We start from the raw sequence: 115,343 nt of genomic DNA on the forward strand, positions 1-115,343 counted from the left end.
AAAAATAAACAAATATTGTGGCGGTCATTCGGCTTCCATTATAACTAAAAATGATGCTGTAGCGCAGGAATTTATGGAAAATGTCGATACAGCAGCAGTTTATCATAATGCATCGACACGGTTTACCGATGGAGGACAGTTTGGACTTGGTGGTGAACTCGCTATCAGCACAGACAAATTGCATCAAAGAGGACCTATAGGCTTACAGCACCTAGTTACCAATAAGTGGTATATTTACGGAGAAGGACAGATTAGATAGTTTACATTAGTTATTCCTTAGTATTTAGTAATCAGTTTGAGAAAATAGAACTAACAATTTACGTACGAATAACTAACATACAGCTTTGCGAACTTTACGTTTTTATAGATAACAAAGGAATGATCCTTTGTGCCCTTTGTGGTTAAAAGTAAACACATAAAAAACCCTTTGCGGTTAAATACAATGGCTAAAAAAAGAATATTACTAAAAATTGGTACAAACACGTTAACCAAAGAAACCAATCATATTTCGCGGGGAAAAATTGAGGATATTGGTATGCAAATAGCAGCTTTGAATGACGAATACGAGTTTATCATTGTCAGTTCTGGCGCTATAGCAGCAGCGAAACAGTTTGTAAAACTGGAAAGTAAAGGGAAAGAGATAGTAGTTAAGCAGGCATTGGCCTCTATTGGTCAACCCCATTTAATGCGTATTTTTCATGAAAACTTTAGTGATTTGGGGTTGTTAACTTCGCAGTGTTTATTGTCCTATTCTGATTTTGAGAAAGAGCAATCAAAAGTCAATATCGTAAATACAATTAATGTCTTAGTCGAAAATAATTATATTCCCATTATCAATGAAAATGACACCGTAGCCACTGATGAGATTCGCTTTGGTGATAATGATAAGTTAGCGGCATTAGCGGCTGTTTTATTAAAAGTCGATATATTAATAATCGCAACCAACACAAATGGAATTTACACTAAATCGTCTATGCACGATAAAACCCCTGAAACCATTACAGTAGTTAAAGACCTGGAAATGCTTGAAAAAGAAATAGGTGACTTTAAATCCTCACAAGGGACTGGTGGAATGCAATCTAAAATTGAAGCGGCGGCAATTGCTAAAGCAGCCAATATCGAGACTTGGGTTGTGAATGGTTTAAATGATAATTTTATTTTGAACGCATTAAAAAACGAAATTCCTTTTACTAAAATTACATAAAGATGAATTACACTTCAATACAAGATATCGATTCGCTCTCTAAATGGGTGAAATCGGCAATTAAAATTAAAGGCAACCCACTTAAAAATAAAAAACTGGGGAAAAATAAAACCTTAGGGATGTTATTCTTCAATCCGAGTTTAAGAACCCGTTTGAGTACGCAAAAGGCAGCTTTAAATTTAGGGATGAATGTCATGGTCATGAATTTTACCAATGAAGGTTGGACACTGGAATTCGAAGATGGCGCCATCATGAACCAGGGTGCTTCTGAACATATTAAGGAAGCTGCCGAAGTAGTGTCTCAATACTGTGATATTATCGCTATCAGAGCTTTTGCGGGATTAGTGGACAAGGATAAAGACAATGCCGAAACCGTAATGGCAGGATTTTTAAAATATGCTACCGTTCCTGTTGTGAATATGGAAGGTGCTACCGGTCACCCATTACAATCCCTTGCCGATGCGATTACCATGGAAGAGTTCAAAACAGAATACAGACCAAAAGTGGTTTTATCCTGGGCACCACACCCGAAAGCGTTGCCTCAGGCTGTAGCCAATTCCTTCGTGGAAATGATGCAGTTACAAGATGCCGATTTTGTAATAACACACCCTGAAGGGTACGAACTCAATCCTGAAATCATTAAAGGATCTAAGATTGAATACGATCAAAATAAAGCATTTGAAAATGCGGATTTTATCTATACCAAAAACTGGAGCAGTTACAAAGATTACGGTAAAATCACTAATAACGACCCAAACTGGACCGTTACAGCCGATAAAATGAAATTGACTAACAATGCCAAGTTCATGCATTGTTTGCCCGTTAGACGTAATGTGATTGTCTCAGATGAAGTAATTGACAGTGAAAACTCATTGGTCATTCAACAAGCAAATAACAGAACCTATGCAGCGCAATTAGTCTTGCAAAAAATATTAATCCCCCTAGCCCCCAAAGGGAAAATTAAAACAAAAAAGTCTAAAAAAAATAAATGATGACTATACCATCAGAAAACTCGAATATATCAATCTCGGCTCCCTCTCCTTCAGAGATGACTGAGGTGAGGATAATAAAAATTGGGGGCAACATAATTGATGATTCGAATGAGCTAAAACAGTTTTTAACTGATTTTTCAAAAATTGAAGGCTATAAAGTACTCGTTCATGGCGGTGGAAAGTCCGCGACAAAAATGGCTCAAAGTATTGGTTTAGTTCCTGAAATGATTGACGGACGTCGTATAACCGATGCGCCCATGCTTGATGTGGCGGTAATGATTTATGCTGGGCAAATAAATAAAAATATTGTGGCTCAATTACAAGCCCATAATACTAATGCGATGGGATTTTCCGGTGCCGATGGGAATTTAATTCAATCCGAAAAAAGAAACCATCCGACAATCGATTACGGATTTGTGGGCGATGTAAAATCAGTGAATGCCCCGCTGTTACAAACTTTGCTTTCTAACGGAATTACTCCTGTTTTTTGCGCCATCACACATGATAAAAACGGCCAACTATTGAACACCAATGCGGACACCATTGCCAGTGAACTAGCCATTGCTTTATCAGCTGTTTTTGACGTAACTTTAAATTATTGTTTCGAAAAACCAGGTGTTTTATACGATTCAGAAGATGATACGTCTGTAATTGCAACTATGAATGCCAACTTATATTCGAAATTAAAAAGCGAAAAAGCGATCCATTCCGGAATGATTCCAAAACTAGACAACTGTTTCAACAGCTTGTCCAAAGGAGTTCAAAAAATCCGAATAGGTCATCACAGTATGTTGCAAAATGATGATGCTATTTGCACGACAATAGAATTATAAAATGTAAAACACAAATTTCACCGATTTACAAAAACTAATCTGTGCTAATTTGTGTAATACGTGTTAAAAAATAAGAATAAATGAAAAACATCAAAATCCTTACACAAGAAGCCATTTCACTTTTAGAAGCACTAATCGAGACTCCTTCCTTTTCAACCGAAGAAGACAAAACAGCCCTTTTACTCGAGAATTGGTTTAATCAAAACGAAATTCCATTTAAGAGAGAAAATAATAACGTTTGGGCATTCAATATGTATTTTGACAAAGACAAGCCTACCCTACTTTTAAATTCCCACCACGATACCGTAAGGCCCAACCAAGCCTATACTAACGATCCGTTTAAGGCAATTGTGAGAGACGGGAAGTTGTTCGGTTTGGGGAGTAATGATGCGGGAGGTTGTTTGGTTTCCTTGTTAGCTACTTTTGTTCATTTTTATGCCAATGAAACTTTACCTTATAATATCGTAATCGTTGCCTCTGCCGAGGAAGAAAACAGCGGTAAAAATGGATTAAATAGTGTACTGAAACATTTACCAGAATTAGATTGTGCGATTGTAGGGGAACCCACTTTAATGCAATTGGCCATTGCCGAAAAAGGATTGTTAGTGCTTGACGTGAAAGTAAAAGGAACACCGAGTCACGCTGCCCATCAAAACGAGGATAATGCGATATACAAAACGATTACGGTCATGGAATGGTTTAAAAACTATAACTTCACTAAAATATCAGAACAATTAGGTCCCGTAAAAATGACTGTTACCCAAATCAATGCCGGAAAACAACACAATGTAGTGCCATCTGAATGTGATTTGGTCGTTGATATCCGTGTAAATGATTGCTATTCAAATCCTGAAATTTTAGAAGTGGTAAAGGAACATGTAGACGCTGAAGTCACTCCGCGTTCCATGCACTTAAATGCATCTTCCATCCCTGCAGCGCATGAATTAGTGCAAGCCGGAATTGCGTTAGGTAGAACAACCTATGGTTCTCCTACCCTGTCGGATCAGTCCGTTTTGAGCTGTAAATCTTTGAAATTAGGCCCCGGAGATACGCTGCGGTCGCACTCTGCAGATGAATTTATATATGTAGACGAAATCGAAGAAGGAATCCAATTGTATATCAAAATACTAGGTGATTTTTTAAAACAATAGAATGATTTGGAGCAATTTCCCGCTATCCGTTACAATCTTTTATTTTTTAATGAAAAAATAAAAGGATTTTCACTGCTATCGGGGCTAAAAAAAAATAAGTACGGAAAGCTCACGAGCTGTGCCTACGAAACAAAAAAACAATACTATGAAACTTTGGGAAAAAGGAATACCTACTGATAAACAAATCGAACAATTCACTGTTGGAAACGACAGAGAACTTGATTTAGTACTGGCTAAATATGATGCTTTGGGCTCAATTGCCCATGCAAAAATGTTAGGCCAAATTGGTTTACTTACAAATGTGGAAACCGAATCATTAGTTACTACTTTGGGAGAAATTATTATTGACGTCGAAAAAGGAAATTTCGTCATTGAAGACAGCTTTGAAGACGTACATTCCAAAATCGAATATTTACTGACGGCGAAACTGGGTGATGCCGGTAAAAAAATCCACACCGCCCGTTCCCGTAACGACCAAGTGCTCGTTGATGTGCATTTGTATTTGAAAGATGTTATCAAAGATTTAAAAGAGCAAGTAAAAACCTTGTTTGATTTGATGATGGAATCAGCAGAGAAACATCAAAACGTATTGTTGCCAGGGTATACCCATTTGCAAATTGCTATGCCTTCCTCTTTCGGAATGTGGTTTTCCGCTTATGCAGAAAGCCTTATTGACGACGTCACCATGTTAAACGCAGCGCTGAAAATTGTGGATCAAAACCCATTGGGTTCTGCCGCGGGTTACGGTAGTTCTTTCCCAATCAACAGAACGTTCACCACAAAAGAATTGGGTTTTGAAACCTTAAAATACAATGCGGTTGCAGCCCAGATGAGCCGTGGGAAATCAGAGAAAATAGTGGCTTTCGCTATGAGTAGCGTAGCCGCTACCCTATCTAAATTTTCTATGGATGTCTGTTTGTATATGAGTCAGAATTTTGATTTCATCACTTTACCAGCGCATCTTACCACAGGTTCCAGCATTATGCCTCACAAGAAAAACCCTGATGTTTTCGAATTGATTCGTGGAAAATGCAACAAGATTCAAGCTTTGCCATACGAAATCACTTTAATCACCAATAATCTTCCTAGTGGCTACCACAGGGACTTACAATTGCTGAAAGAAGGATTGTTTCCGGCAATTCAAAACCTGAAAGCCTGCCTGGACATCGCTATTTTCTCCATCAAAGACATCAAAGTAAAGGACAATATCCTGACTGATAAAAAATACGATTATTTGTTTACCGTAGATTCATTGAATGAAATGGTAGTAGCGGGAATTCCTTTTAGAGATGCTTACAAAGCCGTTGCCGAACAACTGGAAAACGGTACATTTCAATCTCCTAAAGAAACCAAACATACTCATGAAGGAAGTATCAATAATTTGTGCTTAGCAGAGATAAAGGGAAAGATGAAATCTTCTTTTTAGTGTAGCTTTTAATCCAGATTACTCAAATAAAAAACCTCGTTTACACTAAATTAAACGAGGTTTTCTTTAAAATTTTTGATGCAACAAAATTAAAACCTGACAGTAGGTACTTTAAACATTTACTGTAGCAATCTATTTTTTACGCAAAACAATAGTACCTAAAGTAACACGCACTTTTTATCACAAAGGAATCTTTTTAGCGAATAGTTATAGTCTTATTCTCTTTTATTTTTCTGGAAATTATCTTGTAGTACTAGAACTTTCAGTCCTGCTACTTGGTGCGGAGATTACTCCGTATAATGATATCCCATTTCCATTCTTCTTTTCTGGTTAAACTTTTGTAGTAACCTATTCTTTTTAGTGTATTCGCTACTTAAAAAAGAGAAAAAGATACTATAGCTTAAGGTATTAATATTATGTTTCTCTATCTATGCCATTCTATTTCACTAAACTATTTTGTCTATTGAAATTATATTAACCATTGGCGTAATACTACTCTTTGCATTTACTTATTTTGCGATAAGAAGACGTAAAAACAAAGAAACTGGAGTCACATACAAGCCTGACCGTTTTACAAAAAAAAATACTTTTTGAATGCCGAAATACTACTTTCATCACAACTGGGCTTAAAACCAGAAACTACTACCGAATCAAATATAAAATTTGGCGAAGGTTCTGGAAGGATTTTTTTAAATTAAAAAGCCACAAATTCACAAATTATAATTTAATTCGTGGATTCGTAGCTTACTTTTTATACTTTATTACAGCTATACTTTCGCTTTCAAGGCTTCAGCATCAATATCGCTGTGGGAAACATCATAAACCGATTTTCCTGCCTTAATCAACAGCAATTGAGGCGATTGATGCATAACACCAAAACGACTTGCAATTCCATTAGAAATTTCACGATGTGCTATTAAATCTAAGAAATAAGGTGTAACTTTATCTGAGAAGTCGAATTCATTTTCAAATTGTTTCAAAGCCATCCTACTAATACTGCAGCGAGTACTGTGTTTGAAAATAACTACCGGTTTTTCATTAGAAAGAGAAATGATTTCATTTAACTCCTCCAAATCTGTTAAAGCAGTCCAGTTCATTTTAGGTGTAGATTCATTTTGGCCCTCCGAAGAGCTACCAAAGATATTTTTTAAAAAACTCATATATTGTTTTTAATTTAGTCTTTTTGACTTAGTTACATGATATAAATCATATTTTTTGCGCCATTTTTTCTGTATTATTGTAATGGAATATAAATTAAATATCAAGTTGTAAAGTTACCTAAATAACTCCGAAAATTATTAAATCATGAATATAAATAAATTTACTATCAAATCACAGGAAGCCATTCAGCTATCACAGCGGTTAGCTCAGGATTTGGGACAACAGCAAATTGAGAACGAACATTTGTTCAAAGCGATGCTTGAAGTAGACGAAAATGTTACTCCTTTTATTTTGAAAAAACTAAATGTAAATGTCCCTTTATTTATTCAAATTTTAAACAGCACGATTCAGAGCTTCCCTAAGGTTACGGGAGGCGAAATAATGCTGTCCAGAACGGCAAATACCACCTTGAACGAAGCAGAAAACATTGCCAAAAAAATGAACGATGAATTCGTTTCCATTGAACATTTAGTTCTTTCTATTTTTAATTCTAAAAGTAAAGCGGGCCAAATATTAAAAGATCAAGGGGTAACCGAAAAAGGATTGAAAGCCGCGATTGATGAATTGCGAAAAGGAGAAAGAGTGACTTCTGCTTCTGCCGAAGAGACGTATAATTCTTTAAATAAGTATGCAAAGAATCTTAACGAAATGGCAAAAGCAGGAAAATTAGATCCTGTTATTGGTCGTGATGAAGAGATTAGAAGAGTACTGCAAATATTAACCCGTAGGACTAAAAACAACCCTATGCTTGTGGGAGAACCTGGAGTAGGAAAAACAGCGATTGCAGAAGGTTTGGCACATAGAATTGTGGACGGTGATGTTCCGGATAATCTAAAAGACAAAATTGTATTTTCATTGGATATGGGCGCCTTAATTGCGGGCGCCAAATACAAAGGTGAATTTGAAGAACGCCTTAAATCAGTGGTGAAGGAAGTGACCGCTGCCGAAGGAGATATTGTCTTGTTTATTGATGAGATTCATACACTCGTAGGCGCTGGTGGCGGCGAGGGCGCTATGGATGCGGCAAATATTTTGAAACCGGCGCTGGCTCGTGGAGAACTGCGCGCTATCGGTGCAACTACATTGGATGAATATCAAAAATATTTCGAAAAAGACAAAGCACTCGAAAGACGTTTCCAGAAAATAATTATCGAAGAACCGGATACCGAAAGTGCAATTTCAATTTTGCGTGGTATCAAGGAAAAATATGAAACACACCACAAAGTACAGATAAAAGATGAGGCGATTATCGCGGCAGTCGAATTGTCGCAACGCTATATTACCAATCGTTTTCTTCCTGACAAAGCTATTGATTTAATGGACGAAGCCGCTTCAAAAATACGCATGGAAATCAATTCAAAACCCGAAGAATTGGATGTTTTGGACAGAAAAGTAATGCAACTCGAAATCGAAATTGAAGCCATAAAAAGAGAAAAAGACGAAAGCAAACTCAAAATTTTAGGAATGGATTTAGCCAATCTTAAAGAAGAGCGAAACGAAATCTATGCTAAATGGAAGTCGGAGAAAGATGTTGTCGATAATATACAAGCAATAAAAACGGAAATTGAAGACTTTAAATATGAAGCCGAACGTGCCGAACGTGAAGGCGATTATGGCAAGGTTGCCGAAATTCGTTATGGAAAAATAAAAGAAGCCCAAGAGCGTCAGGACATTTTGAATAAAGAACTAATCATAAACCAGGCTGAAGGCACTTCATTAATTAAGGAAGAAGTTACTCGTGAAGATATTGCCGAAGTAGTAGCTAAATGGACCGGAATACCAGTTATGAAAATGCTACAAGGAGAACGAGAAAAACTGTTGCATCTGGAAGAAGAACTACACAGACGCGTAGTAGGTCAGGAAGAAGGTATTGAGGCAGTCAGCGATGCAGTGCGACGCAGTCGTGCGGGATTACAAGACATGAGAAAACCGGTGGGTACCTTTCTATTCCTAGGAACAACCGGTGTTGGTAAAACAGAGTTGGCAAAAGCATTGGCAGAATACCTATTTGATGATGAAAATGCCATGACCCGTATTGACATGAGCGAATACCAGGAGCGTCATAGCGTGAGCAGATTAGTGGGTGCGCCTCCGGGATACGTGGGCTATGAAGAAGGTGGCCAGTTAACGGAAGCAGTGCGCAGAAAACCCTATTCCGTAATCTTATTGGATGAGATAGAAAAAGCGCATCCCGATACGTTTAATATCTTGTTACAGGTTCTAGATGAAGGCCGATTAACGGACAATAAAGGCCGTCTGGCTGATTTCAAAAATACCATTATAATCATGACTTCAAACATGGGAAGCCAGATCATTCAGGAAAAATTTGAAAATCTAAAAGGAAGCATGGAAGAAGCCACAGAGGCCGCTAAAGAAGAAGTGTTAGCTTTATTAAAACAAACCGTTCGTCCAGAATTCATCAACCGAATTGATGAAATCGTAATGTTTACGCCGCTTAGCAGTACCAATATTACTAAAATTGTTGGTTTACAACTTAATAACGTTACCAAGATGCTTGCATTGCAAGGGATTACCATGGATGCGACAAGTCAAGCCATTGCTTATCTAGCTGAAAAAGGATATGACCCGCAATTTGGTGCCAGACCGGTAAAACGAGTGATTCAAAGAGACGTATTGAACAAACTGTCTAAAGAAATTTTAGCCGGTACTATAGCCACTGACAGTATCATATTGCTTGATGCTTTTAGCGGAGAGCTAGTTTTTAGAAATCAATCTGAATTAGTTAAATAATATATTATTAGTTTATTTTTTTTTGTAGTAAGAAAACACCAGTCGAAAGGCGGGTGTTTTTTTTATGCTGATTTTGAGGAGTATGGAGAGTTGTTTCTAAAAGAACATCCCTCCTGCTCTCGGCTATATCTCTCCGTTACACTACGAGGATGACGCCTCGATCAGGGCTAAAGAGAAGGTGTAGTTTTCATAATTACGCAAACCATACCTCGGAACAACGAAATACACTAGCAACAACGAACTAAATAAGTAATATTTCCTATGTAATGGAGTCTTTATAATGCTTCGTTAATAGCATAAAATTACGCAATCGTTTGATTGAAAATTATAAGATATTTTATTCAATTACCTTCTTTATTATGTCATCATAAATGATTTTTAACTACTTTTATGGAGTAGTTTTTTCACACAATACACTAGCGAAAATTAAGTACAATAGCAATTACAACAATCAAAAAACTATTGTTTAAGTCACTGTTTAAAAAGGTGTTGTATCAAACCGAAAACAAGAAAGTTTCAAATTCTTGAACATCATGAAACTGCCATCCATTTGCATAAATTAGACAATAACTAAGACAAATAACTACTGAATTTTAAAATCGATCATGAAAGAAATTATTAAAAAATTTGACAAAAAAATTATTGACAAATTAGATCAGAGAACAATCACAATTATGAGAAAGACGAGCAGAATTGCAATTCGTCTATCATTTGGTATAATTTTTATTTGGTTTGGAATACTAAAACCATTACACCTATCGCCAGCAGAGGGTTTGCTAAAAGCGACTGTTGTATGGCTACCATTCGGTTCGGCTGATAATTGGTTAATAATTATTGGATGGTGGGAAGTTATTATTGGTATTTGCTTTCTCTTTGAAAAAACAACAAGGTTAGCAATTATACTTCTGCTTACGCAGATGATAGGGACTTTTATGCCATTAGTTTTTCTTCCAGAAGTAACTTTTCAATCGAATAATATTTTACTTCCTACATTAGAAGGGCAATACATAATTAAAAATTTAATAATTATTTCTGCAGCTTTGGTTCTTGGTGGCGAAATTAATAGATCCAAACGCAAAAGAGAAACTACCGCTAATAGTTAATTCATTATTTGGTTTGATAGAAGAAACACAATCAATACAGACTAGGTCCCAAATTTTAAATAAATACTCCATAGCGGGTATGTAATACTGATAAACTTCCAGCCCCTACAGCATGATTCTCCATACTATATGAACCTTTTCGTGTAATATGGAGAATGTATGCTATCATCAATAATCAATCTAACTGCTGTGTAAATTAACCTTGGCTTCACCATTTTTTCCAAATTTAATAATATAGTTTAGACTCTTTTGGTTAAACGAAACTAGTGTAATTGCATCGTTGCTATCAATGCCACGGTTGATTAAAATTATTTGTTATACTAAGCGAATCTCTGCGCTACCTACTACGTAAATTACTACTGACTTTATGCTTATTTGATAATACAGTTAAATCCGTTTTAGTCATACACAAATAATTAAATCGCATCATTCTTCACGATGGCATAGTTGACCGAAATCATTTGTTATTATAAGTGAATCTTTATGTTGCTTCAGTATTTCTTCACGAAAACAAAAACAAACTAAATATGATACAAAGATTTTTATTTCATCGTAATGCTACTTCGAAGCTTATTTATCAGAGAGCTATCTTTAGGCTATCATTAAAATTCTATTAATTGGTATTCCAACTCCTTTTTTTAAAACGACACTTTGATCCGTTACTGCCCAGACTGTAGTTTCTACCATTTTTTTTGACTTATCATCTTCAAAGTAAATTTGAATTTTTGAATGTTCTAAATTCCCCAAGGCAAGTGCTCGTTGTAATTCGTTTTTTCTTTCTTTAATTGCACTAACGTCTTCTAATACTTCACTATGTGGGAATTTTAAAGTTCCTATTTTTTCTTTCTCGATGATTTCAAAATCTATAGTCATAATTACTTAATTTGGGTTATTAAATTGCTCCACTGCTTCGGTATCAACATTAAATTGAAGATAGTATGTCAAATATAAATACATTTTGCTTCTTGCTATCTTTTGTTATTATTAATTTAACACACCTTTAAATCACAGTTTAATTTTAATGCACATTTACAACAAATACCTCCTTTCTTTAAAATAAAATAATAATATTAGGGATACTTTACCCTTAAAAATCATAGCCATTATATTTCATAATGTCATTTTCCGGCACTTAATAAAAAAGTCTTTTAGTATCGTTACTTCATTCCGACAGCTATGAGAACGCAGCAATGACGTGGTTTATAGTAATTACTTATAAATAAGACTGCCTCTATAATTTTGAGCCAAGTAAATTTATAAGCTATTTATCCCATTGGGGCTCCGAAATAGTACTTGTAAGAAATAAATAGAATTAGAATGCCACGCATTCCGATATTATATCCCGTTTTACAATTTTCAGTAAGTGCGGTAACTCAACGAACTCAAAAATATTTTAGAAATCTATAAAATCTGCAATAAATTCTTGTCTATTTGAGATGCTACTCTACTTTTGTACGATAAATTATCTTCTTTTAGTGTAGATTAAAATCAAACAAAAACTTTTGTAAGTTTCTATACGAACGGACTGTAGACATAATTTAAATAATTGACTAATTGATACTCTGAAAAGTGCTAACCAAGTTAAAGAAAAAAAACTTTTCTATACGGAAGTGGACCTACTTAGTAAAAAAAACGCAATGGAAACTTGTAAAAATTGTAAAGATAAATTTAACTTTTAGAAGGTTTTTAAACCCTTTTGAAAAGGATATAAAGCGATCAAATGCTCTAATTGTAATCTTATTTTTAGACATGCTATAAAAAAAGGTTTCTCGGAGGTGCCAGTATAGGAATGTGAACATTTATTGGAGGAATTATTATGTTAATTTCAAATATAACATTTGAGTATAAACTTTTATTCAGTCTTATGAGCAGTGTACTTTGCACATTCCTGTTAGCTTCTGTTGTTATCAATCTTTTTTCATTTATCGAAGAAGATTAATAACTATGAGTTTTTCGAAATTGAAAAGCAAACAAACCACGGTTAGTGAACGAACGGGGCAATATAGTCTTGATTGAACATTGCGTAGCGGGTAGAAAGTACATTTCTACTATTATCCCAATAACTTTACCGTAAAATATTGAGTGAAAATTGACTATCTGATTGCAATGGTAATAAATTCCAGTTTGTTATTTATCAAGAAAGTAGTACTCTTGTGGCAGTTATAAAAATAAATTTCGAATTGAAATGAATGTAAAAGACTTAATTGGAACCTTTACTATTGTAGGAAGCAATCAAGATGCCGAAGAAAACAACTATAAAGGAACACTTACTTTAGCTGTTGATACCAACAATAGAATCATAGCAAAATGGTTCATTAATAACGAACAAGAACAAATAGGTACTGGTTTTTTTAGAGATGCTATTCTCGTAATTAATTTTAATTACAAAGGAGATGATGATGAAATTTTTAAAGGTGTTGTTGTTTATCGTTGCCTATCTGAAGACTTATTAGATGGCTTTTGGTCTGAAAAACACGGTAATCCGCTTTATCTTGGTACGGAACGTTGTTTCAGAAGCACTGAAATTCTGAATTAGAATTGGTGTTTTAAAAAAACAAAAAGTATGGCCTATTTAAATCCATTAATTTTGTTTTTAAATTATTACTTGTGAAAAATAAAAAGGATAAGACCTTAATACATCTTGACTTTTAATCCCATTACAGGTAGAACTCACCGAGCGATGTTGTGAGATTATGCGAATTTTAAAAATTGACAATCATTCTTAGCTTGAAAATGTTATCTTAGCGTTCGGAGTTGCTATACAATTAACAACATACAGTCAACTTAGTACTCTTCTAAATAGAATGGATAAATTCCTCGAAGTAACGAAGAAGTTAAAATCTTAAGTAATTAGAAAAGTGAATTAGAAAGTGAAGACTAGAAATCACTTAAAAATAACGGGGAAGAACCTGAAAAGCCAAATTAGTAGGGAAAATTTAAAAAAAATGCGATGGAAGTATTATCAGTTATTGCGCAACTAATTGTTGCTGTTTCTGTTCTTTTTGTATGGGTATTTCGTTTTGAAAATATCGTTAAAGAATTCAAGCAATATGAACTCAGTGATGTGACACGTATGATTGTTGGAGCAACTAAAATAGCATCAGCAACATTGCTTATTGTAGGTGTTTGGTATCCTTCATTAGTGCTAATTCCGGCACTTGTGATGGCGTTCTTAATGTTGAGTGCACAGTATTTTCACTTCAAAGTGAATAACCCTTGGCTAAAGCGTCTTCCCTCATTAATTTTTATGCTATTAAGTCTTTTTATTGCTGCTATAACCCTTAATTTAATTGCCTAATGCCCCTACTAGAAGTTTTAATTATTTTTTCCAGTCTCTCTTTCTTAGGTTACGGTATAGCTTACTTTACAACTACACATATGAAAAGTGAATTTATTCGCTTTGGATTGGGTAAATTTGGAAACCTTACTGCGATTTTAGAAATAGTGGGAGCTATTGGATTACTAGTTGGCTTATTTCATAACTCTATTTTATTGATATCCTCAGGCGGTCTAGCTTTATTGATGTTTTTAGGCGTCGGAGTCCGACTAAAAATTAAAGACGGCTTGTTAGCTTCATCACCTGCCTTATTTTATTGTGGTCTAAATTTATATATATTTATAGAATCAATTAAAATATTCCTCGATTAACGAATCTAGTAGTCTCATTTATTCTAAAATAGTCAAATACTACAATCTATAACAATAAAAAAACCAGCCTTAAAGACTGGTTTTTTTTTTAATCGAAAAGGCAAATTAATTTACTTACGTCTATAACTCTATAAAAATAGAAGTATTAAAAGCATTTATGACTACTACAGTTTTTGGTTCTACCTCTTCATTTGTCCTATCAAAAGAAAGTAAGATGTTACCGCTTTAGTGATCGTTATTCTAAGGCTTCCAGACCTTGCAAACCCAATAATCCAAAATGAATCAATTAATTGTCAAAAAACAATTTCGATTTTAGTCACTATAATCGTTGAAATTGAACTGTTGGAGTAAAATTAAAAAAAGGAGCTTCACATAAGAGTGCTTTCGTAAAATATTGATTATCCTTGACTTATCGTTTTTTATTGTATTTTAGTATATTTTAGTGGGACAGAAAAAACGCTGCTTTAAATTTGCAAACTTCACCAAGTGGCAGAAATTATCGACAATGCTAAAAGAAAATCGAAATATAAGAATTCACCCTTTATACTAACATTATTATGGACATTCAGGATAAAACCAAAGAACAACTCCTAATTAAGTTAAATGAATTACTTAAAGATAAAAATTATTTAAGAGTTCAAAAAGAAAAACTTGCGGCAGATTTGCTAATTGCAAATAAAAAACTTTCTGTCCAAAATAAAGAGAAAAGAAAACGTGCAGCTGAATTAGTCATCGCTAACAATGAACTTCTGTTTCAAAATGAAGAAAAAGAAAAACGTGCAGATGAATTAATCATTGCCAACAAAGAGCTGCTATTCCAAAATGAAGAAAAAGAAAATCGTGCAGCTGAATTAATCATTGCCAACAAAGAACTGCTATTTCAAAATGAAGAAAAAGAAAATCGTGCAGCTGAATTAATAATTGCTAACAAGGAACTTCTCTTTCAAAATGAAGAAAAAGAAAAACGTGCGGCAGAATTAGTTGTTGCCAATAAAGAACTTCTCTTTCAAAATGAAGAAAAAGAAAGTCGCGCGACAGAATTAGTTATTGCCAATACCGAACTTGCTTTTCAAAATAAGGAAAAAGAAAAACGTGCCGCTGAATTGATCATTGCTAACAAAGAACTTGCTTTTCAAAATGAAGAAAAAGAAAAACGTGCAGCTGAATTGATCATTGCTAACAAAGAACTTGCTTTTCAAAATGAAGAGAAGGAAAATCGTGCGGCAGAGTTAGTTGTCGCCAACAGGGAACTTGCTTTTCAAAATGAAGAAAAAGAAAACCGCGCGGCAGAACTAGTTGTTGCCAATACAGAACTCGCTTTTCAAAATAAAGAAAAAGAAAATCGAGTGGCAGAATTGGCCGTAATCAACAAGACGCTTAGAGAAGCGAAGGAAGAATTGAAAAAAGGAAACGAGGCGTTGACGATTTCCAATACGTCGCTAAGAGAGTCCGAAGCATCATTGGTTAAATCTAACGATACCTTTTTTAAATTATTTGATAATAATCCTTGCGGAATATCCATAAATAGTAAGGAAGGTCGTAGATATCTCAATGTAAATGAAGCCTTTTTGAAATTGTACGGGTTTTCTACAAAAGAGGAAGTCATTGGAAAAAGTGCAGTTGAACTAGGATTAGTAGCTGAAAATGACAGTGATACAGTGGACGCAATTGCCCTTAATAATACGTTTTCAAAAGATTTTGAAGTCGATATACAAGCCAGAAATGGGGAGAAGTTATGTATTTCGGCTTCGATGCTGAATATAGAAATAGATAATAGGCCTTGTGTTGTTGTGGTTTCGATAGACATTACCGAACGCAAGAAAGCCGAAGAAGAATTAAGGACAACGAACACGGCGCTTATTTTTGAAAACGAGGAGAAAAAGAAACGTGCAACTGCATTAGTCGTTGCTAACAAAGAACTTCTCTTTCAAAATAAAGAAAAAGAAAAACGTGCAGCTGAATTAGTGGTTGCTAATGTAGAACTTGCTTTTCAAAATGAAGAAAAGGTAAAGCGTGCAGCAGAATTAATTGTTGCCAAAGAAAAAGCGGAACTTTATCTGGACATGGCAGGTAGTGCTTTTGTGTCTCTGGATAAAAATGGCAATATTCTCTTAGTAAACCAGAAATGTTTGGACCTACTGGAGTATGATACCAGTAAAGAATTAAAAGGTAAAAACTGGTTTGATACTTGTCTTCCTTCTGAAATTAATAAGCAGGTAAAACAATCGTACTCTAATGTCATGAAAGGTAAGATGGAGAGAGAGGAGTATTACGAAAATGAAGTTGTTACAAAATCTGGCAAGCGAAGAATAATTTACTGGAATAATTCTCTAATCAAAAACGAAGAAGGTCAAATTAAAGAATTATTGTGTTCAGGAATTGATATCACCGACCGAAAGCATACGGAAGAAGTGTTGATTAAAATCAAAGATGAGTTTCACTTATTAGCAGAATCAATGCCACAAATTGTATGGATTACACTTTCTGATGGAATGAATATTTATTTTAACCAACAATGGGTAGATTTCACAGGTCTAACATTGAAAGACAGTTATGGCACTGGGTGGATTAAACCTTTCCATCCTGACGACCAGAAACGTGCTTGGAATGCTTGGCAAAATGCTATTACAAACAATGCTGAGTATTCCCTTGAATGTCGTCTGCGTAATAAAGACGGTGACTATTTTTGGTGGTTAGTTCGCGGTATCCCCATTTTGGATAAAAAAGGAAATATCATTAAGTGGTTTGGGACATGTACAGATATACAAAACATCAAAGAAACAGAAATCGAATTATTAAAGGCAAAAGAAAAAGCCGAAGAATCAGACCGATTAAAATCAGCTTTTCTAGCCAATATGAGCCACGAGATACGTACTCCAATGAATGGTATTCTAGGGTTTGCCGATTTATTGAAAGAGCCCGGACTAACGGGAGAAATGCAGCAAGAATACATCTTAATCATAGAGAAAAGTGGTGTTCGCATGCTCAATATTATTAATGATATAGTTGATATTTCAAAAATAGAAGCTGGACTAATGGAAGTTAATATACAGGAATCAAATATTAACAAACAAATCGAATTCATTTACACTTTCTTTAAACCTCAAGTTGAAGAAAAAGGATTGCATCTTTTAATTAAAAATACTTTATCTGAAAAAGATGCATTTATAAAATCCGACAGTGAAAAAATCTATGGTATACTTACCAATCTGGTTAAAAATGCTATGAAGTTTACTGAGCAAGGAACAATAGAATTGGGCTATACTTTAAAAACAGAAAATGAGTATGCTGAGCTGGAGTTTTACGTGAAAGATATGGGCATTGGAATACCAAAAGACAGACAGGAAGCAATATTTGAGCGTTTTATTCAAGCTGATGTATCAGATAAAATGGCAAGTCAGGGAACAGGTTTAGGTCTGTCAATTTCTAAAGCATATGTGGAAATGCTTGGAGGAAAAATATGGGTAGAAAGTGAAGAACGGAAAGGTTCAACCTTTTATTTTACCATTCCCTATCAGACTGAACCAGAAGAAAAAATTGTTACTGATAAAGATAATTGGCCTATAAAATTAAGTAGTGAGGTTAACCTTAACGTCATGGACCTAAAAATATTAGCTGCAGAGGACGATAAAATATCGAGAATGTTGATCTCAGCCATAGTAAAAGGGAATACTAAAGCATTACTAGAAGCAAGAACAGGTATTGAAGCTGTAGCTATTTGCCGAAATAATCCTGACCTTGATTTAGTCCTGATGGATATGCAAATGCCTGGGTTAAATGGATATGAAGCAACCCAGCAAATCCGACAATTTAACAAAGACGTTATTATAATAGCACAGTCCGCTTTTGGACTATCTGACGACAGAGAGAAGGCAATAGTAGCAGGTTGCAACGATTATATTTCAAAACCTATTAACAAAACAGAATTACTTGCATTAATACGCAAGTATTTTAATAAAGAATGAATTGATTGTCAATTAAAAAATAGAAAACAAAACACATGACTATAAAAACGATAGTCGGTTCTGCAGTAAAATTATGGTTTGTAGTCGTTTATAATTTTTTTTACTTATAAAAATCGATATTCATCAGGTGTTATGTTCTGAAATAGCTACAGCTTTTAATCTATAAAAATAAAGAAACCAGCCGTATAGGCTGGTTTCTTCTATATCATTGGAAAAAATCATATTTCCATATTCATTACACTTTTTTTTAAAGGTAGTAACCCAGTAGAAAAAAGAATGAAAAAGTTAATTGTTATAGAGCGGTAAATAGAGATGGATCAATATTCATGCTAACTAGTACATTTTTTGGACCTACATCTTCATTAGGTCTATCAAAAGAAAGTAAAATACTACCCACTTTTTGATAATTATTCCAAGGTTTTAGAAACTTTGGCTCGGAATCTTTAAAATTTTGATAGTACGCCCACTGCTTTATTAAGTGATCTTCTTTATCGACATACAGCCAGTATTTATTTTCAGGAGTTACACCCACAGCATTAAAAGTGAGCTGTAATATATCTACCGTTATACCATTTGATAATTGGTCTGTTTTGACATAAGTAAGATTCACTCCAGGGTCTTGTAATTTCCATGGCATTACTAACCAATATGAATCATTAATCCACAATGCCTTCCCTTTTTCAAGTAAATTATTAGCTTTAGTCTCGTCTTGAACTAAAGCACCATTCTCGTATACTTTACCTTTTAGGGTATTGATATTTACTAAGATTACTTGATTCGCTGATGGATTCTCTATGCGAACATCTCCCGTCCATTTATTCCACAACAGTTTTCTGTTCACAAAATCCCATTGAATAAAATGGGCTGCATCATAATTTTTCATTCCCCCCATCACCGTAACCATTTCTTCTACAATCGCATTGGCTTTTTTGTCATTTGACTGAGCTAATACAGAATTGCTACTGAAAATTAGTGTAATAAAAATTATAGCTGCTCTAAAAATATTTTTCATAATCATTTATTTGATTGATTCTAAGAAACAAAAATAGTTTGTTTTTCACCTCTGATGCATTCATATCTCATTATATAAATTTATATCTTCATTATTATTTCCTATTGTAGCTCTCTGTCTATAAATAGACGGCTATCTCGTCCAAAATAAGTGAATGTAGATAATTAGCCGAGTTAATTAATCCATTCTTCCTTAAGTAATCTAAGGGTTCATATTCATCTAAATCTTGGTTTCTTCAGTTTAAAACAAACTTTCTAAAAGCCTCCAATGCCTTTACATGATTTAAATCAATTATATCTGCAATAAAGTCATCTGCAGATTTTGCAACCAGCCCAATATTGGCTGAATAATCCCCCGAGAAATCTTTTAAAATATTTGTTATTATTACATTTGCATTCGTTTTTATTGCCGCTAGAAGCAAATGACGGTCTTTAACGTCTGGCAAGGTTAATCAAGAAATCAATGATTCATAATTTAGGACTATTGCATCTGGGAATGTCAGATTTGTAACAATTAACCTTTTTTTTATTTGTTCTTTACTTATTCCTTTTCTTCCCATAACATCTTCCTACCCATAAAAAATATTACTATTTCATTTTTGAGTAAATAATTTATAATGAGCAAGCCAAAAAAGTAAATCTCTAACTTCAAGTAAATAATTTACAGTAGTGTCAAGGACACATGTAAAATGAATGCTATGAATCATATAAGCCTAGTTCTTCAACAGAATTCATAACAGCTATTAGTAGTTTACTCCCTTTGCAGTTTCATTACTTTTTGAAAATCCATTATGTCTTCATGTTTAACTCTAGGATGTCTTCCGACCAAACTAAATGGAATATTTCCTTCCTCAAGTAATTTAACAAAATGAGGTCTTGAACAGCCTAATAATTCAGCTACTGCTGGAGTTGTCATTTCAGTACTAATCGGAACTACAGAAACTGATTGACCTTGACTTATTACTTTCAATATTTTCGCTAAAAGTTTTAGCGCTTGTAAAGGAATTTTTATTTCTTCAGCAATATCTTCACTTTCAATTTCTGAATTCTCCGAATGCAATCCTTCTAACGTAAGCATATATACCGTATCTTTTGTTTAGGCTGTACCTTTTTTAAAACTATCATAAAAAGGAAGCAAAAAACTCACTCTAATACACGAACACATTCTTACCGATCAACGCAGTTACGACTACCATTAGCAACGTATTATTGTTATCTTAGCCTAACTACAAATATGCTACAAGAAAAAAATATAACATGCAAACAATATTAGGAGCAAACGGAATAATAGGAGAAGAATTAGCCCTTGAATTACGAAAAAACTATACCGATAAGATACAATTAGTGGGACGTAACCCCCAGAAAGGGCATCCAAACGATCTTCTCTTTAAAGCAGACCTACTCGATCCGGAAAGTGTTATTAAGGCACTTGAAAATACTGAGATTGCCTACCTGACAGTGGGACTTCCGTACGATTCTGAAATATGGCTCCGTAATTGGGTGATTGTAATGCAAAATGTAATCAGCGCCTGTAAGAAGAACAACTGCAAACTCGTTTATTTTGACAATACCTACGCCTATGCCCAAGACAGCAAAATACAAACTGAAGAAACACCTTTCGCCTCTGAAGGGAAAAAAGGAAGAGGAAAAAAATTGGCAGCTGAACTTTTATTAAAAGCCATTGCCAATAAAGAAATTGAAGCCGTGATTTGCAGGGCACCCGAGTTCTACGGTCCAGGTAAAACCAAAGGACTCACCAATAGTCTGATTTTTGAAAACCTTAAAAACGGCAAAGAACCTAAAGTATTCTTAAAAGACACTGTATTACGGACATTGATCTTTACCCCTGATGCCAGCAAAGCCATGGCACTAATAGGCAATACAACTGATACATATGGCCAAACTTGGCACTTGCCCTGTAACGATAATAGATTGACCTACAAGCAATTTATTGCCGAAATCGGACAGCAATTGGAACGAGAAATAAAATACAAAGTATTGCATTGGGTCATACTAAAAATAGGTTCATTCTTCAACCATTACCTCAAAGAAACGCAGGAATTACTGCCTCGTTATGCGATAGATAATATCTTTGATTCTTCAAAATTCAAAACCAGATTTCCAGATTTTGTCGTAACGACCTACCCAGAAGGAATTAAAATAATCATCAAAGACTTTAAGATAAAATAAGAATGCCTCTAATTCGATTTCCAAAAAAAGAATGGCTGCTCAAATTGAGCAGCCATTCTTAGCTTTATCTATTCATTTATTTTAATCATTTTACTTCTATCTAACTTACTTTCTCCAGTGCTTTGCCTATCAAAGTATCTCCGTTGATAATTTCAAAAGTCGCCTTATTGGCTACGTTATCATGCAAAGTTTGCACTAATGTTTGTGCCACGTCTTCCCTACTTATTTCGCCCGCTCTATTTAATTTTCTTTCTAGTTCAATAGTAGTCAATGGTGATTCATTAGTTAAAGAACCTGGTCTGACAATACTATAATTTAAACCACTGACTTTTAAATATTCATCAGCATTGTATTTTGCTTTTAAATACTCTTGCAACTGCGTTGCTTCTTCCGGTTTGTCAGCTCCCATGGAACTCAACATAACAAACTTTTTGATATTTGCTTTTTTGGAGGCATCTATTAGTTTTTTTGCTCCTTCTTGATCAACTCCTATAACATTTGTACCACCAGAACCTGCAGCAAATATTACTTTGTCAATAGAATCAGTAAAAAAAGGAGAAACATCACCTTCCAAGTCACCTAAAACAGTTTCAATATTTTTAGCCTTAAAATAGGCTTGTTGCTCTACTTTTCTAACCATGGCTATTGGGTTAAAATAAGGTGATTCATTCAAAAGAGTTACTACTTTTTTTCCTGTGGTGCCATTAGCACCTGCTACTAATATATTTTCCATACTCAAAAGTACGCAAACAAATCTACTAACCCTGATCTGATGAAGCGTTTAACTTTAGTTTAGTACAAATTAACGTTCTTTTTAGCTTCAATATAATTAGAAATTATGTTGTAAAATAAGACTATTTCCTCTTGCCCTTTTTTTAATTTTACGATTTTCTACTCTTTATAAAATTCACTATTTTTGCAATCTAAAAATGATACTATGCCAAATAAAAAATATAAAATAGCGGTTATACAATTAAACCTTAATGACGTTGCCGAAAACAACCTTAAAAAGTGCTTGAGTTGGGTACGTGATGCCGCAAATCAAGGCGCGGAGGTAATCTCTTTACCGGAATTATACAGCAGTCATTATTTCTGTCAGAGTGAAGACGTTGACAATTTTGCTTTGGCAGAACCGCTTTACAGCACTTCGTTTATCGCTTTCAGTGCTTTAGCCAAAGAATTGGGCGTGGTCATCATTGTTCCTTTTTTCGAAAAAAGAATGGCAGGTATTTACCATAATAGTGCCTATATTATTGATACTGACGGTTCAGAAGCGGGCTTATACCGCAAAATGCATATTCCGGATGATCCTCATTTTTACGAGAAATTCTATTTCACCCCCGGAGATTTAGGTTTCAAAACCATCCCTACACAAAAGGGTAAAATTGGAACGTTAATTTGCTGGGATCAATGGTACCCTGAAGCGGCTCGATTGACCGCTTTACAAGGTGCTGAGGTTTTATTTTACCCAACAGCGATTGGATGGCATCCGGGAGAAAAGGATGAATATGGAGTAAACCAACACGGTGCCTGGATGAGTGTGATGAAAGGACATGCGGTTGCTAATGGAGTTTATGTTGCTGCAGCAAACAGAATAGGTTTAGAGCAATATTTACCTGATACAGATGGAATTCAATTTTGGGGTTCTTCCTTTATAGCTGGACCACAAGGCGAAATTTTGGCGCAAGCCTCACATGATAAAGAAGAGATTTTAATTGCTGAAGTCGATTTAGATACGCAAGAAAACGTACGTCAGAACTGGCCATTCTTCCGAGACCGAAGAATTGACGCTTTTGGAGATATTACTAAAAGAGCAATCGACTAATTATGACTACAAACAACCGAAGGTTCCCTGCAGAATGGGAAAACCAACAAGGCATCCTACTGTGTTTTCCTCATAACGGAAAAGATTGGCCGGGAAAATACGAAGCGATTCAATGGGCGTTTATTGAATTCATCAAAAAAGTGGCTACTTATGAAACAGTGATTTTAGTAGTTATTGACGACAAACTAAAAGAAAAAGTTGCCAGAATGCTAGAAATGGCACATGTGAATTTAGACAATATCTCCTTTATCATTCAAAAAACGAACAGAAGCTGGATGCGTGATTCAGGTCCTATCGTAATTAAAAACGGGGAGCAACGGGAAGCTTTGAATTTCAACTTTAACGGTTGGGCAAAATATAAAAACTTCCAATTAGACAAACATATTCCTGCGACAGTGGCAAATTTTCTTGATATTCCACTTACGCAAGTGATGTACAAAGGAAAGCCTGTGATTGTGGAAGGCGGCGCAATTGACAGCAATGGAAGAGGTACTTTATTGACTTCGGAAGAATGCTTGATGCATCCTGACATTCAGGTACGAAATCCAAACTTTACCAAAGCGGATTACGAAGCTGTTTTCAAGGAGTACTTGGGAATCACTAATGTGATTTGGTTAGGAAATGGAGTTGAAGGCGATGATACGCACGGACACATCGACGATTTATGTCGTTTCATTAACGAAGACACTATCGTGACCATAATCGAGACTAATACTGAAGACAACAACTATCTTCCATTACAAGATAACTTGAAACGTTTGCAGAATGCCAAGTTAGAAAATGGTAAATCACCTGTAATTGTAGCTTTGCCAATGCCAAAACGCCTGGACTTTGAAGATCTAAGATTACCGGCGAGTTACGCCAATTTCCTTATTTTGAATAAATGTGTCTTGGTTCCCACTTTTAACGATCCCAGCGATCGAAAAGCCCTAAACATTCTTGCCGAATGTTTCCCCGACAGGGAAATCATAGGAATTAGCGCCATCGATCTGATTTGGGGTTTTGGAACCTTACATTGTTTAAGCCAGCAAATACCGGCATAAAAGACAAGGTACTATACTAAAAAACACCAGCAATATTGCTGGTGTTTTTGTTTGCTGTCCTTTGTGAAAAAGATTATTTATCTTTTGTAAATGGTATTTTTTGAGTATTCCCAATAATCATATCAAAACCAGTTTGACTATCATTAAATTGGAATTTCAATCCTGCTCTTTTAGACTCAAAAAGGTCTTTCTCTATTGGTTCCACAGAGAATATAGGATAGTTAGGAATCGCAGCACTAAGAACACTGTTTTCCTCTGAAAAAGTTATTTTCATTGGTGATTGCGTATCTGAATAAGTTCCTAAATACCCATCTAAAATCAAATCCTTTTCAATAACTCCTTTAGCAGTGGTCCAAACATTATTGGCTTCATTGCTATCTGGAAAAACATGATCTGGATCTAAAGTGATGCTTTCAATTTCCTCCGTAGAATTATGCTTAAATGACCACTCTGTGTTTTTTTGCCAAATTTCAACCGGTAATTTTACTCTTTCTACTTTACCGCTTTTTGTTTTCACATCAAGGATTATAGGCATAGGCATTTTTTCGAAATTCTCTACGGTAATTACAACTCCTTGTTTCGCATCATTTTTTACGTATTTAATTGAATTAATACCTTGGTCAAAACGCCAATTGTATTGAAACCAACCTCGCCAGAACCAACTTAAATCTTCACCTGCAACATTCTCCATGGTTCTGAAGAAATCATCTGGTGTAGGATGTTTAAAAGCCCAACGCTCTACATAAGTTCTAAAAGCCAAATCAAAACGTTCTGGTCCTAGTACCTGTTCACGTAAAATAACTAAGCCTAAACTTGGTTTGTAATAAGCTAAAACACCAATATTAGCTTCTTTCATATTATCAGGGGAACTCATAATAGTTTCTAAATCAGAACCCGTTAGAATTTCAGCTCTTTGGTGCAAATCATTCGGTTCTGCCTTGTATTCCCCATTATTAAAGTCTACTGATGATAATGAATTAATGAAAGTATTGAATCCTTCATCCATCCAAGCGAATAAACGTTCATTTGAACCCACAATCATAGGAAACCAGTTGTGACCAAACTCATGATCCGTTACACCCCATAAATCTTCTCCTTTAGATTCCCATCCACAAAATACAATCCCTGGATATTCCATTCCGCCTTCATTACCTGCCACATTTGTAGCAACCGGATAAGAATACTCAAACCATCTTTTAGAATAATTTTCAATGGACGCCTTGGTAAATTCTGTTGAACGTCCCCAAGCCTCATTGCCGGCGCTTTCAACTGGATAAGCTGACAAGGCTAATGATTTTTTACCGCTTGGAAGATTAATTTTAGCTCCATCTAAAATAAATGCCGCTGAAGATGCCCATGATAAATCCCTAGCGTTTTTAAGTTTATAATGCCATGTTTTGGTGGCAGTAGACATACTATTGGCTAACACAGCCACTTCTTCCTCTGTACGAATAAAAACAGTTTTATCGCTTAATTTTGCTTTTGCTAATCTATTTTGCTCCACAGCACTATAAACTGCTGTAGGGTTTACTAACTCCCCTGAAGAAACAACAATATGATTGGCTGGAGCAGTAATATTGATATCAAAATCTCCGTATTCCAAATAAAATTCTGAAGCTCCTAAATAGGGGTTCGTATTCCAACCTCTTACGTCATCATAAACACACATGCGCGGATACCACTGAGCTATAGTGAATATTTTCCCGTTTTTAGTGTCCAAAACTCCAGTTCTGTCTGAACCTTCCTTAGGAGAAATATAAGAGAAATCAATTTTGACTTTTACTGCTCCCCCTTTCGCTTTTAACCCTTCAGGAAGAAAAACTTGCATTCTTGTATCTGTAATTATATACTTAGCATCGACTTCAGTAGATTTTCCTTTAGAAGTACTAACAATTTTAACGGATTTGATTTTATGACCTCCGTCAAAATCTTCTCCTTGCGCACCATTGCGACTACCTGTCAAAGGCACAACAGCATTACCGCGTGAACCTGATTTGAACAAATTTTGATCTAAATTCATCCATATAAATGACATCGCATCAGGACTGTTATTGGTATAGGTTATTATATCGGTGCCAACAATTTCATTATTCTGTGCGTTTAATTTAGCTGTAAGAACATAATCTGCTCTATTTTGCCAATATTCTGCACCCGGTTGACCGCTAGCGGAACGCGTTGATGTACCATTTTTTGAATAAAAAAATGGTGCAAAAGCATCATGATAGTTGTAATTAGATTTTGGGGTAGTTGTTGCAGGAACTTCTTGCGCCCGAAGGGAAGAGATTCCCAATAATAGAGCCAATTGAAGCATGGCCATAAACCGAATGTTTTTCATGTTTTTTACTGTTTGCGTAGCAAATTAATAAAAAATAATCATACCCGTATATTAAACTCAATGTTTAATCAAATATTAAGAAAGTTTCAATAAAAACACAATAAATCGTTTTTCGTTATTTTAAATAAAAATTAAGAAATATATTTACATCACTAAGTAATTTAATCCGAAACAAGACTCTTCTTTTGATAGCAACAATAACGAACGCCAATTTAACTGCACAGATAAACCACTTTGGTGCAGAATTATGTTCTCTTAAAAATAACCAGAAAATAGAATATATTTGGGAAGGCAACGCTGATTTTTGGGGCAAGCACTCCCCTATCCTATTTCCAATAGTGGGAACTTTAAAAAATAATATCTATCAATATAATGATACAACGTATCATCTATCACGACATGGTTTTGCCAGAGATATGGTATTTGACCTAATCGATAAAAAAGAAAATAGCGCCACTTTTGCGATTCATTCATCGGATGACACAAGAAATCAATACCCTTTTGATTTCGCACTCCAAATCAACTATACACTGGAAGATAACAGCTTGTCCATTAAGTATAAAGTGGTAAACAAAAGCGTATCACAAATGCCTTTTTCTATAGGGGCGCATCCTGCTTTCGCCTTAGCCGGTAATTTTGAGGACTATAATTTACAATTTGAGAAAGAGGAGCTTTTAGAGTACAACCTGTTGCAAAATGACTTAATTGCCAATAAGACTAACGTACTTGCCGCACCAAACAATTTGGTTCCTTTAAAGTATGAATTATTCGAAAACGATGCCTTGATTTTTAAATCATTGCAATCCATATATTTAACAATTTTAAAAAATAAAACGCCATTACTTAGAGTCAATTATTCAGGCTTTCCGCATTTGGGAATTTGGACAAAAATGAACGCTCCGTTTCTTTGTATCGAACCTTGGTTTGGCTATTCTGATTCTGTTGAAAGTACCGGAAATCTTATGGAGAAAGCGGGTATCCAAATAATAGACCCAGAACAGACTTTTGAGGCGAAATTCAGTATTGAAATCATCTAACACAGTAAATAAAACAAAAAAATGTTGTCCATAAACTTCGCTCCCTTTCCAAATCTGGAAACCGAACGGCTGTCTTTAAGACGTGTCGATAAAAATGATGCCAGTCCCATACTCGAATTACGATCAAACGTCGAAACGATGAAATACATCCCACGACCATTGCTGAAATCTACTGAAGATGCACTGGAACACATTGCAATGATTGATGCTAAAATCGAAAATAGCGAAGGCATAAATTGGGCAATTATATTCAAAAATGATTCTAAATTAATAGATATTATAGGTTTTTATATGATAAAGCCGGAGCATTTTCGTGCTGAAATTGGTTATATGATATTGCCTGCCTTTAACGGTAACGGAATCATTAGAAGCTATAAATGAAGTAATGAACTATGGTTTCAACGAAATACACTTGCACACTGTTGAGGGAATTATTGACCCGAATAACCTGGGTTCAGCGAAGGTTTTACAAAAAAACGGATTCATAATAGAAGCTCACTTAAAAGAGAATGAATTTTATGAAGGACGCTTTTTGGACACTGTAATCTATTCCAGATTAAACAAATAATAACCTTGTACTTTTTTACTATTTTATCACAATTAGATTACAAATATTTACGCTATTATTTTATATTTGTATCCAAACTGACAACGGTTAAAATTACACGTTGATCACTACATTTTACATTATGAAAAAGCTTTTTTTGTTACTTGTTCTTTTACTTTCCATTCAATCACAAAGTCAGACGTATGTTAAAGTTAACGCGCTAACCACTTTGTTGACCATTCCCAATGTAGGTATCGAAACCAGTATTGGCAAAAAATCTACTTTTCAATTAGATATTTTGGGTTCTCCTTGGAAATCAATAGATGGTAAGCCGCAACAATTCTACGTTGTAATTCCAGAATATCGTTATCATTTTAATGAAAAGTACAATGGCTTTTATGCTGGGGTCCATATTGGAGGTACTGTGTTTAATTTCCAAAAATGGAACTATTTAAATACTGATAAGTATGAAAAAGGCTTTGGTTACGTTATGGGAGTTACAATAGGTTATCAAACAAAGATAAACGACAAATTCATGCTAGATGTCTTTTTAGGCGGAGGAAACCAACAAGGATTTTACAAAGGCTACCTACTTAGCACTGGCGAACGTTATGAAACTGTTAAGAATTGGAATAAAAGCGGGGAATGGCTACCCTACCGAGGAGGAGTTATGGTATCGTACCGAATCGATTAAATCACGGTCTAGTTTTCTAATTTAGACAGGGATTGAACATACAATTCTTCTACTTGCTTTCTTGCCCAATCGGTCTTTCTTAAAAAAGTTAGGCTTGATTTTATACTTGGATTGTCATTGAAACATTTAATTTTTATTAATTCACCCAAGGTGTCAAATCCGTAATGATCCACGAGTTTTTCTAATATTGATTTTAGTGTTATTCCGTGAAGTGGATCTTTTGACTGTTGCTTTTCCATATGGCAAATTTAAATCAATTTTATAAAAAATAGTGCCGATTCATTGATTTGTTCCTACATTTGTACTTCTATGGTAAAATCAGTCAAAATACTCAATAAAAGAGCGCGGTATGATTACGAGATAATCGAGAAATTCACTGCAGGAATTGTTTTAGCAGGAACTGAAATCAAGTCAATCCGTTTAGGAAAGGCCAATATTACTGAAAGTTTTTGTGAATTCAGTGGTACTGAACTTTTTGCCATCAACACCTATATCGAAGAATATACTTTTGGAAATCAATTCAATCACAAAGCACGTAGCGAGCGAAAACTGTTGCTAAACAAAAAAGAATTAAAAAGTTTAGCACGTAGTGTTCAAGCCAAAGGACTTACCATAATACCATTAAAGTTATTCACTAACGAAAAAGGAATGGCCAAATTGGAAATAGGACTTTGCCGAGGTAAAAAAACCTATGACAAGCGTGAATCATTGAAAGAACAAGATACCAAACGCGATTTAGCAAGAATCAAGAAAGAGTTTTAAAAAAAAACAGGGTTAAATGAATTTCGCTTTTTTGTTATCCAAAATGATGACTAAATTTGTCAAGACTAATTAAATCTTTGATTAAATATGAAGACACTACTCAAAGACGCTCGTGAGCTAAAAAACTTAAAAACGAGGGAAGTAGCCCAACTTTTAGCAATTGATCAGGCGCTAATAAGTAAATTTGAAAGCGGAACCAGAAAACCAACCAAAGAGCAAGTCATAAAGTTGGCTACACTTCTTGAAATTGATTTCGAAACAATAATGGTTTCTTGGCTGAAAGAGAAAATCATTCATGAAATAGGACAGGATGAATTTGCTTTAAAAGCACTACGGGCGGCCGAAGAACAAATTAAATTGAATATCAGCTCGTCCATTAAAAAAGTATCGACACTACTTCAACAGCTTTTAGACGAAATCGATATTCTTAAAGCAAAACTGAATACTTTTCCACAAATTGAAAACAGTGCAGTCAACCAGGCTATAGAACTAGAATATACTTATGGAAGCAACTGGATGGAAGGAAATACACTTTCACTCGCGGAAACTGCTTTGGTTATTAATGAAGGCCAAACCATTTCCGGCAAAACTATGCGCGAACATTTAGAAGCCATTAACCATCAGGAAGCGATTGTATTTATCCAAAACAGGATTCAAAAGAATTCCGTTCTTGATGAGAAAACACTTATTTCCTTGCATACAATTATTTTAAGGGGAATAGTACCGAAAGAAGCTGGTCACTATAGAACAGTGGCTATTACAATAAAAGATAAAAGCTTCAATCCTTGTGAACCAGTAACTATTTCAAAAGAAATAGAAACACTTTTCAATTGGTATGAACTGAATAAAAATAGCGTACATCCCATTATATTAGCCGCCACTATAAAAGAGCGTCTCTTGACGATACATCCTTTTATAAACGGAAACGGGAAAGTATCGCGACTGATCATGAATCTTGTTCTCCTACAACATGGTTACCTGATAGCAAATATTAAGGCTGAAGATGACAAACGAAATCTTTATTATAAAACTCTAAAAGGGTCGATAACGAAGGAAAGCAAAGACGATTTCATACGGTTTGTAGCCCAGATTGAGAAAGAAAGTTTAAAACAGTACATAGGAACTTTCAGTAAATGAAAAAGCCTCTTTTAAAGAGGCTTTTTCATTTAATTTTTATCAACCAACAAAGGAACGAATTTAAATTCTCCCAGTTCATGTTTCTCAAATTGTGTTGCATTTACCCGAATCAACAAAGTCATAATTTGCACTTCATCACCTAACGGAATTACAAGCCTTCCTCCTATTTTTAATTGGGCCATCAAAGGTTGTGGAATAAATGGTGCCCCTGCAGTAACGATAATACTGTCAAAAGGAGCATAACTTGGTAACCCTTTATAACCATCTCCAAAAGAAAGATGTTTTGGACGAATCCCTAATTTCGGCAATAAAGTTGAGGTTTGTTTAAATAATTCATTTTGTCGCTCCACACTGTATACTTTAGCGCCCATTAGGCACAAAACAGCTGTTTGATATCCTGAGCCAGTACCGATTTCCAAAACTTTATGCTCTTTTTTAATTTCTAATAATTGAGACTGAAAAGCTACTGTATAGGGTTGCGAGATGGTTTGACCAGCAGCAATGGGAAAAGCCTTATCTTGATAGGCATAATCTTCAAAACTGGAATTTAAAAACAAGTGTCGGGGTATCTTTTTTATCGCATCCAAAACATTTACATCGGTAATCCCTTTTTCCTTTAAAACGCTTACTAACTGATTCCGAAGTCCTTGATGTTTGGCTGTGTCTTTCAAAGTTTATTATTTTATTTTGGTAAAAATAGAAAACAAATTCTAATTCTAATTATCAAACTATAATTTTTAAATCCTCAAATAATTGTCCCTTATCCTTAAGGGATTAATCATTTAATTCCTATTTTTGTAGAAAGAACATCATTATGCTGAAAATTGGAGTATTAGGTGCTGGTCATCTAGGAAAAATACATTTACGTTTATTACAACAATCGGAAAAATACGAATTAGTTGGGTTTTACGACCCAAATCAAGAGAATGCTGATAAAATTTCTAAAGAATTTGGATACAAACATTTTAGTACAATTGCCACTCTTATTCATGCAGTGGATGTAATAGACATTGTAACCCCAACCCTTTCCCATTACAAATGTGCTAAAGTTGCCATCAAATCCGGTAAACACGTTTTTATTGAAAAACCCATTTCAAACACGGTTGAAGAAGCGGAGGAAATTATTGCTTTGGCTAATGAACACAATGTTAAGGGACAAGTGGGACATGTAGAACGATTCAATCCTGCATTTATCGCAACTAAAAACATGATCGAAAACCCCATGTTTATAGAAACTCACCGTTTGGCTGAATTCAATCCTCGCGGAACAGATGTTCCAGTAGTTTTGGACCTGATGATACATGACATCGATGTGATTTTAAGTGTAGTAAAATCTAAAGTTAAAAACATTAGCGCCAGTGGTGTCTCTGTAATTAGTGATACCCCAGATATTGCAAATGCCCGTATCGAATTTGAAAATGGATGTGTTGCTAATTTGACCGCCAGTAGAATTTCGATGAAAAACATGCGAAAAACCCGTTTCTTTCAAAAAGACGCCTACATCTCTGTTGATTTTCTAGAGAAAAAATGTGAAGTCGTAAAAATGAAAGATGCACCGGAAACTCCTGGTGACTTTGATATGATTTTGCAAAATGCAGAAGGCGTAAAAAAGCAAATTTATTTCTCAAACCCTGAGGTGGAACAAAACAATGCCATTCTTGAGGAACTGGAGACATTTGCAGATGCGATAAATACCAATTCGACTCCTGTTGTGACTTTAGAACAAGCGACAGAAGCACTACGAGTTGCATACCAAATTATCGATTGCTTCAAAAAATAATTTCATTAATGGAAAACAATATAGAAATAAAGTTTAAAAATCAAAAGCAATCTTTTGAGATTTTAGAAGAAGAAATTAGAGTAGAATTGAATACTGTAAAACATAAATTAAAATATAACATTACATTAGATGATATTAAAAACAGTTGGCACATAGAAAACGGTATTGTTGATTTAAAAACGATGAGACTATTTGCTTCTGTATCATTCAATATATTTTTAATTATTTGCTGCATAGCATTGCTAAATAATGCCCCAACGAATGCTCTATATATTTTGTTCTTATTATCATTCCTTCCATTTGTTTTAATTGTTAATACAAATAAAAAAGTCTACGAAGAGAAGCACATTGGTTCATCAAAACTTTTTTACTTCATTTATACCAAAACTAATGCTTCAGAAGTTGATGCTTTTATAAAATTAGTTTACAAAAAGCAAAATGAATTTTACAAAAAAAAGTTTTTTTTGATTGATCCCGTTTTACCATACAATCTACAGTATGAAAGATATATCTGGTTGTATAATAGTAAAATCATCAATGAAAATGAATTTGAAGTAATAAAAGAAGATTTAGATAAATATTTTAATTTCAATATAAATAATATTCAACAATGAAAATAATAGCAGTAATTGGCGCAGGAACAATGGGTAATGGAATCGCCCATACCTTTGCCCAAAGTGGTTTTACAGTAAAATTAATTGATGTTTCTGAAAAATCTTTAGATAAAGGAATGGCGACAATTGCTGCCAACTTAGAACGAATGATCGCAAAAGGAGTCATTACCGCAGAAGACAAAGTAAAAACGATCACAAATATAATTACCTACACTGATATAAAAGACGGAGTTGTAGGTGTTGATTTAGTTGTAGAAGCAGCAACCGAAAATATAGATTTGAAACTTACTATTTTCAAGGAGTTAAACGAGGCTTGTTCCCCTGATACAATATTAGCGACTAATACCTCTTCCATTTCTATTACTCAAATTGGAGCGGTGGTTTCACATCCGGAACGAGTTATCGGGATGCACTTTATGAATCCGGTACCTATCATGAAATTAGTTGAAATCATTCGTGGGTACAACACCAGTGATGAAGTGACTAAAACTATCATGACTTTATCAGAAAAACTAGGAAAAACACCCGTTGAAGTAAATGATTACCCTGGTTTTGTTGCCAATAGAATTCTGATGCCAATGATTAATGAAGCTATTGAAACGTTGTACAACAAAGTAGCCGGTGTATATGAGATCGATACCGTTATGAAACTTGGAATGGGTCACCCTATGGGACCTTTACAATTAGCTGATTTTATTGGACTTGATGTATGTCTGGCAATCCTAAACGTTATGTATGACGGTTTTAAAAATCCAAAATACGCACCTTGCCCACTATTAGTTAATATGGTTCGCGCCGGAAAACTAGGAGTGAAATCCGGAGAAGGATTCTACGATTACTCAGAGAGCAAAAAAGCAGAGAAAATATCTAAACAATTCTTATAAAGTCAGAGTTGGCAGTCGCCATTTCAACTAAAAATTGCGACTACCGCTTAACACTATAAATAATGGCCAGAATAATTCCTTTTAAAGCGGTACGCCCTACCCGTGATAAAGTAAGCTTCGTAAGCTGTCGTTCTTATGAAGAATACGTTACCGCTGAATTAGCTGCACAATTAGATTTCAATCCTCTATCTTTTCTGCATATTTTAAAACCGGCTTATACAAATCAGGAGTCGGTATCTTTTGAAAAAAGATACCGACAAGTAAATCAAAAATACCAGGATTTCAAGGCAGAAAAAATTTTAGTCAAAGACACAATACCAGCGATTTACATCCATAAGATAATCACCAAAAAGCATTCATTTACAGGAATTATTGTAGGGACCAGCATAGATGATTACCATAATAATAACATAAAAAAGCACGAGGAAACTATTGCTTTTAGAGTGAATCTGCTGAAAGATTACATGAAATATTCAGCGTTTAATACGGAGCCCGTTTTAATGACCTATCCCGACAATAAAATGATAGAAAATTGGATCTTTAACAGAACTCGAAATTTAGCTGATTTTGAATTTTCGACCACTAAAAAAGAAATCAATTATTTATGGAAAATTGATGATGCCTTAGAAATCAATTGGATTCAGAATGTTTTTGAAAAAATAAACACGCTACATATAGCTGATGGTCACCACCGCTCGGCGGCTGCAGCATTATTGTCGGAAGAAAATGAGAATCCAGAGAATACCGCTAAAGATTATTTGCTTAGCTATTTAATTTCAGAAAACAATGTTAGGGTTTACGAGTTCAACCGATTAGTGAAAGATTTAAATGGATTTGAAAAAGAAACTTTTATCAAGGAACTCAGTAAAAATTTCATTTTAGAGAATCTGAAGCAGCAACCGTTTCAACCTGCAGAGAAACACCAATTCGGAATGTATCTTGACAATGAATTTTATAGTTTATTATTAAGAAAAGAAAAACTTGTTTTCAAATCAGCTTTAGAAAGTCTGGATACTCAGATATTATACGAAACGGTGCTTTCGCCTCTTTTGGCAATCAAAGATTTACGCGATGATGAACGCATCGAATACGTTTCTGGAAAACAGTCTATTCTGGAATTAAAACAAATAATTGATGAAGGTGAATTTGAAGTTGGATTTATTCTTTTCCCATCCAACATCAATGAGATTAAAGCTTTGGCAGATGCTGATTTAATAATGCCTCCAAAAAGCACTTATATCGAACCGAAATTTAGAAGTGGAATAGTCATCTATGAACTTTAAATTCGATTAAAAAAAAATATAAAATAAAAAATAACACGATGTCAATAGCTGAAAATTTACTTTCTATTAAAAATAACTTACCGGAACACGTAGCACTTGTTGCTGTTTCCAAAACTAAACCTATTGCGGATTTGATGGAAGCCTATAATGCGGGTCAACGCATTTTTGGCGAAAACAAAATTCAGGAAATGGAAGGTAAATGGGAGGAAATGCCCAAAGATATTCAATGGCATATGATTGGTCATGTTCAAACAAATAAGGTCAAATTTATGGCCCCGTTCGTAAGCTTGATTCATGGCGTAGACAGTTTTAAATTACTGAAAGAAGTCAACAAACAAGCTTTAAAAAACGATAGGTTTATTGATTGCTTATTACAAATGCATATTGCTGAAGAGGAAACAAAATTTGGTCTTGATGATGATGAACTAAATTCCATTCTGGCTTCTAAAGAATTTAAGGACATGAAAAACATACGGATTACGGGATTAATGGGGATGGCAACATTTACCGATAATCAAGATCAAGTCAAAAAAGAATTTTCGCACCTGAAATCAATTTATGATAAACTACAATCACAGAAAATCGAAAACTGCCAACTGAATACCTTGTCCATGGGAATGTCAGGTGATTACAAACTGGCCATTGAGTTTGGAAGCACGATGATTCGAATAGGAAGTAGTATCTTTGGCACACGATAATGCTTTTTGGATACTACTCAACGATTGTTGATTCATATTTAAAAACTGATTACTAAAAACTATAAACTGAATACAAAATTGTACGCAATACTCGACATAGAAACCACAGGAGGACAATTCAACGAAGAAGGAATCACCGAAATCGCCATCTATAAATTTGACGGTCATGAAATCGTGGACCAATTTATCAGTTTAGTCAATCCTGAAATTCCAATACAACCTTTTGTAGTAAAACTCACCGGTATTAATAACGCCATGTTGACGTCCGCTCCCAAGTTTTTTGAAGTCGCGAAACGGATTATAGAAATTACAAATGATTGCGTTGTTGTAGCCCACAATGCCGACTTTGACTATCGAATTCTAAAAACAGAGTTTCGCCGTTTAGGGTATGATTTTAATACCAAAACACTTTGCACTGTAGAATTATCTAAAAAATTAATGCCTGAACAACTTTCGCACAGTTTAGGAAAGTTAGTTCGAGCTTTAGGAATCCCTATGGCGGACCGGCACAGAGCCAGTGGAGATGCAATGGCAACAGTGAAGTTATTCAAAATGCTTTTGGACAAAGATTTAGAAAAAGAAATCATTAAAGACTTCATAAAATTTAAAATCGAAAAAGGTTTAGCTCCAAAATTAATTGATATTTTAAATGGTTTGCCTGCAGTAACTGGTGTTTACTATATTTATAATGAAAGTGGTACTCTTATTTATATTGGGAAAAGTATAAACATCAGAAAAAGACTTAACCAGCATTTTACAGGTATTACTAATAGTGCTAAAAAAATTCAAATTGAAGTATTTGCCGTATCTTACGAAGAAACAGGAAGTGAATTGGTGGCTCTTTTAAAAGAAAGTGAAGAAATCAAGAAAAACAAGCCTAAATACAATAGAGCGCAGCGAAAAAGTATTTTTCAATGGGCACTATATCCAGAAATGGATGAGCAAGGCTATTTGAACTTAAAATTATTAAAAGCGGACGGACGTAAAAAAGAAATCACTTCATTCACCAGCTTACAAGAGGGAAAGAATAGTTTATTCAGAATTACTGATAAGTATAATTTATGTCAAAAATACACAGGACTATATCAAACAAAAGCAGCTTGTTTTCAATATAAAATAAAAGAGTGCGATGGCGCCTGCATAGGCATGATATCTACAGAAGAATACAATTTAAGAGTATCAGCATTCATTACTAATAATAGTTTTGAAAACCAAAATATGGTTATTGTTGAAAAAGGAAGGACTTTCAATGAACGCAGCGCTGTGCTAGTTGAAAACGGCGTGTACAAAGGCTATACTTTTTATGATTTAAATTATCAGATAACAAATATCGAAATTCTGAAAAACATACTCATTCCGATGCAAAACAACCGTGATACCCGCAATATCATTCAAGGACATATAAGAAAAAATAAAGGGTTCAAAATTATAAATCTCTAAAAAACTATCTAATATATCCAATGCTTATGGCTGAATTAAAATATGAGCGCTTTAGACAAAAAGCAAATGAAATAATCCATGGAACAAAAACGAAAGCGGGTCGCTTATTCGATTTAATTCTCCTTGGTCTTATTTTATTGAGTGTTCTTTTAGTAATGATGGAAACAGTTTCTGAATTTGATCTAAAATACCATTACTACCTTGTACTTCTAGAATGGATCATCACCGTATTATTTACCATCGAATATATTTTTAGAATCATTTCAATTAATAGGCCTTGGAAATACGTCACCAGTTTCTACGGTATTATTGATTTGTTAGCTATTTTGCCTATGTATTTGTCAATTTTCTTTCTGGGAACTAGTATTATGACCGTTGTACGTTCTTTACGATTGTTGCGGTTGTTCAAAATATTAAATCACCCAAAATTTACAAGTCAGTCCGCGCAGTTAAACCAAGCTATCACGGCAAGTAAAGGGAAAATTATAGTTTTTATATACTTTGTCCTGATCAGCACCATAATTATTGGTTCTATAATGTATGTGGTAGAAGGCAAAGAAAGTGGTTTTACCAGCATCCCCGCCAGTATCTATTGGACAATAGTAACACTGACTACTGTTGGCTACGGAGACATCTCTCCTCAAACACCATTAGGACAGTTTATCGCCTCTTTTGTCATGATATTGGGATATGGAATCATAGCAGTACCTACCGGTATCGTCACTGCTGAAATCGCTAAAAGAACACATGGTAAAATGTTAATTAACAAACAACCATGTACTGGCTGCGGTACCGAAGATTATCCAGAAAATGCTAATTTTTGCCCTAATTGTGGACATTCCTTTGACACTAAATAAGTCACGAAGCTAATTCCGGCTATTCGCTGCAAATCATCCTCCCACGACTTGTATTCCTAAGATATAAAAGGAGCTCCTAAAGGCGCTCTTTTACGTCGAGAAATAGTAACTTGCAGTCATCTTGGGTTTACGTTGCTATCCGGGCTAAAAATAAATATGAAACACCTAATTACCATTGTCGGACCCACAGCTATCGGGAAAACCTCATTAAGCCTGATTTTGGCCAATCAATTGAAATGTGAAATTATTTCCTGCGACAGCCGTCAATTTTTCAAAGAAATGACTATTGGAACAGCCGTTCCTACCTCGACCGAATTGGCTGCTGCTCCACATCATTTTATTCAAAATAAATCCATCTTTGAGAATTATACTGTTGGTGATTTTGAAAAAGAGGCTATCACAAAAATAAAGGAGTTATTTTTGACTACTGACTATGTAATACTGGTAGGCGGTTCTGGTTTATATGTTAATGCTGTATTAAAGGGCTTTGACGATTTCCCTGAAATAGATTCTTCAGTACGGGAAGCTGTAAATGCACAGTATGAAAAACTGGGGATTGTCTATTTACAAGAGCAATTAAAAAAGCTCGATTTTGTATATTTTGAAAAAATAACAAAAGACAATCCGCAAACCTTACAAAACCCGCAACGCATGATGCGTTTTGTAGAAGTAGCTATCGGTTCAGGACAACCCTATTCCTCATTTTTAAATCAGAAAAAGAATGAACGTAGCTTCACTCCTATCATCATAGGCCTTGAAGCAGAAAGAAGCATGCTCTATAACCGAATCAACCAACGAGTAGATATGATGATGCAAGAAGGTCTATTAGCGGAAGCCAAGGCCTTATTTGCAAATAAAGAATTGAATGCCCTACAAACTGTAGGTTACAGAGAATTGTTCAGAAGTCTTGATGGGGATTTCAGCTTAGAATTTGCCGTCGAAGAAATCAAAAAAAACACAAGACGTTTTGCCAAGCGGCAGCTCACCTGGTTCAAAAGAGATGAAAATACAAAGTGGTTTAATTTTGAAACTCCTTATGACACAATTATCAGTTATATCAATTCCATAAAATAAAAGAATGATTTATACATAGTAGTATCAGGCTCTATTCAAAATCGTTACTCTAAAATCTTAAAGCAACTATGCCAATAGCCCTAAATTTCACTTCTGTTTTTAGCAAAGACTGGGAAATCAATTTCACACAATGCATGCCTAATGGCTATTTAAAATATACTGACTTATGTAATATGTTGCAATTGACGGCTGCAGCGCATTCTGATATGGGTGGCATCAGTTTTTCAGACATGCAGGAATTCAATCAAGCTTGGGTACTAAGTAAAATGCGTGTTGAAATTACTGAATTGCCCAAATGGAGAGATATCGTAACGGTAACAACATGGGTTAATACCCTTGAAAAATCCCGTTCTGTACGTGCATTAGAAATGTATGTAAACGGAACTAAAATCATAGGTTCTACTACCTTTTGGGCCGTTTTCAATACTGAAAGACGGCGTCCAGAAGCATTAGCCTTACCTTATGAACATATCGAACTGTATCCGCAAAGAAAACCAACGCAAGAAAGTTTTTCCAAAATAATAATCAACCCGGAGAAAGAAGTCGTTTTTGAAAAAGTGGTATACTTATCCGATTTGGACATTGTCAATCATGTTAACAATGTAAAGTACCTGGAGTGGTGCTTAGACCACGTTGACGAAAAATCGATTCTAAATGAAAAGCTGAATAGTTTTGAAATGAATTTCATGAAAGAGCTTTCCTTAAAAGATACCGTTGTAATTCATGAAAACTTCTCTGAAGAATCCACAATATTTAGCATCACAAAAGAAGATAAAACCTGTTATGCTTTACAATTGAATTGGAAATAAAAGCTGTTATTGCTGCAAAGCACTAACCGAAGTAGCCCGGAAGAGTTGGGACTGGAAATTACTCCAAAAAAAAAAGGCTCAAATTTCTCGAAGCCTTTTTCATTTTATTTTTCTACTTTGTTTTTGACAACTAACCTAAACCCTTCACCGTGAATGTTCAGAATTTCGACATTTTCATCTAGTTTAAGATATTTTCTTAATTTGGCGATGTAAACATCCATACTTCTGGACGTGAAATAGTTATCATCTCTCCATATTTTTGTCAAGGCTAATTCTCTCGGCATTAAATCATTTTCATGAAGAATCAACATTTTCAATAACTCATTCTCTTTTGGAGATAATTTAATAGGTTCTTCGCCGTTAAAAGTCAAGAACCTTAATTTTGAATTAAGGTGAAATTTTCCGATATTGAATTCATGTTGAACTTGTTCCGTTTTAGCGTCAGAAGATTTTCTTTGAATTATCGCTTTTATCTTCATCAATAGTACTTCCGAATCAAAAGGTTTGTTCAAATAATCATCAGCTCCCGCCTTATATCCTTTTAAAACATCTTCTTTCATCGATTTTGCGGTAAGAAATATAATAGGCACCTCGCTATTTTTTTCTCTTATTTCCTTCGCTAACGTATACCCGTCTTTATAAGGCATCATCACATCCAGAATACATAAATCATAGGTGTCTTTTTTGAATTTTTCAAATCCTTCCATACCATTCTTGGCTAGAGTGACATCAAAATCATTTAGCATTAAATAATCTTTAAGTACTGCACCAAAATTAAGGTCGTCTTCTACTAAAAGTATTCTTTTATTTATATTTTCCATAGTATATTTTTATTAGTGGTATTTTAATTTATCAATGGTAATTTTATAATGAAGGTACTCCCTTTACCTTTCTCGCTTTCTACATATACCTGACCGTTATGATCTTCTACGATTCTCTTAACGTAGGCTAAACCTAAACCGTGGCCTTTTACATTGTGTATATTGCCTGTATGCTCTCTATAGAATTTTTCAAAAACTCTTTTTTGAGCTATTTTACTCATCCCTAAACCTTTATCCTGCACTTTAATCAGAATCATATCTTTGATATTTTCTGTATACACATCAATATCAGGTACGTCGGGAGAGTATTTGATCGCATTTTCTAAAACATTAACAATCACATTTGTAAAGTGTACATCATTCATCAAAACCGTTGTTCTGGCAGCGTCAAAATGGGTTGTAACCTGTCCTTCTCTATCTTCCAAAATTAAATTAACGTGTTCGATAGCGTCAATAACGACTTCTTCAACATTACTCGACTCTTTATCTATATCCAGCTCTTTTTTCTCGAGCTTTGAAATTCTTAAAACGTTTTCGACCTGGGCATGCATTCGTTTATTTTCATCACGAATCATCTGCAGGTATTTGAAAACTTTTTCCTTATCGTCAATTATTTTTGGATTTTTAATGGCATCCAAAGCTAAATTAATGGTGGCTATCGGTGTTTTAAACTCGTGTGTCATATTGTTAATGAAATCAGTTTTGATTTCAGAAATTTGACGTTGGCGGATTAATTGATTTAATGCACTTGAATAAGCCACAATAATGATTAACGTAAAAATGATTGACAATATGGTTATACTGACTAATTCAGACCACAGGAATTTTTTCTTGTGCGGAAACGTAACTAATAATTTATATTTTTCATTCCCTTCGTTATCCGTGAAAATTGGAATTGAATAGGTTGCTTCCTTATCAAATTTAAAATCATCTGATTTAATTTTAGTGACCAAACCATTATTATATATTCCAAATTCAAATTTTGTCTTTACACCAGACACCTCTAATTCCTTTTTTATCAGTTTATATAAAGTCTCTGCTGAAACCCGTTCTTGAAGAGGCATTGCTGACGCAATATCTTTAAAGAAAATTTCAAATTGAGCATTGTCTAAAACATCTAAATTTCCTGATTTTTCAATTTTAACATCGGGTATCAGGCTTTGACGTATATTAGATTTATCAATCGTATTCTTGTTATAAACCTCTGTTACACGTTTAGAGCTAAAATTTTTAAATTTTTCGTTATTAAATTTTTTATCAAAGAACGTTGAAGATATTTTGTAATCTTCTGATATAATACTGTTTGAATAAACGATTGTTTCATTTGTTCTTGGGTTCTTTTGAACATAATAAAATTCTAATAAATCATCTTTTTGAGGAATTTTACCAGTGCTGTCTTTATAATGATTGTATTTATCATAAAAACTATATGCTTCTTGCTTTTGAAGTTTAGCGGCAACATTACCCATAACTTGCGTTACGTGAAACTTAAACTGTTCATCATTGTTTTTAAATGACGTATTAAACCAATATACCTGAACTAAAATTATTCCTATCAAGGACAAGCTCATCAATACAACCAGTAATCTAAAAAAAAGTTTATTCATCGCTCCAAAATTAACGTTTTAACAGTATGAATGATAATCTATTAACCAAACATTAACATTTAAGAATCCTTTTGTTTTATCCTCAAAATTTTAAGAATTTCTTCGGTTTTCTTTTTGGCAATTTCACAATCAATGTTTTCAATAACATAATCGCTTTTTGAAATACGCTGTTCATCAGTCCATTGCGAATTTATTCTTCCCAAAACCTGATCTCGCGTTGTTTTATCTCGTTCAATTACTCTTTGAATCCTTGATTCTAATGGTGCTGTGACCGAAATTATTGAGTCGAAATCTTTATAATTCCCACTTTCAAATAAAATAGCCGCTTCATATATTATAATAGGAAACTCTTTATGTTCCAAAAGCCATTGTTTAAAATGCCGTTTAACGGCAGGATGGACAATAGCATTGAGCTGCTGCAGTTTTTCAGAGTCGTTAAATACTATTTCAGCCAGCTTGTCCCTTTTTAAAACAGCACCTTCAAAAAGAGTCTCTCCAAATGTTTCTTTAATAGCATCTATAACTTCAGGGGTCTGCATAATTTTCCTTGCTTCATCATCCGCTATGTAAACAGAAATACCCAAAGATCGAAAATGATTCGCAATCGTTGTTTTTCCACTACCGATACCGCCCGTTAAACCTATAATTTTAGTCATAATTACACTTTAAAAAATAATTCAGGAAAAGCATTTTGAGGCTTCTTTTTCAGAATAATAATTTTCACAAATGATTCTATAAAACCTACTCCGTAACCATAAAATTGCTTCCAAACGGCTACTACCGATAAATAGCCAATTTTAATGCTTCTGTTTTGATACGTTGAAACCAAAAACAGTACCAAAAAATAAATGAAATATAATTTAAGCAATAAGTCAAAATTGAAAATCAACAATACGAACGCTACCGCAAATCCAATAATAAAAACTGACGGAAAAAAGAACGTGAGCTTATTGTATTTGGGATACCAACTGTTAAGAATCGGCCTTGCTTTACCAAATTTATTTACTTGTACTGAAAATTTATCCCAATCAATCCTTCTCTTATGATATACATACGCATTTAGAAAGAGTTTAGTTTCAAAACCCAAATTCCATAATCGGATTGATAAATCTGGATCTTCACCAGGATGAATGTTTCCAAAGCCCTTAGAGGCTTCAAACGCTTTTTTGGACAGTCCCATATTAAAGCTTCTTGGTTGGAATTTATCTATTTTTTCAGAACCGCCTCGTATTCCTCCGGTAGTCAGAAAAGAAGTCATGGCAAAGTTGATTGCCTTTTGTATGTCAGAAAAGCTATCAAGGGCTCGATCAGGACCTCCAAAACAATCCACGTAATTTGCTTTTAAAGCTTTATCCACTTCGGTTAAATATTCCGTTGGAATAATGCAATCAGAATCAAAAATAATAAAGTAGTCCCCTTTGGCTTTTTTCATTCCATAATTCCTGGATTCACCAGGTCCGGAATTGTCTTTATAATAATAGGAAATAGTTAATTTACTTTTATATTTGTGAACTACGGTCTCACAATTCACTGAAGAACCGTCCTCTATGATTACAACTTCAAAATCTTCATTAAAATCTGACTTTGATAAACTTTCTAATAGTTCATCAACTTCTTCTGGTCTATTGTAAACGGGGATAATTAAAGAAAAAAACATATTCTTGGAGGGGATATTAATTATACGATTAAGGTCAATTTTTAACAAAGATATGCTATCTTAATAAAAAAACCATCAACTACTAATTGATGGTTTTGTATAAAATTTAATTAGGCCTTTCTCGCTATTCAAACATTTCCACTACTTCCTGACTCACTCCCATATTAGAGAATCCGCCATCGTGTAGAAGGTTTTGAAGCGTAACCATTTTTGTTAGATCTGAAAACATGGAAACCGTGTAATTAGCACAATCTAAAGCAGTTGCATTTCCTAACGGCGACATTTTATCGGCAAATGCAATAAAACCATTAAATCCTTTTACGGCTTGACCCGCCTTAGTAGCCGTTGGCGATTGGGAAATGGTATTTACTCTTACTTTTTTATCCCTTCCGAAAAAATAGCCAAAACTGCGGGCAATCGACTCTAGGTAAGCTTTATTGTCTGCCATATCATTATAATCCGGAAAAACACGCTGCGCTGCCATATAAGACAAGGCAACAATACTCCCCCACTCGTTCATGGCGTCTTTTTTATACAATACCTGCATTACTTTGTGAAAAGAAACGGCTGACACGTTCCATCCCTTTTCGGTATACTCATAATTCTGATTAGTATAATGATTCCCTTTGCGAACATTTACAGACATTCCAATAGAATGCAGAACAAAATCTATCTTACCCCCTAGAATTGCCACGGCTTGGTCCACTAAGTTCTCTAAATCAGCAACCGATGTCGCGTCAGCAGGAATGATTTGCGAGCCGGTTTTCTGACCCAATTCTGCAATAGAACCCATGCGTATGGAAGCCGGAGCATTTGACAAAACAAAAACACCACCTTCCTCATGCACTCTTTCTGCCGTTTTCCAGGCTATTGAATTTTCGTCCAAAGCGCCAAAAATAATTCCTCTTTTTCCTTTTAATAAATTATACATAGTAATCGCTATTTAAAGTGTTGTATTTAAAATAAAAACACCTTAATTCCTAAAGGGATAAACCAATATGAAATTAAAGTGCTTTATAAAAATTGAATGCGGTTAATTCGTATTATTCAATACTCTCAACACCTACCATTTCGTTTGCATCTGCTTTATAGTCTACACCCTCAAATCCAAATCCAAAAAGATTATGAAAATCACTTCTATATCCTTCTAAATCCCCTAATTCAGCTAGGTTTTCAGTGGTAGCTTCTTGCCATAGCTTTGCTATTTTTTCTTGAACATCAGGACGCATTTCCCAATCGTCAACACGAATTCTTCCTTTTTCGTCTGTAGGAATTTCTTTTCCAGAAAACAATCTATCAGCGTACAAACGTTGAATTTGCTCGATACATCCTTCATGAATACCTTGTTCTTTCATTATTTTATACAATAAAGAAATATACAAAGGAATCACAGGTATGGCTGAACTCGCTTGCGTTACTAAGGCTTTGTTTACAGAAACATAAGCTTTCCCTTTAATGTCAACTAGGCTGTCAGTGATAGTGAAAGCAGTAGCTTCTAGATCATCTTTAGCACAACCAATTGTTCCTTTTCTATAAACAGCTTCAGTCAATGAAGGTCCTATATAAGAATAAGCAACAGTTGTTGCACCTGGAGCCAATAGATTTTCTGCTTTTAACGCATCCATCCACATTTTCCAGTCTTCACCCCCCATTACTGCAACGGTATTCTCAATATCATCACCGTTAGATGGCTCAATAGAGATTTCTGATACTTTACCCGAGTGAAAGTCTACCGTTTTATTTATAAACGTAGTTCCTATTGGCTTCAATACAGAGCGATGCAAAACACCGGTAACCGGATGTTTCCGAACTGGTGAAGCTAAGCTATAGACTACTAAATCTACTTGTCCTAAATCGGCTTTTATAAGGTCTAGCGTTTGTTTTTTTATTTCATCAGAAAAAGCATCTCCGTTGACGCTTTTGGCATACAAACCTGCTTTATGAGCTTCTTTTTCAAAAGCAGCAGAGTTGTACCACCCTGGAGAAGCTGTTCTTCCCGCTGTAGGTGGCTTTTCAAAAAATACTCCTATGGTAGCAGCATCTGATCCAAAAGCACTAGAAATTCTTGAAGCTAATCCGAAACCTGTCGAAGCACCAATCACAAGTACTTTTTTAGCTCCATTTATTGCTCCTTTTGATTTAATGTATTCAATTTGATTTTTTATATTTTGTTCGCATCCATCAGGGTGAGCTGTCAAACAAATAAATCCCCTCATTCTTGGTTCTATAATCATTTTTATATCGTTTAATCGTTGATTTACTATTTCAATTTATTTGTAAAGTTTTTCTTCTTCTTACCAAACAGAACAAATATAACCCAAAAAACTAGTTCAGCAAGGCTTTAGCGTGATTTAGGGCTGAATCTGACACTACTGCTCCAGACAACATTTGGGCAATTTCTATTACACGCTCCTCGTCTTTCAATAGTTTTAACTCCGATTGTGTGTCCTCTCCTACCGTAGATTTAGAGACTTTGAAATGTGCATTCCCTTTTGCTGCAATTTGCGGTAAATGGGTAATGGCAAAAATTTGCATAGTTTGACTCATTTCTTTCATAATCTCGCCCATTTTAATTGCGATTTCTCCCGAAACACCAGTATCAATTTCGTCAAAAATCAATGTAGGTAATTTCGAATATTGCGCTAATATTGCTTTTACAGCTAGCATAATACGCGACATTTCCCCACCGGAAGCTACTTTTTTCAGTATCCCAAAATTAGTTCCTTTATTGGCCGAAAATAAAAATTGAATTTCATCTTTACCGTTAGTATAATACGTTGTCGATTGTTTCACTTGAATATCAAAACGGACATTTGGCATTCCTAAGGTATCCAAAATAACAATCATTTTTTGAGATAAAATTGGAATTGCTTCCAGTCTCCTATCATGAATGGTAGTTGCCTGTTTGTCTAACAATATCATTTTTTCTTGAATCGCAAGAGTAAGATTTTCTATTTCTCCTTCTAAATTTCCAAGTTCAAAAACTGAATCTTCTAATTGTCCTTGGATTTCCAGTAATTCATCAACAGTAGAAACTTGATGTTTCTTTTGCAAATTATAAATAAGTTGCAATTGCTGACCAATACGATCCAACTGCACCGGGTCGTTGATTAGTTTATCTGAACAGCGACTCAGTTCATCTGAAATATCATCAAATTCTATTGTAACACTTGTAATTCTCTCTAAAATAGAATTATAATCTGCCGAAAAACCGGCTATTTTTTGCAAAGAAACTTTAATCTCTTTTAGATTATCTAAAACTCCAATTTGTTCTTCATTGGCAATAGCCAAAGATTTATCAAGGGACTCTTTTATAATCTCTACATTGTTTAACTTTTCAAAATCATCTTCAAGAATCTCTTGTTCTCCTGATTTTAAATTTGCTTCAACCAATTCATTTAATAGAAAACTATGGTACTCTTGCTCTTTTAATGCTTCTCCTTGCTTTTTAATAAGCGAGTTTAACTTCGTTTTATCTGCTTTATAATTTTTAAGTAGCGCTTGATACTGTTGAATATTCTCTACATTGTCAGCTATAGCGTCAATGATATCAAACTGAACATTCTCATCAGACAATTCTCTTGTTTGCTGTTGCGAATGAATGTCTATCAAAAACATACTTAACTCTTGTAATACTTGTAAATTTACAGGACTGTCATTAATAAAAGCCCTCGATTTTCCAGAAGGAAGAATTTCACGCCTTACAATGGTCTCCTCTTCATAATCTAATTCATTACTTTCGAAAAACGGGGATAAATTGTATTTTGATATTTCAAAATGAGCTTCAATAATACATTTCTCTTCCTTGTTTTTCAAAGAAGTTAAGTCAGCTCTTTTTCCCAAAACTAGCCCTAAAGCGCCTAATATAATTGATTTACCAGCCCCAGTTTCTCCTGTAATAATTGAAAATCCTTTTGAGAAATCTATGCTTAATTTTTCTATTAAAGCATAGTTTTTTATTGATAGAGTGGTTATCATTTATGGTGTGTTTTATTATGAAGATTTAAATTTATTGTAAAAAGTACTTGATAAATTTAGTATTTAATCATTTCCCAATTACTCGCATTCAAAGGAGAAGTTTTATTTAAACTATCGATTAAATCCGATACTGTAATACTTGGCCCACCTGAAAAAATGGAAAGAATTTCGTCTGATTTTGCATCGAAAAATATTCGCGTCAAAAACGCATTGGGTTTAGACGAATTTAGTTTACCCAATTCTAATAAAGATGCTTTAATTTTTTCTTTCGCTCCTTTTAAATCTTTTGCCATCAGGTCTAATCCAGAATGATAATCTAATGCGGTTTTGCGTACTGTTGAAAATGATCCCGACAACATATCATTAATAAGGAAATAACGATTTTGATTTCCATCAATTTGACTCCAGCCCTTGTAACTACTTTGTTGCGCTACATTTGTAATGTTTTGTGCAATTTCAAAATTAGTATTCCCTGATTCAAGTAAAAAAGTATCCTGATCCATTCCTAATATCACATAGCTATAAAAAGAAATTACCGAAACTAAATTAGATTCGAATACGGTCGGATTGAAAAGTAAATTCTCAAATTCGGTATATCTAAAACTAAAATCTTTATCGTTGTAGTTTAGGACTGGTGATGAATAGCTCGAATTATAAATGGGTCTTGAAGATTGTACTTGCAGCGTTGCTGTAAACTGATCGGAATTATTTGCCAGAATAGTAATATACATGGAGCAATTAATTTTTTCACTCTGCTTCATTATTTGACCATTCCAATCTGTTTTATTTATAAATTCATTCAGTGACGTTTCCAAGGTTTTAAAAACCTGAAGATTAGCATTTGCTAAAGTCTCTGAATTTACCTTTACAATACAATTTAGCTGTTGTGCCTGAGTAAAACCAACTGATAGTAGTAAGAGAATGGTAAATATCTTATTCATAAAAATTTGCTATTACTTTATTTAATATATCGTTGGCAACTGCTTCTTTAGATTTCAGTTCCATCGGTTCAATATTAAAATCCTTATCGATAAAGGTAACTTTGTTAGTTGCTTTGCCAAAACCTGCCCCTTCATCCTGTAAAGAGTTTAAAACAATCAAATCTAAGTTTTTTTTCTGGATTTTGCCCTTCGCATTTTCAATTTCATTTTCTGTTTCTAAAGCAAAGCCTATTAAAAACTGATTTTTCTTTATTTTTCCCAAAGAAGCTAAAATATCTTTTGTCTTTTCGAATTCAATCACAAAATTATCCGTGCCCTTCTTTATTTTTTGGGTAGCCACATTTTTGGGCTTATAATCAGATACTGCAGCAGCAGCTATCGCAACGTCCACTTCTTCAAAATACTGATGACACGCTTCGTACATTTCTTGCGCAGAAACAACAGACACAACTTGAATTAAAGAATGATTTAACGTGAAATGTGTGGGCCCAGCTACTACAATAACCGAGGCACCTAAGTTTGCGGCTCTAATAGCGATATCAAATCCCATTTTACCGGAAGAATGATTTCCTATAAAACGTACAGGATCTACTGCTTCGTATGTGGGGCCTGCCGTAATCAATATTTTTTTTCCTTTTAAGGGCAACTTACTTTCTAAATCAGCTTCCAAAAAACTAAGAATAGTTGAAGGTTCTGCCATTCTTCCCTCACCAGAAAGACCACTCGCCAGTTCACCACTTTCAGCAGGAATTATAGTATTTCCAAATTCTTGTAATGCTTTAAAACTAGCTATTGTAGAAGGGTGTTTGTACATATCTAAATCCATAGCGGGTGCAAAAAACACAGGACACTTTGCAGATAGATAAATAGCAATTAGAAGGTTATCGCAAGTACCGTTTGCCATCTTTGACAAAGTATTTGCTGTCGCTGGGGCAATAACCATTATATCTGCCCACAACCCTAACTCGACGTGATTATTCCATGTTTCATTTTCTTCATCTTGATTGAAGAAAGTGGAATACACCGGGTTTTTAGATAAGGTGGATAATGTAAGAGGAGTTATAAAATCCTTAGAAGCAGGTGTCATTATCACTTGGACATGCGCACCTGCTTTTATGAAAAGTCGTACTAAAGATGCTGTTTTATAGGCGGCAATTCCACCAGAAATTCCTAGTAAAACTTTCTTTCCGCTTAAAACTGACATTGTACTCTTATTTAGTTGAATCTCTGTAGTAAATTTTACCATCTAACCATTCTTGAACAGCTAAAGCATGTGGCTTTGGCAATTTTTCATAAAATTTTGAAACCTCAATTTGTTCTTTGTTTTCAAAAACTTCTTCAAGACTATCATTATAAGTAGCAAACTCTTCCAGTTTTTCAGTCAATTCTTTTTTAATTTCAGAATTGATTTGATTTGCTCTTTTAGCCATAATGGTTATCGCTTCATACACGTTCCCAGTAGGTTCTTCAATAACAGTTTTATTATACGTTATTGTATTTACCGGCGCATTCGTCTTTTTTAAATCCATGACTTTATTTATTTAGTAAATTTTTGTAAATCTTGTTCAATAAGAGCTAACATTTCGTTCGCTTTCCCTTTATATTTTGTTCCCGCATTAAATCTAATCAAGCTTGTATAGGCTGTTTTTGCAACATTCAAACGTTCTTCCTTCTTAGACTCAACACTATTTATTCCTAATTGATATGCAGATTCAAACTTATAATACAAAGCATCTTCTTTGAAAGGAGTTCCGGGATAATCAGCTATAAAATTATCTAAAGCGACCAAAGCCGATTTATAATCTGATATCGTATTATATCCTTTAGCATTTTCAAATACTTTTTTCTCTATTTTTTCGCTTAAAACCCTTACTGCTTCATTTGCCTCCGGCAAATATTCAGAGTTGGGATAAGTATCTATAAAGGATTGTAATTTATCAATTGCTTTATAAGTGTCAGTTTGATCTAAGCTGTAAACCGGTGATAACATCGAATAACTTTTCGGACCTAAATAAGCAGCTTCTTGCACTTTTTCACTTTTAGGATATCCTGAAGCAAAACTTTCAAACTGATATCCGGCTAAATAATACTGTCCCGTTTTGTAATAAGACTGTGCAAACATGTAAAACAACTTTTCAGCTTGTGGCTTGCCTCTGTAAGCGGGTGCTATTTGTTCAAAAAGTCTTATTGCTTTTGTATATTTCCCAGCTTCATATAATTTAGTACCCATTTCAAATTTTACGGCTACATCATCATTTTTCAATGCTTTTTGATATTCACTACAAGAAACAAAAAGGACAGTGAGAAGCAATAGAGATATAATTTTTTTCATTTTATTTTTTTTATTTGATCTAGCGGGTCGTCACAACTCACAAAAAATCATACCGAAGTTTCTCGGGCAAATTTAGTTATTAATTTAGCTACTACAAAATATTTCTTTGCTTAAAAATAAGCGGTGCTTCGCGAGCTTATATAGCTGTATTTTTAACAAATTGATCTATTCTTTGACATAAAGACTCATCAACCTGAACTAACGGCAAACGTACAAAACTATCAGCTATTCCCAGTGAATCAAACACTTGTTTGATTCCAGCAGGATTTCCTTGTTCGAAAATCATATCAATACAGTCCGACAAAAGGTATTGTATTTTATACGCTTCATCCACTTTGCGATTTAAGCCCAATCGTATCATTTCAGAAAATTCTTTCGGGAAACCTTGTCCTATTACGGATATAACTCCTGAACCTCCGGCAAGAACCATTGGCAAAGCGATCATATCATCTCCTGAGATTACAAGAAAATCTTTTGGCTTATCCTTCAATATTTGCATAGCTTGAACCATATCACCGGCCGCTTCTTTAACGGCAATAATATTTTGAAAATCATTTGCCAAACGCAATACTGTTTTCGGCAACATATTACTTGACGTTCTTCCTGGAACATTATAAATAATCACAGGAATTGGTGAAGCTTCAGAAATCGCTTTAAAATGTTGATATATTCCTTCTTGGGTAGGTTTGTTATAAAATGGAGACACTGAAAGTATAGCTATAAAATCCGATAAATCCCTGTTTTTTAACTCTTCAACAATTCTTCTCGTATCGTTTCCTCCCACTCCCAATACTAATGGCAATCGTCCCTTGTTACAATCAACTACCGTTTTAATAACTACCTCTTTTTCGTCTTGAGATAATGTGGCATTCTCTGCTGTAGTCCCAAGAATTACAAGATATTCAATTCCACCTTCTACAGAAAAATTTACAATTCTTCTTAATGCGTCCGTATCAATTGAAAAATCTTGGTTAAATGGGGTCACAAGAGCAACACCCGTTCCTATTAATGCTTGCATGTTTTGTTATATTTTGTTTAATATTTTTAAATATCTAAATAATTCCTGAGTAAAAACCTTCTGATTGTCAGCATTGGTATTAATAATTAAACTATTAAACCTTTTATCAATAGCTGAAAAACCAACTTTAAAATGTGCTTTTGAATTGTGAGTAACAACTAACAGTATTGCTTTTTCAATATTATAATAACTAATCAATAAATCAAATTCTTTGTCGATAAAATTGTTAACGCCAGGATTGTCTATTTCTGCATTCCACTGTAAATGTTTTGAACCGAAAGTAACTCGTCCCGAGTTTATGTTATTTTTAAACATATCTCCATAAACAATAACCTCTATATTTTCTTCTAAAATACCATTAGCAATGAACTCCTTTATTAAAGCATCTGTCTCTAAAAAATAACGTTGATCTATAACTAAACCTACTGTCTTTATAATTCCAGAACTTGAATTGCCTTTTGCATTTTGCAAACTGTTTTTTAATATTTTTTTTGCAGAAAATTCTTTTATATAATTTAAAAACATTCTATTTTTACTGTTTTACAAAATTAATTAATTAAGTCCCATAACAAATGGTAAATCTAAAAAAGTATAACGATGTTTTTAAACTTTTTGTTATATTCTTAACATTTTTTTCCCTCCTATCCTGTCGAACTACAACACTGAGGCTAACGCGAATTGAAGGCAAACAATTACCCATTACCGAAAAGGCACCCCAAGTCATTGAAATTGAAAACTTTATAAAACCATATAGAGAACATATTATTAAAGATTTAGACAGTATTCTGGCCTACAGCCCTGAAACTTTAGACAAAAGTATCGGAAAATGGCAAACAACCATAGGAAACTTAATGGCTGATGTTACACTAAATCGGGGAAATACTGTCTTTACTAAAAGAGAGAATAAGAAAATTGATATTTGTTTACTCAATCAAGGAGGAATAAGATCAACCCTACCAAATGGAAATGTAACGAGCAGAACTGCTTTTAAAATTATGCCTTTTGAAAACAGCCTCGTTGTTGTGGCTTTAAAAGGGGAGCAAATTAATGAAATCGTAGATTATTTGATTACAGAAAAACAACCACATCCTCTGTCCGGTATGACATTTACGATTGACAAAAATAATCATGCTAAAAATATACTGGTACAAGGCAATCCTCTGGAAAAAGATAAAATATACTATGTAGGCACTAACGACTACCTATCCAATGGAGGAGACAATATGTCTTTTTTTAGAAAGGGAATTCAAACATATGATCTGGATTACAAATTAAGGAATATTTTGATTGATTACTTTAAAGAAATAGACACCATTCCTGTAATCAACGGTATTCGAATCACCGTCGAATAAAATCCAAATATTCTTAAAACAACTATGGCCCTAGTACCGATTGTAGTGAAAATCCTTTTTGTCCACCTTTTTGGCGGATAAAAAGATTGAAGCGGAAAGCGGGATTAAGCTTCAAAAAAAGAAAAAATGAAAAGAAGAGATTTCATAGAGAAAACAGCCGCAACTACGGCAGTATTAGGTTTAGGGCTATCATTGAGTAGTTTTGAATGTCTGAATGTCAAAAAAATAACCATACTCCACACCAATGATGTCCATAGTCATATCGATCCTTTTCCCGCCGATGATCACAGAAATCCAAATATGGGCGGTGTTGCCAGAAGGGCGGCATTAATCCAAAAAATCAGAAAAGAAGATGAAAACGTATTGTTGTTGGATGCAGGTGATATTTTTCAAGGAACTCCTTATTTTAATTATTATGGAGGCGAACTAGAATTTAAATTAATGAGCATGATGCAATATGATGCCTCGACCATAGGAAATCATGATTTTGACAATGGAATCTCCGGTTTATACGCTCAAATGCCACATGCAAAATTCGAATTTCTATCTGCTAATTACGATTTTAAAAACACTATCATGGACGGCTTAGTCAAACCTTATAAAATTTTCAATAAAAACGGAATTAAAGTTGGTGTTTTCGGTATTGGAATTGAACTTGATGGTTTAGTTGATAAAAAAATGTACCAAGAAACTGTATATAACAATCCTGTTGAAACAGCACAGGAAATGACCAGAATATTAAAAGAAGAGAACAAATGCGACTTAATTATTTGTTTATCACATCTGGGCTATAATTATAAAAATGAGCCAACAAGAATATGCGACTTACAACTAGCCGCGGCAACAAAAGATATCGATCTGATAATCGGAGGACACACTCATACTTTCCTTGACAAACCTACCGTTACAAAAAACAGTATTGGAAACGAAGTTTTAATAAACCAAGTTGGCTGTTATGGTATTAATCTTGGCCGTATTGATTTTTATTTTGATTCCAATAAAAGAAAAGCATCGGAAGGAATAGCAATCATTGTTTAAACTTAAGTCCTTTCAATTGCGGTTTCAGCGTAAATGACCCACCTATAAAAAGAATAATAAATTACAGTATTCAACATCATAGCCAAGGGCCTAAATAGGGTTTGAGATGAAAAAAGCATATAATATTTTTCAATAAACACAATAAAGTAGTTTGAAACTGACAATATACTGCAGATTACTAGCCAGGAATTATTATACCCATTCATTACATAATCTGATAAAGCAATCCCTCCCAGAACCGATACCAAAATATTCTGAGTTATTATAATGGCGCAGCTGTTTTGAGGCATTTCTGTTGAAATAGAGAACAAATAAAAGAAAACAAAGACAAAAGGAACCATTCCGATACCTATAGGGATGAAGTCCTTTGGCTTAATTAATTTAATAACGTGGAAAATCATTAGTCCTCGATAAGCCAACAGCGTTATCATCCCAAAAAACAACATTTCTTTTGTATTTGGAATAAAAAATAAGTTCGTCACTAACGAAAATAAAAAAACACCAAAGAAAAAAGGATTTCTTACTCTAGACGTGTTCCAATAAAGAAACATCATTGCAAGCGCTATTAACGGCGTGAAAATATAAAGAATGGTTGCACTATCAAAGATCTCACCCATAATTACAACACTAGCTATAATAAAATATAAAAGAGTCACAATTTTACCTTTATCATTTTCATCCCTTAAAATATCGGTCTGAAATGTGTTAATCTTCATTTATCAGTTTTATAAAATCCGTTTCAGTTAAGATTGGAATATTTAACTTACCTGCCTTCTCTAATTTAGCAGGCCCCATATTGTCTCCCGCCACTACATAATTTGTTTTGGCAGAAATCGAACTGCCTATTTTCCCTCCATTATCTTCAATTACTTTCTTCAATTCGTCTCTGGAAAACTGTTGAAAAACGCCGGACACCACAAATATTTTTCCTGCTAGTTTGTCAGTAGCATTGGGATTTATATTTTCTACAATTTCAAATTGTATTCCGTAATTTTTCAATCTGTCAATGATTATTTTATTTTCTTCATTATCAAAGAATTCAAGGACACTTTTAGCTATTTTTTCGCCAATTTCATCAACCAGGATCAAATCCATCAACGTTGCCTGCCTCAATACATCAATATTTTTATAATGTTTTGCTAACTTCTTGGCTACAGTCTCTCCTACATATCTTATCCCCAGGGCATACAGAACACGTTCGAATGGGATTTTTTTTGAATCCTCCACACCTTTAACCAAGTTATCGGCAGATTTTTGTGCCATACGTTCCAATGGAAGAATTTGTTCTACCGTCAATTCATATAAATCGGCATAGTTGTGCACTAGGTCATTATTGAATAATAAGGCCACCGTTTCTCCACCGAGTCCTTCAATGTCCATCGCTTTTCTCGAAATATAATGTTGGATCCTTCCAATAATTTGAGGAGGACATCCATAAAAATTGGGACAATAGTGATTGACCTCCCCTTCATTTCTAACTAATTCCGTATGGCATTCCGGACAATGCGTAATGTATTTTGTTTGTTCTGAATTTTCAGGGCGCTTGCTTAAATCTACAGCTATAATTTTAGGGATAATCTCACCTCCTTTTTCTACAAATACCGTATCACCAACACGTACATCTAATTTTTCGATTTGGTCTGCATTGTATAGAGAAGCCCTTTTCACTATAGTTCCAGCTAATTGTACCGGCTCTAAATTTGCGACTGGCGTAATTGCACCAGTTCTTCCCACCTGATAAGAAATAGAATTTAACTTGGTTGAAACTTGCTCAGATTTAAACTTGTATGCCATTGCCCATCGCGGTGATTTAGCGGTGTAGCCCAATTCATCTTGATATTGAAAATGATTTACTTTTACCACTACCCCATCCGTTTCATATGGCAAATCATGTCTGTGAACATCCCAATAATCAATGTACTGAAACACTTGCTCTAAACTATCAGCTAAATTTGCTTCTTTAGGCACTTTAAAACCCCATTTCCTAGCACTTTCTAAGCCATCATACTGTGTGGTGAAAGGCAGGTTATTTCCAATTAAAAAGTACAAAAGACAATCCAATGGCCTTTTGGCAACTCCGGCGCTGTCTTGTAATTTTAAACTTCCTGAGGCAGTATTCCTTGGATTGGAATAGGGTGTTTCCCCAATTTCAATTAAATCCTGATTCATTTTTTCGAATCCGGAAAAAGGCAAAACAATTTCACCCCGCACATCAAATTTAGCGGGAAAATCACCTTTTAATTGTAGCGGAACCGACTTTATTGTTTTGATATTATTGGTAACATCGTCCCCCTGAAACCCATCGCCTCTGGTAACGGCTCTCTTTAGTTTTCCATTCTCATAAGTAATGCTGATGGATGCCCCGTCGTATTTTAATTCGCAGGTATATTCTAGTGGAACGTCACCCAATACTTTCTGTATTCGTTTTTCCCAATCGATTAAATCCTCCTTAGAATAAGAATTATCTAAGGAATACATTCTGTACTCGTGGGGTACTGTTTTAAAATTTTTAGTAATAGTACCACCAACACGTTGCGTAGGGGAACTTTCATCAAAATATTCAGGGTGCTTATTTTCTAAATCTTGAAGCTGTTTTAGTTTTATATCAAATTCATAATCCGATATAGTGGGCTTGTCCAAAACATAATAACTATAATTGTGTTGGTCTAATTCATCCCTTAATTCTTTAATCGTATTTTGAACATCCATAGAAAAAAAATTGGCTATTTTAGTATTTGATAATCGCGTACTAAAATAACCAATTTAAAAGAAATATCAAGAATAATTACCCTTCAATAATTGAATTTATTTGCTTGTATAATTGCCCGTCACTTAAAAAAGCACCCTGTTGTATCAAAGCAAAAAGAGAAGTGTTACGCTCTTCCGTAAACTCCTTTTTACCCACTTTCATCTCGATTGTATCCGTAAACATATTATCACTAAGCCATTGCAACCCTTCTTTCGTTAAAAAATCTACGTCAGGAACCAATGATTTTAGGACAATAGACTGTACATGCGTATCGAAACTCTGAAAAAGAAAAATATGGTTTTTTGAAAAATGCTCTAAATATTCAGCTCTTGTCAAAACTCCTTCCCAGACTAAATCAGAAAAAACGTCTAATTCCTGTTCGGCAACTTCCGGTTTCTCTGCTTTGATGGTATCCCATTCCGCTTTATCAATTGTTTGAGTCGCTAAAAAAGTACTAAATTCTTGCGTTAACTCCTCAAACTGTTCTTTTGTTAATCTTGTATACTTCATAATGAAATTTAATAATTTACGCTTTGAAATGATAATTTCAAAAATCTAATTTTAATTTATACCTCCATTTAATATGGAGTTTGCAAATTTAGAATTTATAAATAAAAAAAGCCTTCTTTTTCAAGAAGGCTTTTTTATAAAATATTTACAATAGATTAGAATATATATCTAAGTCCAAATTGCGCTTGCCATCTTGACAATAAACTAGCATCATAGGTAAACGTTTTCGTTTGCTCCCCGCTAAAAGTATATGTTGGTATCTTTGTTGCTTGATCAACAGAAACTCCAATAGGCTGTACACTTGTAGGAATTTGAACTACTCCCCAGTCAGAATTAAGAAAATTTCCTATATTCAATACATCTATACTAAATTGGATTGTATTGGTTTTATTACCTGAAACTTTGAAGTTATAATCTTGCATAAATTTAAAATCCCATTTTCCTCTCCAAGGAGATAAAGCACCATAACGTTCTGCATATTGACCTCTTCTTCCACTCATGTAATTATCTTGACTTATGAATTTATCAAATGCAGCGGCTTGTCCAGCACCTGAAAATATCATTGTGCTAATTTGAGCTGTTGTCGGTATGAAAATTAAATCATTTCCTGAGGCTCCATCATTATTGATGTCTCCACCATACGTATAGTTGAAACGACCTCCTTGTGCATATTCGAAGAAAGTAGAAACAGTGGTTGCCCACTTGTCATTACCATATCTCCATTTTTTAGAAGCTACCCCAATGAAACGGTTTTTATCACCATATTTAGAATTAGATAGCGTTGCATCATTTACATTTCCTAAAGCAGGATTAAAAGCAAATGCATCACCAGCGATTTCAGCTTCAATAGAATTTACATCTAAAGATTTTAAATAGTTATACCCTAAACTAGCGAACAAACCATTATTAAAATTCTTTTGTATTTTAATAGAAGTATTAAATGCACTTCCTTTATTTGTGTTAGTCAGTACATAACCATTTGTAGCTGCCGGAAAACCATAATCAGTCCAAGTACCTTGGTCATTAGCACCATAAACAGCTCTGTCATCAGCACCAACTAATTGGCTCGTTGGTTGTTTTAAACCCCAATTTTGAACTTGAACTCCATTTAAATCTTTATTAAATGATGCATCTACCGTCACAATATAGTTGTTATCGAATTTATGATCGTATCCTAAACTCGTTCTCCATACCTGTGGAAATTTAAAGTCCGGATTAACAACTTGGTAGAAAAAAGGATCTGAACCACCTACTTGATTTCCAATCCAAACAAAAGGAAGTCTTCCAGTAAAAATACCTGTTCCTCCACGAAGTTGTTTTGTTTTATCTCCTGTGATATCCCAGTTAAAACCAGCTCTCGGTGACCAAAGTATGCTGTTGTTTGGCATTTTTGTAGAATCGAAATTAACTACACTACCATCTTTAGGATTGTAATAATCAATATTTGGTAAATATCCTTCTGAATTTTCAGTATCAATAAATTTTTGAGCTAAGTCTGAAGTATTAAAATACAATGGCTTATCAGCTCTTAAACCGTATATCAATTTAAAGTTGTCATTGATATTCCATTCATCCTGAACGTACAATGCAACTTGACCAACATTTAATTCAGCCAGGTTCCAACCACCATCTACACCATCAGCTAAAGCATTTTTAGTATTAAAAGTGCTTTGCGCATCTGCAATTGCTTGAGCATAATACCCACTTGCAATATTAGCGTCAAATCCAGCTAAATCAGTACTACCGAACACGTCAAAACCATAACCTTTAAGGTTAAACGAGTTTTTAAACATGAATTTTTCGAATGAAAAACCTGCAGTATAAGTATGGTTCCCTTTTACAATATTCAAATTATCAGTAATCTGAATTACTTTTTGATCCAGCTTATTATTTATGGAGAAAGGCTCATGTCCTGCAATAATATAAGGAGAACCTGCTTTTGTGATATTTATTACTGGAGCTGGTGAAGAAAATGGTCTTCTATAATCATCAAAATGAGTATAACCAGCTTGTAATTTATTAGTCACCACTTCACTAAATTTTGAGTTTAACTCAACTAAGAATGAACTGATCTTATTATTGATTTGGTATCCTGAGTTTGCGAATTGCAAAGTATTAGCATCTGGGCCTCTACGAATAAGTGCCGTAGGGTGCGCAGGCTTATCTTTTGAAGCATCAAGGAAATTATAAATAACAGCCAATTTATGATTGTCATTAATATTCCAATCAAATTTAACAATTCCTTTATTAGAATTCGAATTATGAGTAAACCCTTGGTATGCTCCTGTATTATAACCTAGATTACCTAACTCAGTAGAAACACGCATTAAATCAGTAGCTAAAACTCTAGATTCATTTACCCCTGTTACACCATTACCGTCGTTAGCTACAAAGTTTGAACCTGAGTCACTTCTTTTGTCAATTTCAAAATTGGCGAAAAAGAACAATTTGTTTTTGACAATTGGACCTCCAATACTTACACCTGCTTGAGTTTGTTCTAATGAAGGAACAAATATATTCTCTCCTTTTACCTTACTACCGGTTAAATCTTGATTTCTGAAAAAAGTATAAGTAGTACCGTGAAATTCATTTGTCCCTGATTTTGTAACCGCGTTTACGGAAGCTCCTGTAAATCCAGACAACGTTACGTCATAAGGTGCAGTCGCAACTTGAATTTGCTCAATTGCATCAAGAGAAATTGGTTGTGAACCAGTTTGTCCTCCTGGAGTCGCAGCATCTAATCCGAAAGGATTATTAAAAACGGCACCATTCAAAGAGTAATTATTATACTGATCATTTCTACCACCAAAAGAACCACCACTGGCGGAAGGCTCCAAACGTGTAAAATCTTCGGCAGATCTTGAAATAGTCGGCAAAGCTGTTAACTCTTTTCTGCCTATAGTCGTTTCTGCTCCAGTTCTCCCTGCTCCAAAAACTTTGTTTTTTGAACCTGTGATTACAATTTCGCTAAGTTGTTGACTTTCGTCTTGCAACAAAATGTCTAAACTAAATGGCTTACCTAATTCAAGGTAAACATCGTTGATTTCCTCTGTTCGAAATCCAATAAAGGTTACCACAACTTTGTACGGTCCTCCAACTCTCATGTTTAGCATACTAAACCTACCTTCCGCATTTGACAATGCAGAATACTTAGATCCTGTTGGGGTATGAATTGCTAAAATAGATGCACCTGGAAGTAACTCCGTGTCTGAACTTTTTACTGTTCCCTTAATACTGGACGTTGTACTTTGGGCTACCATGGTATGTAGTCCAAAAACAAAGAATAATAAAGTAATAAATTTTTTCATTTCTGTAAATATGTGTTTGTTTGCGGCAAAAGTAGACAAAAAAAAATCACTCCGAGGAGTGATTTTAATATATTCTTAAAAAAATGTTAACAGAATGTTATTCTTCTGCAATAATTTCGTAGGGTAATTCGATGATTACATCTCTATGTAAACGAACGCTAGCGGAATATTTACCAGTACGTTTAACGATACCACTAGTGATGAATTTTCTGTCAATTACTTGACCACCTTTTGCTAAAACGGCAGCGATATCAATATTCGTGATTGAACCGAATAATTTTTCTCCACCTGCTTTCGCAATGATTTTGATTTCGATAGCTTTTAAAGCGTCAGCTATTGCTTCCGCATCGCTTATTACTTTAGCTTCTTTATGTGCTCTTTGCTTTAGATTTTCGGCTAACACTTTCTTTGCAGAAGAAGTTGCCAAATGCGCATGTCCTTGTGGAATTAAAAAATTACGACCGTATCCGTTTTTAACAGTTACGATGTCATCTTTAAATCCTACATTTTGTACGTCTTTTTTAAGTATAAGTTCCATGTTGTTGTCCTTTATAGGAGAAGTTAGGTTTCATATTTCAGAAAACCAACAACTGAGTTAAAATATTATTTTAATAAATCGGCCACGTATGGCATTAAAGCTAAGTGACGCGCTCTCTTAACAGCTACAGAAACTTTCCTTTGAAATTTTAATGAAGTTCCAGTTAAACGACGTGGAAGAATTTTTCCTTGCTCATTTACGAATTTCAATAAGAAATCACCGTCTTTATAATCGATATATTTGATACCTGATTTTTTGAAACGACAATACTTTTTTTGTTTGTTAGTTTCTATATTTAAAGGCGTAAGATATCTGATATCTCCGTCTTTTTTTCCTGAAGCAGATTGTTGTAGTGTTGCCATGATTTAAGCTTTTGTAGATTTTAATTTTGTTCTTCTTCTTTCAGCCCAAGAAATAGCGTGTTTATCTAAACTTACAGTTAAGAAACGCATAACTCTTTCGTCACGTCTAAATTCTGTTTCAAAAGCAATTAGAACTTCTCCTGGTACTTTGAATTCGAATAAGTGATAAAAGCCACTTTTTTTGTTTTGAATTTCGTAAGCCATTTTTTTAAGGCCCCAGTCTTCTTTCGACACCATTTCGGCTCCTCTAGTAGTAAGAAAATCTTCAAATTTGCTTACTGTTTCCTTTACCTGAACATCAGATAAAACGGGATTTAAAATGAAAACAGTTTCATAATGATTCATAAATATTTATTTATTTGTTAATTTGGCTGCAAAAATAGCTTTTATTTTCCAATAACCAACAGTAAAATTAATTTAATCGACGTATGACAAAAATAAGTGGTGTAAACTATAATTACATTAAAAAAAAGAGATACATTTACTCTTATGAATCTTAAACATTAACATTATGAAACTAAACTGTGTTGTTGTAGATGATAGTTCGATCCAGCGAATGATCATATCTAAGTTAGTAAATAATCATACTAGCTTACATTTGATAGGTGATTTCTCAAATGCAATTGAAGCACGAAGTTGTATGTCCATCCACAATGTAGACGTAATATTCCTTGATATTGAAATGCCTGTAATTAGCGGATTTGATTTTCTGGACGGATTAAAAATCAAACCTCAAATTATTTTCATCACTTCTAAAGCGGAATATGCCCTGAAGGCATTTGATTATGACGCAACGGATTATCTCCAAAAACCGATTGCATTAGATCGATTTAATGCGTCTGTGACCAGAGCGATGGATTTACATTTACTCAAACAAGATACTAAGGAAGAAGACGGAGAACACATTTTCATAAAAAGTAACTTAAAAAAATTGAAGATTTTCACTTCAAAAATAAAATGGATCGAGGCTTTTGGTGATTATGTAAGAGTCGTTACTGAGGATGATACCAACTTGGTTCTTTCTACCATGAAGGCTTTTGAAAATGATTTATCGAAAAAGAAATTCGTTAGGGTTCATAAATCGTACATCATTAACATTGATAAAGTAGAACGATTCAATAGTAAATTTGCAGAAATCGGTATCACTAAAATACCATTAAGTAGAAACAAAAAAGAAGATTTAGTAAAAGCACTTTCCTATGCATAAAAAACTACTTTAATAAAAATCGACGTTTACCGCAACTTTAATCGCTCTGTATTGAGCAACTGCATCAAAACTGTTCAACATCTTCTGGATAATTTTTTTAGTACTTACTATTGAAATATTTGTCGGAATCTTAATGATTATTATCCTAATGTATTCGTTTCTTATCCTATTGATGGCAGGTTCCTCAGGTCCTAATACTGGTATATTTAGATTTTGGCTTATCACTTGATACAACCATCTAGCACCTTCCTTAAGTTTGTCAAAATCACGATGCTTTAACGTGATTTTTATAATCTTGAAATAGGGTGGGTATTTATAAATTTGTCGGTCATATAATTGTTCCTTATACATCCCTACATAATCATTATTAGTCACCTGCTGTATTGTATTATGATCTGGATTATATGTTTGAATAATTACTTTTCCTTGTTTTTCTGAGCGTCCCGAGCGTCCTGACACTTGCGTCATCATTTGAAAGCTTCTTTCAAAAGCCCTAAAGTCGGGATGATACAACATGTTATCCGCATTCATGATTCCCACTAAACTTACGTTATCAAAATCAAGTCCTTTCGCTAACATTTGTGTTCCCACCAGGATATCGACTTCCCTGTTTTTAAAACTATCAATGATTTTTTCAAACCCAAATTTGCCGCGAGTCGTGTCCTGATCCATTCTTCCTATTTTATTAAGAGGAAAAAGGCTTAATAACTCTTGCTGTATTTGCTCCGTTCCAAAACCCTTGGTGGTTAAGTCAACACTAGAACAGCTGTGACAATGAGTCGGTTTCGCAATGGAATACCCGCAATAATGACAACGCAGTTGATTTTTATGCTTATGATACGTCAAACTCACATCACATTGCTGGCAATGCGGCACGTGCCCGCAAGTCATGCATTCCACTAAAGGAGAATACCCTCTTCTGTTTTGAAACAAAATCACCTGTTCTCCCAATGCAATGGCGTTTGTGATTTCCTCGATTAAGGTGTCACTAAAATGGCCTTTCATCTTTTTTCGGAAATATTTATCTTTTAAATCAACAAGTTTGATATCCGGCATCATTACCTTCCCGTACCGCTCCTTGATTTCTACCAAACCATATTTCTCCGACTTAGCATTAAAATAGGTTTCAATACTGGGTGTTGCCGAACCTAATAAAACTTTGGCTTTATAAAAATTTGCCAATACCACCGCTGCATCACGGGCGTGATACCTAGGCGAAGGATCAATTTGTTTGAAGGTTTGCTCGTGTTCTTCATCCACGATTACAAATCCTAAATCAGCAAACGGCAAAAATAATGCCGATCTCGCTCCTATTACTATTTGTGCTTTTTCAGAATTTTGCAAAACTTGATTCCACACTTCTACACGCTCATTGTTATTGTATTTCGAATGAAAAACAGCCACTTTATTTCCAAAATAAGCTCTTAATCTCCCTACTAATTGAGTGGTAAGTGCTATTTCAGGCAACAAATACAAGACTTGCTTTCCTGTCAAGAGGTACTCCTCTATCAATTTAATGTAAATCTCAGTTTTCCCACTGGAAGTTACACCATGTAAAAGACAAACTTCTTTTTGGGTAAAACTGTCTTTTATCTCAGCAAAAGCATTTTGTTGTGCTTCACTCAGCTGTAATTCCTTTTCCCTAATCTTTCCACTAAAATTAACGCGATCCTCTTGTATATGATAATCCTCAAATACCTCTTTCTCAATTAATGCTTTTACGATTGCCGAGGTAGAATTAGCAGCCTCTACTAGTTTTTTTACAGTGAGAGGTTTTTTATCGGAAGCGTTTAGTTGAAAATACGTTAAAACGATTTCCTTTTGTTTGTTGGCACTTTTTAGTGTTTCTAGCAACTTCCCTAATCCCTCATTGGAATCATATTTAGAATTCAAACGAATGTATCGCACTAATTTGGGCTTATAACTTTCCCGCATTTCTTCGTCCAACACTAGGATGTTTTTGTCAATCAGTTTTTGAATGACCGGAAAAATATTTTTCTTGTTTAAAATTGCGATGATGTCCTGAACCTTAAGCGATGACTGCTGTTGTAAGGCCTGGAATATCAAAAACTCATCGTCAGACAGTGTGCTTTCATCAACAAAAACATCTGTTTTTTGAGAAATAACCGTTTCGCTTTCCAGTAATAAAGCACTTGGCATCGCACCGCGGTACACATCGCCAATGGCACACATATAATAGGATGCAATCCATTGCCAATGCGCAATCTGGACCTCAGTAACAATAGGACGTTCATCAAGAATTTGATGAATTTCTTTGGCATCGTATAATGTGGGTTGGTTTTGATGCGTTTCTACTACAAGCGCAGTGTAGATTCTGCTTTTCCCAAAAGGAACTGCGAGACGCATTCCTTTCTTGATATAATGGTACTCGGCTTCCGATATACTGTATGTGAACGTTTTGGCAAGGGAAAGCGGTAAAATTACTTCGGCAAAAAAAAGCATTATTTGGATATTGGGCGTTAATTAATGTAGTTAGGACACAAAAGAACTTATTTGACTCTATACCAATATTGGGTTCTTCCCAATAAAGCAAAGCCGATATAACCACGTACTTTAAGTTTATCTTTTGATTCTAACGTAATGAAACATTTGTATACTTTTCCGTTTTTAGGATCTAAAATTTTTCCTGAGTTATATTCGTTCCCATCTTTTTTAAGCCCCTTTATAACTGTTAACCCTATAACAGGCTTATTCGTATCTTCTCCTTCACAGTCAATACAACGGTCTTTTCTATGACTTGCGTCAAAGATTTCAAGTACTTTTCCATAAATTTTTCCAGATTTCTCATAAATTTCTACGACTGATTTTTCCTCACCGGATTGATCATCTATAGTTTTCCATTTCCCAACAACTCCTTGACCTTGAGCGTAAAACAATGTCGATACAAACAGCAATACGAATGTGATACTTTTTTTCATAATTTTTTTTTGTAAGTCAAATGCAGAAAAAACCTATTCCTAATTTATAATTTGAAGCTTGTTGTTCACAACCAGTAGATTTCGCTGTTGCTACAGAAGCTAATTTTTATCAAACATACTATAAAATTAGTAAAAATCATTTAGATTAATTTAATAATATTATTTCTTTTCAAGTTAGTTATTGCAGCATTTAACTCAAAACCGAGAAGTAAAATCATGCAGTTAATCCAGATATAGAACATAACAATTAATAAAGTCCCTATAGAGCCATAAAGTTGATTGTACTGAGAAAATTGGATTACCCAGATTCCAAAAAAATAAGAAATAATGATGGTCCAAATTGTAGTAAAGACAGAACCAATTGATATGAAGGCCCTTGTTTTGTCATGCTTTGTTCCAAACTTGAAAAGTACTGAGGTCGTAATTAAAATCATCATAATTAAAAAACCATACCGTCCGATAATAATCAATGGAATTTGTTCATTTAATACTTGATTAGCCGTTAATTTATGAATAAACACTTCAAAAACAACAATAACCCCCACAGTAACCAAGAGCAACATTGATAAAAACACTGACATGCCTACCGCAATAAAATATTGCCGAAAAAAGCCTCGCTTTACCAATACATGCCTTGAATTTTCAAATCCTCCCAAAATAGCGTTTAATCCATTAGCCATCAGGAAAATAGACAATATGAAACCCGTGGACAACAAACCGGAGTTACTGTTATGAAGGATATCATTCACTATGTTTTCAATCGCATAAAACGTATTTGGGGGAACACCTTCAGATACAAATTTCAAGAAATCCTGTTGAAACCCTTCAATAGGAATGTATGGGATAAGGTTAAAAATAAACAGCGCAAATGGGAATAAAGCCATAAAAAAACTGAACGCAATCGAACCGGCCCTATTAGACAAAGCCCCTTCGGCAATACCGATGATATATAATTCAAGTAAATCATAAAGAGGCAAGCCTCCCAACCACTTTAATTTAACGCCTTTTAAATAATGGGCAAAATTACGCAGCAGCGGGATTCTATTTATTCTTTCTTCAATTTCTTGACTCATTCGATTCAGATTATAGCCCCGATAACTATCGGGATCAGGTTGCGAAAACCGCTAATTTATATCGCTTTTAAACTCAAATCCATATTATATACAGAATGTGTTAAGGCACCCGAAGATATGTAATTCACGCCACATTCCGCATATGCTCTTATGGTTTCTTCATTAATATTTCCGGAGGATTCCGTTAAGCTTTGATCCCCGATAAAAAGTACTGCTTTTCTGGTCATTTCATAATCAAAGTTATCCAATAATATCCTGTAAACCCCGCCACAGGCAACTATTTCTTTAACCTCACTTAAGTCTCTGGCTTCCACTATGATTTTCAAATCCAGTTCTTTCTCCTTGAGATAGGTTTTGGTTTTAGCGATAGCCGAAGCGATTCCGCCTGCAAAGTCAATATGGTTGTCTTTGAGCATAATCATATCATACAAGGCAAAACGATGGTTCTCGCCTCCACCTAGTTTCACAGCCCATTTCTCGGCTACTCGAAAACTGGGTGTCGTTTTACGGGTGTCTAAGATTTTGGTATTCGTTCCTTCCAGTAATTTGACAAAACTGTTGGTTTTAGTTGCAATGGCCGACATCCGTTGCATCGAGTTCAGCACCATTCTTTCCGCTTTGAGGATCGATTGAGAACTACCTGAAACATGAAACACCACATCGCCGTATTTTACGGGCATGCCATCGACTATAAAAGTCTCTATCGTTAAATTAGGGTCTATGTAATGAAATATCATTTTGGAAAATTCAACACCGGCAATAATCCCGTTGTCTTTGACCAACAACTTTGCTTTTCCTTGTGCTGAAGACGGAATACAAGCCAGTGAACTATGGTCGCCATCGCCCACGTCTTCTCGGATGGCATTTGCAATCAGTATCTGTAACTCGTTTTTAAATTGTGCTTCGCTAATCATTTTTAAAGGAAATTTATATACTGCTAAAGTAGGCTATTTTTATTACATTGAAAATTTGTATTCCCTATTGATGCAGAGTTCGCGAGATTAAGGGGCTTGCAACAGCAAAAATGTTGCGAATGAAAAAGCAGCAACCTCACAAAGAACGAACTACAAATTAACTGAAACCTACTTTAGCTGAAACGGATTAATTATTTATCATGTAGCATTTATTATTGTGAAATAAGTACTAAAAAGCATTCCGTGACAATTGTAAGAAAAGCATAGCGGTAAAGGATTTTAGTTATTTCGATATATATATATTAATTTAGTACCCAACCTTCCCGTTATGAACGAAAAAGTACTTTTCACAATGAATCGCATCACAGAAAAATTATGGTTCAGACCATTGATTTTTTGTGTGCTCTCCATCTTGGGAGCGCTAATTGCGCAAGTAGCTGATAGTACGCGTCTTCATGAATTAGTTCCCAAAATAAATGCGGAATCCTTGGCAACATTACTCGGTACTATCTCAGCAAGTATGTTAGTAATTTCCATTTTTGCAGTGGGCTCCATGGTTTCAGCATTTTCGGCTGCCAGTAATACGGCCACTCCTCGCTCTTTTAAATTAATCATTGCCGATGATGTTTCGCAAAATGCTCTTTCTGTCTTTATTGGTTCCTTTATCTATAGTATTGTGGCTACGGTGGCTTTAAAAAATGGCTACTACGGAGTAGCAGGGAACTTTACTTTATTTATATTTACACTTTTGTTCTTTGCACTGGTTATACTTACTTTTTTACGATGGGTAGAGCGTATCTCGCGATTGGGACGCATGGAACATACCATTAAATTAGTTGAAGAGGCCACCGAAAATGCGATAAAAACCCGACTAAAGTTCCCTACGCTAAACGGAATCACTATTAATCCAAATCAAGAAAAAGGCACCGCCGTTTATGGTAATATTACGGGTTATGTCCAGCAAGTATACATGTCTAACTTACAGGGAATTGCAGAGAAACTAGATGCCCTGATTACAATAAACGCAATTCCCGGAACTTTTTCTGCCATCGACAAGCCCTTGTTTTATATCTTGGCACAAAAAAACACGACCACTGAGGCTGATTACAATGATATGAGGAAAGCATTTGTTATCGGCAATATGCGGTATTTTGATGAGGATCCACGTTTTGGGTTTATCACTTTAAGCGAAATCGCGAGTCGTGCTTTGTCTCCTGCAGTCAATGACCCTGGTACGGCAATCCAGATAATCACCAGTCATGTGCGTTTATTTTCTTTATGGGCTGAACCGGTTGAACCGAAAAAAGAAGAAAAAAAAGTGTATGACCGTATTGCCGTTCCGGAGCTTGCAATTGGAGATCTATTTGAAGATGCGTTTAGACCCATAGCCCGAGACGGGGCGGGAAACATTGAAGTGATGATCAGACTTCAAAAAGCCCTTAACAGCGTATATGCCATCGATAATTCCTCCATGAAAATAGCCGCGATGCATCATTCATATGAATCTTTTGAAAGGTCTGAAATAGCGATGAAGCTTAGAGGAGATCTTAATCAATTGAAAAGAGAGAGTTTATTTACCAAACAATTATAAAAAAACACTGTTTTTATTACCTTTAACGGAACCAATTTATGCAACACCAATATACTACACATCACAAAAATACTTTTCCTGCGTTTTGGAATCAAAACGTATTGGGTTGTACTGTTCAGAAAATAAAAACCCTTCTGACAGCTATTTTTTTCCTCTTTGTTTCAACCGTAGCCTTCTCTCAAAATGAAAGCAGCGCTAAAAAAAATGATTCCATAAACACTTCGCTAATTCAGGAGTTCAATAAAAAACTATCCGTTATAGAAGGGCAGCGCATCAAAGATTCCATCACAAAGGCGGAACTGGAAACGCAACTGCTGTCTTTAAAAACAACCGATAATCTCAAAAAAGAAGACCTAGAAAAACAGTTGTTAGCATTGCACGAAAAAGAATCCCTTCGCCTTGCTCAAAAAAAAGCACAAATCGATTCGTTGCGTCTTACCGCCAAAGGCTATCCGGTGACTGGATTCTTTAATGATACGTTGTTCACTGTTTACACTAAATTAGGGAGCTTCTCGGCTAAGGACAGAGCCGATGCTATCAGTGTTCGAATAAAAAATATTGCGGATCAATTGGAATTCAATTTAGACTCCATCAAAATCGCAGAAGCAGAAACGACTTTTGATTTAGTGAATGGCGAAAGCATTATCATGAGCATTTCAGAAAATGACGCGCTTTGGAACAATACTACAAAACAGGAATTAGCCCAGAAATACAAAGTACTGATTAGTGCCGCTATTATCAAATATGAAAACGAAATCAGCGTGTCCATATTGGCAAAAGAAATTGGACTAGCCTTGCTCGTCCTAATTATCATGTTTGTATTAATTTCGTATTTAAAAAAGTTTTTTAATTGGACAGCATCTAAACTCAAACTGCAGGAAGACAAGCGAATCCACGGGATCAAAATTAGGAACTTCATTTTATTTGATGCCAAGCAGCAGGTAAATGCATTACTGAACGTTAATACAGTTTTAAAGTGGCTGTTAATCGCATTATTGGTTTACATAGCCTTACCCATTCTCTTCGGAATTTTTCCATGGACCAAAGGCTTTGCTTCTACCCTTTTTGGATATATCCTAAATCCCCTTAAAAAGATGGGACTCGGTTTTTGGAATTACCTGCCTGATTTGATTACGGTATTGGTTATTATTTTGGTGTTCCGCTATGTATTAAAAGGGATTCACTACCTTAAAAACGAAATTGAAAAAGGAAATTTAGAATTGCCCGGCTTTTATCCAGATTGGGCAAACCCTACCTACCAGATTGTTCGTGTCATTGTTTTTGCTTTCATGTTAATCGTGATTTTCCCCTATCTTCCAGGAAGTGATTCACCCATATTTAGAGGCGTTTCTGTTTTCTTGGGGTTCCTTTTTACCTTTGGTTCAGCAGGATCACTTTCTAATATTATTGCCGGTTTGATACTCACGTACATGCGTTTGTTTAAAATTGGTGATCGAGTAAAAATCGGGGAAGTAGTAGGAGATGTCATCGAAAAATCATTATTGGTCACGCGAATACGGACCATTAAAAACGAAATTATATCTATTCCTAACTCGACCGTAATGAGTAGCCATACCATCAATTATAGCAGTGATGCTCCTGAAAAAGGGTTAATTATCCACTCCACAATAACCATTGGTTACGATGTGCCCTGGAAGGACATGCATCAGGCATTGATTGATGCCGCCTCCAAAACGGCATTGGTTTTACCAGAACCTACACCTTTTGTGTTACAAACCAGCCTTGATGATTTCTATGTCTCTTATCAGATTAATGCGTATGTCAAAGAGCCTAACAAACAGGCGGTAATCTACTCTGATCTGCATCAAAATATCCAGGATGTGTGTAACGAAAGAGGGATTGAAATTATGTCGCCACATTATCGTGCTGCTAGAGACGGAAACAGGACCACGATTCCCGAAAATTATTTGGATAAACAGTATCAAGCGCCTCCGTTTAGTGTAAAATTCAATAAAGAGTAATTTATTACGGCTATTTTTTTTATACGTTTAATCGCTTATATTTGCCTCCAATTTATTCTGAATGGAATACTTAGGATCTATCTAATGGTTCATAAAGGTCGACTCAGGCGCCCAAAACGAATTCCTGTACTGGAATTTTACCGGTATTTATCGGAACCACAAAAACATACACTATGAAATTAATTTATACGCTTCTTTTTTCGGCACTGCTGAACCTAAGCTATTCCCAACCCCCTAGCCTTTATTTAGAGAAAATCAGGAATAATGAGGCCGAACTGACGGCTTTCTTTTCCCAAATGCCAAAAGGAGGCGATTTACACCATCATTTTAGTGGTTCCATCTATGCCGAACCTATATTAGAAGATGCTATCGCTGAGGATTTTTACCTCAATACCACCACAATGGAAGTACTAAAGGAAAAGCCTGCCGCTGGAAACTGGGAGAAATTCTCTGCGCTCGATACCCGAGGTGAACTGGGTGCTTACAAACAACGAATAATGGAAAAATGGTCAATCAAAGATTATAATGAGGTGAGTTATCCTTCGGACAAATTGTTTTTTGAGTCTTTTGGAAAATTCAGTCCAGCCATCGTGGGACATTTTGGCGAAGGTTTATTGGAACTAAAAAACAGGGCTATCAAGGAAAACGTAAGTTATATCGAAACCGAATTCTCGACTATCCCTTTAAAAATCAATACCGCTGACCTATTTGGTTTTAATAGCCAATTAAGACAACTAGCATACAACAGAAACGAAAAAGGAATTAAATCGCTTCTTGATACGCTGTACAGTGTGATGTTAAAAAGAAATGCGGCAGCAGACGCCAAGGATTTCAACACGAACTTTGTGGCGAAACTGCATAATGATTTAAAAATTGATGACACCCGTTTCACCATGCGCTATCAAAATTTTGTGTTGCGTTTTATGGAACCGGTGGATTTATTCAAAAATTTAGTAGTAGCTTTTATCTCTGCAGACAGCAGTCCACTTATGGCTGGCGTAAATATTGTTTCCCCGGAAGACGGTGAAACCTCCATGAAAGATTACTGGTTGCACATGGTAATGTTCAACTATTGCCATACTAAATTTCCTGATGTAAAATACTCCATGCATGCGGGCGAACTTACCTTGGGACTGGTTCAACCTGAAGATCTGACCTCGCATATTAATGATGCTGTTTATACGGCTCAAGCCAATCGCATTGGTCACGGAGTTGACATGGCTTATGAAGATAAATCATACGAATTATTGCGCTATATGGCAAAAAATAAGGTGGCTGTCGAAATTAATCTAGCCAGTAACGAATTCATTTTGAAAGTCAAAGAAAACCGCCATCCTATATCGCTATACAGAGCATTTGGAGTTCCCATCGTTATCAGTACAGATGATGCCGGAATATTAAGAACTAATATGACCGAGCAATATGTCTTATTGGCCAATAGATACAAGGACGTATCCTATGCAGATATCAAGCAATATGTATACAACAGTATTAATTATAGCTTTATAAAGGACATAAACGTGAAGAAAGAATTAATAAAGGACCTAGACAGTCGTTTTACTGCTTTCGAGGCTAATTTCCCTTTAAAATAGACAGTTGTACTAAGATTCTCTTCTCATTTAAATTAAATCAATTATGATTCTAGAAACCGCTATTCGTTATGTGAAGAAAGGAGAAGAGCAGCAATTTGAACACGATTTTAAAATTGGGAGACAATACATCTGTTTAATTGACGGTTATCTTGGGCACAGTTTAAGAAAATGCGTCGAGTACGAAAATAAGTACTAACTTCTTGTGGATTGGGAAAAGTTGGAAGACCATATCCTCGGCTTTGTAACATCAGAACAGTATTTAGAACGGAAAAAATTACTCCATCATTATTACGATTCGTTTCCTGTTACAGAGCATTACGAAATTGTTTTAGGAAAGATAAAATTAGCCTAATTGAAAAGCTTGATCTAATACCATATTGCGCCCCAGCGCATCCCAAATAAAGTTAAAAATGAATATCAAACTCATCGCCATTGGTAAAACCGATAATAAAGCATTACAATCCTTGATTGATGATTACACCAAGCGGTTGTCATTTTACATTAGGTTTGACCTAGAGGTAATTCCTGATATCAAGAACGTAAAAAACTTATCTGAAAGTCAGCAAAAAGAGAAGGAAGGTGAATTGATTTTGGCAAAAATATCCCCTACCGACCAATTGATTTTATTGGATGAAAACGGGAAAACCTTTTCGAGTGTAGGGTTCTCCGAACAATTACAAAAGAAGATGAACTCTGGCGTAAAAACTTTGGTATTTGTCATTGGAGGTCCTTATGGTTTCTCGGATACGGTCTACGCCAAGGCACAGGGGAAAATATCACTTTCGTTAATGACCTTTTCTCACCAAATGGTACGTTTATTTTTTATCGAGCAATTGTATCGCGGATTCACGATTTTGAAGAATGAACCTTATCATCACCAGTAGAGAAAAGTATTCAGTGTTCAGTCTAAAGTATTTTTAGTGTTCCGCATTAGAAAACAAATTCGCTGCACCTTTTTTAATATGTTTTTACCCGTAATTGCCATTGCTGTTAAAACACCGGAAAACAAGGCTCCACCCACTCCTGCAGTGACGATATCCTGACCGGTTAAGTAAAAGTTTTTAATTTTTGTTCTCGGTTTTAAAAAGGATTGTCTAAAACGGGCAGGACTGTGATCCAAACCATAAATCTCCCCTTTTTCGTAGTTTACAAAATGCTCTGTTGTAAGTGGCGTGGAGAGCTCATAACAATTGATCTTTCCTTCTACTTGTGGAAGTTGTTTGTATAATTCTTTTAATAAACGATGTGCAATTTCTTCTTTAATTGCCTCATACTCTTCCCCTCTTTTTTTCCAAGGGCTGCCTTTCCATTTTTCAAAGGTTTCATACGGAATCAATGTAATAATATCAATGGTACTTTTTCCTGGATATCGATTATTCCAATCGGGGTCTTTTGCCGATGGAAAGGAAAGATAAACAACAGGGAATGGTTGTGACAAATCATCCAAATATCTTTTTACACAAGTGTCATGATCCCCATCTGCAGGATAAATCCAGTAATTTGTTTTTGGAAGTTGCAGCTCTTGTGGAGAACCTTCCAAACCGATATACAAACTGATATGAGCCACAGATTGTTTTACTTGCTGTAACTGATTTTTTAATTTGAATCTATCAACGATATCTCCTGGCAATAACTTATTATAAGTCGTCATTACCCCCGCATTACTAACAATATTTTTAGCAAATATTGATTTTCCATCTTTCATCAGAACTCCGATAGCTTTATTCTTTTCAACTATCACAGATACTACTGCCGCGTTGGTCAGAATAGTTCCTCCCGAAGCTTCAATGACCGGATCAATAGTTTTAACAATTTGGGACGAACCCCCAATCGGGAAACTTCCCCCATCAAAATAATGCCTCACAACCGATGCGTGCATGTAAAAACTACTTTCTTTTGGCGGTAGTCCGTAATCTCCATATTGTCCTGTCAGCACTTTAATCAACGACTCATTTTTCGTTAAAGAACGCAACACTTCATAGGTAGTTTTGTCAGCTAATTTGTAAAATGGCTTTTTCATGAAGCCTCCAATTATTTTCTCTAAAAAGGGAGGAAGTGCTTTACTGATGTAATAATTCTTACTTGTTTTAACGGCTTCAAAAACCAAATCAACATAGCTGTTTATAGCCTTTTCTTCATCAGGAAAATAGGAAACAAGTTGTTTCTTGAAATTGCTAACTCCTTTTACAAAGTCGTACTGTTGATCACCTATCACGATTCGGTCATAGACTTCTCCAATATCAGCCCATTTTAAATTACCATCTGTAACATAATCAAACAGCTTTTTTAATATACTGCTTTCACGTTGCATTTCCCCGATATAATGAATTCCAACGTCCCATTCGTAATCTTTACGCTTAAAAACATGTGTAAAGCCACCAGGAGTATAATGCTTTTCTAGCACCAACACTTTTTGACCTTGTTTTGATAAAATAGCAGCGGTTGATAACCCTCCCATTCCTGAACCTATAACAATGGTATCGTATGTTTCTTGTAAATTTGGATTTTGTTTATAAGACTGAATCATTCGCTAAAATTTTAACCAATGTACAAAAAATAAAGCAACCTCTGTTGGATCAAAAAATTGCTGATACCCTATTCTGACTTGTATTTTTTTATTTTAATAAACGCACTAAAAAGGTGGGTTTTGGCAAAATTACACTCACAGACCAATAATTTTCATGGGATGTAAACGGAAAAAAATTAAGTGTTACTTCACGATTTTGAAGAACGAACCGGAACATCAATAATAGCAAAAGAAGTATTGAATAATCGGTTTTTAGTGTTCAGCGTTAAAAGATAAACTCCAGAGGTACTTCGTCATTAAAATAATCCAGTTCTCTGATTAAAACCTTATTCTGAAGGTATTAGTTACAACTCATGTTTTTATTAAACAGCAACGCTATTTTAGGCTGTATAGCTTAATCTATGATGTAAACATGATTTAAAAGTTCTTTTTTTTATTTCGAAACCATTTAACAAAACTAAATTATTCTCTTTTTTAAAGTGAATAATAATAATAATAATATTCCCTCTGTAGGTTTTCAAATCGTATAGTACAGTTTCGTAAAAGAAATAAAAGCCATATTCTTCCCAATACTGTCGGCATAGGCATAATAATTCTCAGCTTTTTCGATTTTATGAGCTTTCTCTTTGCGTATCTTGTCTTGTAATTTCATTACCTCAGGAATAACTAATTTTAATAGCAAGCGCATATCAAAATCCAATTGGTGGTAATGATGTTATTTTTTAAGTTGACTTCCGCTAAAGTATATTTAAAGCTTCCTCTGAAAAAAAATAAATGGGCGAATGATCTTTAATATCACTTACAAACTTCACATTAGATTATGGTACTAGATATCTTCTTTATTTCCACAAAACAATATTAAAAAAAGAATTGGTATAATGGTAATCTCCGATTTACAGATTGATTTCACTCCAAAGTTGCACACACTCCACCGCTTCTTTCACATCGTGAACCCGGAGAATATTCGCCCCTTTAGTCAAGGCGATAGTATTTAAAACTGTGGTTCCGTTCAACGCTTCTTTAGCACTAGATTTCAACGTTTTATATATCATTGATTTTCTGGATATCCCAACCAATAACGGCAATTCTAATAGTTGAAATAATTCCGTTTTCCGCAGTACTTCATAGTTCTGGCCTATCGTTTTGGCAAAGCCAAAACCAGGATCAATGATTAAATCGTTGATGCCTAAACTCCGCGCTTTATTTATTTTTTCTGAAAAATAGAAAAGCATTTCTTTGACGATATCTTCATAGTGGGTCATGCTCTGCATCGTTTGTGGTGTACCACGCATGTGCATCATAATATAGGGAACTTTATGTTTGGCAATAACCTCAAACATCTTGTTGTCTAAACCTCCCGCTGAAATGTCATTGATGATGGCAGCGCCATTTTCAATGCAAGCTTTGGTGACTTCACTTCTAAAAGTATCAATGGAAAGTAATGCTTCCGGAAAATGTTTCAATATTAATTGAACCGCAGGAATGATTCTACCCAATTCTTCTTCTTCTGAAACGAACTCCGCACTGGGTTTACTGGAATAAGCGCCAATATCAATAAAAGTAGCACCATCACTTATCATTTTGTCAACTTGAGTCAATAGTTCGCTTTCGTCATTGTACTTTCCGCCATCAAAAAACGAATTGGGAGTCACGTTCAAAATCCCCATTACTTTAGGAATTGATAAGTCGATAAGTTGGCCTTTACAGTTAATTGTCATTCTATTTATTTTAGTTTACAGTCTTGGTTATCCATTTTCAGTTTAAAAAATTGCGTATTCAATAATCGTTGCAGTGCAAACACATTCTATTTTATACCACTTTGTCCCGACGCTTCGGGACATATAAACATCAAAAATAGCCTGTTAAATAAGAATTATTCTTTCATATGGCTATGTTTTCTATATGAAATGAAATGTCTTTTTCTTCAAGCAGGTGAATTCTATGTTTCTATGTGTTTAAATTTTTAATTTATTTTTAACGCGTCTACCCTGATAATCTTCGCCCTTCATTCCTGATTCAAAAAAAATTATGCTATTTTTGAGGAAATTTTAGACAAATATACATCAATAATGAAGAATACTTCTCAAGAATACGATAACGTAATTGCGAATTGTCGTTCGCTATTTATCAATAAAATGACCGATTACGGGAGTGCGTGGCGCATCCTACGATTGCCATCATTAACGGATCAAATCTTCATAAAAGCACAAAGAATACGAAGTTTACAGGAAAATCAGGTTCGAAAAGTAAACGAAGATGAAACCGGCGAATTCATTGGGATCATTAATTATTCGATAATGGCTTTAATCCAATTGGAACTGGGAGTGGCAGATCAACCTGATTTAGAAGTTGAAAAAGCAACTGAATTATATGATGCTAAAATCAAACTGACCAAAGAACTAATGGAAAATAAAAATCATGATTATGGCGAAGCATGGCGCGAGATGCGCGTGAGCTCCCTAACGGATCTGATTTTGCAAAAATTACTTCGCGTAAAACAAATCGAAGACAATAAAGGAAAAACAATCGTGTCAGAAGGTATTGATGCCAATTATCAGGACATGATCAATTATTCCATTTTCGCTCTAATATTAATGGATTTCGCTAAATAAACAGCAGATAAAAAATGAAAAACATAATTACTCAATTCTCGAGAATATTCGTTGGCTTACTTTTCATTATTTCAGGATTAATAAAACTAAACGACCCGGTAGGTTTCTCCTATAAACTGGCCGAATATTTTAGTGAACCTGTTTTTAATATGCCTTTTTTAGTTCCGTTTGCATTAGGCCTGGCTTTGTTTTTAGTCATTGTCGAAGTGGTTCTTGGTGTGATGTTGCTCATTGGGTATAAATCTAAATTCACGATTGGCAGTCTGTTGCTCATGATTGTGTTTTTTACGTTCTTAACGTTCTATTCAGCGTATTACGATGTCGTAAAAGATTGCGGTTGTTTTGGTGACGCCTTGCATTTAACACCTTGGGAATCTTTCACGAAGGACATCGTTTTATTGTTTTTTATCTTTATTTTATTCATTAATCAAAAATTAGTGAGACCTCTTTTTCCTAATAGCGTCCAAAATATAATAACCTATGCCAGTATCATCCTATGCATGTTTATGGGGGTATGGGTGCTCAATCATTTGCCTTTAATTGACTTTCGTCCTTTTAAAGTGGGAGCTAATATCCAAAAAGGAATGGAAATTCCGGAAGGTGCGCCAAAGTCTGTTGTCGAAATGACTTTTATTTATAACGTAAATGGAGTCGATACCGAATTTTCGACAGATGATTTAATGAATCTTCCTGAAGGAGCTACTTTTGTGGATCGAAAAGACAAAGTAATAACCGAAGGGTATGTTCCCCCTATTCATGATTTCACGATGATAAAAGACGGTTCAGACTATAAAGAAGAGCTGTTAGTAGAACCCAAATTACTGATGTTTGTCACTTATGACTTAACCATTTCCGAGGAAGGCGGTATGGAAAAACTGGAGAAATTAAACCAGGAAGCAAAAGCCAAAGGATATATAGTAATTGGAATGACGAACTCTCCTGTAGAAGAAATCGAAAAAGCCCAGAATAAATACGGTCTTACTTTTGACTTCTATACCTGTGATGCAATAGCATTAAAAACGATTGAAAGAGCCAACCCAAGTATTGTAGTTCTTGAAAAAGGAACCATCAAACAAAAAGTTCATTACAACGACATCGAAGACCTAAAATTATAAATAATCCAGATGTCTAAAGTTCTAAAGGAAAAAGCATGCTTCACCTCTATCACTTAAGGCATATAACTTTAGACAAAATAACCATGCTGAAATACTTTTTAAATAAATTCGGCTATGCACTGCTAACCCTTTATGGAGTGATTACGGTCATTTTCTTTTTATTTAATGTTTTGCCAGGAGATCCCGCAAGAATGATGCTGGATCAAAATGAAAATTCAGAGCAACTGGCATTGATTAAGAAAAAGTATGGCTTTGACAAACCCATTGCTACCCAGTATCTATATTACCTCAATGATCTCTCGCCTCTTTCACTGCATAGCAAAAACGAATCCGATTACACGTATTTGAGCGAAGGAAAATACAATGCTACACAAATATTCAGTTTCTACAATTTAAACCTCGTAATCAAGGCTCCTTATCTGCGAGAAAGTTTCCAGAAAAGCGGAAAAAAGGTATCTGAGATAATCGGCAACACCTTACCCAGCACAGCGATATTGGCCTTTTTTGCCATTGTGATTGCTATTGTTTTCGGTATTCTGTTTGGAATCATTTCAGCGTTGCACAAAGACACCTGGATCGATCGTTTAATTGCGCTGGTAAGCACACTGGGAATGAGTATCCCCTCGTTTTTTAGTGCCATTTTGTTTGCCTGGTTATTTGGTTTTGTTTTGCAAAAATATACAAATCTGAACATGACGGGGAGTTTGTACGAAGTAGATGATTTTGGCGAAGGAAGTTATATTCAATGGAAAAACATCATTTTACCCGCAGTGGTTTTAGGAATACGTCCTCTGGCGGTGGTAATCCAACTAATGCGTAACTCCTTACTCGAAACATTTGGTCAGGATTATATCCGTACTGCGAGAGCCAAAGGACTATCTGAATTTCAAATCATTAGAAAACACGCGTTAAAAAACTCATTAAACCCTGTCGTTACGGCGATTTCAGGATGGTTTGCGTCAATGCTTGCGGGTGCCGTTTTTGTTGAATTCATTTTTGGATGGAATGGATTGGGAAAAGAAATAGTGGAAGCATTGAACAATCTGGACTTGCCTGTAATCATGGGTTCTGTACTGGTGATATCAACCACGTTTGTAGTTATCAATATCCTGGTAGATATTATTTACGCCTATCTTGATCCTAAAATCAGACTATCGTAGTGCTTAAATTTAGGATTTAGATTTATTTTACGAATAAAAACAGCGTCTATCTCCTGCCATAATATATTTTAAGCCCAACTATCACGATTTCATTCTTGATTTCATAACTAAACCAGGCGGTTTTGTTATTTTGAAGAGGGTTCTTCAATTTTTCTTAATCTGCATACCCTAATTAGATTGTTTGTTTAACTTTGTTAAAAATAAAAAAATGAAAAAAATAGTCGCTTTAGTAGTCAGTTTCCTAACCCTTTCTTGTTCCAATTCAAATACGGATAAAACCGCATTTCCTACAGAAGCTTTATCAGAAACATTATTAACGCCTGATGGAAGTCAAGTTGCTTTTCAGGACATTTTAAAGAAACATGAAGGAAAAACGGTGGTCATAGAAATGTGGGCCTCCTGGTGTGGCGACTGTGTAAAAGCAATGCCAAAGATAAAAGAACTACAAGCAAACAATCCAGACGTAGACTACGTATTTATCTCAATGGATAAAACGGCAGATAAATGGCTAACAGGAATCGATAAACACGAGCTTAAAGGGGATCATTTTATGGCAAATGACCAGCAACAAGGTGTTTTTGGAAATGCAATCGAATTGGATTGGATTCCAAGATACATCATCGTGGATAAGACCGGGAAAATTGTTTTATATCGTGCGATAGAAACTGATTTTGATAAAATCAACGAAACGTTAGCTTCATTAAAATAATACTATTTCAAAAAAGAACTAAAAAAAAGAACTAAATATAACACTAATTAAGATGAGAAAAAAGATAGTTGCAGGAAACTGGAAAATGCATAAAAATGCAGAGCAAACTGAAGATTTATTGAATGAATTAATCGATAAAATACCTTTTGAGACTGAAGTGCAAATAATTGTTGCTCCCACTTTCATTAATCTAGCTACCGCGGTTGATCATTTAGAATTCGTCGGTATTGATGTTGCGGCCCAAAATATGCATCAGGCAGAAAGTGGTGCCTTCACAGGAGAAATATCTGCTGATATGTTGCAAAACGTTGGTGTAAATATTGTAATTCTTGGACATTCAGAACGCAGAGCCCTTTTTAACGAAACGGATGCATTGATTGCAAGCAAAGTAAATACAGCTTTGGAGCATGACATGACAGTAATTTTTTGTTTTGGCGAAGAATTGAAAGACCGTCAATCCAAAAATCATTTTAATGTAGTAGAAAATCAATTGAAAGATGGATTATTCAACATTAAAGCTTCAGATTGGGGTAATATTGTATTGGCATACGAGCCCGTATGGGCTATCGGAACCGGTGAAACCGCATCTCCAGAACAAGCGCAGGAAATGCATGAATTCATTAGAGAGACAGTACGTAAAGCATACGGAAGCGATATCGCAGAAGATGTTTCAATCCTTTATGGAGGAAGTGTAAAACCAGAAAATGCAAAAGAAATTTTCTCTAAAGCGGATGTAGACGGAGGTCTTATTGGTGGTGCAGCTTTAAAATCAGACGATTTCGTAGCCATTGTGAACGCACTTTAAAAAATTATATCAAATACAGGAAGAAGCGGTAATTGAATTTACCGCTTTTTTTATTTTTATAATATTCGATAAAAAGGAAAGAGTACCTTTGCAAAAAAATAAACATGTCAAACATATATATCGGTTACCATTTTACGGTTGAACCAAAAGAGTTGGGTTCAGAAATATTAATCGCTGAATTAGGAGAAACTGCATTTGAAAGCTTTACTGAAACGGAGACAGGAATTTCTGCGTTTGTACAGAAAGACCTATGGGACGATACGATCCTGGAGAACATCCGTATATTACAATCAGAGGAGTTTAAAATCGAATATAGTTTCGAGGAAATCGATCAGGTAAACTGGAATGAAGAATGGGAGAAGAACTTTGAAGCGATTGATGTAGACGGAAACTGTCACGTACGTGCTCCTTTTCACCCAAAAACCGATGCTGAATTTGACATCGTGATTGAGCCTAAAATGAGTTTTGGAACTGGCCATCACGAGACAACACATATGATGATTCAACACTTGTTAGAAACAGAAGTTGGAGGTATGAAAACATTGGATATGGGTTGCGGAACTGCAATTTTAGCTATTCTTGCCGAAATGAAAGGTGCTCAACCAATTGATGCCATTGATATTGACAACTGGTGTTATTTGAACTCCATCGAAAATGCGGAACGTAATAATTGTAAACACATTACGGTCTATGAGGGGGACGCTTCTTTATTAAAAGGTAAGAAATATGACTTGATTATTGCCAATATCAACAGAAATATTTTGTTGAATGACATGCAAAGCTACGTAGATTGCTTAAACCCAAAAGGAACGCTTCTTTTAAGCGGTTTCTATGAACAAGACATCCCGTTTATTGACGTTTCATGCACAGAAAAAGGATTGACTTATGTTAAAAAATTTGAAAGAAACAATTGGGTTTCACTTAAATACGTAAATTAGTCGTAAATTAAGACTAATAGAAACCAACCGAACAAATCATGGGGAGACCATTTGCGAGACTAAAATGTCCAATTATGTGAGTTTGACTCAGGAAAACCCCAAAATATCTTTGGATTTCATACGAGCGACCCAATTAGGGAAATCTGACAAGATAATTGACATAAGTGGTAGTGACAGTAAACTGGTCGATTATTTACTATAAGAAGGATATGAAAATATCACTCTTATAGATATTTCTGCAAAAGCATTAGAAAGAGCAAAGGTACGGTTAGAAGAAAAAGCGATTAAAGTACATTGGATTGTTTCGGATATTAATGAATTCAGACCTGCTAGCCCTAATGAAATTTGGCATGATGGGCTACATTTCATTTTTTAACCACTGATGATCAAATAAACAATTATTTTAAAACTGCTCAAAAATGGATTCGTACTTTTTTTTTAATCGGAATTTTTTCAGATAAAGGCCCCTTAAAGTGTAGTGGTCTTGAAATCAAACAATATACAGAAACGACGCTGAAGTATTAATTTCGTGTCGCTTTTGAAAAACTAAAATGTATTAATGAAAATCATAAAACGCCCTTTGAAACTATGCGAAATTTTATATTGTGTGTTTTTAAGAAACGCTAAGTCAACTATATTTTTATCTAACCACTAAATTATTTAAAAATGAGTACAAAAGAAAAAACAAGAGAGAAAGTCAGTGTAAAGGAAGTGACCTCTAAAAATAATGAAATCATCGTTTACAATGATGACGTCAACACTTTCGACCACGTAATCGACACCTTAATGCGCGTTTGTGAGCATACACCTGAACAAGCGGAACAGTGTTCCTTAATCGTGCATTATAACGGAAAATGCACAGTAAAAACGGGCCCCCTTGACAAGTTGAAGCCGCAATGCACCGGCTTATTGGATGCAGGATTAAGTGCAGAAATAATCTAAATTGCCTTCAGCAAAGAAATAATTTCTATTTATTTTTTTACAACAAATTATTTAAAAACATTCTATTTTATCATATATTTGATTAAAATAGAATGTTTTAATGGAAGAATATGGTGAAATATTACTAATCGTAATGCTACTTTTCCTGGTATTAATAATCCTGGGAAAAACGTATGGTGCCTACAAAAGAGAAGACAGCGTTCCCATAATGGACAGTGTATCGAGCGTCAGTTCCAGCATTGCAAATGCCGGAACAGATGTTTTAAGGCTTAGTATTATTTTTATTTCCTTTGGCTTGATGGTTTCTAAAATGGCTGTCTTTTATTTGGAGACCAACATTTTTACCTATCTCGTAGCTTTTATCATCATTGACTTTTACGGGTATTGGACTTATTTTATTGCCCATCAGGTCAATTTTTCTTTGAACAAACACGCCATCCACCATAGCAGTGAGGAGTTTAATCTCGTTTGTAATTTGAAGCAAACCGTATCCAGTTTTATAAATCTATTCCCTTTTTTACTTATTCCTGCTGCCATAATAGAAGTTCCCATTGCTATTATTGTGATGACACTTCTCATTCAATTGTTTTTGCAATTTTGGTATCATACGAAACATATTAAAAAAGTGGGCTTTTTAGAGCATATTCTTGTTACTCCTTCGCACTATACTGCGCATCATGCAATTAAACCGAAATATATAGACGAGAACTATTCACAGATTTTTATTATTTGGGACAAATTATTCCATGCTTTCCAAGAAGAATTGGAAGATCCCCCTCCTGTTTATGGCATTACAAGACCAGTTAAAACCTATAATCCGATACGAATCAACTTTCAACATCTAGGCCTATTGATTTCTGATACCTAGCATGACGATAACAGAAAGGATAGATTTGCAATTTGGTTTAAGTATTCATTATTATTTAGGACATTAGTTTGGACCCAATTCTCTATTTCTAAAGGGAAATTATTTAATTATCTGTTACTTCCTACTTTCATTAGCAATGGCAATTTATTTTGTGGCTTTTGAATTTAAAACAAAAAACGTTACACTTCTCAATACCTAAACATAGACCATGAAAAACACTTTACTATTAAAAAGCTACATCGCTTTAAGCGTTATTTATCTCTTGATTATTCTTTTGGGTCACGACGATATTGCCTGGTATATAAAACCTTTTTTGATTCCATTTTTATTGTTGGGGGTTTATTTCCACAGTGATTTCCCTTCAAAAAAGGTACTATTAACTGCTTTAACCTTTTCTTGGTTTGGCGATATTATACTTCTATTTTCTGATAGAGACGAGATGTATTTCATCATCGGTTTTATCGCCTTCTTACTCTCTCACATCGCCTATATTCTATTATTTAACAAACAAATAAAACCGAAAAACACAAAAAACAAAGCTGTTTTCTGGATGGGGGTCACTGCAATTATTATGTACCTGATTGTTATGATTGCCTTGCTGCTGCCAAGCATTGGCGATTTAACTATTCTTGTTTTTGTTTATGCACTGGTAATCTCAATAATGCTATTGTTTGCTTTTAAAGGTTTCCTGATGTGGAAGACACCGGCAAATTGGTATATTTTGATAGGAGCTGTTATTTTTGTAAGCTCAGACAGTATTCTGATCTTCGACAAGTTTTATAAGTCCTTGGTATTGAACTCATTTATTATCATGCTAACTTATCTTGTCGCGCAATATTTGATTGTCGTGGGTATTTTGAAATTAAATCAAAAAAAATAGTATTCTCTATTGGTAGAAAATGCCATTTGCTTTTTTTTTTATAAAATTAACGCTATTAATGGGGCAATTTATCTTTTAAAACTCCATATAAATAAGTACCTAATAGGGCTCCGAAAAGAACAATCAAAACGCTCCAAAAACCGGCACCAAGTAGTATGAAAATTGGACCTGGACAAGCACCTACAAGAGCCCAACCCAATCCAAAAAATACTCCGCCAATTAGATAACGCGCTGAACCTTGATCTTTATCCTTTATTTCAATTGCTAACCCTTTTATGTCTTTTATATTCCTTCTCTTAATTAACTGAATTCCAATGATTCCAGTTAAGATGGCAACCATTATAATACCGTACATATGAAACGAATCAAACTGAAACATTTCATAGATTCGGTACCAGGATACTGCCTCCGATTTTGTCAGTACAATTCCAAAAACGAAACCGACCAATAAATATTTTATTACTTTCATATTCTAAAAAATTAAGGGGAATAAAAAATAAGACATAATCAATCCTCCGATAAAAAAACCGATAACCGCCTTTAAAGATGGGATTTGCAAGTTGCTTAAACCAGAAATGGCGTGGCCAGAAGTACAACCACCTGCATAACGGGTTCCAAAACCGATTAAAATGCCTCCTATTAACAATAATAATACACCTTTTAGAGAGGTGAAAATGTCGGGGCCAAAAAGTGCATCCGGCATCAGTTTTCCATTTGGAGCATCAATTCCTAATTGTGCCAACTGGGCAATAGTTTTGGGATTTATAGCAACATTTGAAGGATCACTCATAAACTGAACAGCTATAAAACCGCCCATCATCGCACCAACTACCACAACTAAATTCCAACGTTGCGCTTTCCAGTCGAAGTCAAAAAAGGCTACGCGTTTCCCCAACCCTGCCATAGAACACAAAGATCGCAGATTAGAAGACATCCCAAATGCTTTTCCAAAATAAGTCAAGGAAAGCATTATCATGCCGATTAAAAAACCGGAGACGTACCACGGCCATGTTTGAAAAATAATATTCATCTTTTTATTTTAATTTTTACAAAAGTAAGGATTCTAACTTTTATAGTGATCACATTTTATGACACAATTGTTTTTAGAGGATGGTTTCCTTTTTAAGTTTCCTCTATATTTGTGTTTTATAAGATATTGCCGGTAAAATCGTTACTCTGTTATATTTACAACTGAATGGAATCTCCAAAATTATAAAACATGAAAAAAGCAGTATTTTTTATTTTTTTACTCATCACCTCTGTTTCTTGCATAAGCACAAAATCTACTTTGCAAAACGTGGATGACAACGCTCCTATTCCCCAACTCTCGAGGAACAATACTTTTGTGATTACAGAATACAGTAAAGACGCAAAATATGGTTACAATAAAGACTATCCTATTAATGTTTTTTATAGAAGCACAAAGGACGATTCTATAAATCAAGGACGCTTTCTCCATGCATTAGCCGGACCCAAAGGGGAAGAAATCACTTTTAAAAAACTGGAAAGCTGCTGTCCGTTTCCTACTCAAAGAAGCGAAATGGGCGCTGGATTTCTTGATATCTATGAAATAACATGGCAGGGTCAAAAGAAACCAATTATTCTCTATGTAAACATTTATGAAAAAGGAGTCTTAATGGTACCCGTGGGACTTAGTTTAAAGAAGTTTTAAATCCCGCTAACTTTTAACCCAGCACTGATAGAAGCGACACCCTAAGCCTATTGACGTCCCGAGGCGTCGGGAGCAGTCCCAATAGCTATCGAGATAGCTTCTTAAAAAAGAAACAAATTCTAAAATTAAATTGCAAATCATAACTATCTTTGCACTTTCAAAAAAACTATTATGAACATACAAGATATTCCTCAAATTAAACATACGGATAGCGGTAACTTTTTTTTACTGGCTGGACCTTGCGCGATAGAAAGCGAAGAAATGGCAATGCGAATTGCTGAAAAATTAATTGGTATCACTGACAAATTACAAATTCCTTACGTTTTCAAGGGATCGTTTAAAAAAGCCAATCGTTCAAGAATTGACAGTTTCTCTGGAATTGGCGACGAGAAAGCGTTAAAAATCCTTAGAAAAGTGTCTGAAACTTTTGGGGTTCCTACCGTAACTGATATTCATACGAATGAAGATGCGGAGATGGCTGCTCAATATGTAGATGTCCTTCAAATCCCCGCTTTTCTGGTTCGTCAAACTGATTTAGTTGTGGCTGCAGCCAATACGGGAAGAGTGGTAAACCTGAAAAAAGGACAATTTATGAGTCCTGAAAGTATGAAACATGCCGTACAGAAGGTATTGGATTGTAACAATGGAAACGTAATGGTAACCGATCGTGGAACTATGTTTGGCTACCAGGACATGATTGTTGATTTTAGGGGGATTCCTACTATGCAGCAGTATGCAACGACGGTATTGGATGTAACGCATTCATTACAGCAACCGAATCAAACAGCTGGTGTAACGGGAGGAAGACCGGATATGATTGAAACAATTGCCAAAGCAGGAATTGCAGTAGGTGTTGATGGGATTTTCATAGAAACTCATTTCGATCCGGCTAATGCCAAAAGTGACGGAGCAAACATGTTGCATTTGGATTATTTTGAGGCCTTAATGACTAAACTAGTCGCTATCAGAAAAACGGTTAATACGTTTTAATTTTTACAACTTTTACATTGAAAAATATATTTTTATTCACAGCATTTATAACGTTCTTTTATTCTAACACAATAAGCGCTCAAGAAGAAATCAAAATACAAGATAAATATACTGCACATAACAAGGGAAAGTTCTTTTTATCGTGGGGTGGAAACAGAGAAAGTTACACAAAATCTGACGTAAACTTTAGAGGAAAGGATTACAATTTTACTGTAGAAAATATGGTTGCTCATGACAAACCTAAAGGATGGCATGTTGATTATATAAATCCGGTAAGAATGACCATTCCTCAAACTAATTTTAGAATGGGTTATTTTATAAATGACCATTATAGTATTGCATTAGGAGTTGATCACATGAAGTATGTGATGACTCAGAATCAAACGGCAAATGTAACCGGGAGTATAAACGCTAGCACTCCATTTGATGGGGTCTACAACAATACACCAACAGTAATGACCGAAAATTTTTTAATGTATGAACATACGGATGGTTTGAATTATATGAACACGGAGTTTTCTAGACATGATGATATTTCGTCTGTATTCAAAATTAGAAATACTGATAAAATTCAAATTAACTTAACCGAGGGCGTAGGTCTAGGTTTGCTATATCCAAAGACTAATACAACTCTTTTAGGTAAGGAACGCCACGATGATTTTCATGTTTCGGGATATGGAACTTCTTTAAAAGCTGGCCTGAATGTAACCTTTTTCAAACACTTTTATATACAAGGAGAGTTAAAAGGCGGATACATCAATATGCAGGATATTCGTACTACCAAAAGTACTGAAGATAGAGCTTCACAAGATTTCTTCTTTTTCCAAAGGATAATCGCTTTTGGAGGCATTTTTAAAATCTAATTATACACTTAAATTACTTAATGGGATGGTCAAAAAGACTATCCCATTTTTTTTTTAAAAGCAAGTATAAATCCCTTTTTTACATTAGTTTTAGCTCTGTCTGTAAAGTATTTGACATTTTATAGTTACTTTAGTAGTTCAATTCTAAACTAGCCTTTGACATAGAAAGGTATTATTATTAAAGGAATGGGGAAAATGAAACGAACAGAAGAAAATGTTATAAATGATACTTCTATTAATTATGACAGTTTCGATAACTTCGAAAAATTTTTTGATTTGGCACCCGATTTACTCTGTGTAGCTGGATATGATGGCTATTTGAAAAGAGTAAACCCGGCAGTATCAAAATTATTGGGCTATACAAATGAAGAGTTACTATCTAAACCTATCGATGAATTCGTTTATCATACTGATCAAAAAAGTACTTCCGCCGCCAGAAAGGAGCTTAGAAAAAAGGTGTCTTTATTTAACTTTGAGAACCGTTATGTTACTAAAAGTGGTGCTATTGTATGGCTTTTATGGACTTCTTTACCTATTGATAGTGATCAAGTTGTGTATGCTATTGCCAAAAACATTACTTACAAGAAAGAACTTGAAGAGGAACGAAATATACATATAGCCGAACTGACAAAAATCAATCACGAATTCAAGCAGCTCACCTACTCCACTGCTCACGATATCAAGTCTCCTGTTAATAATATGCTTACTGTTTTTGAACTTTTAGATCTTTCTAAAATTACAGATTCAGAAACCCTTGAATTTATTTCGATTCTAAAATCTTCGACAGAAGGTTTAAAGCAAATGCTAAATGAATACATAGCAGTTTTAAATAAAAAAAATGCAATCAATTCCCATATCAAAGAATTGGATTTAAAGGCTTCCTTAGATGAAGTGTTACGTTCCATAAATTCAATTATTAATAATTCAAATGCGATAATTAATGTAGATTTTTCAGAACTTGACACTATTAATTTCAACAAAGGCTATTTGAAAAGTATCTTTCTGAATTTGCTGACAAATGCGATAAAATATTCTAAGCCTGATTCTGTCCCAATTGTTTCCATTTATTCAAAAATTGTCAATGGAAATAAACAATTAATTATTTCTGATAATGGAATTGGATTTGATATGGATAAAGTAAAAAATAAAATCTTTGGCCTACATCAAAAATTTAATAATAATAATAATAATAATATTGACAGTCATGGTATTGGTCTTTATTTAGTTTATAATCATATTACAAGTCTTGGAGGCCAAATAGCAGTAGAAAGTAAAAAAAATGAAGGCGCTAAATTTATCATCACATTTAAGAACTGAAATGAAAATTAGGGATTAAGTTGCGCTTAAATTTTGAAATTGGAATAGTACTGCAATAAAAGAAATATTTAAGTGTAAAACTCTTATGATAGAAATTCCGAAAATACCAAAACTACGCTCCTCAACCGGCACATTTTCAGGACTTGAAATACTTCAGTATATCGTATTGATTTGTTTCATACTTTATTTTGGAAAAACACTTTTCATACCTCTTAGTTTTTCGTTACTGATCAGTTTTATTCTCTTTCCAGTATGTAAATGGATGGAAAGCAAAGGAATCAACAAAATGCGGGCTATTATTATCTCCCTTCTCATCGTTCTCTCATTTATTGGCATTATCGTTTATTTACTCTTTATGCAAATCAATGAGTTCTCCAATGAATGGGGACTGTTCCGCGAAAAGCTTTCGGAAGCTTTGAATCAAATCAGTATTTTTATTGTAGAGCGATTTGAAATAACTACAGACGAACAAGTTGCCTTTTTAAAAAATTCCATTAATAATTCCGGTACACAAGTATTTTCATTACTTCGGAGCTCACTCTATTCACTCTCAGAGTACCTATTTTTTCTTTTAATTATCCCTGTTGTTTCAGCTCTTATTCTTTATTATCGTAATATATTAGCAAAAGCATTGTATCAAATTTTTCCCGCAGACAGAAAAGAAACGGTTCATGAAATCCTGATTGAAACGATACGTGCCTATTATAATTTTATCAAAGGAATGTTCTTAGTTTATCTTATCGTTGGCCTTCTAAATAGTATTGGTCTTCTGATTATTGGGGTACCACATCCTTTTATGTTTGGTTTCATCGCTTCCATACTCACTTTTATCCCCTACATAGGAATTATGATATCCTCTCTTTTACCCATTGCCGTTTCTTGGATAACATATAATTCCATTTGGTATCCATTAGCTGTTGTTTTGGTTTTTTCAATTGTGCAGGCGCTGGAAGCATATGTAATATTTCCATTAGCAGTAGGCCACCGCTTAAAAATTAACACATTGGTTATAATCATAATGATCACCGCGGGAGGAATTTTATGGGGCGCCGCGGGAATGATTCTATTCATTCCTTTCGCAAGTATCGCGAAACTAATTGCCGATCGTTCGCCTCGTTTAAAAATATTATCAATCCTGTTGGGAGAAGGAGAGGAAGAGGAAGAGGAAGAGCGGAATAAAACGCAATCCTAATTTCGTCCACGTTTCTTTATATTTGATCCGGGTACTTTATTTTTTAAAACAATTCCACAAAATTTGATTCTTTGCCTCAAAATGAAAAAAACCACAAGCATAACACTTGTGGTTTTTTAATAAGGCTTTAAGCAGTTCTTAGAACTACTATTTCACAATACCGTTTTGATCCATTAAATACATCAAAGAAGCCATGGTGGCCGCCCCTAGTTGTAATTCTCTTTTGTTAATGGCGTCGAATTTATCATTTGCCGCATGATGATAATCAAAATAACGTTGCGAATCCGGTTTCAATCCTGCTTTGACAATCAATTTAGACGTTAACGGACCAATATCCGATCCACTGTGACCTTTTACAAAACTGTGGATTAAATACGGTTCAAATGCGCTTTTGTAACTGCTGATCTTATTAAAGTTGGCATCATCACATTCCAGAGAGAATCCCCTTGGACTAAATCCTCCTGAATCACTCTCTAAAGCAAAAATATGATTCTCCTTATTTAACAAGGATAACTCCTCGTATTTTTTACCGCCTCTAAGTCCATTTTCTTCATTCATAAAAAGAACCACACGAATCGTGTTTTTAGGCTTATACCCTAAGTTTTTAAATATATTCAGTACTTCCATACTTTGCACCACTCCTGCTCCGTCATCATGAGAACCGTCAGCTAAATCCCAAGAATCAAGATGTCCGCCCACGACCATGATATTTTCCGGATGCTCGCTTCCTTTTATTTCTCCAACAACATTATACGATAACACATCTTCCATCGTCTCGCAAGACTGCTTAAAATAAAATTTTAAATTTGGATTTTTTTTCAACGTCTTAGACAACAATTCAGCACCGTTAGTACTTATGGCTGCCGTAGGAATGTATTGTGATTTCGGGATCGCGCCATAACTCTGTGCTCCTGTATGAGGAAAGTCATCCAATCTTAAATTAAGGGAACGTACAATAGTCCCAACAGCTCCAAACTTTGCTGCTTCACCAGCACCGATGTTTCTCTGATCACCGGCCCCTGAATACGCATGAAAAGACTCTATTTCTTCATTGTTCATCGGACGGTCAAAGAAAACGATTTTTCCTTTTATTTTATCAATACCCAACTCAGATAACTCTTTTATGCTGTGTACTTCAATCACTTCGGCCGTAAGTCCAGTTTTAGCAGTTGCTATGGAACCTCCCAAAGCACAAATAGGCACCGTGATTTTAGTTTTATTATCTTGTATGTAGGCCATTTCTTTTTCGCCTCTCACCCATTTGGGCACCATCACTTCCTGAAGATATACACGATCTAAGCCAAGGGTCTCTAATTGTGCTTTTGTATATAGAACTGCTTTTTCGGCACCGGCAGATCCCGATAAACGAGAACCGATCTTATTAGATAGGTCGTCCAACCAAGCATAACATTTCGAGTTTGTTAATGATGATTTATAGATTTCCTTAATCGTTTGTTCTTCTTTAGTTTGGGCTAAAACCGCAAATCCATTAAAAAGGATAAGCGCTAAAACAGTGGTTTTTTTCATTTTATGATTGTTTATATAAATATTTAATTTTTAATACTTTACGGACTACTACATTAATTCGAAACTAATTACTGCTCCTCCCCTGGTGCCAAGTTCAAATTAATTTTGATTTGCTTGTTACCACTTTCGCTTTGATTTTATAAGCAATAGGATTGTTTTTCCAATCGGCATCTTTTGCATCTTCGTAGATTGATTGTTGCTTTGTATTTTTGCCCTTAAGTAAGAAATCCAATTTGATTTCTGATTTTTTGGCGTTCTCGTATGTAATTGCTCTTAAGAACCACGATTCCTCGCCTTTAGCTTTTCTCGCAACTGTCAAATAAAATGCTTCATCAATTTATCGTTTTTTTTAGTGGCGCTAAAATACTAAAATCATCTGTAATACCGATTGTATATTTAAGATAGTCCTCCCGATAATTATTGGGAAGACGATACTACTTTTATCTTGTACCGAAAAATTCTTATGAGCTATCAGCATTATACCAAAGCACTTTAAACATAAGTTTGTTCAATATACTATCCTTTAAGCATCCCGCAAAACTCTGTATTATAAAAACCCCTTTAATAAAACACCAAAGGGCAAACCAAGTTAAAATAAAAACTAACCTATTTATTCAACTCAAAACTAACTTTCTTCTCTGCATCAGATCTTACCCCGATATAAACTTCAAACTGTCCAGGTTCAGCTACAGATTCCAGATCCGAATTATAAAACTTCAAATCTTCAACAAAAATTTCAAAAGTGACCGTTTTTTTTCTCTACTTTTAGTAGTCTTATCTTATATAAATCTTTTGACTCTTTTGAAGGTCTGGTGACAGATCCAACTAAATCCCTTCTATATAATTAAACGATTTCTTTATCGTAATAATTCTCCGTATTCGTTATATCAACACTTGCACTTATTTTTCCATAGCAATTCATCATGTCGGATGACAACTTTAGATTTCAATATTCGAATGTGGTGTAACTCAATCCAAAACCAAAAGGAAATAAAGGTTCGTTTCTTTCATCGATATAATTAGATTCGAATTTTCCTTCTGTATTACCAAGTGGCCTTCCTGTATTGTTATGACTGTAATAAATAGGTATCTGTCCAACACTAGTAGGAAAAGTAGTTTCGTAGCTATGAATCACAATCATCCCAAAAAGCAACGGAATTTTCAAACGACTTTTTTTAAAAGCGAACTCCTGTACTTCTTTACTTTTTTGAGCCGACTTGATATTTAATAAACTCCCAACTTTACCTTCTTAAATGTTTTTTGCCACATCTGAGCTATTGGCCCCTCCTGTAGTTATATCTCCAGCCGTGGGTAATTTAATTGTCCTATTTTTTTATTTGTTGGAACATCCATTCATAAATTTCTTTGTTGTCATATACTCGCGTCCAACTATCATGGCCGGCATCATCAAAAATGGTCAGTTCAATATTACTATTGCAAGTTTTAAGCTTTTTGTAAATAGTAATGGAGTAGTTGACATCTACAACATCATCCACTAAACCATGAAAAATTCTAATAGGAATAGCGGCAATTTTACAGTTTTCTATCATTGGAACGCGATCTACAAATCCTGCGATAGGCACTAAAGCGGCAAACATTTCAGGATGGGCAAAAGCTAAATTCCAGGCACCCCAGCCGCCAATACTCAATCCGGTTAAGTAAATTCTGTTGGAATCAATATTATTTTCTTTTTGGATTTTTAAAATCAATTGGTACAATACTTCGGAGTCCCAATACTCATTTTCTGGACATTGGGGCGCCAAAACATAGGAGTCCAGTTCATTAATTTTTAAAAATTTAAAAGGACCATGTACTTTTACTTTCTCTATATCAGTCCCTCTTTCCCCAGAACCATGAAGAAAAATGATTAAAGGTTTTTTCGCTCTTGTATTTTCAGGACGGTGTAAAGCATAACTCAATTCGTGTTTTGCTATACTCTTCGTTTTTATTTTTCCAATGACATCAGTTTGAGCGAAGGAAAAAAATGTGGCTAAAAGCGTAATAATTAAAGATAAATATTTAGTCATTTCTTAAAAATTGTATTTCCCCGAGTGGAATCCTAGTTTTACTAAACTTGGTTTCACTTCTGGAGCGTTCTTAAATAATTTCCATAATAAACCGGTACGATAGTTTTCAATCATAGGTACAATAGTGTCTTGATCGATTGCTAAATACAGGGATGTGATTCAATTATAGCGTGGTGAACAATAATCACATTTATTCGATATAGGCCATAAAAAATCCCTCTCAACAGAGAAGTGTTTTTTCAAGATAGGTTTTTTTTTTAATTCACAAGAAGTGCATAAACTTGATTGGCAATCTCTATTTCTTCATTGGTTGGAATCACCATGATTTTAGTTTTAGAATTTGCTGTGTTTATTTCTCGTATTTCTTTAGATCTTATTTCATTCTTGACATCATCTAATTCTAGTCCAAAATACTCCATGTCAGTACATACCAGTTTTCTGATATAAGACGAGTTCTCCCCTATTCCGGCCGTAAAAATAATCGCGTCCAAACCATTCATCACCGCCGTATACGAACCTATTAATTTTTTAATTCGGTATGCATTCATGTCCAATGCTAATTGACATGCTACATTTCCCTCTTCTGCTTGTGATTCTATTTCTCTTAAATCACTAAAACCAGTAAGTCCCAGCATTCCGCTTTCTTTCAGCAATAGATTATTTACCGCATCCAAAGAATATCCCAACGTATTTACCATATAAAACACAATAGAATGGTCTATATCGCCGCTTCTTGTCCCCATGATGAGTCCGTTAGAAGGTGCGAAACCCAAACTATGATCGATACTTATACCGTCTTTAATCGCCGTCATACTACAACCGTTACCTAAGTGAATTGTTATGATTTTATCACTTTTATTTAAGTATTCGGTAGCTCTTTCTGAAACGTATTTATGACTTGTTCCATGAAAACCATATACCCTAATGTTGTTTTCTGTTAAAAATTTATTAGGAATGGCATATTTATGGGCAATTACAGGAATTGTTTGATGAAAAGCAGTATCAAAAACAGCCATTTGTTTTGCCGATGTAAAAATAGCTGAAGCAACGTGAATTCCTTCTAAGTTCGCTGGATTGTGAAGCGGTGCCAATTGAAATAGCTCCATTATTTTTTCTTTTACCTCTGCATCAATATGCACTGGATTAGAGAAACTGGCTCCACCATGAACGACACGATGTCCCACGACCTCTATCTCTTGAGTACTTTTGATTACACCAATATTTTTATCCATCAATAATTCCGCAATCTTTTCTAACCCTACTCTATGGTTTGGAATAGGCATGCTTTCTTCTATAGCATCTGTATTTGTTTTGTATGTAATATTTGAGGTGTCCAGTCCAATCCTATCAATCATACCACCACAAATAACAGCTCTTGCCGGCATTTCTATTAATTGAAATTTTATAGATGAACTTCCGGAATTTATTATAACTATTTTCATTTTCTATGTTTTCCTTACCCTGACCCTTTCCGAAGGAAAGGGAAACTAGGTTGATTTTGTTTGTATTTACTATTTTACTTGAAATTTGATACCTGAACTTCTTTTACAACCCTTGCGCTTGTATTGCAGTAATGACCACTGTATTAATAATGTCATCGACCGTACAACCGCGGCTTAAATCGTTTACGGGTTTGTTCAACCCTTGTAACATGGGGCCAATAGCTAAAGCTCCGGTTTCTCTTTGAACCGCTTTGTAAGTATTGTTTCCGGTATTTAAATCAGGAAAAATAAGGACACTTGCCTGTCCTGCCACTTCTGAATTTGGCATTTTACTTTGTCCTACTTCCATATCTACCGCGGCATCGTATTGTATAGGTCCTTCAATTTTTAAATCAGGCCGCTTTTTTCTCACAATTTCAGTAGCAGCTCTTACCTTATCCACTTCATCTCCTTTTCCTGACGCTCCAGAGGAATAGGATAGCATAGCTATTTTTGGTTCTATGCCAAAAGCCAGACTAGAGTCCGCAGAGGAAATGGCTATTTCCGCCAGTTGTTCTGCAGTAGGATTTGGATTTATTGCACAATCTCCGAAAACAGAAACTCGGTCTTCTAAGCACATAAAAAAGATCGAAGAGACTACAGATGAATTAGGTTTTGTTTTAATAAATTGTAATGCCGGTAAAATCGTATGTTGCGTCGTGTGGGCTGCTCCAGAAACCATTCCGTCTGCATGTCCTTTATATACCATCATTGTTCCAAAATAGGCCCCATCTTCCATTAAATCTTTGGCCATTTCCAATGTTACATTTTTTTTCTTACGCAACTCATAATAGGTATTTACATAATCTTCATAATGCTCGGATTTAATCGGACTAGTAATTTTCACTTTCGAAAAGTCAAAAGCAATGCCTAATTCAGCCACCTTATTTTCGATTTGTTTTTTACTTCCAAGAATAGTAATATCGACGACATCCATCGATAATAATCGCGACGTAGCAATAATGATTCTGTCATCATTCCCTTCTGGAAGAACAATATGCTTTCTGTGTTTTTTAGCCCTTTTCACTAGGTTGTACTGAAACATTTTGGGAGTCATCCCTTCCGCTTCAAAAGAACTTAATTTTTTGGTTAAATTATCTAAGTCTACATACTTCTCGAAAGTATTTATTGAAGTCTCTATTTTCTGCTTATTATCAGCATAGATTTTAGCCTTTATATCCCCAATTTTATTAGTAATATTATAGGTCCCGCCTTCAACTGAAATAATAGGAACAATACTAGTCAACCCTTCAATTAACATTAGGATACTGTCATCTGGTACTATATTACCTGTCAACACTATGCCTGAAATCGCAGGATAATTTGCAGATTCATTAGCTTGCAAGGCACCCAAAATAATATCTGCACGATCACCGGGAGTGATCACAAGGGCTTTTTCCTTAAGGTGTAATAAGTAGTTGCGAAGTTGCATGGCTCCAACACTATAATTGCCGATTTCATTATTCAAGAATTCTGCGCCAAATAGCACTTTAGCATCGAGTTCATCTACAATTTCTTTAATCGTAGGATTATTTAGACTAGAGACTAAAGGTATAGCGTTCACTAGGATTTCTATCGGTAAGCTAGAACGTAATCCATCCTCTACTAATTTAATGTTTTCCTGTTGCACTTTATTGGCAATAATTGCCAGCACTTCGACATCTTTAACTTTAAAAGAATCGTAAGCCAAGTAAAGACTATCTACTAATTCCTCTAATGTTTTCCCGACACCGGAACCAACAATAATCGTTGGAATCCCAAGGTTTTTGGCTATAAGAACATTCATATCGAGTTCGATTACCGTCCCTTCCCCACTAAAGCTGGTTCCCTCGACTAAAACAAAATCAAATTGCTCTTCCAGTCGTTTGTATTTATCAATAATCAAATCTAAAACCTCGCCTATTTTACCTTTATTTTTCTTTTTGATCAGCTTACTTTTTGTAATTGCAAATGCATCTTCAAATGCAATATCTAATCCAAAATGAGAGATTACAGTTTCGATATGATTATCCAACTTACCATCTTCAAAATCCTCTATTATTGGTCGAAAGTAACCGACTTTAGCTGTTTTACCAATCAACATACTCATTAAACCTAAAGTAATAATGGATTTCCCGCTATTGTGCTCAGAGGTAGCTATATATATGGCTTTGTTCATCTTTATGTATTTATTTACATTTTTATTTGTTACTTATTTTCTGTACTTTAAAACTTTAAGAAGCGGCATTACTGACGCATTCTCATAGACTTGGATTTGTCGTTTTTATAATACGTTGAAGGTATTCTATTTTTTACGGACGGCATAATTTCACGGCATACTATTCACCCAATAGTGACTACTCTTTCTAAAACCACCTTCTCTTTCTAAAATAAAACACCATAATAATACCTATTAGAATCATGACCCCTATAACAGTATAATATCCATCTTTATATTGAAGTTCCGGCATATGCTGAAAATTCATTCCGTAAACACCTGCAATAAATGTTAAGGGTATGAATATCGCCGATACAATAGTCAGGGTTTTCATAATCTCATTCATCTTGTGCGACTGAGAAGAAAAAAAGAAATTAGAAGCACTTTCTAGCATCCCCATATCAGAGTCTATCTGTTCTAAAAGTTCCAAGCTTTTTTGATGCAATCTAGAAAAATAACTGAATGTTTCTCCTTCTATCACTTTAAAATCTTCATCTTCTTTAAGACTTTTAATCGCATATAAGGAATCCCTAAGCGGAATAATGGAGCGTTTTAAAAAGTTGAAATTATCTCTGTGTTTCTCAATTCGTTCCAAAATTTTAGGATCAGCACTACTCTTGGACAACACAATCAATTCTTCGATTTTATCTTCTTCATTTTCGATAGTAACGTAAAAATTCTCCATAACAGCATCTAGCAACAAATAGAGTAAAAAATCAGCCTTTTTAGTGCGAACGCTACCCGATTGGTTTCTAATCCTTTCCCTAATATGTATAAAAAAATCACTTCGCTTTTCTTGAAAAGAAATTAAAACATTATTTTTTATCAAAAAACTGATCTGCTCCACACTAATATTATCAGAATTCTCAGTAGGTAGCATGGACTTTATATTAAAAAACAAAGTATCTGAAGATTCTTCCAACTTTGTTCTTCTGGTCGTATTTAATATGTCCGACAGCAGAAAATTATCTATTTTGAAAAAGGCTCCTATCGCTTCGATAATTTCCATTTCGTTTAAGCCGTGGAGATTGAGCCAATTTATTTTTTTGACATTAATTCCAGTCTTAAAATCCGAAATCTCAAAATCATCATATTCTGTATAATCTAAGGCATCATAGACGAACAGCTGCATCTCTGACTCGAACTTTTTATGGCTACCAGTATACTCCAGCTGATTCATTGCTGTTTTTCTACTTTTCTTAAATTTAATTTTCCTCATAAAAAATAGTATATACCGTATTAGTACAAAAAAAGGTTTTCAAGAGGGCCGCTCTTTACCCCATTTGCTTTTTATAAACCTTGAAACACCTTTGATTTCTTATTTTAAAACAAAAATAAGAATAAATAACATTCTATTTTATGATAAAAATAAAGGTATCCGCTTTAAAGAGGAATTAGCGTTAATTTTCTCAAATTACAGTAAGAAATGATATTTTATTCAGAATTTAGCGATAAATTTGGAATTAATAATAGCTTAATATAATATTATTTTATTCAGCTTCTAAAAACTTAATAATAACCAGAATACCAACAACTAAATGATTAAAAAAAAACTAACCCTAATTATTGTTTCTCTCTTGCTTTTTTCAGCTCAAGAAACATTTGCTCAAAGTAAGAAAAAAAGAAAAGCAGATAAAGAAAGTTCCGCCAAAGTGGAAAGCAAAGGCGCTGACACCAAAAAAGAACCAAAGCCTTACAAAAAAGTTATTGATTCCACCGCAGTAACACAAAGAGGACTGATTGATGTTCATAAAATTGACAACAAATATCTCTTTGAAATTCCCGATTCTATTTTAGGTAGTGAGATGATGACTATCACTCGTTATTCTAAAACTCCTGCCGGAGGAGGAATCTTTGGTGGCGAAGAAGTCAACAGACAAGTCGTTCGTTGGGAAAAAGGGCTCAATAACAACATTCTTCTCAGATCGATCACCTATGTTATCATGTCACCGGATGAAGACAAACCAATGGCCCAAGCTGTTAAAAACTCCACTTCAGACCCAATTATTGGTAATTATGATGTTTTAGCATACAAGAAAGATCAGTCTGGAAAAATTACCGGTTACGTAGTAGATTTATCGACGACTTTTGACGCTGACGTTCAAACCTTCTCATTAGATCCCATAAAGAAACAATTATTAAACATTCAAACGTTTCAAAAAGATAAATCATTCATCTCAAAAGTAAGTAGTTACCCTATAAATACTGAAGTTAGAAGCGTAAAAACCTTTACGACCACGGCGCCAAAAATCAACACTACTCCAACACCTAAAATTGGAGTTAACTTACCTTCGGCCTTAGATGCTGGTGTCATTACCGTAGAAATCAATACTTCTATGATTTTATTACCTAAAATACCAATGCGCAAAAGAGAGTTTGATGCTCGTGTGGGATATTTTTCTAATAAATACGATGTTTTTGAAGAGGAGTCTCAAAAATCAGAAACCAAAATCTTTGCAGTACGATGGCGTTTAGAGCCAAAATCTGTTGAAGATGCCCAAAAACAAGAAAGGGGAGAATTGATTGAACCTCTAAAACCTATTGTTTATTACATTGATCCAGCTACTCCCGAAAAATGGAGAAAATACATCAAACAAGGAATTGACGATTGGCAGATTGCCTTCGAAAATGCGGGATGGAAAAATGCGATTCGTGGTGAATATTGGCCAGAAAATGATCCAACAATGAGTTTGGAGGATGCTCGTTTTTCTGTTTTAAGATATTTTGCTGCTGATATTCAAAATGCATATGGGCCAAATGTTCATGATCCAAGAACTGGGGAAATATTAGAGAGTCACATTGGATGGTATCATAACATAATGAGTCTTTTAAGAAACTGGTACTTGATTCAAACTGCTGCTGTAGACCCAGCCGCAAGATCCAAAAAATTTGATGATAAATTAATGGGAGAATTAATTCGTTTTGTCTCTTCTCACGAAGTAGGCCATACTTTAGGATTACGTCACAATATGGGAGCTAGTTCTGCAACTCCTGTTGAAAAATTGAGAGACAAGGAGTATCAAGAAAAAAACGGACATACTTCTTCGATCATGGATTATGCACGTTTCAATTATGTTGCGCAACCAGAAGATGGGGTAACTGCTTTATTTCCTAGAATTGGAGACTATGACAAATGGGCTATTAAATGGGGATATTCCTATTTTGAAGACACTAAAGACGAAGCGCAGGAAAAAGTAGTATTGAACGAAATGACTAAGGAAGCTTATAAGAACAATCGTTTGTGGTTTGGATCTGAATCAAGCCCTTATGACCCAAGATACCAAACAGAAGACCTAGGAGATAATGCGATGAGAGCTTCTGAGTATGGTATTAAAAACTTAAAACGAATTCTACCTAATTTATTGGAATGGTCGAAAGAAGATGGCGAAAGTTATGCTGAATTAGATGAGCTTTATGGCGCACTTACAGGACAGTTTAGAAGATATATGGGACACGTTACTAAAAATGTTGGAGGAATTTATGATTCACCTAAAACGTATGACATGACTGGAAATCAGTTTGTAGTGGTTCCAAAAAGTATTCAAAAAGATGCCGTTGCATTCCTGAACACACAATTGTTTACTACTCCAATTTGGTTGTTGAATCAAGATGTTCTTTCAAAAATCAACCCCGATAATGGTGTTGAGGCTATCAAAGGGATGCAGGATGCGACATTGAACAGTTTGTTAGCTGGAGACCGAATGGTCCGTCTTTTAGAAACTTCTATTGAAAGTAAAAATAATTATTCTGTTGACGAGTTAATGACTGATTTGAAAAAGGGGATTTTTTCTGAGTTAAACGGAAACAGTCCAATAGATATGTACAGAAGAAATGTACAGAAGCTATATGTTGATAAGTTGATTGAATTACTTAAACCGGGCACGACCGTGGTTAGATCTGCTCCAGTGGGTGCTACATCTGGTTTTACGACAAGGAAAGTAAATCTAGCTCAAACAGATTTACCATCTATCGCCAGAGGTCAACTTCTAAGTTTAAAGAGCGATTTAAAAATATCCACTTCAAGAATACAAGATAAAATAAGTAAATATCATCTACTTGATTTGATAAATAGAATTAGTGAAGGTTTAGACCCAAAATAGACATACCTACTTAGTGCAAATGTGCTAAACAGTACACTATTATTAAAAGCAAAAGGCTGTTCGAAAAGTAATTTTCGAACAGCCTTTTTAATTACAAAATTAATTATTTGAATTTTTGTGAAACATAAAACAGCGATTATGCGGCCAATTTCAAGTCACATTCGATTTAATAACAAGAACACTTTCCGCTGTAGTTAATTGATTTGATTTCAAAGTTATCAATCCCCAAGATAAATAGCTTCAATAACAGAATAATCTATAATGCACACTATGGCGCTCCAGATTGTATATTTAATTTAGTTTAATTACACCACACTATTTTCGTCCTACTTGAGCATTATAGCAAAGTAGTTTAAACTAAAACATACATTCATCTACTATACCAGTCCATGAAAGTGGGTTAACATTTGCCTAACCTGACGCATAATCATCTAAAATTTATTCTAAAAAATATAAAAGACGATAGCTTTTATAGATCAATCAGTTTATCAGGCTTTTCATTCCAAAGAATCTCAAGTGCATAGACTATGGCAAACCAACAAAGCATACCCACCATAATAATAAACCTAAAAGACTAAAAATTAAAGTAAAGAACAATATAGGCAAGAAATTTATAGTAAATGATAGATCTAACTAGAGTCCTATTTTGGAGATATAGTGTAAAACAGGGACTTTAAACGTTATACTTCATACGACATTAGCAATGTAAATATAAAATGCGGATTAATTGTTAGTCGCTATACCTTTTCGACCGGGACGACAAAATCCCTTTGGCATAATTCCGAATCTCTTTTTAGATTTAAGAGAAGTGCAGTAACCGTTTAAAGTACTTTTCGCTGCTAAACCTACAAAATACTTAAAGAATAAGATTATACTAAACAAGAGAGGCTGCCCTTCAATAGGCAGCCTCTTCTTTATTTAAATTCCACAAAAAAACCGAACTATTTCTAGCTCGGCTTCAGTGAACAAATAAAAATTGTTTTTTATTAGTTCGTTTGCGATTTCACAGCAAGAGTATAGATTACTAATCCAAACCCAATTTTGTTGATAGCATCAGCGATGTTGTAAACTGCATCAACGCTTCCTTTACCTACAAGACCTGTATACCATCCATCAGTTCCTAACATGTAACCTAACGGGTAGATTGCCCATCCTACAAGTACGAACCAACATAGTATTTTGTGTGCAGCAAGTGTGTTTCCACCGGCAGCTTTTGCCAATTTAGCAGCCTCACCAATCCATATTTCATAAACAATTAAGAAATAAGCAACACCTGAAGCGAATCCCCAAGCTGCTGCATTACCAGGATCAACGACCTCACCCCAATAACCTGTAACTAGCATCACAAGAGAATAGATAATCATTTTCCATAACAAAGACTGCTTAGCCCCTGCAACTTTCAATATTAAGTAAAACTCAAGACACATTAATGGCACCGTCAATACCCAGTCAACATAACGGAAGAAAGTAGGTGATTCACCGAAACTTGCCCAATAATCTCTCATGTAGAAATAATGTACTGCGGCAATAAAAGTAATCAAACCTGAAACCAACACTGAAGTACGCCATTTTTTGTCAAACTGGCTCAGCGATAAAAAGAAAAATGCAGATGCAGCCATCATAGCCATACAACCTACGAAGAAAGTGAACCCTACATAATCAGTAGGAGATAACTTTGCGACCATTCCTGAAATAAACATAAAATTTGTCATAGTTAAAAATTAAGGTTAAATTTTTTTTTGTTCATGTAAATATAAGAATTGTTAGACAAACAAAATGTTTTTTGTTCAACTATTTTTGCTTAATTTTCAACAAAATTAATTCATTATGCTTAAATATACAAATATTGCAATCATAGCAAGCTTTTTCTGCTTGTGGCTCAACTCTTTCTTCCCTAAAGATATCCAAATACTCATTGGTTTTTCATTCATTTTTACCTTTGGAATTTTACACGGTGCTAATGATTTACTTTTAATTACTAATACGCGCGACTCTGAAAATACTCTTTCCTTTAAAAAAATTCTACTATATTACATTCTTGTCGTTCTTTCCGGATTACTATTATTCTATTTGATACCAATAGTTGCCTTGCTCCTTTTTATTTTAGTTAGTGCTTTTCACTTTGGCGATCAACAAGGTTTGTATTTCGATTTTAAAGTATCAAAATACCTATTAATTTTCTATCCTTTTATTTACGGAATCGTTATCCTGTTCTTATTATTTTTCTTTCATGCGACCGAAGTTGAAGAGATAATAAGAGAAATTATACGATTTGAACTACCTTATTACTATATCAACGAAATCTTTATAACTAGCGCATTCTTATTTATAAGTATGAGTAGTTATTTTTATTGGAAATTTGAATCGATTAGAGAAAAAATACGTGTCGAATTGTTTTTTCTAATTGTTTTTGCAATCATATTCAAAACTTCCAGTTTAATATGGGGATTTGCGATCTACTTTATTATATGGCATAGCATTCCTTCTATTTTAGACCAAATAAAATTTATTTACGGTTCTTTTTCTTTTAGCTATTTTATATCCTATTGCAAGAACGCCTTTGCGTATTGGTTGGCTTCATTAATAGGTATAGGACTTCTTTACTTCCTGTTTAGAGATAAGGAAATATTTAATGCTATATTTTTCTCTTTTCTCGCAGCAATCACATTTCCGCATGTATTAGTAATACTGAAAATGATGCATCAAAAAGATTCAAAAATTGCATAAAAAAAAACCGAGCTATTTCTAGCTCGGTTTCTTGTATTTAGTATCCCGATAAAAACGGGATAAGCGATTTACACAATTTTTTTACAAAAATTGGTTATCTGCTTACTTTACTTCTTCGTAATCTACATCTTGAACATCATCTCCTTGAGCATCACCTTCTGGCTTAGCTTCACCTTGACCTTGTTCTCCTTGAGCATACATTGCTTCAGTAGCAGTTTTCCATGCAGCATTAATATTATCTAATGCAGTTTGGATTGCAGGAATGTCTTGAGATTGGTGAGCCATTCTCAATTCAGTTAATGCATATTCTACAGCTACTTTGTTTTCGTCAGATAATTTCTCACCTAATTCTTTCAATTGAGTTTCAGTTTGGAAGATCATTCCATCTGCTTCGTTCAATTTCTCAGCTCTTTCTCTTGCTATTTTATCAGCATCAGCATTAGCTTCTGCATCTTTTTTCATTTTTTCGATTTCTTCAGCTGTTAATCCAGAAGAAGCTTCGATACGAATGTCATGAGATTTACCAGTTCCTTTATCAGTTGCAGAAACTTTGATGATACCATTAGCATCAATATCAAAAGTTACTTCAATTTGTGGAACACCTCTTGGTGCTGGTGGTAAACCATCTAAATGGAAACGACCAATTGTTTTATTATCAGCAGCCATCGCTCTAGCTCCTTGCAATACGTGAATTTCAACTGTTGGTTGAGAATCTGCAGCAGTAGAGAATACTTGTGACTTTTTTGTTGGAATAGTAGTATTAGATTCGATAAGAACTGTCATAACACCACCCATAGTTTCGATACCTAAAGATAAAGGTGTAACGTCAAGTAACAATACATCTTTTACATCTCCAGAAAGAACTCCACCTTGAATAGCTGCTCCAATTGCAACAACTTCATCAGGGTTAACTCCTTTAGACGCTTTTTTACCGAAGAATTTTTCTACTTCGTCAGCGATTTTTGGCATACGAGTAGAACCTCCTACAAGAATAACTTCGTCAATATCAGAAACAGATAAACCTGCATCTTTCAACGCTTTAGCAACTGGTGCCATAGAACGTTTTACTAATGAGTCAGTTAATTGCTCAAATTTAGATCTAGATAATTTTTTCACTAAGTGTTTTGGTCCTGAAGCTGTAGCCGTTACGTAAGGTAAGTTGATTTCAGTTTCAGTAGAAGAAGACAATTCAATTTTTGCTTTTTCAGCAGCTTCTTTCAAACGTTGCAAAGACATTGGATCTAAACGTAAATCAATACCTTCTTCAGTTTTAAATTCGTCAGCTAACCAGTCAATAATTTCATGGTCAAAATCATCTCCACCAAGGTGAGTATCACCGTTTGTAGACAATACTTCAAAAACTCCGTCTCCTAATTCAAGAACAGAGATATCAAATGTACCTCCACCTAAATCATAAACAGCAATTTTTTGATCTTTTCCTTTTTTATCCAAACCGTAAGCTAAAGCTGCAGCTGTAGGCTCATTGATAATACGCATTACTTTAAGACCTGCAATTTCACCAGCTTCTTTAGTCGCTTGACGTTGTGCATCATTAAAGTAAGCAGGAACAGTAATAACCGCTTCAGTTACTGTTTGACCTAAATAGTCTTCAGCAGTTTTTTTCATTTTTTGAAGAGTCATTGCTGACAATTCTTGTGCAGTATATAAACGACCATCAATATCAACACGTGGTGTATTGTTGTCCCCTTTAACTACTTTGTAAGAAACTCTTTTTGTCTCAGCCGAAACTTCACTAAAAGAATGACCCATAAAACGTTTAATAGAAGCAATTGTTTTAGTAGGATTTGTTACCGCTTGTCTTTTTGCAGGATCTCCCACTTTAATCTCTCCACCTTCAACAAAAGCGATGATAGATGGTGTTGTTCTTCTTCCTTCTGCATTAGGGATAACAACTGCTTCATTACCTTCCATTACAGAGACACAAGAGTTTGTCGTACCTAAATCAATTCCGATTATTTTACCCATTTTTATTTATATTTAATTATAATGTATACTTATTTTAGTAACTCGTAGTGCTTAAGTCAATCACTGTGCCAATGCAATAGCGTTCTGTAAAATGGCAGTTTTTGTTAAAATGGCGGAAAATACTCTGCCAAGATGACATTTCAGGCTGACTGTCATTGATAAAACAATAAAATGCAGCTGGCAGTTTCAACAATACAAATCAGAAGCTATCCCGACAGCTACTAGGACTGCTTGCTCTACGCTGTATTCCCGGCAAATAAAAACTACGGCTTGAAAAAAGCCTTGTTTTTCTAAACCGGGCGATGCCGCTGCTATAGGGGCTAAGGAATTTGTGGTTTCAATTTGCTTTAGCAGTCGTAAGGATTTTTATTCGTTATATCAAAAAAATCCAATTTGATAAGTTCCCAAGATTTATCTAATAAACATATCGGAACACAATAAGCATCTTCCGATTAAAAATTCACAAATTGAGATTTAATAGTAGAGCAATCAGTAAAAGGATAGCGTTGTTCACAGAAGAAAATCATTTCATAAATAGTGGCTTTATCAAGGTAATAATGTAAATCCCAAAAAAAAATCTACCTCCTCTCAAAACAATATCTAGTTTAATAGCAATAATTTCGTTTTCAAAAGCCATTTGAACACCCTTTTTATGAACGCTCTCAAAAATAAATTCACCTATATAATCCATACCTACTTTAATTAACGCATCTGTAGAATACCCGATCTCAAAATAAGTCCCAAACGCTACGTTATCAAGATTTCTCGAAATACAAATAGTATATTTATTTTAAGAAAACTCCTGATTTCCTTAAAATCAGTTGAACCATAGTCTGCAGCGGTAAACAAATCAAAATACATGGATATTCTGTGACCGATTTCTAAACTCAAAGCTGTTCCTCCTAGCAAACTGAAAGGAGAAAAAAAAAGCTCATGCATCAAATCAACAAGAATATCTTTGAGTAAAGGCGAAACGGCATCACAATGAAGGTTTTTCAATTTATATTATAATTGGTGTTTTGATAATTTAATACGGTCAACTACTTCTTTTCAATAAAAACGAATAATTTCTTCCTACACTATTTTAGTAACTCTGGAAAAAACACCTTTAATAACCGCTCTCTTATCTGTTTTCCAGTCAATTAAATCAAAAGTAGTATCCCAAAAAGTCACCTTCCTTAGTTTAAAAATATCCGGTCTATAACTACTGTCTTTCTTGGCTTAATTTATGTTGTAAAAACTTGGTGGGTCATCAAGAAGCCTTCCTCAAATTCTAGCTTCTCCTCTATTTTACTCGACAAATCAACGTTCATTCTACTACTGCCTTTTCTAATCGCACCAAGCGTTTGAAGGTGTTCATCAGTAGCAAGCGCAAACTATCTTTTATTGTTGTTCCTTTTCTTCAATTCCTACTCTAGCATTTTGCCAAGATGAATTCCTTTTATACTGTCAATCGTTTTCATAATACAAATACAAATAATTTTGTTTACATAATTTTTAATTTGACAATCAAACACTTCTCAAAAAATCAGAACTAAACCATTCATTCCAAAAATAACAAGAAAACTTTAACCCCTTTCATTTCTACTAGATAAAAAAGTTACCTAAATTTGGAGCTTCCACATTGTAGTTAAAGCAAACTACAAAACCCCCATAAATTTAAAAAATGGAAAACCATACTATAGCATCAAGCAGCATTACTTTTTTGAAAAATCTAGAAAAGAACAACAATAGAGACTGGTTTATCGAAAATAAAACACAATATACGACAGCACAAAGTAACATTATTGCGTTTGCAGACCAACTCATTACGCTAATGAGCACTAATGATGCGATAGAAACTGTGTCTGGAAAGAAAAGTCTGTATCGTATTTATAATGATGTTCGTTTCAGTAAAGACAAATCTCCTTACAAGTCTCGATTTGCATTAGGTTTACAAAGAGCTACTAACTTAAAAAGAGGGGGCTATTATTTGCATATACAACCTGGTAATAATTTTCTAGCATGCGGTTTTTTCTCTCCTAATCCGGATGATCTGAAAAGAATAAGAAAAGATATTGAGCTAAATCCTGCAGCGTGGCGCAAAATTTTAAACTCAAAATCAATAACGGATAATTTCGTAGAGTTGACAGGTAATGTAATTCCAACGTCTCCAAGAGGATTTGCTAAAGACCATGAAGCCATCGATTTAATTCGGCATAAACAATTTATCCTGAGACATAATTTTACAAATCAAGAAGTAACTGATCCCCAGTTTGTTTACAAGGTAAACGAAATATTTAAATCTGTACGACCGTTTTTTGACTACTTGAGTTTTGTCCTTACCACCGACCTAAATGGAGAAACTATAATTTAAACGAGGCTAAGGTCTGCAAGTACCTCAGCATTCATATAAAAGATACATATAATAAAACCGCACTTTTCAAAGGCTCCTCGCTATCGAGTAATCTCTAAAAAATTCCCTAATTAAACCTTTATTAATTTGAGAACTTGCAGCACAAAAAATTTCGAAACTAAATCTAAAAATCATTCATTATAGTATTTTAAACTATATTTGAACACTCAAAAAATAAAACTAAATAACATGTTTACCCTAGAACAAATCAAACAAGCACATGATAAAGTACAAACGGGTGCTGATTTTCCAAATTATATTCAAGACCTAATCAATTTAGGTGTAAAAGGATATGACACTCTTATTAACTACGGGCGCGTTGCTTATTATGACAGCAATGACGATTCCGTCAGCACTGATAAAAAATACGATGAAATTAAAATCGCTTCAACTGCAAACAAAGAACGCTTTATAGAGTTTCTGGTTATGAATCAAGACGGACAAACCGATTATTTTACTTTTTGCCAACAGGCAGCCCAATCCGGGATCGCTAAATCGCGCATTGACATCATCGAAATGACCTGCACTTATTTTGATGCAGTGGGTGACGCAATTGTAATCGAAAAAATACCAAGTTAATTCTCTACTTTTAACACAACCGAACTTTCAATAATAAGACCTCGGTTCATTGCTGTCTTATGATACATTAAAAGAAAAAATAGAGGCATAAAAAAACGGGAATAAATCCCGTTTTTTTATTGTCATTGTTAGTGATCTTTAGAACTTAAAGTTTAACCCCGCTGTAAATGTTGTTCCGCTAAAGCCAAATTGGTTCACTTCCCATGCATATTTAAAACGACCTCCTAAATCAGTCACAACATCCCCTTTTCTATCTAATAAATCTGGATAAACATTAAGCAAGTTGTTTACCATTACATTCGCAGATAATGTATTGGTGAATTTATAAGCAATACCTAAGTCTGTAATCACCTTTCCTGTAAAAGTTTGATCTTTTGCGACATCCGTAGCATGTTGCCAAGTAACTTCACCAAAATACGTGTTGTTAAAAATAAAAGTCGTTTTCTTCAAATCATAATTCACTCCTAACAATACTTTTGTATTAGGTCTTGCACTTAGGATTCTACCTTGCTCTTTACGGTTGAAAATATCATATCCGTTAGCACTCAAAATAGCCGGTGTGGCAATTTTTCCATCAATTTTAGTATTAGCGATATTAGACGCAAAGCTAAGTCCCAGTTTACCAGTTCCTATTTCTAGGTTTTTATAATTCAAAACTACATCAACACCTTTAGTTATTGTATTAACTGCGTTTATAAAAAACTTCATACTTGTAATATCATTTGCAAGTAATACTTGTTCAACCGGGTTTGTGGTTGTGTCATCTCCGTCAAATCCAACCTCTCCAGAAAACAATACACGGTCTTTTACCTTTATATGGTAGAAATCAACCGAAGCAGAAAAATTAGCACCTGATCTAAAAGTAATTCCTGTTGCTATGTTTTGTGATTCCTCAGCATCTAATCGTGGAACCCCTAGTCCAATAACAGCTGGATCTACATTATTAAAAGTTCCTTGATTAGAAATCGTACCTCCAGATACCAATGTTTGAATATTACTTAGGTAAATTTGATGCAATGCCGGAGCTCTAAATCCAGTACTAAAAGAAGCTCGTATGGCAACATCGTTAGTAAGTTTGTAACGAGAGTTTACTTTCCAAGAGATATTATCCCCAAAATCTGAATAGTTTTCATATCGTACAGACCCTCCTATTAAGAAAGCCTCTGTCATATCGTAATCTAAAGTCGTGTAAATCCCCACGTTGTTGCGACTTTCTTTTAATGCATTTGCTGGTTGTAATCCAGGAAATGATTGTACACCACCTCCCACATAGGACTCTTCTTGACCCGCTCTAGCTTCAAATTGTTCCCTTCTTATTTCTGTTCCAAAACCAAAAGTGACCTTATCGAAAGTTCTTGAAAAATCTGCATTCCCCACTAATTGACTAAAAGTATATCCACCAGTTGCAAATTCAGTAGGACTGTTAGCACCTAAAGATACATTTAATGAGTTCCCTACCGTATAGTCTACCTTATTAGAACCGGCCGTTAAACTGAAATCTGCATTAAAACCAAATACATTAGATCTTAGCCCGATAGATCCCAAATTATCGAATATATCCGTCTCAAATGTAGGTTGGAATCCATTATAAGTTGTCCCGGCTTCGTGTAACAAATTGTTTGGATCTGAAACCCAGTAAGGCGCTCTATATAAAGCGTAACTAGTTCCTTTTCTCATATTCACATCCCCAAAAGCATACACTGTTGTTGTCTCAGAAAGTGGGTATTCAGCATTAACTACAAAAGCTCCCATTTTAGAATCAGGTAGTCCTATCGTCATCCCTAAATCAGGATTCCTACTTAACCAGTCTCCCCATGTCGCATCATCTGCAGCTACTCCAAACAAATCATCCTTTCCTGGTTTCCCAGCTCTGTTCGTCTTATTTTGTTCTAAGTAAGAAATATTAAAATTCACAAAACCTTTGTCAGCGATTTTAAACCCAGAGTTAAGATCAGCACCATAATTGAAACCATCTCCTTGTGATGTTACTCCTGAAGTAAGGCTTACTTCAGTAAAGTTAGTTTGTTTTTTAAGGATAATATTCACTACCCCTGCGATGGCGTCTGAACCGTATTGAGCAGAAGCTCCATCACGCAGTACTTCTACTCTTTCGATTGCAGAAAAAGGAATACTTTTCATATCTGTCCCTACCTCTCCCTTACCTGGAGTATCGTTTATGTAAACTAATGCACTTTGATTTTTCCTTTTTCCATTTACTAAAACTAAGGTACGACTGGGTCCTAAACCACGTAAATCTGCCGGGTCAAAATGAGCTGTTGCATCAGAAATAGCTTGAGAACTAGAATTAAATGACGGAATTTTATAGGCTAACATTTTATCAAAAGTTACCTGTCCACTAGACTTAAGGTCTTCTGCATACAACTTATCAATAGGCACAGCAGAATTTAATACACTTCGCACTTTTGATCTGTTTCCCGTAACGACAACCTCATCTAAACTGTTATTAGGATCTAGCTTAAAAACAATCGCAGCAGCGGCACTAGTGACCTCAATACTTTTATTTTGAAATCCTACATATTTAGCGATTAACGTAACAGGCAATCCTTTTACCTTAATTTCAAAATTACCATTTCCGTCCGTGGTAACACCATTAGACGTTTCTTTATCAACAACATTTGAATAAGGCAACGCTTGCCCATTCTCATCCGTCACCACCCCTTTGATTGTTTGGGCATTCATAACTGTGGGTCCTACTATCATAAATAGTACGCCTAAAAAAAAATGATTAAATCTCATAAATAGTTTTTTTTGTATAATTTAGGTGACAAAGCTATCCTTTTCTGTTAAAGAAACCTTAATTTTTGAACGTTTTTATTTAAAAAAATAAAAATATCCCATTTTGGTATTTATTGTGTAAAATCCTTAGCAATGTTGCTTTTTTTTTTAAAGTATGAATAGTCAAAAATCATCGCTATATCCAATTACTAAATCACATTCCGCTCAACTTCCTTTACTCGATGCTCCTTCTTTCTTTTTCATTCGTAATCCAAGTCTTTAATCCTATTTTAACATCGATGGTTTCAAAGTTCGGGACTCCCAGCAATACTTCATTTATGCCAATAATAGCAATAACCATGAGAGAGATAATCATGAACCTATCGAACCCCAAAGGATTTTTAATTAAAAAGAGTCTTAATTTACTGTAAATAAAAATGTAACTAAGATACTATCTAGCCTCAGTCACGATTGTTTCCCATCACAAGTGAGAATTATTTTAAAAAAAAAAGCTTAAAAAAAAATTTTAAGCTTTAGAGAAGTAGTACAATTTAAATTAATCCAAATGAAGAATTATCATGGTTAATATCCATTATTATAAAAATCCTTCACCGTTAATCAAACGTAGAATACTCTGTTAATAATGAGCAACCATTGTAAGTTACCACGGTATAGGGTTGTAATCTTTTAAGAACTTTCCGCACCAATGTTTTCCTGTATTAATACCGTCAAACAAAGGATCCATTACCCGTGCTGCGCCGTCAACAATATCTAAAGGTGGTTGAAAATCTTCTAACTCCTGTTTCTTTTTGGCTAATTCAGCAGGATCTTCGTCGGTCACCCAACCCGTATCGACTGCATTCATAAATATTCCGTCTTTTGCTAAAGTCCCGGACGAAGTATGCGTCAGCATATTCAAAGCCGCTTTGGCCATATTGGTATGCGGGTGGCGGTCTTCTTTAAAAAAGCGATGAAACTTTCCTTCCATGGCCGAAACATTTATAATGTGTTTTTTTCCGGTATTGTCTTTCTTCATTATTTCTGAAAGGCGGTTACACAAGACAAATGGTGCCACTGAGTTGACGAGCTGTACTTCAATCATTTCAGTCGTTTCTATTTGACCTAATCTTAAACGCCAGCTGTTCGTCTTTCTTAAATCCACTTGTTGTAAATCGGCATCCAACTCTCCTTCCGGAAATACTTCATTCGCCACTATTGTATTGTCAAAGCTATAC

Annotated in this window: 108 protein-coding genes and 1 pseudogene (2 of these 109 running past the window's edge); 56 read left to right on the forward strand and 53 right to left on the reverse strand. The window is 34.7% G+C overall.

Going from position 1 to position 115,343, the window contains the following annotated elements; genetic code table 11:
- The 6 genes from CXF59_RS03445 to argH form a co-directional block, all read left to right on the forward strand.
- Positions 1-259, forward strand: partial view of a glutamate-5-semialdehyde dehydrogenase gene (locus tag CXF59_RS03445; protein WP_101136316.1) — the end only. The gene continues 938 nt to the left of window position 1, outside the view; only the last 259 of its 1,197 coding nucleotides appear in the window; the start codon falls outside the window, past its left edge; its stop codon occupies positions 257-259.
- Between the two features lie 183 nt (positions 260-442).
- A complete protein-coding gene (gene proB, locus CXF59_RS03450; RefSeq protein WP_101136317.1) occupies positions 443-1,204 on the forward strand; it encodes a glutamate 5-kinase in 762 nt (253 codons plus the stop codon).
- A 2-nt stretch (positions 1,205-1,206) separates the two neighbouring features.
- Complete coding sequence (locus tag CXF59_RS03455; protein ID WP_101136318.1) at positions 1,207-2,196, forward strand: N-acetylornithine carbamoyltransferase; 990 nt, start codon at positions 1,207-1,209, stop codon at positions 2,194-2,196.
- 56 nt (positions 2,197-2,252) lie between these two features.
- On the forward strand, positions 2,253-3,029 hold the full coding sequence (argB, locus tag CXF59_RS03460; protein ID WP_101136510.1) for an acetylglutamate kinase: 777 nt from the start codon (positions 2,253-2,255) through the stop codon (positions 3,027-3,029).
- A gap of 80 nt (positions 3,030-3,109) precedes the next feature.
- Positions 3,110-4,180, forward strand: a complete 1,071-nt coding sequence (locus CXF59_RS03465) for a M20 family metallo-hydrolase (RefSeq protein WP_101136319.1) — start codon at positions 3,110-3,112, stop codon at positions 4,178-4,180.
- Between the two features lie 145 nt (positions 4,181-4,325).
- Entirely contained in the window at positions 4,326-5,606 is a 1,281-nt protein-coding gene (argH, locus tag CXF59_RS03470) for an argininosuccinate lyase (protein WP_101136320.1), read from the forward strand.
- A gap of 767 nt (positions 5,607-6,373) precedes the next feature.
- Here the strand turns inward: argH and ytxJ are convergent.
- Positions 6,374-6,766 carry a bacillithiol system redox-active protein YtxJ gene (ytxJ, locus tag CXF59_RS03475; RefSeq protein WP_101136321.1) on the reverse strand — a complete coding sequence of 131 codons (393 nt, stop codon included), beginning with the start codon at positions 6,764-6,766 and terminating at the stop codon, positions 6,374-6,376.
- A 145-nt stretch (positions 6,767-6,911) separates the two neighbouring features.
- Between ytxJ and clpB the strand changes: the two genes are divergently transcribed.
- A complete protein-coding gene (gene clpB / locus CXF59_RS03480) occupies positions 6,912-9,518 on the forward strand; it encodes an ATP-dependent chaperone ClpB (protein ID WP_101136322.1) in 2,607 nt (868 codons plus the stop codon).
- Between the two features lie 605 nt (positions 9,519-10,123).
- Positions 10,124-10,621: a hypothetical protein gene (locus CXF59_RS03485; protein WP_101136323.1), complete on the forward strand. Its 498-nt coding sequence runs from the start codon at positions 10,124-10,126 to the stop codon at positions 10,619-10,621.
- Between the two features lie 591 nt (positions 10,622-11,212).
- Here the strand turns inward: CXF59_RS03485 and CXF59_RS03490 are convergent.
- Entirely contained in the window at positions 11,213-11,494 is a 282-nt protein-coding gene (locus CXF59_RS03490; protein WP_101136324.1) for a hypothetical protein, read from the reverse strand.
- Between the two features lie 1,312 nt (positions 11,495-12,806).
- On the opposite strand from CXF59_RS03490, the gene CXF59_RS03495 reads away from it, so the two are divergent.
- The 4 genes from CXF59_RS03495 (at position 12,807) to CXF59_RS15070 (ending at position 18,234) form a co-directional block, all read left to right on the forward strand.
- Entirely contained in the window at positions 12,807-13,157 is a 351-nt protein-coding gene (locus tag CXF59_RS03495) for a hypothetical protein (RefSeq protein WP_101136325.1), read from the forward strand.
- 414 nt (positions 13,158-13,571) lie between these two features.
- The gene (locus CXF59_RS03500) at positions 13,572-13,919 is read left to right on the forward strand and encodes a DoxX family protein (protein ID WP_101136326.1); all 348 of its coding nucleotides are present in this window, start codon (positions 13,572-13,574) and stop codon (positions 13,917-13,919) included.
- Between the two features lie 80 nt (positions 13,920-13,999).
- Positions 14,000-14,269, forward strand: coding sequence for a hypothetical protein (locus CXF59_RS03505; RefSeq protein ID WP_232758611.1), 270 nt, complete (start codon positions 14,000-14,002; stop codon positions 14,267-14,269).
- Positions 14,270-14,826: 557 nt separating this feature from the next.
- A complete protein-coding gene (locus CXF59_RS15070) occupies positions 14,827-18,234 on the forward strand; it encodes a PAS domain S-box protein (protein ID WP_198554625.1) in 3,408 nt (1,135 codons plus the stop codon).
- Positions 18,235-18,526: 292 nt separating this feature from the next.
- Here the strand turns inward: CXF59_RS15070 and CXF59_RS03525 are convergent, their stop codons facing one another.
- From CXF59_RS03525 to CXF59_RS03535, 3 genes are all read right to left on the reverse strand, one after another.
- Complete coding sequence (locus tag CXF59_RS03525) at positions 18,527-19,246, reverse strand: hypothetical protein (RefSeq protein ID WP_101136512.1); 720 nt, start codon at positions 19,244-19,246, stop codon at positions 18,527-18,529.
- Positions 19,247-19,481: 235 nt separating this feature from the next.
- Positions 19,482-19,691 (reverse strand): hypothetical protein, encoded by a 210-nt coding sequence (locus CXF59_RS15075; RefSeq protein ID WP_198554626.1) that lies wholly within the window; start codon positions 19,689-19,691, stop codon positions 19,482-19,484.
- A gap of 305 nt (positions 19,692-19,996) precedes the next feature.
- Positions 19,997-20,323, reverse strand: a complete 327-nt coding sequence (locus CXF59_RS03535; protein ID WP_101136328.1) for an excisionase family DNA-binding protein — start codon at positions 20,321-20,323, stop codon at positions 19,997-19,999.
- A 179-nt stretch (positions 20,324-20,502) separates the two neighbouring features.
- Between CXF59_RS03535 and CXF59_RS03540 the strand changes: the two genes are divergently transcribed.
- Positions 20,503-21,435 (forward strand): NAD-dependent epimerase/dehydratase family protein, encoded by a 933-nt coding sequence (locus CXF59_RS03540; RefSeq protein ID WP_101136329.1) that lies wholly within the window; start codon positions 20,503-20,505, stop codon positions 21,433-21,435.
- 100 nt (positions 21,436-21,535) lie between these two features.
- On the opposite strand, the gene CXF59_RS03545 is transcribed toward CXF59_RS03540, so the two are convergent.
- A complete protein-coding gene (locus CXF59_RS03545; protein WP_101136330.1) occupies positions 21,536-22,168 on the reverse strand; it encodes an SDR family oxidoreductase in 633 nt (210 codons plus the stop codon).
- Positions 22,169-22,372: 204 nt separating this feature from the next.
- On the opposite strand from CXF59_RS03545, the gene CXF59_RS03550 reads away from it, so the two are divergent.
- Both CXF59_RS03550 and CXF59_RS03555 read left to right on the forward strand, forming a co-directional pair.
- Positions 22,373-23,260, forward strand: a complete 888-nt coding sequence (locus tag CXF59_RS03550) for a carbon-nitrogen hydrolase (protein ID WP_101136331.1) — start codon at positions 22,373-22,375, stop codon at positions 23,258-23,260.
- A gap of 2 nt (positions 23,261-23,262) precedes the next feature.
- Positions 23,263-24,303 carry an agmatine/peptidylarginine deiminase gene (locus tag CXF59_RS03555; protein WP_101136332.1) on the forward strand — a complete coding sequence of 347 codons (1,041 nt, stop codon included), beginning with the start codon at positions 23,263-23,265 and terminating at the stop codon, positions 24,301-24,303.
- A gap of 73 nt (positions 24,304-24,376) precedes the next feature.
- Here the strand turns inward: CXF59_RS03555 and CXF59_RS03560 are convergent, their stop codons facing one another.
- Positions 24,377-26,638 carry a M1 family metallopeptidase gene (locus tag CXF59_RS03560; RefSeq protein WP_101136333.1) on the reverse strand — a complete coding sequence of 754 codons (2,262 nt, stop codon included), beginning with the start codon at positions 26,636-26,638 and terminating at the stop codon, positions 24,377-24,379.
- A 185-nt stretch (positions 26,639-26,823) separates the two neighbouring features.
- On the opposite strand from CXF59_RS03560, the gene CXF59_RS03565 reads away from it, so the two are divergent.
- From CXF59_RS03565 to CXF59_RS03575, 4 genes are all read left to right on the forward strand, one after another.
- A complete protein-coding gene (locus tag CXF59_RS03565; RefSeq protein WP_101136334.1) occupies positions 26,824-27,675 on the forward strand; it encodes an aldose 1-epimerase family protein in 852 nt (283 codons plus the stop codon).
- A 21-nt stretch (positions 27,676-27,696) separates the two neighbouring features.
- The gene (locus CXF59_RS03570) at positions 27,697-28,056 is read left to right on the forward strand and encodes a GNAT family N-acetyltransferase (RefSeq protein WP_369828524.1); all 360 of its coding nucleotides are present in this window, start codon (positions 27,697-27,699) and stop codon (positions 28,054-28,056) included.
- 4 nt (positions 28,057-28,060) lie between these two features.
- Positions 28,061-28,243 (forward strand): GNAT family N-acetyltransferase, encoded by a 183-nt coding sequence (locus CXF59_RS15660; protein WP_369828525.1) that lies wholly within the window; start codon positions 28,061-28,063, stop codon positions 28,241-28,243.
- A gap of 121 nt (positions 28,244-28,364) precedes the next feature.
- On the forward strand, positions 28,365-28,916 hold the full coding sequence (locus CXF59_RS03575; RefSeq protein ID WP_101136335.1) for a DUF3575 domain-containing protein: 552 nt from the start codon (positions 28,365-28,367) through the stop codon (positions 28,914-28,916).
- 8 nt (positions 28,917-28,924) lie between these two features.
- Here CXF59_RS03575 and CXF59_RS03580 read toward each other — a convergent pair whose 3' ends face one another.
- Positions 28,925-29,155 carry a VF530 family DNA-binding protein gene (locus CXF59_RS03580; protein ID WP_101136336.1) on the reverse strand — a complete coding sequence of 77 codons (231 nt, stop codon included), beginning with the start codon at positions 29,153-29,155 and terminating at the stop codon, positions 28,925-28,927.
- Positions 29,156-29,225: 70 nt separating this feature from the next.
- On the opposite strand from CXF59_RS03580, the gene smpB reads away from it, so the two are divergent.
- Positions 29,226-29,678 carry an SsrA-binding protein SmpB gene (gene smpB / locus CXF59_RS03585; RefSeq protein WP_101136337.1) on the forward strand — a complete coding sequence of 151 codons (453 nt, stop codon included), beginning with the start codon at positions 29,226-29,228 and terminating at the stop codon, positions 29,676-29,678.
- 87 nt (positions 29,679-29,765) lie between these two features.
- Complete coding sequence (locus CXF59_RS03590) at positions 29,766-30,815, forward strand: Fic family protein (RefSeq protein WP_101136338.1); 1,050 nt, start codon at positions 29,766-29,768, stop codon at positions 30,813-30,815.
- Between the two features lie 29 nt (positions 30,816-30,844).
- On the opposite strand, the gene CXF59_RS03595 is transcribed toward CXF59_RS03590, so the two are convergent.
- Positions 30,845-31,486 carry a protein-L-isoaspartate(D-aspartate) O-methyltransferase gene (locus CXF59_RS03595; RefSeq protein ID WP_101136339.1) on the reverse strand — a complete coding sequence of 214 codons (642 nt, stop codon included), beginning with the start codon at positions 31,484-31,486 and terminating at the stop codon, positions 30,845-30,847.
- Between the two features lie 143 nt (positions 31,487-31,629).
- Here CXF59_RS03595 and CXF59_RS03600 point away from each other — a divergent pair, with 143 nt between their 5' ends.
- The 9 genes from CXF59_RS03600 (at position 31,630) to CXF59_RS03640 (ending at position 40,254) form a co-directional block, all read left to right on the forward strand.
- Positions 31,630-32,595, forward strand: a complete 966-nt coding sequence (locus CXF59_RS03600; RefSeq protein ID WP_101136340.1) for a Gfo/Idh/MocA family protein — start codon at positions 31,630-31,632, stop codon at positions 32,593-32,595.
- 8 nt (positions 32,596-32,603) lie between these two features.
- A complete protein-coding gene (locus CXF59_RS03605) occupies positions 32,604-33,209 on the forward strand; it encodes a hypothetical protein (protein WP_157824512.1) in 606 nt (201 codons plus the stop codon).
- Entirely contained in the window at positions 33,206-34,093 is an 888-nt protein-coding gene (locus tag CXF59_RS03610) for a 3-hydroxyacyl-CoA dehydrogenase family protein (protein WP_101136342.1), read from the forward strand. The genes CXF59_RS03605 and CXF59_RS03610 overlap by 4 nt, the downstream gene beginning before the upstream one ends.
- 62 nt (positions 34,094-34,155) lie before the next feature.
- Complete coding sequence (locus CXF59_RS03615; RefSeq protein WP_101136343.1) at positions 34,156-35,376, forward strand: DUF1015 domain-containing protein; 1,221 nt, start codon at positions 34,156-34,158, stop codon at positions 35,374-35,376.
- A 38-nt stretch (positions 35,377-35,414) separates the two neighbouring features.
- Entirely contained in the window at positions 35,415-36,074 is a 660-nt protein-coding gene (locus CXF59_RS03620) for a YggS family pyridoxal phosphate-dependent enzyme (RefSeq protein WP_101136344.1), read from the forward strand.
- A 78-nt stretch (positions 36,075-36,152) separates the two neighbouring features.
- Complete coding sequence (locus CXF59_RS03625; protein ID WP_101136345.1) at positions 36,153-37,514, forward strand: exonuclease domain-containing protein; 1,362 nt, start codon at positions 36,153-36,155, stop codon at positions 37,512-37,514.
- A gap of 26 nt (positions 37,515-37,540) precedes the next feature.
- Entirely contained in the window at positions 37,541-38,371 is an 831-nt protein-coding gene (locus CXF59_RS03630; protein WP_369828526.1) for an ion transporter, read from the forward strand.
- A gap of 156 nt (positions 38,372-38,527) precedes the next feature.
- Positions 38,528-39,445, forward strand: coding sequence for a tRNA (adenosine(37)-N6)-dimethylallyltransferase MiaA (gene miaA / locus CXF59_RS03635; RefSeq protein ID WP_101136347.1), 918 nt, complete (start codon positions 38,528-38,530; stop codon positions 39,443-39,445).
- 68 nt (positions 39,446-39,513) lie between these two features.
- Positions 39,514-40,254, forward strand: coding sequence for an acyl-[acyl-carrier-protein] thioesterase (locus CXF59_RS03640; protein ID WP_101136348.1), 741 nt, complete (start codon positions 39,514-39,516; stop codon positions 40,252-40,254).
- Positions 40,255-40,358: 104 nt separating this feature from the next.
- Here the strand turns inward: CXF59_RS03640 and CXF59_RS03645 are convergent, their stop codons facing one another.
- The 13 genes from CXF59_RS03645 to CXF59_RS03705 form a co-directional block, all read right to left on the reverse strand.
- Positions 40,359-41,075, reverse strand: a complete 717-nt coding sequence (locus tag CXF59_RS03645) for a response regulator transcription factor (RefSeq protein WP_101136349.1) — start codon at positions 41,073-41,075, stop codon at positions 40,359-40,361.
- 23 nt (positions 41,076-41,098) lie between these two features.
- Positions 41,099-42,682 carry a sensor histidine kinase KdpD gene (locus CXF59_RS03650; protein WP_101136350.1) on the reverse strand — a complete coding sequence of 528 codons (1,584 nt, stop codon included), beginning with the start codon at positions 42,680-42,682 and terminating at the stop codon, positions 41,099-41,101.
- Positions 42,683-42,741: 59 nt separating this feature from the next.
- Positions 42,742-43,338, reverse strand: a complete 597-nt coding sequence (gene coaE / locus CXF59_RS03655) for a dephospho-CoA kinase (RefSeq protein ID WP_101136351.1) — start codon at positions 43,336-43,338, stop codon at positions 42,742-42,744.
- Positions 43,339-43,340: 2 nt separating this feature from the next.
- Positions 43,341-44,339: a glycosyltransferase family 2 protein gene (locus CXF59_RS03660; protein ID WP_101136352.1), complete on the reverse strand. Its 999-nt coding sequence runs from the start codon at positions 44,337-44,339 to the stop codon at positions 43,341-43,343.
- Between the two features lie 124 nt (positions 44,340-44,463).
- The gene (locus CXF59_RS03665; RefSeq protein ID WP_101136353.1) at positions 44,464-45,270 is read right to left on the reverse strand and encodes an enoyl-ACP reductase; all 807 of its coding nucleotides are present in this window, start codon (positions 45,268-45,270) and stop codon (positions 44,464-44,466) included.
- Positions 45,271-45,382: 112 nt separating this feature from the next.
- Positions 45,383-46,573, reverse strand: a complete 1,191-nt coding sequence (fabV, locus tag CXF59_RS03670; protein WP_101136354.1) for an enoyl-ACP reductase FabV — start codon at positions 46,571-46,573, stop codon at positions 45,383-45,385.
- A 91-nt stretch (positions 46,574-46,664) separates the two neighbouring features.
- Complete coding sequence (gene recN / locus CXF59_RS03675; RefSeq protein ID WP_101136355.1) at positions 46,665-48,317, reverse strand: DNA repair protein RecN; 1,653 nt, start codon at positions 48,315-48,317, stop codon at positions 46,665-46,667.
- Positions 48,318-48,373: 56 nt separating this feature from the next.
- Complete coding sequence (locus CXF59_RS03680) at positions 48,374-49,258, reverse strand: DUF4835 family protein (RefSeq protein WP_101136356.1); 885 nt, start codon at positions 49,256-49,258, stop codon at positions 48,374-48,376.
- Complete coding sequence (coaBC, locus tag CXF59_RS03685; RefSeq protein WP_101136513.1) at positions 49,251-50,462, reverse strand: bifunctional phosphopantothenoylcysteine decarboxylase/phosphopantothenate--cysteine ligase CoaBC; 1,212 nt, start codon at positions 50,460-50,462, stop codon at positions 49,251-49,253. The genes CXF59_RS03680 and coaBC overlap by 8 nt, the downstream gene beginning before the upstream one ends.
- A 7-nt stretch (positions 50,463-50,469) precedes the next feature.
- Complete coding sequence (locus CXF59_RS03690) at positions 50,470-50,787, reverse strand: DNA-directed RNA polymerase subunit omega (RefSeq protein ID WP_101136357.1); 318 nt, start codon at positions 50,785-50,787, stop codon at positions 50,470-50,472.
- An 8-nt stretch (positions 50,788-50,795) separates the two neighbouring features.
- A complete protein-coding gene (locus CXF59_RS03695) occupies positions 50,796-51,590 on the reverse strand; it encodes an outer membrane protein assembly factor BamD (RefSeq protein ID WP_101136358.1) in 795 nt (264 codons plus the stop codon).
- A 136-nt stretch (positions 51,591-51,726) separates the two neighbouring features.
- Positions 51,727-52,608 (reverse strand): 4-hydroxy-tetrahydrodipicolinate synthase, encoded by an 882-nt coding sequence (gene dapA, locus CXF59_RS03700; protein ID WP_101136359.1) that lies wholly within the window; start codon positions 52,606-52,608, stop codon positions 51,727-51,729.
- A gap of 6 nt (positions 52,609-52,614) precedes the next feature.
- Positions 52,615-53,133: a hypothetical protein gene (locus CXF59_RS03705; RefSeq protein WP_101136360.1), complete on the reverse strand. Its 519-nt coding sequence runs from the start codon at positions 53,131-53,133 to the stop codon at positions 52,615-52,617.
- 47 nt (positions 53,134-53,180) lie between these two features.
- Here CXF59_RS03705 and CXF59_RS03710 point away from each other — a divergent pair, with 47 nt between their 5' ends.
- Both CXF59_RS03710 and CXF59_RS03715 read left to right on the forward strand, forming a co-directional pair.
- A complete protein-coding gene (locus CXF59_RS03710) occupies positions 53,181-53,960 on the forward strand; it encodes a 5'-nucleotidase C-terminal domain-containing protein (protein WP_101136361.1) in 780 nt (259 codons plus the stop codon).
- Positions 53,961-54,086: 126 nt separating this feature from the next.
- The gene (locus CXF59_RS03715) at positions 54,087-54,998 is read left to right on the forward strand and encodes a bifunctional UDP-sugar hydrolase/5'-nucleotidase (protein ID WP_101136362.1); all 912 of its coding nucleotides are present in this window, start codon (positions 54,087-54,089) and stop codon (positions 54,996-54,998) included.
- A 2-nt stretch (positions 54,999-55,000) separates the two neighbouring features.
- Here CXF59_RS03715 and CXF59_RS03720 read toward each other — a convergent pair whose 3' ends face one another.
- The 7 genes from CXF59_RS03720 to rpsF form a co-directional block, all read right to left on the reverse strand.
- Complete coding sequence (locus tag CXF59_RS03720; protein WP_101136363.1) at positions 55,001-55,714, reverse strand: hypothetical protein; 714 nt, start codon at positions 55,712-55,714, stop codon at positions 55,001-55,003.
- Complete coding sequence (ligA, locus tag CXF59_RS03725; protein WP_101136364.1) at positions 55,704-57,707, reverse strand: NAD-dependent DNA ligase LigA; 2,004 nt, start codon at positions 57,705-57,707, stop codon at positions 55,704-55,706. The genes CXF59_RS03720 and ligA overlap by 11 nt, the downstream gene beginning before the upstream one ends.
- Positions 57,708-57,783: 76 nt before the next feature.
- Positions 57,784-58,257, reverse strand: coding sequence for a DUF6495 family protein (locus tag CXF59_RS03730; RefSeq protein WP_101136365.1), 474 nt, complete (start codon positions 58,255-58,257; stop codon positions 57,784-57,786).
- 155 nt (positions 58,258-58,412) lie between these two features.
- Positions 58,413-61,565 (reverse strand): carboxypeptidase regulatory-like domain-containing protein, encoded by a 3,153-nt coding sequence (locus CXF59_RS03735; protein ID WP_101136366.1) that lies wholly within the window; start codon positions 61,563-61,565, stop codon positions 58,413-58,415.
- A gap of 97 nt (positions 61,566-61,662) precedes the next feature.
- A complete protein-coding gene (gene rplI / locus CXF59_RS03740; RefSeq protein ID WP_101136367.1) occupies positions 61,663-62,103 on the reverse strand; it encodes a 50S ribosomal protein L9 in 441 nt (146 codons plus the stop codon).
- Between the two features lie 65 nt (positions 62,104-62,168).
- Positions 62,169-62,465: a 30S ribosomal protein S18 gene (gene rpsR, locus CXF59_RS03745; protein ID WP_016989426.1), complete on the reverse strand. Its 297-nt coding sequence runs from the start codon at positions 62,463-62,465 to the stop codon at positions 62,169-62,171.
- Between the two features lie 3 nt (positions 62,466-62,468).
- Positions 62,469-62,810 carry a 30S ribosomal protein S6 gene (rpsF, locus tag CXF59_RS03750; RefSeq protein ID WP_016989427.1) on the reverse strand — a complete coding sequence of 114 codons (342 nt, stop codon included), beginning with the start codon at positions 62,808-62,810 and terminating at the stop codon, positions 62,469-62,471.
- A gap of 166 nt (positions 62,811-62,976) precedes the next feature.
- On the opposite strand from rpsF, the gene CXF59_RS03755 reads away from it, so the two are divergent.
- Positions 62,977-63,672 carry a LytTR family DNA-binding domain-containing protein gene (locus CXF59_RS03755; protein WP_101136368.1) on the forward strand — a complete coding sequence of 232 codons (696 nt, stop codon included), beginning with the start codon at positions 62,977-62,979 and terminating at the stop codon, positions 63,670-63,672.
- 9 nt (positions 63,673-63,681) lie between these two features.
- Here CXF59_RS03755 and priA read toward each other — a convergent pair whose 3' ends face one another.
- From priA to nadC, 4 genes are all read right to left on the reverse strand, one after another.
- A complete protein-coding gene (gene priA, locus CXF59_RS03760; protein WP_101136369.1) occupies positions 63,682-66,135 on the reverse strand; it encodes a primosomal protein N' in 2,454 nt (817 codons plus the stop codon).
- A 47-nt stretch (positions 66,136-66,182) separates the two neighbouring features.
- Positions 66,183-66,611 (reverse strand): DUF2147 domain-containing protein, encoded by a 429-nt coding sequence (locus CXF59_RS03765; RefSeq protein ID WP_101136370.1) that lies wholly within the window; start codon positions 66,609-66,611, stop codon positions 66,183-66,185.
- A 140-nt stretch (positions 66,612-66,751) separates the two neighbouring features.
- Positions 66,752-67,684, reverse strand: a complete 933-nt coding sequence (locus CXF59_RS03770) for a YihY/virulence factor BrkB family protein (RefSeq protein WP_101136371.1) — start codon at positions 67,682-67,684, stop codon at positions 66,752-66,754.
- A 56-nt stretch (positions 67,685-67,740) separates the two neighbouring features.
- Positions 67,741-68,598 (reverse strand): carboxylating nicotinate-nucleotide diphosphorylase, encoded by an 858-nt coding sequence (nadC, locus tag CXF59_RS03775; RefSeq protein WP_101136372.1) that lies wholly within the window; start codon positions 68,596-68,598, stop codon positions 67,741-67,743.
- A gap of 328 nt (positions 68,599-68,926) precedes the next feature.
- Between nadC and CXF59_RS03780 the strand changes: the two genes are divergently transcribed.
- From CXF59_RS03780 to rlmH, 5 genes are all read left to right on the forward strand, one after another.
- Positions 68,927-70,189, forward strand: coding sequence for a DUF2254 domain-containing protein (locus tag CXF59_RS03780; protein WP_101136373.1), 1,263 nt, complete (start codon positions 68,927-68,929; stop codon positions 70,187-70,189).
- Positions 70,190-70,227: 38 nt separating this feature from the next.
- The gene (locus tag CXF59_RS03785) at positions 70,228-72,171 is read left to right on the forward strand and encodes a mechanosensitive ion channel family protein (protein ID WP_101136374.1); all 1,944 of its coding nucleotides are present in this window, start codon (positions 70,228-70,230) and stop codon (positions 72,169-72,171) included.
- Positions 72,172-72,344: 173 nt separating this feature from the next.
- Complete coding sequence (locus CXF59_RS03790) at positions 72,345-73,763, forward strand: adenosine deaminase (RefSeq protein ID WP_101136375.1); 1,419 nt, start codon at positions 72,345-72,347, stop codon at positions 73,761-73,763.
- A 43-nt stretch (positions 73,764-73,806) separates the two neighbouring features.
- On the forward strand, positions 73,807-73,959 hold the full coding sequence (locus CXF59_RS15195; RefSeq protein WP_232758613.1) for an antibiotic biosynthesis monooxygenase: 153 nt from the start codon (positions 73,807-73,809) through the stop codon (positions 73,957-73,959).
- A gap of 214 nt (positions 73,960-74,173) precedes the next feature.
- Positions 74,174-74,647 carry a 23S rRNA (pseudouridine(1915)-N(3))-methyltransferase RlmH gene (rlmH, locus tag CXF59_RS03800; protein ID WP_101136376.1) on the forward strand — a complete coding sequence of 158 codons (474 nt, stop codon included), beginning with the start codon at positions 74,174-74,176 and terminating at the stop codon, positions 74,645-74,647.
- Positions 74,648-74,664: 17 nt separating this feature from the next.
- Here the strand turns inward: rlmH and CXF59_RS03805 are convergent, their stop codons facing one another.
- The 3 genes from CXF59_RS03805 to folP form a co-directional block, all read right to left on the reverse strand.
- Positions 74,665-76,290, reverse strand: a complete 1,626-nt coding sequence (locus CXF59_RS03805; protein ID WP_101136377.1) for an NAD(P)/FAD-dependent oxidoreductase — start codon at positions 76,288-76,290, stop codon at positions 74,665-74,667.
- 517 nt (positions 76,291-76,807) lie between these two features.
- Positions 76,808-76,978: a hypothetical protein gene (locus tag CXF59_RS14860; protein ID WP_157824513.1), complete on the reverse strand. Its 171-nt coding sequence runs from the start codon at positions 76,976-76,978 to the stop codon at positions 76,808-76,810.
- A gap of 205 nt (positions 76,979-77,183) precedes the next feature.
- A complete protein-coding gene (folP, locus tag CXF59_RS03810; RefSeq protein WP_101136378.1) occupies positions 77,184-78,008 on the reverse strand; it encodes a dihydropteroate synthase in 825 nt (274 codons plus the stop codon).
- A gap of 351 nt (positions 78,009-78,359) precedes the next feature.
- Between folP and CXF59_RS03815 the strand changes: the two genes are divergently transcribed.
- From CXF59_RS03815 to CXF59_RS03860, 9 genes are all read left to right on the forward strand, one after another.
- Entirely contained in the window at positions 78,360-78,902 is a 543-nt protein-coding gene (locus tag CXF59_RS03815) for a DUF1599 domain-containing protein (protein WP_101136379.1), read from the forward strand.
- 14 nt (positions 78,903-78,916) lie between these two features.
- Complete coding sequence (locus tag CXF59_RS03820; RefSeq protein WP_101136380.1) at positions 78,917-80,017, forward strand: BT_3928 family protein; 1,101 nt, start codon at positions 78,917-78,919, stop codon at positions 80,015-80,017.
- Between the two features lie 83 nt (positions 80,018-80,100).
- Complete coding sequence (locus CXF59_RS03825; protein ID WP_101136381.1) at positions 80,101-81,177, forward strand: ABC transporter permease; 1,077 nt, start codon at positions 80,101-80,103, stop codon at positions 81,175-81,177.
- Between the two features lie 208 nt (positions 81,178-81,385).
- Positions 81,386-81,886, forward strand: coding sequence for a TlpA disulfide reductase family protein (locus CXF59_RS03830; RefSeq protein WP_101136382.1), 501 nt, complete (start codon positions 81,386-81,388; stop codon positions 81,884-81,886).
- 52 nt (positions 81,887-81,938) lie between these two features.
- On the forward strand, positions 81,939-82,691 hold the full coding sequence (gene tpiA / locus CXF59_RS03835) for a triose-phosphate isomerase (RefSeq protein WP_101136383.1): 753 nt from the start codon (positions 81,939-81,941) through the stop codon (positions 82,689-82,691).
- A gap of 104 nt (positions 82,692-82,795) precedes the next feature.
- A complete protein-coding gene (gene prmA / locus CXF59_RS03840) occupies positions 82,796-83,629 on the forward strand; it encodes a 50S ribosomal protein L11 methyltransferase (RefSeq protein ID WP_101136384.1) in 834 nt (277 codons plus the stop codon).
- A gap of 666 nt (positions 83,630-84,295) precedes the next feature.
- On the forward strand, positions 84,296-84,571 hold the full coding sequence (locus CXF59_RS03850; protein WP_101136385.1) for an ATP-dependent Clp protease adaptor ClpS: 276 nt from the start codon (positions 84,296-84,298) through the stop codon (positions 84,569-84,571).
- Positions 84,572-84,671: 100 nt separating this feature from the next.
- Positions 84,672-85,439 (forward strand): sterol desaturase family protein, encoded by a 768-nt coding sequence (locus CXF59_RS03855; RefSeq protein WP_101136386.1) that lies wholly within the window; start codon positions 84,672-84,674, stop codon positions 85,437-85,439.
- A 208-nt stretch (positions 85,440-85,647) separates the two neighbouring features.
- The gene (locus CXF59_RS03860; RefSeq protein ID WP_101136387.1) at positions 85,648-86,319 is read left to right on the forward strand and encodes a lysoplasmalogenase; all 672 of its coding nucleotides are present in this window, start codon (positions 85,648-85,650) and stop codon (positions 86,317-86,319) included.
- A 55-nt stretch (positions 86,320-86,374) separates the two neighbouring features.
- Here the strand turns inward: CXF59_RS03860 and CXF59_RS03865 are convergent, their stop codons facing one another.
- The gene (locus CXF59_RS03865; protein WP_101136388.1) at positions 86,375-86,788 is read right to left on the reverse strand and encodes a DUF6691 family protein; all 414 of its coding nucleotides are present in this window, start codon (positions 86,786-86,788) and stop codon (positions 86,375-86,377) included.
- 3 nt (positions 86,789-86,791) lie between these two features.
- Complete coding sequence (locus tag CXF59_RS03870; RefSeq protein WP_101136389.1) at positions 86,792-87,349, reverse strand: YeeE/YedE family protein; 558 nt, start codon at positions 87,347-87,349, stop codon at positions 86,792-86,794.
- 189 nt (positions 87,350-87,538) lie between these two features.
- On the opposite strand from CXF59_RS03870, the gene CXF59_RS03875 reads away from it, so the two are divergent.
- The 5 genes from CXF59_RS03875 (at position 87,539) to CXF59_RS03895 (ending at position 92,353) form a co-directional block, all read left to right on the forward strand.
- Entirely contained in the window at positions 87,539-87,991 is a 453-nt protein-coding gene (locus CXF59_RS03875; protein WP_101136390.1) for a 2-dehydro-3-deoxyphosphooctonate aldolase, read from the forward strand.
- Between the two features lie 171 nt (positions 87,992-88,162).
- Positions 88,163-88,981 (forward strand): 3-deoxy-8-phosphooctulonate synthase, encoded by an 819-nt coding sequence (kdsA, locus tag CXF59_RS03880; RefSeq protein WP_101136391.1) that lies wholly within the window; start codon positions 88,163-88,165, stop codon positions 88,979-88,981.
- A gap of 17 nt (positions 88,982-88,998) precedes the next feature.
- Positions 88,999-89,844, forward strand: coding sequence for a hypothetical protein (locus tag CXF59_RS03885; RefSeq protein ID WP_101136392.1), 846 nt, complete (start codon positions 88,999-89,001; stop codon positions 89,842-89,844).
- A gap of 195 nt (positions 89,845-90,039) precedes the next feature.
- Positions 90,040-91,161: an ATP-binding protein gene (locus CXF59_RS03890; RefSeq protein ID WP_369828529.1), complete on the forward strand. Its 1,122-nt coding sequence runs from the start codon at positions 90,040-90,042 to the stop codon at positions 91,159-91,161.
- An 85-nt stretch (positions 91,162-91,246) separates the two neighbouring features.
- Positions 91,247-92,353: an AI-2E family transporter gene (locus CXF59_RS03895; RefSeq protein WP_101136394.1), complete on the forward strand. Its 1,107-nt coding sequence runs from the start codon at positions 91,247-91,249 to the stop codon at positions 92,351-92,353.
- A gap of 147 nt (positions 92,354-92,500) precedes the next feature.
- Here CXF59_RS03895 and CXF59_RS03900 read toward each other — a convergent pair whose 3' ends face one another.
- From CXF59_RS03900 to corA, 9 genes and pseudogenes are all read right to left on the reverse strand, one after another.
- Positions 92,501-93,880 (reverse strand): M28 family peptidase, encoded by a 1,380-nt coding sequence (locus CXF59_RS03900; protein WP_101136395.1) that lies wholly within the window; start codon positions 93,878-93,880, stop codon positions 92,501-92,503.
- A 94-nt stretch (positions 93,881-93,974) separates the two neighbouring features.
- Positions 93,975-94,199 (reverse strand): glycoside hydrolase family 97 C-terminal domain-containing protein, encoded by a 225-nt coding sequence (locus CXF59_RS03905; RefSeq protein ID WP_232758615.1) that lies wholly within the window; start codon positions 94,197-94,199, stop codon positions 93,975-93,977.
- Positions 94,200-94,486: 287 nt separating this feature from the next.
- Entirely contained in the window at positions 94,487-94,600 is a 114-nt protein-coding gene (locus tag CXF59_RS15205; protein ID WP_232758626.1) for a hypothetical protein, read from the reverse strand.
- Between the two features lie 226 nt (positions 94,601-94,826).
- A complete protein-coding gene (locus tag CXF59_RS15210) occupies positions 94,827-95,045 on the reverse strand; it encodes a hypothetical protein (protein ID WP_232758628.1) in 219 nt (72 codons plus the stop codon).
- Between the two features lie 160 nt (positions 95,046-95,205).
- On the reverse strand, positions 95,206-95,907 hold the full coding sequence (locus CXF59_RS03915; RefSeq protein ID WP_101136396.1) for a prolyl oligopeptidase family serine peptidase: 702 nt from the start codon (positions 95,905-95,907) through the stop codon (positions 95,206-95,208).
- Between the two features lie 3 nt (positions 95,908-95,910).
- Positions 95,911-96,066 (reverse strand): annotated as a pseudogene (locus CXF59_RS03920) (glucoamylase family protein); the annotation flags it as partial.
- Between the two features lie 98 nt (positions 96,067-96,164).
- Entirely contained in the window at positions 96,165-97,349 is a 1,185-nt protein-coding gene (locus tag CXF59_RS03925) for an acetate/propionate family kinase (RefSeq protein ID WP_101136397.1), read from the reverse strand.
- Between the two features lie 103 nt (positions 97,350-97,452).
- The gene (pta, locus tag CXF59_RS03930) at positions 97,453-99,546 is read right to left on the reverse strand and encodes a phosphate acetyltransferase (protein WP_101136398.1); all 2,094 of its coding nucleotides are present in this window, start codon (positions 99,544-99,546) and stop codon (positions 97,453-97,455) included.
- A gap of 187 nt (positions 99,547-99,733) precedes the next feature.
- Positions 99,734-100,804, reverse strand: a complete 1,071-nt coding sequence (gene corA / locus CXF59_RS03935) for a magnesium/cobalt transporter CorA (protein WP_101136399.1) — start codon at positions 100,802-100,804, stop codon at positions 99,734-99,736.
- A 319-nt stretch (positions 100,805-101,123) separates the two neighbouring features.
- On the opposite strand from corA, the gene CXF59_RS03940 reads away from it, so the two are divergent.
- Positions 101,124-103,685, forward strand: coding sequence for a zinc-dependent metalloprotease (locus tag CXF59_RS03940; RefSeq protein ID WP_198554627.1), 2,562 nt, complete (start codon positions 101,124-101,126; stop codon positions 103,683-103,685).
- A 986-nt stretch (positions 103,686-104,671) separates the two neighbouring features.
- Here the strand turns inward: CXF59_RS03940 and CXF59_RS03945 are convergent.
- Positions 104,672-105,397 (reverse strand): bacteriorhodopsin-like, encoded by a 726-nt coding sequence (locus CXF59_RS03945; protein ID WP_101136400.1) that lies wholly within the window; start codon positions 105,395-105,397, stop codon positions 104,672-104,674.
- A gap of 115 nt (positions 105,398-105,512) precedes the next feature.
- Between CXF59_RS03945 and CXF59_RS03950 the strand changes: the two genes are divergently transcribed.
- On the forward strand, positions 105,513-106,412 hold the full coding sequence (locus CXF59_RS03950; protein WP_101136401.1) for a Brp/Blh family beta-carotene 15,15'-dioxygenase: 900 nt from the start codon (positions 105,513-105,515) through the stop codon (positions 106,410-106,412).
- Positions 106,413-106,514: 102 nt separating this feature from the next.
- On the opposite strand, the gene dnaK is transcribed toward CXF59_RS03950, so the two are convergent.
- Positions 106,515-108,398 carry a molecular chaperone DnaK gene (gene dnaK, locus CXF59_RS03955; protein WP_101136402.1) on the reverse strand — a complete coding sequence of 628 codons (1,884 nt, stop codon included), beginning with the start codon at positions 108,396-108,398 and terminating at the stop codon, positions 106,515-106,517.
- Positions 108,399-109,145: 747 nt separating this feature from the next.
- Positions 109,146-109,397, reverse strand: coding sequence for a nucleotidyl transferase AbiEii/AbiGii toxin family protein (locus tag CXF59_RS03960; protein ID WP_101136403.1), 252 nt, complete (start codon positions 109,395-109,397; stop codon positions 109,146-109,148).
- 667 nt (positions 109,398-110,064) lie between these two features.
- On the opposite strand from CXF59_RS03960, the gene CXF59_RS03965 reads away from it, so the two are divergent.
- Positions 110,065-110,754 (forward strand): DUF2461 domain-containing protein, encoded by a 690-nt coding sequence (locus CXF59_RS03965; protein ID WP_101136404.1) that lies wholly within the window; start codon positions 110,065-110,067, stop codon positions 110,752-110,754.
- Positions 110,755-110,982: 228 nt separating this feature from the next.
- On the forward strand, positions 110,983-111,372 hold the full coding sequence (locus tag CXF59_RS03970) for a DUF1398 domain-containing protein (protein WP_101136405.1): 390 nt from the start codon (positions 110,983-110,985) through the stop codon (positions 111,370-111,372).
- 138 nt (positions 111,373-111,510) lie between these two features.
- Here the strand turns inward: CXF59_RS03970 and CXF59_RS03975 are convergent, their stop codons facing one another.
- The 3 genes from CXF59_RS03975 to CXF59_RS03980 all read right to left on the reverse strand — a co-directional run.
- Positions 111,511-114,129 (reverse strand): TonB-dependent receptor, encoded by a 2,619-nt coding sequence (locus CXF59_RS03975; RefSeq protein WP_232758630.1) that lies wholly within the window; start codon positions 114,127-114,129, stop codon positions 111,511-111,513.
- Between the two features lie 214 nt (positions 114,130-114,343).
- Positions 114,344-114,502 (reverse strand): hypothetical protein, encoded by a 159-nt coding sequence (locus CXF59_RS14865; RefSeq protein WP_232758636.1) that lies wholly within the window; start codon positions 114,500-114,502, stop codon positions 114,344-114,346.
- Positions 114,503-114,769: 267 nt separating this feature from the next.
- Positions 114,770-115,343, reverse strand: partial view of an SDR family NAD(P)-dependent oxidoreductase gene (locus tag CXF59_RS03980; protein WP_101136406.1) — the final stretch only. The gene runs 977 nt beyond the window's last position; only the last 574 of its 1,551 coding nucleotides appear in the window; its start codon lies beyond the right edge, outside the window; the stop codon is at positions 114,770-114,772.

Source organism: Flavobacterium sp. ALD4, assembly GCF_002836475.1.
Classification (GTDB): Bacteria; Bacteroidota; Bacteroidia; order Flavobacteriales; family Flavobacteriaceae; genus Flavobacterium.

Excerpts from the sequence above, each read along its gene's own strand:
- proB (WP_101136317.1), top strand. The coding sequence starts at position 443 with ATGGCTAAAAAAAGAATATTACTAAAAATTGGTACAAACACGTTAACC.
- CXF59_RS03455 (WP_101136318.1), top strand. The coding sequence starts at position 1,207 with ATGAATTACACTTCAATACAAGATATCGATTCGCTCTCTAAATGGGTG.
- argB (WP_101136510.1), top strand. The coding sequence starts at position 2,253 with ATGACTGAGGTGAGGATAATAAAAATTGGGGGCAACATAATTGATGAT.
- CXF59_RS03465 (WP_101136319.1), top strand. The coding sequence starts at position 3,110 with ATGAAAAACATCAAAATCCTTACACAAGAAGCCATTTCACTTTTAGAA.
- argH (WP_101136320.1), top strand. The coding sequence starts at position 4,326 with ATGAAACTTTGGGAAAAAGGAATACCTACTGATAAACAAATCGAACAA.
- ytxJ (WP_101136321.1), bottom strand. The coding sequence starts at position 6,766 with ATGAGTTTTTTAAAAAATATCTTTGGTAGCTCTTCGGAGGGCCAAAAT.
- clpB (WP_101136322.1), top strand. The coding sequence starts at position 6,912 with ATGAATATAAATAAATTTACTATCAAATCACAGGAAGCCATTCAGCTA.
- CXF59_RS03485 (WP_101136323.1), top strand. The coding sequence starts at position 10,124 with ATGAAAGAAATTATTAAAAAATTTGACAAAAAAATTATTGACAAATTA.
- CXF59_RS03490 (WP_101136324.1), bottom strand. The coding sequence starts at position 11,494 with ATGACTATAGATTTTGAAATCATCGAGAAAGAAAAAATAGGAACTTTA.
- CXF59_RS03495 (WP_101136325.1), top strand. The coding sequence starts at position 12,807 with ATGAATGTAAAAGACTTAATTGGAACCTTTACTATTGTAGGAAGCAAT.
- CXF59_RS03500 (WP_101136326.1), top strand. The coding sequence starts at position 13,572 with ATGGAAGTATTATCAGTTATTGCGCAACTAATTGTTGCTGTTTCTGTT.
- CXF59_RS03505 (WP_232758611.1), top strand. The coding sequence starts at position 14,000 with ATGAAAAGTGAATTTATTCGCTTTGGATTGGGTAAATTTGGAAACCTT.
- CXF59_RS15070 (WP_198554625.1), top strand. The coding sequence starts at position 14,827 with ATGGACATTCAGGATAAAACCAAAGAACAACTCCTAATTAAGTTAAAT.
- CXF59_RS03525 (WP_101136512.1), bottom strand. The coding sequence starts at position 19,246 with ATGAAAAATATTTTTAGAGCAGCTATAATTTTTATTACACTAATTTTC.
- CXF59_RS03535 (WP_101136328.1), bottom strand. The coding sequence starts at position 20,323 with ATGCTTACGTTAGAAGGATTGCATTCGGAGAATTCAGAAATTGAAAGT.
- CXF59_RS03540 (WP_101136329.1), top strand. The coding sequence starts at position 20,503 with ATGCAAACAATATTAGGAGCAAACGGAATAATAGGAGAAGAATTAGCC.
- CXF59_RS03545 (WP_101136330.1), bottom strand. The coding sequence starts at position 22,168 with ATGGAAAATATATTAGTAGCAGGTGCTAATGGCACCACAGGAAAAAAA.
- CXF59_RS03550 (WP_101136331.1), top strand. The coding sequence starts at position 22,373 with ATGCCAAATAAAAAATATAAAATAGCGGTTATACAATTAAACCTTAAT.
- CXF59_RS03555 (WP_101136332.1), top strand. The coding sequence starts at position 23,263 with ATGACTACAAACAACCGAAGGTTCCCTGCAGAATGGGAAAACCAACAA.
- CXF59_RS03560 (WP_101136333.1), bottom strand. The coding sequence starts at position 26,638 with ATGAAAAACATTCGGTTTATGGCCATGCTTCAATTGGCTCTATTATTG.
- CXF59_RS03570 (WP_369828524.1), top strand. The coding sequence starts at position 27,697 with ATGTTGTCCATAAACTTCGCTCCCTTTCCAAATCTGGAAACCGAACGG.
- CXF59_RS15660 (WP_369828525.1), top strand. The coding sequence starts at position 28,061 with ATGAACTATGGTTTCAACGAAATACACTTGCACACTGTTGAGGGAATT.
- CXF59_RS03575 (WP_101136335.1), top strand. The coding sequence starts at position 28,365 with ATGAAAAAGCTTTTTTTGTTACTTGTTCTTTTACTTTCCATTCAATCA.
- CXF59_RS03580 (WP_101136336.1), bottom strand. The coding sequence starts at position 29,155 with ATGGAAAAGCAACAGTCAAAAGATCCACTTCACGGAATAACACTAAAA.
- smpB (WP_101136337.1), top strand. The coding sequence starts at position 29,226 with ATGGTAAAATCAGTCAAAATACTCAATAAAAGAGCGCGGTATGATTAC.
- CXF59_RS03590 (WP_101136338.1), top strand. The coding sequence starts at position 29,766 with ATGAAGACACTACTCAAAGACGCTCGTGAGCTAAAAAACTTAAAAACG.
- CXF59_RS03600 (WP_101136340.1), top strand. The coding sequence starts at position 31,630 with ATGCTGAAAATTGGAGTATTAGGTGCTGGTCATCTAGGAAAAATACAT.
- CXF59_RS03605 (WP_157824512.1), top strand. The coding sequence starts at position 32,604 with ATGGAAAACAATATAGAAATAAAGTTTAAAAATCAAAAGCAATCTTTT.
- CXF59_RS03610 (WP_101136342.1), top strand. The coding sequence starts at position 33,206 with ATGAAAATAATAGCAGTAATTGGCGCAGGAACAATGGGTAATGGAATC.
- CXF59_RS03615 (WP_101136343.1), top strand. The coding sequence starts at position 34,156 with ATGGCCAGAATAATTCCTTTTAAAGCGGTACGCCCTACCCGTGATAAA.
- CXF59_RS03620 (WP_101136344.1), top strand. The coding sequence starts at position 35,415 with ATGTCAATAGCTGAAAATTTACTTTCTATTAAAAATAACTTACCGGAA.
- CXF59_RS03630 (WP_369828526.1), top strand. The coding sequence starts at position 37,541 with ATGGCTGAATTAAAATATGAGCGCTTTAGACAAAAAGCAAATGAAATA.
- miaA (WP_101136347.1), top strand. The coding sequence starts at position 38,528 with ATGAAACACCTAATTACCATTGTCGGACCCACAGCTATCGGGAAAACC.
- CXF59_RS03640 (WP_101136348.1), top strand. The coding sequence starts at position 39,514 with ATGCCAATAGCCCTAAATTTCACTTCTGTTTTTAGCAAAGACTGGGAA.
- CXF59_RS03645 (WP_101136349.1), bottom strand. The coding sequence starts at position 41,075 with ATGGAAAATATAAATAAAAGAATACTTTTAGTAGAAGACGACCTTAAT.
- CXF59_RS03650 (WP_101136350.1), bottom strand. The coding sequence starts at position 42,682 with ATGAATAAACTTTTTTTTAGATTACTGGTTGTATTGATGAGCTTGTCC.
- coaE (WP_101136351.1), bottom strand. The coding sequence starts at position 43,338 with ATGACTAAAATTATAGGTTTAACGGGCGGTATCGGTAGTGGAAAAACA.
- CXF59_RS03660 (WP_101136352.1), bottom strand. The coding sequence starts at position 44,339 with ATGTTTTTTTCTTTAATTATCCCCGTTTACAATAGACCAGAAGAAGTT.
- CXF59_RS03665 (WP_101136353.1), bottom strand. The coding sequence starts at position 45,270 with ATGTATAATTTATTAAAAGGAAAAAGAGGAATTATTTTTGGCGCTTTG.
- fabV (WP_101136354.1), bottom strand. The coding sequence starts at position 46,573 with ATGATTATAGAACCAAGAATGAGGGGATTTATTTGTTTGACAGCTCAC.
- recN (WP_101136355.1), bottom strand. The coding sequence starts at position 48,317 with ATGATAACCACTCTATCAATAAAAAACTATGCTTTAATAGAAAAATTA.
- CXF59_RS03680 (WP_101136356.1), bottom strand. The coding sequence starts at position 49,258 with ATGAATAAGATATTTACCATTCTCTTACTACTATCAGTTGGTTTTACT.
- coaBC (WP_101136513.1), bottom strand. The coding sequence starts at position 50,462 with ATGTCAGTTTTAAGCGGAAAGAAAGTTTTACTAGGAATTTCTGGTGGA.
- CXF59_RS03690 (WP_101136357.1), bottom strand. The coding sequence starts at position 50,787 with ATGGATTTAAAAAAGACGAATGCGCCGGTAAATACAATAACGTATAAT.
- CXF59_RS03695 (WP_101136358.1), bottom strand. The coding sequence starts at position 51,590 with ATGAAAAAAATTATATCTCTATTGCTTCTCACTGTCCTTTTTGTTTCT.
- dapA (WP_101136359.1), bottom strand. The coding sequence starts at position 52,608 with ATGCAAGCATTAATAGGAACGGGTGTTGCTCTTGTGACCCCATTTAAC.
- CXF59_RS03705 (WP_101136360.1), bottom strand. The coding sequence starts at position 53,133 with ATGTTTTTAAATTATATAAAAGAATTTTCTGCAAAAAAAATATTAAAA.
- CXF59_RS03710 (WP_101136361.1), top strand. The coding sequence starts at position 53,181 with ATGGTAAATCTAAAAAAGTATAACGATGTTTTTAAACTTTTTGTTATA.
- CXF59_RS03715 (WP_101136362.1), top strand. The coding sequence starts at position 54,087 with ATGAAAAGAAGAGATTTCATAGAGAAAACAGCCGCAACTACGGCAGTA.
- CXF59_RS03720 (WP_101136363.1), bottom strand. The coding sequence starts at position 55,714 with ATGAAGATTAACACATTTCAGACCGATATTTTAAGGGATGAAAATGAT.
- ligA (WP_101136364.1), bottom strand. The coding sequence starts at position 57,707 with ATGGATGTTCAAAATACGATTAAAGAATTAAGGGATGAATTAGACCAA.
- CXF59_RS03730 (WP_101136365.1), bottom strand. The coding sequence starts at position 58,257 with ATGAAGTATACAAGATTAACAAAAGAACAGTTTGAGGAGTTAACGCAA.
- CXF59_RS03735 (WP_101136366.1), bottom strand. The coding sequence starts at position 61,565 with ATGAAAAAATTTATTACTTTATTATTCTTTGTTTTTGGACTACATACC.
- rplI (WP_101136367.1), bottom strand. The coding sequence starts at position 62,103 with ATGGAACTTATACTTAAAAAAGACGTACAAAATGTAGGATTTAAAGAT.
- rpsR (WP_016989426.1), bottom strand. The coding sequence starts at position 62,465 with ATGGCAACACTACAACAATCTGCTTCAGGAAAAAAAGACGGAGATATC.
- rpsF (WP_016989427.1), bottom strand. The coding sequence starts at position 62,810 with ATGAATCATTATGAAACTGTTTTCATTTTAAATCCCGTTTTATCTGAT.
- CXF59_RS03755 (WP_101136368.1), top strand. The coding sequence starts at position 62,977 with ATGAAACTAAACTGTGTTGTTGTAGATGATAGTTCGATCCAGCGAATG.
- priA (WP_101136369.1), bottom strand. The coding sequence starts at position 66,135 with ATGCTTTTTTTTGCCGAAGTAATTTTACCGCTTTCCCTTGCCAAAACG.
- CXF59_RS03765 (WP_101136370.1), bottom strand. The coding sequence starts at position 66,611 with ATGAAAAAAAGTATCACATTCGTATTGCTGTTTGTATCGACATTGTTT.
- CXF59_RS03770 (WP_101136371.1), bottom strand. The coding sequence starts at position 67,684 with ATGAGTCAAGAAATTGAAGAAAGAATAAATAGAATCCCGCTGCTGCGT.
- nadC (WP_101136372.1), bottom strand. The coding sequence starts at position 68,598 with ATGATTAGCGAAGCACAATTTAAAAACGAGTTACAGATACTGATTGCA.
- CXF59_RS03780 (WP_101136373.1), top strand. The coding sequence starts at position 68,927 with ATGAACGAAAAAGTACTTTTCACAATGAATCGCATCACAGAAAAATTA.
- CXF59_RS03785 (WP_101136374.1), top strand. The coding sequence starts at position 70,228 with ATGCAACACCAATATACTACACATCACAAAAATACTTTTCCTGCGTTT.
- CXF59_RS03790 (WP_101136375.1), top strand. The coding sequence starts at position 72,345 with ATGAAATTAATTTATACGCTTCTTTTTTCGGCACTGCTGAACCTAAGC.
- CXF59_RS15195 (WP_232758613.1), top strand. The coding sequence starts at position 73,807 with ATGATTCTAGAAACCGCTATTCGTTATGTGAAGAAAGGAGAAGAGCAG.
- rlmH (WP_101136376.1), top strand. The coding sequence starts at position 74,174 with ATGAATATCAAACTCATCGCCATTGGTAAAACCGATAATAAAGCATTA.
- CXF59_RS03805 (WP_101136377.1), bottom strand. The coding sequence starts at position 76,290 with ATGATTCAGTCTTATAAACAAAATCCAAATTTACAAGAAACATACGAT.
- CXF59_RS14860 (WP_157824513.1), bottom strand. The coding sequence starts at position 76,978 with ATGCGCTTGCTATTAAAATTAGTTATTCCTGAGGTAATGAAATTACAA.
- folP (WP_101136378.1), bottom strand. The coding sequence starts at position 78,008 with ATGACAATTAACTGTAAAGGCCAACTTATCGACTTATCAATTCCTAAA.
- CXF59_RS03815 (WP_101136379.1), top strand. The coding sequence starts at position 78,360 with ATGAAGAATACTTCTCAAGAATACGATAACGTAATTGCGAATTGTCGT.
- CXF59_RS03820 (WP_101136380.1), top strand. The coding sequence starts at position 78,917 with ATGAAAAACATAATTACTCAATTCTCGAGAATATTCGTTGGCTTACTT.
- CXF59_RS03825 (WP_101136381.1), top strand. The coding sequence starts at position 80,101 with ATGCTGAAATACTTTTTAAATAAATTCGGCTATGCACTGCTAACCCTT.
- CXF59_RS03830 (WP_101136382.1), top strand. The coding sequence starts at position 81,386 with ATGAAAAAAATAGTCGCTTTAGTAGTCAGTTTCCTAACCCTTTCTTGT.
- tpiA (WP_101136383.1), top strand. The coding sequence starts at position 81,939 with ATGAGAAAAAAGATAGTTGCAGGAAACTGGAAAATGCATAAAAATGCA.
- prmA (WP_101136384.1), top strand. The coding sequence starts at position 82,796 with ATGTCAAACATATATATCGGTTACCATTTTACGGTTGAACCAAAAGAG.
- CXF59_RS03850 (WP_101136385.1), top strand. The coding sequence starts at position 84,296 with ATGAGTACAAAAGAAAAAACAAGAGAGAAAGTCAGTGTAAAGGAAGTG.
- CXF59_RS03855 (WP_101136386.1), top strand. The coding sequence starts at position 84,672 with ATGGAAGAATATGGTGAAATATTACTAATCGTAATGCTACTTTTCCTG.
- CXF59_RS03860 (WP_101136387.1), top strand. The coding sequence starts at position 85,648 with ATGAAAAACACTTTACTATTAAAAAGCTACATCGCTTTAAGCGTTATT.
- CXF59_RS03865 (WP_101136388.1), bottom strand. The coding sequence starts at position 86,788 with ATGAAAGTAATAAAATATTTATTGGTCGGTTTCGTTTTTGGAATTGTA.
- CXF59_RS03870 (WP_101136389.1), bottom strand. The coding sequence starts at position 87,349 with ATGAATATTATTTTTCAAACATGGCCGTGGTACGTCTCCGGTTTTTTA.
- CXF59_RS03875 (WP_101136390.1), top strand. The coding sequence starts at position 87,539 with ATGAAAAAAGCAGTATTTTTTATTTTTTTACTCATCACCTCTGTTTCT.
- kdsA (WP_101136391.1), top strand. The coding sequence starts at position 88,163 with ATGAACATACAAGATATTCCTCAAATTAAACATACGGATAGCGGTAAC.
- CXF59_RS03890 (WP_369828529.1), top strand. The coding sequence starts at position 90,040 with ATGAAACGAACAGAAGAAAATGTTATAAATGATACTTCTATTAATTAT.
- CXF59_RS03895 (WP_101136394.1), top strand. The coding sequence starts at position 91,247 with ATGATAGAAATTCCGAAAATACCAAAACTACGCTCCTCAACCGGCACA.
- CXF59_RS03900 (WP_101136395.1), bottom strand. The coding sequence starts at position 93,880 with ATGAAAAAAACCACTGTTTTAGCGCTTATCCTTTTTAATGGATTTGCG.
- CXF59_RS03915 (WP_101136396.1), bottom strand. The coding sequence starts at position 95,907 with ATGACTAAATATTTATCTTTAATTATTACGCTTTTAGCCACATTTTTT.
- CXF59_RS03925 (WP_101136397.1), bottom strand. The coding sequence starts at position 97,349 with ATGAAAATAGTTATAATAAATTCCGGAAGTTCATCTATAAAATTTCAA.
- pta (WP_101136398.1), bottom strand. The coding sequence starts at position 99,546 with ATGAACAAAGCCATATATATAGCTACCTCTGAGCACAATAGCGGGAAA.
- corA (WP_101136399.1), bottom strand. The coding sequence starts at position 100,804 with ATGAGGAAAATTAAATTTAAGAAAAGTAGAAAAACAGCAATGAATCAG.
- CXF59_RS03940 (WP_198554627.1), top strand. The coding sequence starts at position 101,124 with ATGATTAAAAAAAAACTAACCCTAATTATTGTTTCTCTCTTGCTTTTT.
- CXF59_RS03945 (WP_101136400.1), bottom strand. The coding sequence starts at position 105,397 with ATGACAAATTTTATGTTTATTTCAGGAATGGTCGCAAAGTTATCTCCT.
- CXF59_RS03950 (WP_101136401.1), top strand. The coding sequence starts at position 105,513 with ATGCTTAAATATACAAATATTGCAATCATAGCAAGCTTTTTCTGCTTG.
- dnaK (WP_101136402.1), bottom strand. The coding sequence starts at position 108,398 with ATGGGTAAAATAATCGGAATTGATTTAGGTACGACAAACTCTTGTGTC.
- CXF59_RS03965 (WP_101136404.1), top strand. The coding sequence starts at position 110,065 with ATGGAAAACCATACTATAGCATCAAGCAGCATTACTTTTTTGAAAAAT.
- CXF59_RS03970 (WP_101136405.1), top strand. The coding sequence starts at position 110,983 with ATGTTTACCCTAGAACAAATCAAACAAGCACATGATAAAGTACAAACG.
- CXF59_RS03975 (WP_232758630.1), bottom strand. The coding sequence starts at position 114,129 with ATGAGATTTAATCATTTTTTTTTAGGCGTACTATTTATGATAGTAGGA.